This is a genomic window from Hafnia alvei (assembly GCF_034424155.1).
Lineage (GTDB): Bacteria > Pseudomonadota > Gammaproteobacteria > Enterobacterales > Enterobacteriaceae > Hafnia > Hafnia alvei.
On the sequence record NZ_CP139992.1, the window covers coordinates 3,108,498 to 3,223,840 of the forward strand.

Consider the following 115,343-nt stretch of genomic DNA (forward strand, 5'->3'; position numbering starts at 1 on the left):
CCTTTACAAAAAAAGTATTCGTTTCTTCTTTTATCGACAATACATTCCGCAAGAAATGAACGCCCACTCCCTCGACTTTCTGGCTTTACAATAAATATTCTTTCAGGAATACATCGCACTTCACTGACTGTAATCAGCTTCACTGATGACTCCAACAAATCGCGTGATTGTCCTCGTGTATACTCAGGTAGAACATTGACGCTACAAGCATCAAACTTCCCGATATTTACGATAGGTGTATCGAGACTGTAGGTATCATTTTTGTATAAAACGTAGGTAAAAAACACCACAATAAAAATGGCCAGCGCGCTCATTGTCACAGTATAAATATAGCTTTTGTTACTCTGTTTTAGACTCTTATCCTTTTCAGTAAAATTCACGGGTTCTGCGTTACACTCTTTTTCTACACAGATAGATGCATTTAAACTAAACCCTACCTTTGGAATAGTTTTAATCACCTCATCATCAATACCCAACAAGGAAAATGTTCGCCTAAGAATAGAGATATATTGGTTAAGTGTATTATTAGATGAACGTAAGCCTTGCTTGTCCCATATATCTTCTAAAATTTGCTCTCTAGAAAGGATTTCACCTTTCTTATTGAGCAATAGACAAAGAAGATTACAGTTAGTAATCGTTAAGTTAATAACTTGCTCAGGGCTTTCTATACTCCAAATGGCACCGTCTGCAGGCTTAAACCTAACCGTCTCATTAATTTTATAAATCATGAATTTTACATTATATTGATTCAATTTATCACACTCACATCAGAGAAACTGAGCTATAAATACAGATAAGGCCCTCTGTTTTATAGTAAACAAGAACGCTGTTATAAAAAGCGTGTGAAATGAGATTTTTTCATATTTTCCCTCAATATTTTATCGATAAACCTTTTTACTTTTTCAGCACTTATGAAGTAGTAAGAATCATCTCAAATAAAACCGAGCGGGTAAAACAAGTGATGCGTGTGATTTATACAATTTATAAGAATTTTATTAAAACAATAATTAACCCAAGATAGGCAAAAACACCAAATATAAATAAACCAACCTGCACCCTGCGGGTTATTAGTCTGCTTAACATGGTTTTTTTAGAATATTTGCAATAATTTGATTGTGAAGTGTTTTTATAGAAAAGACTGGTTTTTTAGGAAAATTACCGCATTAATCGCCGCCTAAAAATCAATTTCATCATGACTTTTATTTTAGCTTACAGCTCAATTACCGCAATAATTCGAGATATAAATCTACCTTATAATTATAAAGACGACAATTTTCTTCAATCTTAAGCATCTCTATAGTATTTAGTATTATTTTTAATGAACATAAGGTGGTGATTGTTCTATGAAGATGTTTTTAGAGGTTTAAAAATCACAATATTCAGATATTCCTCCTCAATGAGGTGGATAAAAACCCCACCTCATCGCTTACATTAAAATACAAACAACATAATTACAACAAAATAAGATCATAATTAACAATGATTGATATCATAATAGGCCACTCTGGTTATCGACTTCGCTTGCTCAATCATCTCAAGGCTGCGATGAATCAAGCTGCGGCTTCTTTCACTGTCTTCTTGCAAAAAAAAACAATAAATCGGTGATCGTGTTCTGTGCCGTACGCGCAGAAATAGACGAGCTACGCAACCTCAACCAAAGATGGTCATACCGCGAGTACCAAACCATGATTTATTCTCATTTCGCAAACACAGCGCGCTTCACCGTCTGTACTCTAGATAGACCTGTGAGTAAAACATAATTAATTAGCAGTTAATAGATTATTCACTTTTAATTAAATTAATGATTATAGACATGCATATTAAAAAAACATTTGTGTGAGGTATGTTTATAACTAATTAAAAAATAACATTTTAAAAAATATTTTATTTACGCCATCAATATTCTAGATTCCAAATATTCCATAAAATTTAGTAAAAAAAGGCATGGTGCTATTTTTTACAATTACCACTCCGTCTATATCTAGTAATGTGATAATGAGAGATATAGAATCCTTGTTCTAATTTTGGCGTAATTAGTTTTCTTATTCATTTCCTAAGAATATATTTAGCAAAATATAATACGCAAAACAAATGATAGATAGAAGCCTAACAAGGATTGCGAGGCTTGCATGACAGAAAAGAGTTAATTATTTATCAAATAAATTCTTTCCCCTTAATTTATATAATATGGATATCAACAAACGCTTTCACTTAAACAATTTAAATCCACTTATCAATCAATACCCTATCTTCTTATGAATAAATATGAATACGCTACACAACATGGAAGTCGTTATGAAAAATGATAAAAGGCACACTAGCATATCAATGAGAAAAATAATCTCACCCAAGGGGGTAAAAATTACCTCTTGGGGGCTGATCCTTATCCAACTTCTTACACCATTGCTGATTTCTGCCAGCTCTGTTGCCCGCGCGGCTGAATATAGCAATATGAAGGCGCCGACGCTTGGTTCGCAATCCATCGTAGATAACACGGCAAACAACACCATTCCCTCTCTGGGAAGTGATAATACCGCATCGCCGAAGTCCGCCCCTGCCCCCGACTCTACAATGAGCGATAATGCAATGCAGGCCGGGAAAATTCTTTCCAGCGATAACATTGCTAATTCCTCTATCAACTATGCGAAAAGCGTGGGTGAAGATTTAATTAACCAGCAAATTAACGACTGGTTAAACCAAAAAGGCACAGCGCGCGTCAGCGTCGAATCTGATAACAAGATTGCAGGGGATATGTTACTTCCCATCATTGGAAATAACGACAAGCTCTTATTTACGCAACTTGGAATGCACGGTAATGAAGATCGAAATACCGCTAACTTAGGCCTCGGCTATCGCCAATATATTGGGGATTGGATATATGGCATTAATACCTTCTACGATTATGATTACACTGGGAAAAATGCGCGATTAGGCGTGGGCGGTGAAGCGTGGACTGATTACCTGAAACTGGCTGTCAATAGTTATTACGGTCTAACTGACTGGCATCAGTCTCATCTCTCTGATATGGACGATTATGACGAGCGGCCAGCGAATGGCTTTGACCTGCGCGCAGAAGCCTATTTGCCTTCATACCCACAACTGGGCGCCAACATTAAATATGAACAATACTTTGGCACAGGCATTGATTTAGGCACGGGCACCGATCCCGACGATTTAAAAGATAATCCAAAAGCACTGACCCTCGGCCTGAACTATACACCAGTCCCCCTGTTCACCTTGAAAGGTGAGCACTCCGTAGGTGATAAAAATGAAAGCCTCATCGGCCTTGATGTCACCTATCGCTTTGGTGTGCCATGGGAGCAACAAATTAGCACCGACTCGGTGGATACACTCCGTAGCCTGAAGGGCGGCATGTCTGAATTTGTCGACCGCGACTATGACATTGTTATGCAGTATCGCAAGCAGGATTTACTGCAGATTTCATTACCCGATAATGTGAATGCCAACGCTGCCGACACGATCGTCCTTCCTCTTACTGTGACCAAAGATAAATACGGCCTAAAAGATGTCGATTGGACGGCATCGCCTGAATTCATCGCAAACGGTGGGACATTCCGCAAACTATCACTCACCCAGTTGGAAGTGAAGTTGCCCGCATACGTGCATAACCAGCACGCCAATGCTGCGCAAAAATATGTCTTTAAAGCCGTGGGTATAGATAACAATGGCAATAGCTCAAACACAGCAACGACCACCATCAACGTCGCGCCATCTAAAACCGTCATTAGCCAATTAATTATCACCCCGTCAGGCGCAGTGCCCGCCAATAATACGGATTATTTCACCGTAACGGCCGTCGTTGTTGACGATAAGGGCCAACCGATGGCTGCACAAGCGATCACATTCAATGTGGATGATCTCAAAGACAGCAACGGCCAGTCCGCAGCAACGCTATTCAAAGACAATCATTCTGATGGTCAGGAACTCACAGCAAATACGGATAGTCAGGGAAAAGCGACAATATACGTGCGCAGTAAACTGGCTAAAGAAGGCACGATCACCGCGACCATGAGTAACGGTAACAATATCTCTGGCCGGCTAAACTTTGTTGCCGATACCACTTCGGCACAGATCAGCGCGCTGGACGTCATTAATAACAACGCCCCGTCCGATGGACAAAGTACCGATAAACTCAAAGTCACTGTTAAAGATGGTAATAACAACCCGCTTGCCAATGCCACCGTTGAGTTAAGTGCCTCCCATGGTGCAACGCTTGTCGGAGGTTCTACCGTGGTCACTGACACCGAAGGGCAAGCCACCGTCCTCGTGACTAGCCTCAACGGGGGCGACAGCACGATCACAGCACAAATCAACGGCACCACCAAAACCCAAGTCATTACCTTTGTTGCCGGTAAATCAACGCCAACTATTGCGCAAGGCGATCTGACAGCCACTCAAGATGCCGTTGCCAACGGTACCGCAACCAACAAGATCACCGCCAAAATCACCGATGCCAATGCGAAAACGGTTCCCGATGTCACGGTACATTTCACCGTCAGCAACGGAGCTAAAATCACCACGGTCAACGGTGTTACCGGCAGTGATGGCATCGCTACAGCGACGGTCACCAGCCTCAAGGCAGAGACCTATACCGTCACGGCTCAAATTCAAGACTCAGAAAACAGCGCCCAAGTGGATACCCACTTTATCGCTGACAGCGCAACCGCCACCATTACCGATAGTCATCTGACTATTGATCCGAACGGCGCGTTGGACAACGGTGTAGACACCGACAACGTTGAAGCGATTGTCACGGACGCCAACGGAAACCTTGTGCCGAATATCCCAGTGAATTTTGTTGCCGCATCTGGGGCAATCATCACTACGGCGATCGGCACCACGGACACAAATGGTAAGGCGACCACAACGGTCACCAGCAAAATATCCGGGAAATACGCCGTCACGGCGACGGTCAACGGAAATTCAGCTAGCAAAGACGCGGTATTTGTCGCTGACAGCGGAACGGCGAGGATTGCCTCTGGCGATCTGAAAGTCACTGTGGATAACGCGTTGGCCAACGGAACCGCAATGGATGCCGTTCAAGCCAAAGTCACCGATGCATATGGCAACCCCGTTAACAACGTTACAGTAAGCTTTACCGCCGACAACGGTGCTGTAGTCACCACCGCATCAGCGGTAACAGACGCCAGCGGCTTGGCCAGCACAACCCTAAGCAATACAACGTCGGGAACCACAAACATTGTTGCCGCCGTTAACGGCACAAACCAGAATGTAAATATTAACTTCGCACCGGATGATTCAACGGCAACGATTATCAACGGCAACCTCGTCGTTACCCAGAACAATGCCAAAGCCAACGGCACGGACAGCAACAAAGTCCAAGCCACTGTGACAGACGCCAACGGAAACCGCGTTCCCAATACGACGGTGACCTTCGCGGCAGACAACGGAGCCACGGTCATCACGACATCGGTCACCACTGACGCTCAGGGGCTGGCAGAAGCTGCACTGACTAATGTCAAAGCGGGGGACACCAAAGTTACAGCAACGGTTAACGGCAATAGTCAAAACGTGACGACCACCTTTGCGGCCGACGACAGCACGTCAACGATAACCCGTTCTAATTTCACGGTAACCGTGAACAATGCGAAGGCCGACGGCGTCGATACCAATACGGTGCAGGCTAAGGTCACCGATGCGCAGGGGAACGCGGTTCCTAATGCCACCGTCAACTTCACGGCCGACAATGGCGCAGGCGTCGTGACATCATCCACCACCACCGATAATCAAGGCCTTGCCAGTACAAATCTGACTAACGTCAAAGCCGGGACCACCAAAGTGACGGCAGCGGTTAACGGCCATAGCCAAACGGTAGACACCACGTTTATCGCCAACGACAGCACCGCAACCATCGTAAGCGGCGACTTGACCGTAACCGTCAACAACGCCAAAGCCAACGGCACGGACAGCAACAAAGTTCAAGCCAAGGTCACTGACGCCAGTGGAAACCCTGTGCCGAATACCGTGGTCAGCTTCGTGGCGGATAACGGCGCAACAGTCGTCACTGCCTCGGTGACGACCGATGACCAAGGTTCGGCTACCACTACCCTCACCAACGTCAAAGCGGGGAACACTAAAGTTACGGCAACGGTTAACGGCCATAACCAAGCGGTAGACACCACGTTTGTCGCCGATGACAGCACCGCAACCATCGTGAGCGGCGACTTGAATGTAACCATCAACAACGCCAAAGCCAACGGCGCGGACAGCAACAAAGTTCAAGCCACCGTGACAGACGCCAGTGGTAACCCAGTACCGAATACCGTGGTCAGCTTCACGGCGGACAACGACGCAACAATCGTCACGGCCTCGGTAACCACCGACGGACAAGGACAGGCCAGCACCACGCTGACCAACGTTAAAGCCGGGATCACCAAAGTGACGGCAGCGGTTAACGGCAACAGCCAGACGGTAGACACCACGTTTATCGCCGACGACAGCACGGCAACCATCGTGAACGGCGACTTAACGGTAACCGTCAACAATGCCAAAGCCAACGGCACGGACAGCAACAAAGTTCAAGCCACCGTGACGGACGCCAGTGGTAACCCGGTGCCGAATACCGCTGTTAACTTCACTGCGGATAACGGCGCAACAATCGTCACTGCCTCGGTAACCACCGATGACCAAGGTTTGGCTACTACTACCCTCACCAACGTCAAAGCGGGGAGCACTAAGGTTACAGCAACGGTTAACGGCCATAGCCAAACGGTAGATACCACGTTTGTCGCCGACGACAGCACGTCAACGATAACTCGTTCTAACTTCACGGTAACCGCGAACAATGCGAAGGCCGACGGCGTCGATACCAATACGGTGCAGGCTAAGGTCACCGATGCGCAGGGGAACGTGGTTCCTAACGTCACCGTCAACTTCACAGCTGACAATGGCGCAGGCGTCGCAACGTCATCTGCCACCACCGATAATCAAGGACTTGCCAGTACAAATCTGACTAACATCACGACGGGGATCACGAAAGTCACGGCCTCCATCAATGGCACCAGCCAAACGGTGGATACATCCTTTGAGGCTGACAGCGGAACATCTACGATTACCGCAGGTAACCTGACCGTAACGCTTAACAACGCCAAAGCCAATGGCTCGGCCACCAATGCGGTTCAAGCAAAAGTGACCGATGCTCAAGGCAATGCGGTACCGAATGTTGATGTCAGCTTCAGTGCGAACAACGGCGCCACGGTAATCTCGGCAACCGCCAAAACCGATATTCAAGGCCTAGCCAGTACCACACTAACCAACGTGACCGCGGGCACAACGAAAGTCACGGCGGCCATCAACGGCAACCGCCAAACGGTAGACACCACGTTTATCGCCGACGACAGCACCGCAACCATCGTAAGCGGCGACTTGACCGTAACTGTCAACAACGCCAAAGCCAACGGCACGGACAGCAACAAAGTTCAAGCCAAGGTCACTGACGCCAGTGGTAACCCGGTGCCGAATACCGCGGTCAGCTTCACGGCGGATAACGGCGCAACAATCGTCACGGCCTCGGTGACGACCGATGACCAAGGTTCGGCTACCACCACCCTCACCAACGTCAAAGCCGGGATCACTAAGGTTACGGCAACGGTTAACGGTAACAGCCAAACGGTAAACACCACGTTTGTCGCCGATGACAGCACCGCAACCATCGTGAACGGCGACTTGAACGTAACCATCAACAACGCCAAAGCCAACGGCGCGGACAGCAACAAAGTCCAGGCTAAAGTGACAGATGCCACGGGTAACCTGGTGCCGAATACCGCGGTCAGCTTCACGGCAGATAACGGCGCAACAATCGTCACGGCCTCGGTGACCACCGACGGACAAGGGCTGGCCAGCACCACGCTGACCAACGTCAAAGCGGGGATCACCAAAGTCACGGCAGCGGTTAACGGCCATAGCCAAACGGTAAACACCACGTTTGTGGCCGACAGCGGCACGGCGACCATTGTAAACGGCGATTTGACCGTAACCGTCAACAATGCCAAAGCCAACGGCACGGACAGCAACAAAGTTCAAGCCACCGTGACGGATGCCAGTGGTAATCCGGTGCCGAATACCGCGGTTAACTTCACAGCGGATACACCACGTTTATCGCCGACGACAGCACGGCAACCATCGTGAGCGGCGACTTGACCGTAACCGTCAACAACGCCAAAGCCAACGGCGCGGACAGCAACAAAGTTCAAGCCAAGATAACGGACGCCAGTGGTAACCCGGTGCCGAATACCGCGGTCAGCTTCACGGCGGATAACGGCGCTGCAGTCGTCACTGCCTCGGTGACCACCGACGCTCAAGGGCTGGCCAGCACCACGCTGACCAACGTCAAAGCGGGGATCACGAAAGTCACGGCAGCGGTTAACGGCCATAGTCAAACGGTAGACACCACGTTTATTGCCGATGACAGCACCGCAACCATCGTGAACGGCGACTTAACGGTGAGCATCAACAATGCCAAAGCCAACGGCGCGGACAGCAACAAAGTGCAGGCTAAAGTGACGGACGCCACGGGTAACCCGGTACTGAATACCGCGGTCAGCTTCACGGCGGATAACGGCGCAACGGTCATCAAGACATCGGTGACCACCGACGCTCAAGGGCTGGCAAGCACCACGCTGACCAACATCAAAGCCGGGATCACGAAAGTGACAGCAACGGTTAACGGTAATAGCCAAACAGTAGATACCACGTTTGTCGCCGACAACAGCACCGCAACTATTGTGGATGGTGCATTAACGATCTCCGTTGATAATGCCAAAGCTAACGGCACAGACACCAATAAGGTTCTGGCGACTGTCACGGATGCTCAGGGTAACTACGTGCCTAATGCCACCGTCAGCTTCACGGCAAATAACGGCGCAACGGTCGTCACCGCCTCGGTGAACACCGACGCTCAAGGATTGGCAAGCACCACGCTGACCAACGTCAAAGCGGGGATCACTAAAGTCACGGCAGCGGTTAACGGCCATAGCCAAACGGTAGATACCACGTTTGTGGCCGACAGCAGCACCGCAACTATTGTGGATGGTGCATTAACGATCTCCGTTGATAACGCCAAAGCCAACGGCACGGACAGCAACACCGTTCAAGCCACCGTGACGGATGCCAGTGGTAATCCAGTGCCGAATACCGCTGTTAACTTCACAGCGGATAACGGCGCAACAATCGTCACTGCCTCGGTGATGACCGATGACCAAGGTTCGGCTACCACTACCCTCACCAATGTCAAAGCGGGGATCACTAAAGTCACTGCAACGGTTAACGGCAACAGCCAAACGGTAGATACCACGTTTATCGCCGACGGCAGCACCGCAACCATTGTGGATGGTGCATTAACGATCTCCGTTGATAATGCCAAAGCTAACGGCACAGACACCAATAAGGTTCAGGCGACTGTCACGGATGCTACGGGTAACCCAGTGCCGAATACCGCGGTTAACTTCACGGCGGATAACGGCGCCACGGTCATCAAGACATCGGTGACCACCGACGGACAAGGGCTGGCCAGCACCACGCTGACCAACGTCAAAGCCGGGATCACGAAAGTGACAGCAACGGTTAACGGCCATAGCCAAACGGTAGATACCACGTTTATCGCCGACGACAGCACGGCGACCATCGTGGGCGGCGACTTAACGGTAACCGTCAACAATGCCAAAGCCAACGGCGCGGACAGCAACAAAGTTCAAGCCACCGTGACTGACGCCAGTGGTAATCCAGTGCCGAATACCGCGGTTAACTTCACAGCGGATAACGGCGCAACAATTGTCACTGCCTCGGTGACCACCGATGACCAAGGTTTGGCTACCACTACCCTCACCAACGTGAAGGCAGGGATCACCCAAGTCACGGCAACGGTTAACGGTCATAGCCAGACGGTAGACACCACGTTTGTGGCCGACAGCAGCACGGCGACCATCGTGAGCAGCGACTTGACGGTGACCGTCAACAATGTCAAAGCCAACGGCACGGACACCAATGCGGTTCAAGCCAAGGTGACAGACGCCACGGGCAACCCGGTGCCGAATACCGCTGTTAGTTTCACGGCGGATAACGGTGCTACGGTCGTCACTACCTCGGTGACCACCAATGACCAAGGGCTGGCCAGCACCACGCTGACTAACGTTAAAGCGGGGATCACTAAAGTGACTGCAACGGCTAACGGCAACAGCCAAACGGTAGATACCACGTTTGTCGCCGACGGCAGCACCGCAACTATTGTGGATGGTGCATTAACGATCTCCGTTGATAATGCCAAAGCTAACGGCACAGACACCAATAAGGTTCTGGCGACTGTCACGGATGCTCAGGGTAACTACGTGCCTAATGCCACCGTCAGCTTCACGGCTGACAATGGCGGCGCGGTAACGACTGCAACGGTGACCACCGATGACCAAGGCTCGGCTACCACGACCCTCACCAACGTGAAGGCAGGGATCACCAAAGTGACAGCAACGGTTAATGGCAATAGCCAAGCAGTAGATACCACGTTTGTCGCCGACGGCAGCACCGCAACCATTGTGGATGGCGCATTAGCAATCACTGTTGATAATGCGAAAGCTAACGGCACAGACACCAATAAGGTTCTGGCGACTGTCACGGATGCTCAAGGTAACTACGTGCCTAATACCAGCGTCAGCTTTACAGCAGATAATGGCGCAACAGTCGTTACTGCCGCGGTGACCACCGATGACCAAGGGCTAGCAAGCACCACGCTGACCAACGTTAAAGCGGGGATCACCAAAGTGACTGCGACGGTTAACGGCCATAGCCAAACGGTAGACACCACGTTTGTGGCCGACAGCAGCACAGCGACCATCGCGAGCGGCAACTTAACGGTAAGCGTCAACAATGCCAAAGCTAACGGTACGGACAGCAATGCGGTTCAAGCCAAGGTCACTGACGCCACGGGTAACCCAGTGCCAAATACCGCTGTCAGCTTCACGGCAGATAACGGCGCAACAGTCGTCACTGCATCGGTGACTACCGATAACCAAGGTTTGGCTACCACTACCCTCACCAACGTGCAGACAGGGATCACCAAAGTCACGGCAACGGCTAACGGCCATAGCCAGACGGTAGACACCACGTTTGTTGCAGACAGCAGCACGGCGACCATCGTGAGCGGCGACTTGACGGTCACCGTGGATAACGCCACAGCCGACGGTGTTGCTACCGATAAGGTGCAAGCTAAAGTCACGGATGCGAATGGAAACCTAGTGCCGAATGTTAGCGTCAGTTTCACGGCGGATAACGGCGCAACGGTAACCACGGCAACGGCAATGACGGATGCGCAAGGTCTGGCAACCACCACGCTGACCAACATCACGGCGGGGATCACCAAAGTCACGGCAACGGCTAACGGTCAGAGCCAAACGGTGAATGCGACCTTTGTGGCGGATATCACGACCGCGGCGGTGAATACCGTCACGCTCAACGACAGCACGACCAATAAAATAGCCAACGGGACCGATTCCTTTACCTACACCGCCATAGTGAAAGATGCACACGGCAATCTTGTTTCGAACGCCACGGTGAACTGGTCTGAAGACCAAGGTAATGCCGTAACATTGCAGGCTGCCAGCAGTGTTACCGACGCTAACGGCAAAGCCACCATGGTTCTGACCAGTACCACTACGGAAACATTATCAGTGCAAGTATCGGCATCCTTAACCAACGGAACCGCGGTTAACGCAGATAAGCAAGTTAACTTCAACCAGCTGATGGTGACAGTACATGGGTTTACTGACGATGCGACAAACAACAGCAGAATCCCGAATGCCAAAATTGATGTCACTATCGATGGCAATACCACAACCACAACCAGCGATACAGAGGGTAAATACAATTTAGTTCTTCCACTGGGGAGTTATAATGTCAAAGTCAGCGCAACCGGCTTTACCACATTAAATACAACGCTCGATATTCCAGCGGTAACGGACCTACAGCATGATTTTAATCTGTCACCGGATTTAGCGGGTAACGCGGGGCGTATTGTTCTCACATGGAATGCCCAGCCCGCTGACCTAAATGCCATGCTCTGGGTGCCTTCCATCGGCGACCCATCCAATAAAATTCCAGTTAGCTACATGGATCAATCGCCGAGCGGCGCAGATGCAGCGCTGGATGTGGATGCAAGAAATGACTATGGCCCTGAAACCATCACGATAAAGAGTATGCATTCAGGAGTGTATTGTTACCTTGTAAATAAAGCATCTGGGGCTGTCGACAGTGGCGCGAAGGTTAATCTTTACTTATCCGATGGAACATCACAGGAGTTTAAAGTTAATGATGAGCACGGCACCAATAGTTGGAGTACATGGACCGTGTTTAAAATTGACACCACGTCAGGCCAAGTTAAAGTCCAGGATATAAATAAGCTAGGAAACCAATGTGCTTAATTCTGTGTTACTGCCATCGTAGTAATGGTGACCGCTCAGGCGGTCACCGATGTTGATAAATTTAAGACAATAAAATCAATGGCGCTAAAGTAATTAGCGCCATTTTTTTACTGGAAGTGGCACCAATATGCCACGAGCACGGCTCGCGAGTCGTCGCTCTTTAAAGCAGACTCACTATCAAAAATACCTATGACTTACTTAAGCTGCTCAATCATCTCTTGGCTGCGATGAATAAAGCTGCGGCTTCTTTCGCTATCTTCCTGCAACAAGCAAACGAACAACAAATCGGTAATAGTATTTTGTGCCGTGCGCGCAGAAATAGAAGAGCTACGCCAGCGTGCCTCATCAGCAATGGTATCAAGAACAAAATCAGCCAGCTTTCTGAGCGGGCTATCTTGCAGCGACGTTATCGCTATGATTTTTGCCCCCTTTTCCTGCGCCGCTTGAGCCGCAATCACTATCTCTTTCAACGCTCCCGAGTAAGAGATAACAATTTGCACATCCCCTTCCCCTAACGATTGAGCAACCGTCATCTGCACGTGACTGTCCATTTCATTCATCACGGGGTAGCCTATTTTCATCAGCTTATATGCCAAGTCTTTCGCCACCAGCGACGAGCCGCCCATGCCCATGATCTGCACTCGGCGAGCCGCCTTGATTTCAGCAACCGTGCTCTCCAACTGCGCCAAATTTACGCTGTCGGTAGTCATCCTCAGGGCTTGTTGCTTCGCTCGGAATAGTTTTTCTGCAATCACCGACGGCGTGTCATGAACATTAATGTCGTTATGCAAGTGCTGCTCTGATTCAGCGCTCTGCTTACTTTGCTGCCCCCACTCCTCAATCAAGGCCATTTTGAGGTTAGTAAACCCTTTGAACCCCAATCGCTGAGCAAATTTCACAATGCTCGACTGGCTGATATTCAAAATGCTGGCGAGCTCTTGCGAAGAGCACTGCTTCAACTTATCGGGATTAGCCAAAATATAATCGGCAATAATACGTTCACCGGGCGTAAAGGCGTCTTTGTTGAGAGTGATTCGTTGTAGGCAGCGCATTTGGACTCGGTCAGCAGGAGGTAAGTAGCCGCTATCTTACCTTGCATAGCGCAAAAAATGGAGGCTGGATTCTTAGGTAAGCATTCACTTCGTCCATGACGCAGCCCAATTGGCAGGCATTTCTAAGCGGGAGAAAGAGTCGATATCAATCACAAAAAATGCGCATAAAATTATTAATTCTTTAAATTGCATTAATTTTGGAATAATTTATTCCTCAACTTTACGCATCTGAGAATACTGAAATGAACATTGACCTCTCCCGCCTGCAAACTGAAGGCCGTAACATCGCCAGCGAAAACATCGACACCCTGTCTACTTTAGATATGCTGACGATTATTAACCAAGAAGATCAAAAGGTTGCTCTAGCCGTTGAGCGTATTCTGCCGCAAATCGCGCAGGCCGTGGATGCTATCGCTCTGGCCTTTAGCCAAGGTGGGCGTCTTATTTATTGCGGCGCAGGCACCTCGGGGCGACTCGGTATTCTAGACGCAAGTGAATGCCCGCCAACCTACGGCACCCCGCATGAGCAGGTGGTCGGGTTAATCGCCGGAGGCCACACCGCGATCCTACGCGCGGTGGAAAATGCCGAAGATAACGTCGAGTTGGGCGAGCAAGATCTGAAAGACCATCAACTCTCTGAGCGTGACGTGGTTGTGGGTATCGCCGCCAGCGGAAGAACGCCTTATGTTATCGGCGCGATGAAATATGCGCGCTCAGTTGGCGCCACCACCGTTTCATTAACCTGCAACGCCAGCAGCGCCATGAGCCAATTAGCCGATATCGCGCTTGAAGCCGTGGTAGGGCCAGAAGTGGTAACGGGTTCATCAAGAATGAAAGCGGGTACAGCACAAAAAATGGTGCTGAATATGCTCACCACGGGAGCGATGATCCGCAGCGGAAAAGTGTATGGCAACCTCATGGTGGATGTTGAGGCTACCAACGCCAAGCTGGTTCAACGCCAAATTGACATCGTCATGCAGGCCACAGAGTGTAGCCGCGATGAAGCCATTAAAGCGCTCAGCGAATGTAAAAGACACTGTAAAACCGCCATTTTGATGATTCTCGCCCAGCTCTCTGCGGCAGAAGCCGGCACGGTTCTTGCGCAAAATAATGGTTTTATCCGCCAAGCCTTAGCCTCACGTACTCAGGGAGTTTAGCGATGGCTAAAATAACGGATGCCACCATCACGCAAATTTTGGCGAACGTTGGCGGTAATAACAATATCACCCTATGCGGGCATTGCATGACGCGGCTACGCCTTACCTTAGTCGATCGATCTCGCGTTAATCACGCCGAGCTAAAAAAGATCGCTGGGGTCATGGGTGTTATTGAAGGCAACGACCAGCTGCAAATTGTACTGGGACCTGGCAAGGCGCAAACCGCCAGTGAAATGATGAATGTGAGCCTTAGCCAATCTTCGTCACAATCACCAGCCGATGGCAGCACGCCAGAAACTGATTTGAATGCCCTTGCGGCGGAAAATAAAAAGCAGCTCAAGAGTAAGCAAAATAACGCCTTTCACAGCTTTCTGACAAAATTCGCGACGATCTTCACCCCGCTCATTCCCGGCTTTATCGCTGCGGGTCTGCTACTCGGCATCGCGACGCTGCTCCAGCAAACCTTAATACTCGACGGTGAAATCGCGCCGATTTGGCTCACTAGCCTGATTGGCTATATGAAAACCTTCAGCGTGGGCTTATTTACCTTCCTGAGTATCCTCATTGGCTTCAACACCCAAAAAGCCTTTGGCGGAACCGGCGTGAATGGTGCCATTATCGCGTCGTTGTTTATTCTGCGTTACAGCGCAGAAGGAACCGTGGGCTACTACGCAGGGATCGATAACTTCTTCGGTTTAGTGATAGACCCAAGGGGCAATATCATCGGTGTGCTGCTGGCCTGTATGCTCGGCGCGTGGATTGAGCGAAAAGTACGCAAAGTTATCCCTGATAACCTGGACATGATCCTCACCTCCTCCATTACGCTCCTCATCACCGGTGCCATAACCTATGTGGTTATCATGCCAATCGGCGTCGAACTCTTTAAGGGGATGTCTTGGCTGTTTCTGCATTTAAACGGTAACCCATTCGGCACCGCATTATTGGCGGGGCTGTTCCTGATTGCGGTGGTATTTGGTATTCATCAGGGATTTGTACCGGTTTATTTTGCTTTGATGGATGCACAAGGATTTAACTCCTTGTTCCCTATCCTGGCAATGGCCGGCGGCGGGCAGGTTGGTGCTGCGTTAGCGTTATACTTAAGAGCCAAGCCGGGCTCGACCCTACGTATGCAAATTAAGGGTGCCATATTTCCCGGATTACTCGGAATTGGCGAGCCGCTGATTTATGGTGTCACGCTGCCCCGCTTAAAACCGTTTATTACCGCCTGTTTTGGTGGTGCCGTAGGCGGGTTCTTTATCGGACTGGTGGCTTATATGGGACTACCTATTGGTTTGAATACCGTATTTGGTCCGTCTGGTTTGGTTTCCATACCGCTGATCACTTCATCGCAAGGCATCTATGCCGGTATGCTGGTTTATGTTGCAGGCGTTGCCATCTCGTATGCTGCTGGGTTTATTCTGACGCTACTGTTTGGCTGCAAAAACGTTGACCTGACATAATGATATTTAGCGCCATGCGTTCAGTGACACATGGCGCTAACCGTAATTACAGCAGCCACTCAATCGGCAAATAATATGCGATTCTGGCTAAAATACGTTTGTATAGCGGGCTATCAGGCTCTTTATGATGAATTTCTTTTTCATCATTTTCGTACTCTATCCAATTAATTTTTCGCCGCGGGGCAAGCACTAACTGAAATGCTTTATCATGCAGGCTAGCAATAAATCGCTGATGAGTGGACGAAGCCAGCGATTCACTTTCTATCACAAATCCCATCTCGGTATTTAACCGAGCCGAGCGCGGGTCGAAATTAAATGAACCAATAAAGACTAACCGCCCGTCAACCGCAAAAGTTTTGGCATGCAAGCTGGAACCAGAGTGCCCGGTTAAGCCCCGATCACGTAAGCGCTCTTTCCTTGCAGGCCGCTCGGTTTCATTGGCTTTCATTTCAAACAATTCAATACCGCAACGCAGCAGGGTTTTTCGCCATTTGGCGTAACCCGCATGCACAATGGCCACATCGTTTGCCGCAAGAGAATTAGTGAGTACCGTCATTTTCACCCCCTGCCGCGCTAAATAAACCAGCTGTGACACACCGGTACGGGTAGGGACAAAATAGGCTGAGATAATATCCATGCTCACTTTTGGCTCACCAATCATCTTAAATAGGCGTGATGCCATAAGCGCTTTCGTCGCCAGATCTCCGCGGCCTTTAAGCGGATCATCGCTGAACAACTGCACCTTTGCCCACGTCAACGGCAGCTCATTGTTCTCCATTTTACGCGCTAGAAATTTATCACGCAGACGCTTTAAATATTCTTTGGCTCGCGCTCTACCGCCAACCTCTTCAATCGTTAGGCCATGCAGAAAGCGTTTTTCCGACGCTTTACCAAGAACGTCTTCTGCCGGAGATACACACGCTGAAGTCCAATAACGCTCGAAATCCTGACAAACATCCGCAACCACGTTGCCCACGGCCAACACGTCCAAATCAGAAAAAAGCGGCTGCTCACCAATACCGAAATACTCATCCCCAACATTGCGCCCACCGACGATGGTCGCCTGACGATCAAACGTCATGCTTTTATTGTGCATACGCCGATTAAGCCTTTTAAAATCGGTTAAGTAGCACAAACAACGCATGCGCCGTAGTTGGAAGGGGTTAAAAAGTTTTACGCTGATATTGGGATGCGCGTTGAGACGACGCAGTGATTCATCCAAACCGCCGGTGTTGTTGTCATCCAGCAATAAACGAACCTTTACCCCACGCTCGGCGGCGCGAAATAATGCACTGAACAGCAGTCGACCCGAGAGATCGTTGTGCCAGATGTAATACTGCACATCCAGCGTTTTCTCAGCCATGTTGGTGAGTAAATATCTTGCAGCGAAAGCGTCATTGCCCTCTTCTAAGGGATAAACACCGCTCAACTCAGGATGGCGATCGCATAGCGGTTGGATAAGCCGAGCTAAACGAGAATTAACTAATTGTTCACTGCTCATCACAAATATTACTCACTGAATCACCTTGGAAGGATGGTGGCCTGAGAAATCAAATTTGAACACTCGTGCATAGAGCATAGGCTAAAAATATAGCATGCCAGCAAATAGGCTTAGAGAGAGATTGTCTTAAAATCGGCTCCATTAAAAATCTCTTAGTTAAATCGCACTTATCGTTCAAATAGCGCCTGTAACAAAACGCTGCCGCTGCGCATTTTATCTTCCAGTGACTAAATGTTATACAGATCACACTATACTGCCAAAATCCTTTTAAAAGAGTACAATACGCCATCGATTTTTGGGGCGATGAGCCCGGTATTCGCAACTTATTAATAGCGTGAATTAAAGGTGAGGTTGTTGTGTTTGAGAGCTATGGTGTACTCAATATCTGGACGTACGTTCTCGGTGCGATTTTCATCATTATGGTACCGGGGCCAAATACGCTGTTTGTACTCAAAACTGGTATTACGCGCGGCGTTAAAGAAGGTTACAAAGCCGCGCTAGCGGTCTTTATCGGTGATGCGGTTTTGATCTTTTGTGCCTATATCGGCATTGCGTCGCTGATCCGCTCTTCCCCATTTTTGTTTTCGCTGGTGAAAATGCTCGGCGCGCTCTATCTGCTCTATCTTGGGCTGAAAATCCTGTACAGCACGCTGTCTAAAAAAGGTCAAAGCCAGAGCTCAGCGCACGAAGAACCTGAGCATGTTTTTCGTAAAGCGTTAACGCTGAGCTTAACCAACCCTAAGGCGATCCTGTTTTACGTATCGTTCTTCGTGCAGTTCATCGATATGAACTATGCACATAGCGGCATTTCCTTTGCAATTTTAGCGGTCATTTTAGAAATGATTAGCTTCTGCTATATGACGCTGTTGATCTTTTCCGGCGCTGCGCTAGCGCATTTCCTGAGCGAAAAGAAACGCCTCGCCAAACTGGGTAATTCGATGGTGGGTCTTTTATTCCTCGGATTTGCTACCAAACTTGCGACTTCTGCTTAATACAACACGGCTTGAAGCAAAAGGCTCCTTTTCAGGAGCCTTTTTTGCGTGTTAGAGTTTCTCTTGCAGATATTTAATAAAGTCATTGTTTGCTTATTACGCAAAACAGTTAAAGATCAAGAAAATTCATCGCCTCCCTTACAAACTCCATAATTTTTCCTTTCTTGTTTGTTATCCACACAAGTTTTTACCAAGTGTATATTTCATATTTTTTTATTGAGATAACTTTACAAAAAAATATTTATTCTTATATGCGAGCTATTCTCTTTATTTTTAGGTCCAGTAGTATCATTACTCGTGAAATTATCTTTTTTGTTTGTGCCAAGCCACAGACTAAGGTGACCAGATTGAGTACTAAAGGACAACATCAGCAACTGGTAGAAACACTGTCTGAATGGATAGAACAGAATTTAGATAAACGTATCGTGATTGATGATATTGCGAAGCGGGCGGGATATTCGAAATGGTATCTACAGCGATTATTTAAAGAGGTGACAGGCGATAACTTAGCGTCTTATGTTCGCCATCGCCGATTGATGCGCGCCGCAGCAGAATTAAAACGGACGGATAAGAAAATTATGGATATAACACTGCAATATGGTTTTGAAAGCCAGCAGACCTTTACCCGCGCCTTCAAGCGACGCTTTGGGACTTCACCGGGGGTATTCAGACAGGCTCCATCCTCCATGTATGAGAATTAAAATGAGTGATAATTCCTATAGGATCAAAAAATTTATCTTAATCTCACCTCATGTTTATCAGAGCGAGTATTTATTAGAGCGAGGAGAAACACCCTCCTCGCTGCTATTCATGATTCAATAACGTGTTATGCGTCGTTATTTTTTGACAGAATCTTGAATCTTAGTGTCTGCCTGCCATACACGATATTTCACATCAACACCCTGCGGCACATAGACTACGATTGGCAAACGGCTGTTATAACGCTGCATGGCGGAATCACCCAAGTTTGCCGTAACAAACTGGCTGTGCTTGGTGTTATCAGGGCAAGCCATCATGGTTGATGCAGGCTCTGAAATTTTTTCCATCACTAAGTAGTCATAACCCCAACCAGACAGCGTTTTGCTTTCCAGTTTGCCGCCCATCATATGGCGATTGCAGTCTACATCCATTGTTTTGCCAATCAGCAACTCAACTTTGAAGTCATTTTCATTTTCTTGCTTCGGTAAATAAATGACCTGACGGCTCATGCCTTTTTCCGCTTGCGGATAAGGTGCAACTTTTTCCAGTGGCTGTTTGCTGAGATCGTCATTTGCACCCGCGGTAGCCGCGATAGCACCGGCAGAAGAAGCCAATAATAAGCTAGCCAATACGGCTGAAACCTTGTTCATAATATGTCCCTACATACAGATAATGATATTAATGTCACTACGTTAGCATAGCGTGGCAAAAAACATTATAGGTCAATTCTGATTAATTCACGTTGCTGATGTAGTCATATTTTATATTTCAAAAGAAAACTCCGAATAAATGAATATGTGATGTTTAGACATAAAAAAAGGCTATTCCGTAAACGGAACAGCCTGATTAATTCAGCTAGGATAATTTATGAATAATTATTCAGCGCCTTGGCTGCGCAGATAATCTTCATAGTTACCAGAGAAATCAATCGTCTTGGTTGGCGTAATTTCTAAAATACGCGTCGCCAGTGAACTAACAAATTCACGGTCATGGGAGACGAAGACCAATGTGCCTTCGTACATTTCCAGCGCCATGTTGAGCGCTTCGATAGATTCCATATCCATGTGGTTCGTTGGTTCATCCATAACCAAGATATTTGGACGCTGCATCATCAGCTTACCAAACAGCATACGACCCTTTTCACCACCGGACAGCACTTTGACCGACTTTTTAATATCGTCTTGGCTGAACAGCAAACGGCCAAGATAGCCGCGAACAACCTGCTCGTCGTCGCTTGGCTGTTTCCACTGGCTCATCCAATCAAACAGGGTTAAATCTTCCGCAAATTCGCTTTCATGATCCTGTGCGTAGTAACCGATATTGGCGTTTTCAGACCATTTAGCAAAACCGCTATCTGGCTCAAGCTCGCCCACTAAGGTTTTCAGCAGCGTAGTTTTACCCACGCCGTTGGTACCAAGAACGGCTAGCTTGTCGCCCACTTCCAGCAACATACGCAGGTTTTTGAACAGCGGGCCATTATCAAAGCCTTTGCTTAAACCATCAATTTCCAACGCGTTACGGAACAGTTTTTTATCCTGTTCGAAGCGAATGAATGGGTTCTGGCGGCTAGAGGCTTTAACTTCGTCCAGCTTAATTTTATCAATCTGGCGAGCACGCGAAGTTGCCTGCTTAGATTTCGAGGCGTTCGCACTAAAGCGGCTAACAAACGACTGCAGTTCAGAAATCTGTGCTTTCTTTTTCGCGTTATCAGACATCAAACGCTCGCGCGCCTGCGTTGCCGCCGTCATGTATTCGTCGTAGTTGCCCGGATAAACGCGCAGCTCGCCGTAATCCAAGTCAGCCATGTGCGTACACACCATATTCAGGAAGTGACGGTCATGGGAAATGATAATCATGGTGCTGTTGCGTTCGTTCAGCACGGTTTCCAGCCAACGAATGGTGTCGATGTCCAAGTTGTTGGTTGGTTCGTCGAGCAGCAGAATGTCTGGGTTCGAGAACAGCGCCTGTGCCAGTAAAACACGCAGTTTCCAACCTGGTGCAATTTCACTCATCAGGCCATAGTGTTGCTCAACGGGAATACCCACGCCCAGCAATAACTCGCCCGCACGCGACTCGGCGCTGTATCCATCCATCTCGCCATATACGACTTCTAGATCGGCCACTTTATAGCCTTCTTCTTCCGTCATTTCTGGCAGCGCATAGATGCGATCGCGTTCGGCCTTCACGTCCCACAGTTCAGTGTGGCCCATGATAACGGTATCGATAACGGTATAGTTTTCGAATGCGAACTGATCCTGACGCAGTTTACCCAAACGTTCGTTCGGATCGAGGAACACGTTACCGCCGCTTGGCACTAAATCGCCGCCGAGGATTTTCATCAGCGTGGATTTACCGCAGCCGTTTGCCCCGATAAGACCATAGCGATTTCCGCCACCAAATTTGACAGAAATGTTTTCAAACAACGGCTTACTGCCGAACTGCATCGTGATGTTATTGCTGATTAACAAGACTAGTACTCTTAAGAAATGTGATTTTGGGCACATTATGCCATAAGTTGGCGTTTTTATCGCCCCTATGAACAAAGGGAATTCTGTTTTAACAGGCAATAAAAAAGCGCTGGAATCATCCAGCGCCCATAAACAAACATCTCATCGTTTTCAAACGGCCATAGGCCAACTCATTGAAATCAGAATGAGAAACAAGAGCAACCTAAAACGCCCCAAAATGCCTGCTCATCCGACACAGGAATTGCAGATTTACGTGCTTTATCATGAGAATGCCCATGCACACCACAAGAACCGCAGCATTGGTGCATCTGAGCCAAAACACCGGCTTTATTCTCAGCAGGTGGAGCCGAACGATAATGACCCGGAACCTTAACTACCGGAGACCAATCTGGCACCACCGGAATCGATGGCGGAGCTAACGGAGTGAACGCACCCGCGGCATATACCACTTTGCCATCCACGATCGTCATCACTGATTCGATACCTTTAATGGCCTCTTCCGCTACGCTGAAGAAATCTTGCGACAGCACCACCATATCCGCCAACTGTCCGGTCTTGATATGGCCTTTTTTGCCCTGTTCGTTAGAGAACCATGCGCTACCTGCAGTCCATAGATCCAAAGCCACGTCGCGTGGTAGACGATTGTTATCATCGTACATCGCCATACCACCAACCGTTCGGCCCGAAACTAACCAATACAGCGCGGTCCACGGGTTATAGCTGGCAACGCGTGTGGCGTCAGTCCCCATGCCTACCGGCACGCCCATCTCCAACATTTTTTGGATCGGCGGGGTCTGTTTCACGGCGTCTTTGCCATAACGCTCAACGTAGTATTCGCCTTGGAACGCCATACGATGCTGAACCGCAATTCCACCGCCCAACGCTTTGACGCGCTCTATATTCTGCTCGGTAATAGTTTCAGCGTGGTCGAAGATCCAATGCAGGCCATTGAATGGAATTTCACGATTCACTTTCTCGAATACGTTAAGCATGCGAGAAATCGATTCGTTATAAGTGGCGTGTAAACGGAACGGCCAGCGGTTTTCCACCAAATGGCGCACCACACGTTCCAATTCATCTTCCATACCTTCAGGTAAATCAGGACGAGGCTGGAGGAAATCTTCGAAGTCAGCGGCAGAAAACACCAACATTTCACCGGCACCGTTGGCACGATAGAAATCGGTGCCCTGCCCTGGCGTGAGCATATCGGTCCATTTCTGGAAATCTTCCAGCTCTTGCTTAGGACGCTGTGTGAAAAGGTTATAGGCGATACGTACCGTCATCTGCTTTTCATCATGCAGTTGCTGAATAATTTCGTAATCTTCAGGATAGTTTTGGAAACCACCGCCTGCATCAATGGCGCTGGTCACACCCAGACGGTTTAGCTCACGCATAAACTGACGGGTCGAGTTCACCTGCATTTCAAGCGGCAATTTTGGTCCCTTGGCCAGCGTTGCGTACAGGATCATGGCATTTGGTTTGGCGATCAGCATTCCCGTAGGATTGCCTTTAGCATCACGAACGATCTCACCACCGGCCGGATTTGGTGTGTCTTTGGTGTAGCCCACCGCTTTCAATGCGGCACGGTTTAAGAGTGCGCGATCGTAAAGATGTAGCACGAATACTGGAGTATCCGGCGCAGCATCATTCAGTTCTTCAATCGTTGGCATCCGGCGTTCAGCAAACTGAAACTCAGTCCAGCCCCCAACAACGCGAACCCACTGCGGCGATGGCGTTCTATCCGCCTGATCTTTCAGCATACGCAGTGCATCAGCTAAAGATGGCACGCCTTCCCAACGCAGTTCAAGATTGTAATTCAGGCCGCCGCGAATCAGGTGCAGGTGGGAATCATTCAGACCAGGGATCACAGTATGGCCTTTTAAATCAACCAGCTGTGTGCCTTCACCGGCAAAACCCATCACGTAAGCAGTTGTGCCAACAGCCAGAATTTTACCGTCTTTGATCGCCACCGCGTCGGCCAGCGGATTTTCTCGATCGAGCGTATGAAACTGACCATTAGTGAGTATCAGTGAAGCATTTTGAGACATAAGTCGTACTCCTATCACCTAGGTTGACTATTTCTTCAGCCAGCCAGCAAATATGCGTGTAACCAATGGCATCCACATAAACACCACCAGCCCCACCACGCAGGCGTCATTAATAAAATGCAGCAGTAGCGTACCTTTAAGCTCAGGCAACAACATTCCGGTTATCCACGGCACCAGATTAGTACTGGGAAAGATCACCAGCAGCGTAATAAGAAACTGCTTCCATTTTTGCGGGCGTTTAACCGTAGGGGTGCTTGGCGTGAACCAAAATTCTGGTTCGGTACGAACTTCATAGTGTTCTTCTTGCGCGAGGATCGGCTGGATTTCAGACACCAACTTTTTACGCAGATCGGAGTTGGTCCATGCGTAAAGATTATCCAGCGTATCGAAGCGGATCACGATGTTATAAGCTTCGCTTCCAGCCGTTGGCCGAATAACATGGACACCAAGATGCCCCGGAAATTGCTGCGCAGCAGGCATGATGCTGGCGAGCCATGCCTCATAAGCTATTGCCTGATTAGGTTGCAGATTATGCGTAATAATCAAGGTTACGGTATTGGTTGCTGCCATGCTGGGGCATCCTGATTGGAAAAACGGAAGTGATTGAGGCGAGATAATCCCGCCCCATAGCAATCTACAGATTAAGCTTTACGCTGCGGTGCACCGTGCACCAAGGTGTAAGCGTAATCAACGCCCATACCGTAAGCGCCGCTATGTTCGCGCACCAAATCCATGACTGCGTCATAGGTTTCTTTACGCGCCCAGTCACGCTGGTACTCCAACAGAACCTGCTGCCAGGTCACTGGTACCGCACCGGCTTGAACCATACGGTCGATTGAACGCTCATGCGCGTCAACTGAAGTGCCACCAGAAGTATCCGTTACTACGTAAACTTCAAAACCTTCTTCCAATGCCATCAGCGCAGGGAACGTCAGGCAAACTTCGGTCCACAGCGCAGAGATAACCAGTTTTTTACGGCCGGTCGCTTTAACCGCGGCAACAAACGCTTTATCTTCCCATGAATTCATAGAAGTACGTTCAATAGGCGCAATTTCAGGATGAACAGCTAACAACTCTGGCCAGATATAGCCACTGAAACTTTTAGTTTCAACAGAGGTGTAAATAGTCGGCACATTAAAAATCTTACCGGCTTTAGCTAATGCAACGGTGTTATTCTTCAAGGTTTGACGGTCAATATTCGCCACCCCAAAAGACATCTGCGGCTGATGGTCGATAAAAATCAGTGTTGAATTCTTTGGATCGAGCAATTCACGAATTGACATGTAATATCCTTAATTTTCATTTAGTTGAATAATACTTTCGTACCTGTGATGAACGGACTACATGCTAGGTATTCACTGAATTAGTTGATAGCTGGAAATTTTTAACAACTTATTAAGTTATTTTATGTTGCGTAAATTCTTATTTATTATTATCGCGCTAACAGTATTGTAGAGATTATTGCTTCACGCCAAGTTTCGAGATATCTTAATTCAACGAAGAAACAGAATAATCACCTATACCTGCCAGTAATATATTGGTAACGTTCGTAATATTAATTACTTTATATATTCGTGACAGATTAAAGAATATTCCTAACATTATTTTTAAACAAAGATATTCCTAAACAAAGAAAACGACCAACACCGTACACTATGAGTAAATTTTATTTCTTAAAATTAGAAGGTTACGATGCGCGTAAATTTGGATGTTCTACTGATTCTTGATGCACTGGAAAAACATGGTAGTTTTGCTGCAGCAGCCGAGTCGCTTTTTAAAACACCCGCAGCACTAAGTTACATGGTGCAGAAATTTGAAAATGACCTCAGCATCAAACTCTTAGACCGTTCAGGTCATAGAGCAAAATTTACCGATACGGGAAAAATAGTATTAGAAAAAGGCAGGATTTTACTGAGCGCCGCTCGTGAGTTAGAAAAACAGGCTGTCCAGATCGAATCTGGTTGGGAAAAGGAACTGACTATTGCGCTTGACGGCTCATTCCCTTTCCATCTGTTGCTGCCCATGATTGAGGAGTTTTATCAGCTCAATTGTCTGACCCAGCTTAGATTTACCCACCATACTCTTTCCGGCTCATGGGAACAGCTGACTCAAAACGATGCTGATATTATTTTGGGCGCCATCAACGAACCCCCTACCTCAACGGAATTCTCTTACCAGATGTTAGGTATGTTGGAGAATGTGTTTGTTATATCACCCTCTCATCCCTTGGCCACCGCGGATGAGCCACTTGATCCACGCCTAATATGTACTCACCGCGCAATCGTTATCGGTGATACGGCTCGCTTCAGTACTGGGCAAGCCACCAACTATTTGCAGGAGCAGGAACGTATGGTGGTTTATGATTTTCATAATAAATTGCTGGCGCTCGTATCAGGTTTAGGCTGTGGATTTATGCCACGCCATATTGTCGAACCTTATTTAAAAACGGGAACATTAGTTGCAAAAAAAACCACATCAAGCAGACAGAAAGATCTGGCTTATCTGGGGTGGAACAACGCGTCTGAAGGCGTAGCATCTCGTTGGTGGCGTGAAAAAATTCTCGAAAGCGAGTTGATTAAATTTATGTATCAATATGAAAAATCTTAACCTGTAATATTATTCGACATACTGTTTACGGATCACCTCTGTCATCCAATCCATAAAAACCTGTACCCGCATGGCTAGGTTACGGCGATGTGGGTAAAGCAAAGAAACGGGCATAGCAGGGGCAGGTAGGTGTTCTAAAATTGAAACTAATGTCCCCGCTTGCAAAGCCTCTCGCACACCAATAATCGGTACCTGAATAATGCCTAAGCCCACTATGCAGGCCGCAGAATAAGATTCAGTGCTGTTCACCGTCAGCGCCCCTTGCATATCCACTGCCTTAATATCGCCTTGCGGCATAACGTAGGTAAACTTATCTCTTGGGGCACCTTGAGCGCTTTGATAATGGATCAGGTGATGACGCTGCAAATCCGCTGCGGTTTGCGGGCACCCCTGCTTTTCCAAATAGGCTGGGCTGGCACAATTCACCATTTGCAACTGACCTAAAGGGCGAGCAATGAGGCCAGAATCTTGCAAGGTCCCCACTCTCACCACACAGTCGAAACCTTCTTGAATTAAATCAACGCGCCTATCGCTGCTGCTAAGTTCTAATTCAAGCGCGGGATGCGCGGATAAAAAAGCGGCGAGTCCTTGCTGAACCACAATCTTGGCTAACCCGCTAGGCATATCCACGCGCAGACGCCCAGAGAGCGGAGCATTTGACGTGCGAAACATGCCCTCAAGCTCCTCGATATCTGCCAGCACATCTTGGCATCTCGCATAGCACCGCTGCCCATCTTGAGTTAGCGTTACCTTGCGCGTCGTGCGATGCAGAAGCTGGGTACCAAAATGATTTTCAAGCTGTTGAATCGCACCAGAAACCGCCCCCTTAGGTAACCCCATTCGATCCGCGGCACGACTAAAACTAGAAAGTTCGGCTACGCTGATAAACACCTGCATCGCAGTGATTTTATCCATTTTGATTATTCTTATTTTATGAACAGTATTGTCATATTTAGCACGTTTATTTCATTTCAAACAAACAATATGATTCCTGACATGGCCTGCATCGGCAGCGCCCCACACAAGGGTTATGAACATGAGTAATAAGATTGCACTGATTACCGGCGCAAGCCGTGGCTTAGGTAAAAGCATGGCGCTGCATCTTGCCGCGCAGGGAGTCGATGTCGTTGTAACCTACCGCAGCCAACAAGATGAAGCCAACGACGTGGTGAAACAGATTGAACAGACCGGTGCACAGGCCGCTGCCTTACCCTTAGATGTTAGCCAAGCCAGTTCCTTCACCCATTTCCGTACCGCGTTGGAACAAGTGTTAGGGCAAAAATGGGGACGCAAAGATTTCGATTTTTTGGTTAATAATGCCGGTATTGGCATCAATGCTCCCTTCGCCGAAACCAGCGAAGAACAGTTTGATCAACTCATGAACATTCAGCTTAAAGGGCCATTCTTCCTCACTCAGGCTCTGCTGCCCATCATCATAGACGGTGGACGTATTATTAATATTTCCACTGGTTTAAGCCGATTTGTTCTACCAGGCTTTGCAACCTATGCAGCGATGAAAGGCGCAATGGAAGTGCTGACACGCTATCAAGCCAAAGAACTCGGGTCGCGCGGCATTAGCGTGAATATTCTCGCTCCAGGCGCTATTGAGACAGATTTTGGCGGCGGTGTGGTGCGCGATAACAAGCAGGTTAACGACTTTATCGCCTCACAAACCGCCTTGGGACGCGTGGGTTTACCTGAAGATATTGGCAAAGCTGTCACCATGTTGTTGTCAGATGAGGCGGGCTGGATTAATGGTCAACGTATTGAGGCCTCGGGTGGCATGTTCCTCTAAAGCATCGACTGTTTTAGATTACCTTTTGATCTCAAAGCCTACATTTTATGTGGGCTAATTTGATTTTATAAAGTTATTCCTAATTGCAAAATAATTAACAAGCTTATTTATCATTTTCTACTAAATACACACATCAACGATGGAAATATAAAAACAGTATAATGTTATTATTATGTTTTAATTGATTCAATTAAGTTAACGATAGATTTATACCATCGTTTTTAAGCATCAAGATTTATTAAATAGCTAAAGTTTTTAGTTTTTCAGCCGAAAACAGAGAGCACTTCCCACGGCAATGACAACGTTATTTGTCCTATTGCATCTGATTAAATTTAGGTTGTGCTATCTATGTTCGAACGATTAAAAATCTCTCAGGGATTAATGGGTGTATTAGCCCTATTCTGTATTATTCAAATTTTCTCCGGTTCTTGGAGCATTCTTGATGCCTCAGGCACGAATGACCGACTCACGCAAATCTCCTCCGGCTTTAACCAAATCATGGCGATGGATAACGCCTATGCTTCAGTCACCGAGATCCGTGAAGAAGTACTCAAAGACGCGCTGATGCTCGCAACTCAGCCGCAAGATGCCAAAGCGCGTCAGTCACTCGGTGAACTGCGCCAAAATCTGACCGAAGTCGATCAGCAGATGGAGAAGTTTTATCAACTCTCTCAAGCCAATCAAAATGAAATTGAGCGCACTAAAAACGTAAAATCGCTCTATGAAAGAGCTCGCGGTGATCTGCTGCAATTGATTGTCAGCCTAGAAAATAACGATCTGGTTAAATTCCAGTCGATTATGCACAACAGTTCATCCACGCATTTTATGTCTGCACTGGATGACACATCAGCCTACGTAGCCAATTCTATTATTACGCCTGCAGCCAACGCGGCTCAGGCCAGCTATCGTCAAATGTTGCCGCTTTCGCTTTCCTTTATGTTCGTATTTATTGTCCTGACCGGCGCGGTTTTGGTGTGGATAAGAAAATATGTGCTGAATAAAATCAATCAGGTTATCGACTATCAAGCGGCCATTGCGCACGGTGATTTATCGATTGAAATTGATGCCAATGGCAACAACGAAATTGGCAAACTGATGCAAGGATTGAAGCACATGCGTGATGAGCTGGCGAATACCGTCAGCGCAGTGCGCGCAGGCACTCAGAATATCTATACCGGCGTACAGGAAATTGCGGCAGGCAACAGCGACCTTTCCAGCCGTACTGAGGAACAGGCAAGCTCGCTTGAAGAAACCGCAGCCAGCATGGAACAGCTTTCTGCTACGGTAAAAAACAACGCCGATAGTGCAAATGCAGCAACATCATTAGTAAAACGCGCGTCAAGCAGCGCCGTTAACGGCGGTGAAATCACCCGTAAAATGGTGGTCACCATGAGTGATATTGCCGATAGTTCCCGCAAAATTGGCGATATCACCAGCGTCATCGATGGAATCGCTTTCCAAACCAATATTCTGGCGCTGAATGCGGCGGTTGAAGCGGCTCGGGCTGGCGAACAAGGTCGTGGATTTGCCGTTGTGGCCGGTGAAGTGCGCAGTTTAGCGCAGCGCAGCGCTCAGGCTGCCAAAGAGATTAAAACGCTGATTGATGCATCCGTCTTGCGCGTCGATCAAGGCAATGATTTGGTTGAAAACGTCAGTGGTGCAATGACAGAAATTGTGACCGCCATTGGCCAAGTCACCGAAACCATGCAAGAAATCTCCAGCGCTTCAGAAGAGCAAAGTCGCGGGATCACCCAGATCGCGCAGGCCGTTAATGAAATGGATAAGGTCACCCAGCAAAATGCGGCCTTGGTTGAACAATCCGCTTCCGCTGCCAGCGCCCTTGAAGATCAGGCCGATCGTTTAAATCAAACCGTTGCGGTCTTCAAACTCGCCACGTCAGGTTCAGCGCCCGAGAAAATTCGAGTACAGCCACAGGCGGTAGCTGCGCCAAAATTGAAAGCCGTTGCCGATGATAATGGTGAGAATTGGGATAGCTTTTAAGGTGCAGAGTACATCGATTTTAAGTAAATCGATTTTAAATTCGGCCTAACTATCTCGCGATAAAACTCCGCCCAACGATGAATACCGAGTTTCATCTATCTTCCACAGATGTGCGACCAAACTCGATACAAACCGGCGGGCGGAATTTTACCTAGCAACGTATACGCTAAGGAATGCCTTATCCTTTTCTCGGGATCAGCTTCCCAACGCCACTCACCACCAGTAATACAATCGCCCCAGCGATAACCCCAAACACGAGATTAAGCAGCGTAGGGCCAAGGCCAGCAATCACGGTACCAACCGTTGGCAGGTCAGCTCCACTTTCAGCTAAATGTTCGAAGTAGTGATGCACCCACGGTAAACCGTGAACGATAATCCCACCGCCCACCATAAACATCGCCGCCGTACCCACTACGGAGAGGATCTTCATCAAGTACGGTGCAGCATCAACGATCCAACCGCCCAGTTTTTGAACCAATGCCGAGCTTTTTTTGCTCATCCACAGGCCTAAATCATCAAGCTTCACAATGCCTGCCACGATGCCATAAACGCCCAGCGTCATCACAATGGCAATCCCACTGAGGACGATCACCTGCTGGATAAACGGGGCAGCGGCGACCGTGCCGAGCGTAATCGCTACAATTTCGGCGGAGAGAATAAAATCAGTGCGTATGGCTCCTTTGACCTTAGCCTTTTCGTAGGCGCGTAGATCGTCGGGCACTTTCTCTTCGGCTTTTGGCTGATGTTTTTCCTCTTTGCCGTGCAACACTTTATGCGCCAGTTTCTCAAAACCTTCGTAGCACAAAAATGCGCCACCCAGCATCAGCAAAGGCGTAATCGCCCACGGTGCAAAAGCACTGATCAACAAGGCGAGCGGTACTAAAATCACCTTATTGAGCAAGGATCCCTTTGCCACCGCCCATACCACCGGCAGTTCTCGGTCAGCTGAAACGCCAGTGACCTGCTCCGCGTTTAAGGCTAAATCATCCCCTAAAACCCCTGCGGTTTTGCGGGCTGCCATTTTGCTCATCAGCGCTACGTCGTCTAACACTGAGGCAATATCATCTAATAACGTTAGTAAGCTACCACCAGCCACATTGAAATCCTTAAGCTTTAATCACTGAGATAATGATAGGGGTTAGGGGGAAAAATGTCGCGTTAATCTCAAGACCCGCTTTATGCATAAAAAAACGGCAGGGGTTTTAGCCCCTGCCGTTTTTATCGTGCGACGGAAAACCGTAAGCACCAGATAGTGTTTAAAAACTATTTATTATCAGCAACCTGTACACTGCCATGCAGGCCTCTCTGCTTTTTATAGCTCAGCGCCGCCGCAGGAACCGGCGATGCTTTACCGGTTAACATCCAATCTCGCAGGCGATTAGCATCGGCAAAATGAGTATATTTTCCGAAAGCATCCAGTACTACCAGCGCCACCTGACGGCCACCGATAGTGGTACGCATCGCCAAGCAATGACCGGCCTGATTCGTAAAGCCGGTCTTAGTCAGTTGGATTGCCCATTTATCATTACGCACCAAGTGGTTGGTATTGTTAAATGTTTCGGTATAAACCGGGTTTGAGAACGTCACCGACTTGGTTTCTGTGGTGCTCAACTCGCTAATCAACGGGTAGTTTTTGCTCGCCGTCAGCAGCTTGGTTAAATCTCTCGCCGTGGATACGTTGTTCACAGAAAGTCCAGTGGGTTCAACGTAGCGGGTATGCGTCATTCCTAGCGAACGCGCTTTAGCATTCATTGCTTTAATAAAGGCGTTGTAGCCGCCCGGATAATGATGGGCAAGGCTTGCCGCAGCGCGGTTTTCCGAAGACATAAGCGCCATTAACATCATTTGACGACGGCTGACCTCACTTCCCACACGCACCCGAGAAAAAACGCCTTTCAGCTCTTTGGTATTGTGGATATCGACCGAAATCACTTCATCCATCGCAGGTTTGGCATCTAACGCCACCATTGCCGTCATCAGTTTAGTGATTGAAGCAATAGGAACCTGCACGTCTGGGTTACTCGAATAAATGACGCTATGGGTTTTTAAATCCACCACCATTGCACTGCCTGACGCTAATACCAAAGAAGAGGCATTATGCGTTGTTGGCGCGTTCTCACTTGCGAGCACGTTTGGAACGCTGGCCACGCTGCTGCCTAAAAGCAACAGGCTTAATAAAGAATATCGGAGTTTTACAGGCATGATCACGTATCAATCAAATGTTCGATAACACCGAGGGCAGCATAAAATAGTGTGCTTAAATCCCCGGAACGCTGCTTGCCGCGCCACACAAGGGATGTAGGCCGACAAGCTGGCGATAATCATACTCTTAACGTGAATGTTTGAGCTACGAGAAGATGTAATAATTATGTTTCTGGTTGTGAGTTTAATATTCAGATCGTCATTTATTTTTTGATTAAAAATAATGAATAACACCTAAAACAAAACCCGCGTCGCTAAATCGCCCCGTTCTCCACATTGCGCGCCACAATAAACAGGCGAGGGAACGCTAATAACACCTTTCCATCGGCGCGCGGTGTATAGACTTGCTCGAGTTCGCATAAATAGCGGCGAAGAAACTCGGGGCGCTGATCCTCGCTGAGTTTATCGAGGAAGGGACGTAATCCCGTTGAGCTCAGCCAATCAATAATGGCCGAAGCCGATGGCATGACGTGGTAATAAGTCGTGCGCCAAATATCAACTTCACATCCTTGTAATGCCAGAAGATCGTAGTACTCCTCAGTGGTCAGCAACTTTTTGCGCACGGATTCGGCTTCACCATTCAAACTCTCCCATGGCCCCTCCGCCGCAACTTTTCGCATCAATGCATGAGAAGGCTGATTGAGATTATCCGGCATTTGAATCGCCAGAACGCCATTATCCGCCAGCTGAGCTACCAAATGAGGCAACAGGGTTTCATGATCCAACACCCACTGCAAAGCCGCGTTAGCATAAATAACATCCTGCGCTTCATCAGGCTGCCAATGGCTGATGTCTGATTGTACAAAGGTACACTGCGGCAATCTTTCCTGTGCTTTGTTGAGCATATTGAGTGAAGTGTCCACGCCGGTCACCTGCGCCGTTGGCCACGCCTGCGCTAATAGCGCCGTGCTGTTACCAGGCCCACAGCCCAAATCGCTCACCTTCATAGCGTGAGGATGATGAATTCTGGCAAGCAGTTCACGCGCTGGACGGGTTCTTTCCGCCTCAAAGCGCAAATACAGTTCTGGATCCCAATCGCTCATGATGTTTTCCTTTAAGCAGAATCTTCTGTTGGATAGCCAAATTTATGCTTCCCCACGCTTCTAAGCAGGCTAACTATGTCACCTTACTCTTTATTCAGAACATATCCCGTTCGCGGGTATCTCACCTTGATGACTTTAGCTATAGTTTTGCATCCAAGCCAGCGAGAAAAATCAAAAAAGCGCGCCCTTTCAAGGAGTCATAATGTCCATTAGAGATATGTTGTTAGCCCTGTGTGTCGTCGTTATCTGGGGCGTAAACTTTGTGGTCATCAAGGTGGGTTTGCACGGTATGCCGCCTTTGCTCCTCGGCGCACTGCGTTTTATTCTGGTTGTGTTTCCGGCGATATTTTTTGTACCACGTCCAAAAATCCCGCTGAAGGGGATCGTTATTTATGGACTCACCATCAGCTTCGCACAGTTTGCCTTTTTATTTTGTGCTATCAATCTAGGCATGCCGTCAGGCATTGCCTCCGTGGTTCTGCAATCGCAGGTATTCTTTAGCGTTTTGCTTGGCGCATTGATTCTTGGTGAGAAAATCAAACGCAGCCAGATCATCGGAATTCTTATGGCGGCGGTAGGCATGCTGGTACTCGCCAAAGGCGGTATGACGGGAAGCTTAACCGACATCCCTTTAATCGCCCTGCTCTTTACGCTCGCGGCAGGATTCTCATGGGCATGCGGTAACATTACCAATCGTTCCATCATGCAAAATGCAGGCAAGACCAGCATTATGTCGTTGGTGGTGTGGAGCGCATTGGTGCCTATTTTGCCTTTTTTACTCTGTTCGTGGCTGTTCGAAGGACAAGCCGTAATTGAAAGCAGCGTGATGAATATTGGCATCCCAACCGTTCTGGCCCTGTGCTACATCGCGTACCTCTCCACCCATATTGGCTACGGCCTGTGGGGAAGCTTGCTAACCCGTTATGAAACGTGGCGCGTAACGCCGTTCGCTCTGCTGGTGCCGGTCGTTGGATTAACCAGTGGCGCACTCATTTTAGGCGAGCAAATTTCGACTTTGCAGATTTATGGTTTGCTGCTCATCATGCTGGGATTATTGGTGAATGTTTTTGGCGGGAAACTGATGGCTAAGCGAGCGCGGTCGCTTAGCCATTGAGAAAGAGTCGTTAACGCTAGAGTCGTTCAATAGCGCGGGCAATATCGGCCGAAGTTTTCAACGCACGGATTTCACTGAAAACCTCTGAAGCTTCGGCATATTCTTTACGCAAATACCCCAGCCACTGCTTAATGCGCGCGACATGATATAACCCGGTGTCGCCCTGCTTCTCAAGTCGCACATATTTTTTGAGCAGCAACATCACCTCAGGCCACGGCATTTTAGGCGCATTTTGCTTAATGACTCGGCTCAAATTCGGCACATTGAGTGCTCCACGGCCAATCATCACCGAATCGCAGCCGGTAGCCGCCATGCAATCTTGCGCGCTTTGCCAATCCCAAATCTCACCGTTCGCGATCACGGGAATACTCAAACGCTGACGGATTTCGCCAATCGCCGCCCAGTTAATTTTGTCGGCTTTATACCCATCTTCTTTGGTACGTCCGTGCACGGTAATTTCGGTTGCGCCCGCTTGCTGTACCGCATCGGCAATTTCAAACTGGCGCGCACCCGAATCCCAGCCAAGACGCACCTTCACCGTAACCGGTAAATGTGACGGCACGGCTTCACGCATCGCTTTGGCACCCAGATAAATCATCTCAGGATCTTTGAGCAGCGTCGCACCGCCGCCGCTGCCGTTGACCATTTTCGAAGGACAGCCACAGTTCAAATCTACGCCCCACGATCCGAGCTCAACGGCTCGCGCTGCATTTTCGCCCAACCACTGAGGATGTTGCCCCAGTAATTGCACGCGCACGGCGGTTCCTGAAGGCGTTAGGCTTTGATTAGCCAGTTCGGGGCAAAGACGGTAATACACTTTTTCAGGCAGCAGGCTGTCCACCACGCGCACAAATTCGGTGATGCAGAGATCGTAATCATTCACTTCGGTCAGCAGTTCGCGCACCAAAGAGTCGAGAACCCCTTCCATCGGTGCTAAAAGCACCCTTTTTACTGTCTGCATCATTCAGCCTGCATGCTCATCATTATTATTTGCGCCTAAATTTGAGGCGCAAATGGTACTGAGTTCAGCGCTCGCCCGCAACGGGAGAACAACGCGCCAGCACATTCAGCAATAATTCCACCCAGTTCTGGGCCATAGCTTCACTTTCCACGTTGGTAAAACCTAAGATCAACCCGTGTGGCGGATTTTCAGTGCCGTGATACCAAACGCTAAGCGCCTCCAACGCGAGCCCCTGTACCCGCGCCTCTCTTTCAACCAAAGCATCATCGAAGCATTCGGGTAAACGCACCAGCAAATGCATACCGCCCGCCTGAAGCTCGGTGATTAGCCGATAACGCGTCTGTCGCTGTAATGCCTGTGCCAGCCAGAGCCGACGCTGAGCATACAAACTGCGCATTTTCTTTAGATGACGATAAAACTGACCTGAATAAATAAACTGTGCCGTGGTGGCCTGCATCAGCGTGGGGCACACGCAGGGATACGTCCGCATGGTCTGGTGAAACTGAGGAAGTAGAGCCTCCGGCACCACCACGTATGCAATGCGCAATCCGGGAAACAGCACCTTGCTGAAGGTGCCAACGTACAGCACGCGTTCTAGTTGATCTAAGCTTTTCAGCGCCGGTAACGGATGCCCTTGATAATGAAATTCGCCATCATAGTCATCTTCAATAATCCAACTTTGCTGGCGCTGCGCCCACGCTAAAAGCTGCATGCGCCGTGGCAGGCTAAGTCCTAAGCCAAGCGGGCTTTGATGTGCTGGCGTAACCAACGCTGCGCGTGCCTGTGCATGATCGCGCACGCCTTTTTCCACGCACAATCCCTGCTCATCCACGGGGATGGGCACGGGGCTCACGCCAAAATCTTGCAGCACATGCCATGGGAACGGAAAACAGGGTTCTTCTAACCAAACTTCATCGCCACGTTTAAGTAAGGCATTCGCAATCAGTGACAGCACCGAGCGATAACCAGCCGCGATAAATATCTGGTGCGCCGCGCAGCGAATACCGCGTGAGATATGCAGATACCCGGCTAACGCCTCTCGCAGCGCAAGAAAACCTTGAGGTGCCGGATGAGAAAGTTCTTCACGCCGAGTCTGACGCGCACACTGGCTTAATAAGCGATTCCATTGCCCTAAAGGAAATGCATCCAAAGCAGGCGCACCGAGTTGAAACGGCAACCGCTGTGAAGAAGGCAAAGGCATACCGGCATGACGAGGCGCTTCTAATATCGGTTTGGGGATCTCAGCGCTTTTCGCCATATTTAGCCGCCGAGAAACCCACGTTCCGCCCTGCTGGCTATTTTCGATATATCCTTCACCGCTCAGCAATCCATAGGCCGCTTCAACGGTTCCACGGGCAACGCTTAAATCGCTGGCTAAGCCCCGCAGGGAAGGCAACCGCTCGCCGGGAGTGAGCACGCCATCAGTAATCGCCATCTTAATTCGTTGGTAAATTTGGCGATAAATTGGCTCTTTAGCTGAAGGATCAACAACGAGAAAAGCGTGAAGAGTCGCCATAATATGGCCTATAAAAATAGTAAAGATATGGCTCTATATACTAGGCCATATTGAGCGTAAAGTCGCTTTATCAAACCACGAGAGCGACGCGCGTGAACGTGCAGCGCTAGACTGGGCTGAAGCCGTCACGCATATTTCATATTGTGGAACGTCCGATGAATTATTTGCGACGTTGAAAGAACACTTTAACGATACTGAAATTGCTGACTTAACTTTTGCCATTAGCCTTATGAATGCCTTCAATCGTATGGCAATCAGCATGCGTCAGTAAGACCTAGCTACGCAGAGGGAAGTGGGTTAATACAAAGTCGACCCACACTCTGACTCTTGGCGGTATATCCGCCGAGGGATACCAAATATGCATCGAACGCGCTTGCGGCCAAAACGGCTCCAGAATCGGTATTAAACGCCCACTGCGAAAGTGCTCCTCGAGATACCAATCCGCCAAACACACAATGCCCATATGGCTCAGCGCCGCATCAACCAAGCTATCGGGCGATGTGGCAATAAATGACGCCTGCTGCTCATTCACGCTACCTTCATCATCCCACCACGCCATCAGCTTTCCGCTACCGGAATTTCGATGTATTAGGCGGTGATGCGAGAGAAGATCGTCTATCGTTTGTGGCGTACCTAAACGCGCTAAATATTCAGGCGATGCCGCCATTTTGCTGTAGGCCACACACATTTCGCGCCCCACTAATCGACTGTCGGTAGCGGTACGTTGACCAATCGCCACATCAATATTCTCACCGATGAGATTAACTAAACGCGGCTCCATCTCAAGATCGATGGTGACCTTAGGAAAGCGTTGGCTGAATATCGGCAGCAACGGCATTAATCGATGGCGACCAAAACCAGGAATGACGCTCACGCGCACCAATCCTGAAGGCTCTTCACTCAGCTGTCGCTCGTCCAAGGCCTGATTTAATGCCTGCCATAATGGCGTTATCCGACGGCGAAAATCGGCCCCCTCTTCCGTCAGCATGACAAAATGCGTATTGCGCGCAAATAAGCGGATATTTAAACGCATTTCTAATGCCCGCACATTCTTACTCACCGCCGCAGCGCTAATGCCCAACTGACGAGCCGCAGCAGAAAAGCTTTGCGCCTCTGCCGAAGCCAAAAACGCGGGGATAAGTCGATATACGTCTATAGGCAATGCCATGCTTTTAACCTTAGGTTGAAACAGATTTACTGTTTTACAGGCTACACCAGCGCGTGCAGAAATGAAAAAATACCCGCATCGATAACGTTATCACTCTCACTATCATTGAAATCACAAGAGAAAAACTATGAAAAAAGTGCTGGTATTAGCCGCGCATCGCTTTCCCGATCAGTCACGCATCAGCCATGCGGCGATTGATGCCTTGAAAACACAGAAAAACGTCACCGTAAACGAGCTTATGCGCCACTATCCCGATTACAATATCGACGTAGAGCGCGAACAGAAACTGCTCACCGAACACGATATTGTGGTGATGCTCTTCCCCTTCTATTGGTATAGCTCTCCGGCGATTTTAAAAGAGTGGCAAGATGCCGTATTAACCTATGGTTTTGCCTATGGTAGCCAGGGCAAAGCATTACATGGCAAATCGCTGATGATCGCGACCTCAACAGGAGGCAATGCGCAGGCGTATACCGCCGAGGGATACAACCGCTATCCTGTTGAAAGCCTCTTATTACCGTTTAACAATATGAGTCATTTGGTTGGCATGCATTGGTTAGACCCATATTTGATTCAGGGCGCTAACGATATTACGGATCAATTAATTGATACTGGTGTGAATGGATTACTGAGTCGAATCCATGAATTGCAAAACGCTGACTGATTTTTGACGCTGTCATCCTCTCTGCTGGAGGATGACAGACCAAACTCGGCTTATTTAAATAAGCGGTTTTAAGAAGGTTTCTTCTCTTCCCATTTACCCCAAGGATTTGTCTCTGGGGCTTTGGCTTCTTGGGTGACAGCAGGCATGTCTGCCAGTGAATCAATATACAGCTCTTCCACTTTTTGCCGAGCCCACGGGGTTCGGCGCAAAAATTTCAAACTCGACTTAATGCTAGGATCGCTTTTGAAGCAGTTGATGCTGATAATCTTCGCCAACTCAGCCCAGCCATAACGCTCCACCAGCGATGTCAGCAAAGCTTCCAGCGTGATGCCATGCAAAGGGTCTTTAGATGTTTGGGCGTTCATGGAAATTCCTGTCGGCAATGGACTCAATACGAGTTTACAAAATTTTCGCACACCATACTGACTGCGGCCTGAGAGTGCAAGCCGCAGGCGTGCCGGAACCGTCAGCACCTTTTTAGGTATCAAGACATCGCAATGAACTGATCGCGCAACGCTTGAATATCATCCCTGAGGCTGGCGGCCTCTTCAAACTCAAGGTTTTGAGCATGTTTATACATCTGCGCTTCCAGATCGCGAATTTTCTGCTCGATCTGTTTTGGTGACAGCGCTTGATAAGCCGCAGAAGACTCAGCCGCTTTGCTGCTTCGCCCATGCTTACCTTTACCACGTGACGACGCTTCACCCAGTTGGAGAATATCGGAAACTTTCTTATTCAGCGCCTGTGGCGTGATGCCATGCTCAAGGTTATATGCTTCCTGTTTTGCACGACGACGTTCAGTTTCACCAATCGCTTTCTCCATAGAGTTGGTGATGCGATCGCCATAAAGAATCGCTTTACCATTCAGGTTACGTGCCGCACGGCCAATGGTCTGAATCAGCGAACGCTCTGAACGTAGGAAGCCTTCTTTGTCTGCATCTAAAATCGCGACCAAAGAAACCTCTGGCATATCGAGCCCTTCACGAAGAAGGTTGATACCAACCAGAACATCAAATTCACCGAGGCGAAGATCTCGGATGATCTCTACACGTTCGACGGTATCGATATCAGAGTGCAGATAGCGAACCCGCACACCGTGTTCATCGAGATATTCAGTTAAGTCTTCCGCCATTCGCTTGGTCAGCGTAGTGACCAGTACACGCTCATTAATCGCCTCGCGAATACGAATTTCAGAGAGCAAATCGTCAACCTGCGTGGCAACCGGACGCACCTCAATCAATGGATCAAGCAAACCAGTCGGACGCACAACCTGATCGACAATATCACTGCCTGATTTTTCAAGCTCATAATTACCTGGGGTTGCAGACACATAAATAGTTTGCGGTGCCAAAGCCTCAAACTCTTCAAAGCGCATTGGGCGGTTATCAAGCGCAGAAGGCAAGCGGAATCCATACTCCACCAGCGTCTCTTTGCGCGCTCGGTCGCCGCGATACATGCCGCCAATTTGAGGTATGGTGACGTGGGATTCATCGATCACCAGCAGCCCATCGGCAGGAAGATAATCAAACAGCGTTGGCGGCGCTTCACCCGGCTTACGCCCAGAGAGATAGCGCGAGTAGTTTTCAATGCCCGAGCAATAGCCTAGCTCGTTCATCATTTCGAGATCGAACTGTGTACGCTGCGTCAACCGTTGCTCTTCTAGCAGCTTGTTATTGGCCAGCAATACTTTGCGCCGCTCTGCCAAATCAACCTTAATATCTTCCATCGCCTGCAAGATGCGTTCATGCGGCGTAACGTAGTGCGTTTTTGGATACACGGTAAAACGCTGAACTTCTTGGATCAGTTGGCCCGTTAATGGGTCGAACAGCGATAGACGCTCCACTTCTTCATCAAACAGCTCAACGCGTAATGCCTCATCCTCGGATTCGGCGGGGAAAATATCTATCACTTCACCGCGAACGCGGAAGGTACCACGCTGAAACGCCTGATCGTTGCGCGCATATTGCAGTTCGGATAAACGGCGCAAGATAGCTCGCTGATCGATAATCATGCCGCGTGTTAAATGCAGCATCATTTTCAAATAGGCATCAGGATCGCCCAAGCCATAAATGGCTGAAACCGAGGCCACAACAATGACATCTTTGCGCTCAAGCAGCGCTTTCGTCGCTGAAAGCCGCATTTGTTCAATATGTTCGTTTACCGAGGAGTCTTTCTCAATAAAGGTATCTGAACTCGGCACATAGGCTTCGGGCTGGTAATAGTCATAGTAGGAGACAAAATATTCCACAGCATTTTCTGGGAAAAACTGCTTCATCTCGCCATAAAGCTGTGCCGCCAACGTTTTGTTGGGTGCCATGACCATAGTTGGCCGGTTGAGGTCGGCAATCACATTGGCAATCGTAAACGTCTTACCTGACCCCGTTACACCTAACAGCGTTTGATGCGCCAAACCATTTTCTAAACCTGCCTCTAAACGACGAATCGCCTCAGGCTGGTCGCCGTCTGGCTTGAATGCAGAATGCAATTTGAACGTTTTACTCATGAATCAACACCTTGCTTAAATGCATTTGTCTTTTAGAAGGGCCACGGCATTTTCGAATGCTTAATCGTCCGGCATTGATTATGGAAGGCCTACCCAATTTTGCCACTGACTCCCTATATATCCTGCGAGGGATTTCTCCGCACTGCTAGAGAATCACGTTCACGGTAATGCGAGAAGAAGTTTGCTATGATACTGGATATAAAACCAGCTTCAAACCTTATCTGCACCGTTTTGTGTATTTCCCCATGCTCTATCACCGCTTTAGGCAACCCACAAAAAAACCAAATTACATCCGTTTTACAATTTTCACCTACCGGTGACATTTATCCCCAATGCAGCTCGCGAATTAACTTTTTTAGCCTGCGCTTGTCAAGACTGTTTTGTTGCGCAACACGATTCTTTACCTAGTGCTTGATTTTAAATAACTCATTGAATATAAACAACTTTAAAATATAGTTATCATATCAACCAAAGCGTGTGAAAGCCGCGCTGGCTCTGGATTTTGATGAGTTCTCTAAACCTAATGCACAAGGTTATCCACAGGAATAGTGGATAACTTGCACCACTCCGCTTGGCGCTTGAGTTACGGAAAAATGACAATCTGTCAGTAAATCGACTTCGGAGTCCTTTTTTTAGTTAATTTTTTAGCTATTTTTTCTTTTTGATATACTTATTTGCACTAACAAAAGTGCTTGCTAGGGTAACTTATTTCGTCGTGCGAGGATTCAGTGCTTGATCTTTTATTCCCTTGATGAATTACGCCTGCACCACTGTGTTTTTTTTGAGCACCGCCGTGGTGCGGAATTTATCAGCGTTTTTTTACTCTCTTTTTGGGGTTTCATCGGCTCTTATTAATATCGGCCTAAAACGATCCAAGCAATGAATTCACCCACGCTTTGGTTGTTAATGTTTTGTATGGAGAATGGCTTTTTGGGTTGCAGTGTTCTCAATCGCTATTTTCTTAACCAGCCAGAAATCTCTCGCTGAAAACGACTATCAGCTTCGTTGAGGGCACGATGTAAATTACACTGCATATTGACCGCTGCCAGCTCTAACAATCGGGAGTCTATAGTGTAGTTTTTAACATCTCTTAACCATGTCAGAACGCTGGCAAGATGCCAAATAGCCGTTTTCCCCTGATGCAGAGGCGCAGGGAAATTATTCCCTCCTTGCTCCATTAACTTGCGCATATTTTGGCGAGAAAACCCCAAACGCTCAGCAATATCAGTTAGGCCTACAAAATCCGGTGCGGCCTCACACAGCACTGCATGTGGCAGCACGCTCAGCACATCTTGAATGGCCGTGGATATCGCCTCATTGGCGTCCTCGGCGGTGCGACAAAAATTCATGGCAATACGGCCAGCCACCCCCACGCCGATGGTGGCATCGGTGCAGCCTGCAGCACCTAATACCTCAAGATAGTTTGATGGTTCATCATTCTGATCGGGCAAAGAAAAAATGAGTGTAAATTCATAATCCTTCATGTTCTATCCTCTGTCATTACTTGGCATGATGAGCGCAATGCTCAACGATTTTTTTAAGCTGACGCGCATGGTTTTCCGCATTCTTTGGCGTAGACCAAATGCATGTAATGCAAAACTCACCGCAGCGGCACTTCTCTTGGGGATAAGGACAATACATTTTCCCCCACGCATGACTACCGCCTACTTCAATACGCCAGCCGTTCAACTCAACGAAATTAAGCGCCTGTTCAATTTCCTTTTTAGGATGTATCGCTCTGCTCATTTTCTGCTCCCAGCTTAAAAAAACACCATAAAGTTGTCAAATGACAACCTTTTTCTATTTAAGAAAGCGCAAAATACATGGGATAAAAAAAGACATACAGAGGGAATGCAGAAGACTGGAATCCGCTACGCAAAATAGTTTTGCGTAGCGTTGTATTGCATTAATTCAGGGAAGAGAGATCCAAATATGCGGCGAGCGCTTTCGCATCTGCGTGCGGGATATGCGGGATTTCCCCCAAGCATGGGGCAGGTAATAATTGCTTAAGCGTCGCCATATATTCAGCGTGGCGCTTTCCTGGCGCTACCACACAGTTAGCCACCCATCCGCCCAGTTTTAATCCAGATTGCTCAACGGCCTGAGCCGTTAGCAAGGCGTGATTAATACACCCTAGCTTCACCCCCACGACGAGTATCACGGGCAGCTGTTCTCGAATGACCCATTGCGCAAAAGACGTGGTCTCACTAAGCGGCGTGAACCACCCTCCAGCGCCCTCTACCAGCGTCCAACTCGACTTTTTGCGTAACGCCAGCAGCCCCTGTGACATCACGTCAAATTCGATAGGTCGATTTTCATCAGCGCTAATAATGTGTGGTGACGTAGGCTCTTCAAAGGTATAGGGGTTCACTTCTTCGTAACTGACGGATATTGATGAGGCCGCTTGTAAAGCAAGCGCATCGGTGTTTCGCAGTTTTCCCTCACGCCATTCACTGCCAGAAGCTACGGGTTTATACCCAACTGTATCTTTTCCTCGCAGAGTCGCGGCTTCCAATAGCGCACTACTGACGACCGTTTTTCCCACTTCAGTGTCGGTTCCGGTAACAAACCATGCCTCGCTTAAACAAGGCAGCTCATATGTCTTTTCATTCACAATGCAAAACTCCGATGACCAACTGATAGCTCAAAGGCAAACCTTCGGCCTGTTGAGGATAAACGCGGGCTAGTTGCGCAAAACGTCCACGGCTAGTTAGCCCTGAGTTTCGGCCTTGGTGTATGTGCGTAGCACCAATGCCTTTGAGTGACTTCATTAAGGTGATGACATCGGGATAAAATTCAGTCTCATGAGTTAACTGTAAATCATGTGAAAACGGCTCACAGGCCAGTTTGATTGCGTCAAATGCTAAGAACTGGTTTACATGCGTTTGGCCATCCACTTGCTGCCAAGCCTGAGCTAACTCCGTCAGCGAGCCTTGTGCCAACGTTGAGAACGCAACCTTTCCCCCCGGCTTCACGACACGGCTCATCTCAGCCAATGCAGAACCTAAAGAGCCACACCACTGAATAGCCAGATTGCTAAAACAGAGATCGACGCTGTGATCAGGTAACGGGATATGTTCGATATCAGCGAGGAGATATTGCTCCGCGCTATCTAAGATACGCGATTTCTCAAGCATACCTTCAGCCAAATCGAGAGAGATGACGTGTGCCCCTGCGCGGCGGAATTCACGGCTAAAAACCCCTGTACCGCAGCCCGCATCTAACACTTTCAAGCCCGATAAATTATTGAGCTGAGATAAAATCTTTTCCCCGCAGCGCCGCTGAAAACCTGCAACGGCGTCGTAACTGTCCGCGGCGCGGCTAAACGCCGCCGCCACCGCAGACTTATCAACGCAAAATGTATGCGGTAGCATGCAGCGCCTCCAATAAACGGTTTATATCCTGCGCGCCATGCGCCGCGCTGAGAGTAATGCGCAGACGTGCGGTTCCGGGGGGAACCGTTGGCGGACGAATAGCGCTGATCCAAATCCCCTGCTCCCGCAGTTGCTGAGCCAAATCTAGCGCAGCCTGATTCTCGCCAATAATCACGGGCTGAATCGCTGAACTTGATTCCATCAACGTTAAACCTAAATCGTTTAATCCCTGACGAAGCTGCAATACGTTATGGTTCAGTTGGCTACGTAGCTCATCACCTTCACGTACTCGGCGCAGCGCAGCTGTAAGCGCACAGGCCTGGGCAGGAGGCATGCTGGTGCTATATATCAAGTGGCGCGCAAACTGAATGAAGTATTCAGCCACGGATTCAGAACACAAAACGGCGGCACCGCTGAGCCCAAAGGCTTTGCCAAATGTCACCACCAGCAATTCCGGTTTCACTTTTTGTGCGTCGCAGGTGCCACGCCCTTGCTCGCCATACACGCCAATGCCGTGCGCATCATCCACCATCAGCCATGCTCCGGCTCGTTGACTTTGTTGATAGAGATCCGCCAGCGGCGCACTATCACCGTCCATGCTGAACACGCCTTCAGTCACCACCAGCGCTCGCCCTTCTCCACCGCTGTTCAGCAGTTTTTCGAGGGAGTCTGGCTGGTTATGTTGAAAACGTCGCAGCGTTGCTGGTGATTGAATGGAAGCTTCCATCAGCGACGCATGGCTGAGCTTATCAGCAAAGATGCTGTCACCTTTTTGCATTAGCGCGGCGATAACGGCCTGATTGGCCGCATAACCCGAGATAAACAGCAAAGCACGCGGATAGCCTAACCACGCCGCTAACTGTTGTTCTAATTCCGCATGCGCAGTGGTGAAACCCGTAACATGCCCAGAACCAGCACTGCCTACACCATAGCGTTCAGCGCCTTGTTGCCACGCGTCAATGACCGATTTATCGCGGCTTAGGCCAAGATAGTCGTTAGACGAGAAATTGAGATATGACCGCCCATTCACGAGGATCTCACGCCCGCTGCCCGTTTCACTCACGATCCGCGAACGATAGGCTCCGGCTGAGCGACGCTCGGCCAGCGCATTCTCGATATGCTGTTGAAAATTCATCATGATTACACGGCGGCGTTATAAAACTGCTCAGTATCGGCATGCAGCAGTTGTTCAGTGAGGTGCTGCTGTTGCTGATTGTCGCCGTGTTCAGTTTCGGTCAACTGAGGGTTTAGACCCAGTTTGCGGAACAGCTGAACGTCTTTATCTTCACCCGGATTCGGCGTGGTAAGCAGCTTGCAACCGTAGAAAATGGAGTTGGCTCCCGCCATAAAACACATGGCCTGAGTTTGCTCATTCATCTGCTCACGACCAGCAGAAAGACGCACATAAGACGTTGGCATCATGATGCGCGCCACAGCAATGGTACGAATGAAATCAAAGGCATCCACATCGTCGTTATCCGCTAACGGCGTTCCTTTGACCTTAACCAACATATTGATCGGCACGCTTTCCGGCGCTTTAGGTAAATTCGCTAGCTGCGTGAGCAAGCCGGCTCTGTCACGTACGGTTTCACCGAGCCCAACAATCCCCCCCGAACAGACTTTAATACCGGCATCACGCACTTTTTCCAGCGTATCCAAACGCTCCTGATAGCTACGGGTCGTGATGATACTGCCGTAAAACTCTGGCGAGGTATCGAGGTTATGGTTGTAATAATCCAGCCCCGCATTGGCTAAACGGTTGGCTTGTTGGTCGGATAGCGTTCCGAGCGTCATACAGGTTTCCATCCCCATGTCTTTGACGCCCTGCACCATTTGCTCAAGGTACGGCATATCGCGATCGTGCGGGTTTTTCCATGCAGCGCCCATACAGAATCGTGTAGAACCGGCGGCTTTGGCCTGTCGCGCAGAGTCCAGAACCTGCTGCACTTCCATCAGTTTTTCGGTCTCTAAACCCGTTTTATAGCGTGAGCTTTGCGGACAGTATTTGCAGTCTTCGGGGCAAGCACCGGTTTTAATCGAAAGCAGCGTACTTACCTGCACCTGACGCGGGTCAAAATGCTGGCGATGAACCTGCTGAGCCTCAAACATTAACTCGAGGAACGGCTTTGCAAACAGAGCTTGGGCTTGCTCTAATGTCCAGTGATGACGATCTGCCATGATGGCAACTCCCTATTCAATTTGAGGGGAAAAAGTGTCGTCAGTTTAGAAAAAAGCGGTACACTGTCAACCAAATGATCACAATTTTAGTTTACCAATACCTATTATGACCCCATCTGATATCGAGTTCGACCGCCGCCACATCTGGCATCCGTACACGTCAATGACCCAGCCATTGCCCTGTTATCCCGTGACTTCGGCGCACGGGTGTGAACTGCATTTGGAGGATGGACGTCAGTTGGTCGACGGCATGTCTTCTTGGTGGGCCGCGATTCACGGATACAACCATCCCGCGCTGAACCAGGCCGTGACTCAGCAACTTTCAGCCATGTCACACGTGATGTTTGGCGGGATCACTCATCCTTCCGCCGTTGTGCTATGTCAGCGTTTGGTGGACATTACGCCTGAAGCACTTGAGTGCGTTTTCCTCGCAGATTCCGGTTCCGTCGCCGTGGAAGTGGCGATGAAAATGGCATTGCAGTACTGGCATGCTCGCGGGGAGAAACGTCAGCGTTTTCTAACCCTAAGCAACGGCTATCACGGTGATACCTTTGGCGCCATGTCGGTATGCGATCCAAAGAACTCCATGCACAGTTTGTATCAGGGCTACCTTCCTGAGCATCTGTTTGCACCCGCACCACAGTGTGCTTTTGGCGATGAGTGGAATGAAATGGACTTTGTGCCTTTCGCCCGCTTGCTATCGGCGCATCATCAGGATATCGCGGCGGTTATTCTGGAACCTATCGTTCAAGGCGCGGGAGGCATGCGTTTCTATCATCCACGCTATCTTAAACTGGTTCGAGCCGCCTGCGAGCGTCATGGGATCTTGCTCATCGCCGATGAAATTGCGACGGGATTTGGCCGCACGGGCAAACTTTTTGCCTGCGAGCACGCGGGGATCACGCCAGATATTTTATGTTTAGGTAAAGCGATTACCGGTGGCTACATGACCCTATCTGCCACAATCACCACGCGAAATGTGGCAGAAACAATCAGCAACGGCGAAGCGGGATGCTTCATGCATGGCCCAACGTTTATGGGTAATCCACTCGCCTGTGCCACGGCGGTGGCCAGTTTAGATATTCTTGCCAGCGGAGAGTGGAAAACGCAGGTTGCGGCGATAGAGCGCCAGCTACAGCAAGAGCTCTTGCCGCTTAACGATCACCCTCAGGTGAAACAGGCTCGCGTCCTAGGGGCTATCGGCGTTCTTGAAACGCATAAAGCGGTGAATATGGCTAACTTACAGCGCTATTTCGTCGAACAAGGGGTTTGGGTGCGTCCTTTCGGTAAGTTAATTTATCTGATGCCACCTTATATTATTTCTGCCGAACAGCTCACCAAGCTCACTCGAGCCGTATCCATGGCCTTAGATCAAGCCGAACATTTTCTGGACTAGCGTAATTAAAAAAACCTAGCAGTAACCCTGAAAGTTCAGAGTCTCTCATTCCTGTCTACGCTTATTAGCGAGATCACCTTTTGGTGGTCTCGTTTTTGCTTAAATAATAAGCGTCATAACGATAACTCACACCTATGAGTGTGAATACGCACTAATAATCGAATTAGACAGGAGTTTTAGATGAAGAAATGGCCACTTGCGCTGATGGCTTCAGCGCTTTCTCTCGCACTATTACAGGGCGCTAACGCCGCCTCAATGCCCGCCGTTGAGGCAAAAAACGGCATGGTTGTTAGCTCTCAACATCTGGCCTCTCAGGTTGGGGTTGATATCCTCAAAATGGGAGGCAACGCCATTGATGCCGCTGTCGCCGTTGGTTACGCTCAGGCGGTGGTTAACCCTTGCTGCGGTAATATCGGCGGCGGCGGTTTTATGACCATACATTTAGCCAACGGTGAAGATACTTTCATTAACTTCCGTGAAACGGCACCGGCCGCCGCTAGCGCCAATATGTATCTCGATGAGAACGGAAACGTGAAGAAAGGCGCTAGCCTCTATGGTTATCTTGCCGCCGGTGTTCCGGGAACGGTTTTAGGGCTCGATACCGCGCAGCGTAAATATGGCAAACTGACACGTCAGCAGGTGATGGAACCGGCTATCAAACTGGCTCGCGATGGCTTTATTCTCAATCGCGGTGATACCGATATTTTAGATACCACCATTGCTAAGTTTCGTGACGATCCCGAAGCCGCGCGCATCTTTTTACGTCCAAATGGCGATCCCCTTCAGCCCGGCGATCGGCTGATTCAAGCCGATCTGGCTAACACACTTGAATCTATCGCACAAAACGGCCCCGATGCTTTTTATCAGGGGAAAATCCCTCAGGCCGTTGAAGCCGCGGCGAAAAAAGGGGGTGGGATCCTGACGGCTAAAGACTTCGCCGATTTTCGCATCGCAGAAACTGCGCCGATTACCTGCTCTTATCGCGGCTATGAATTTGTATCTGCGCCACCGCCAAGCTCTGGTGGCGTCACGCTTTGCGAAATTCTCAACGTTTTGGAAGGGTACGACCTCAAGGCATCGGGCTTTAATTCTGCCCAAACCATTCATACCATGACGGAAGCAATGCGCCATGCCTATATGGATCGCAATACGTTTTTGGGCGATCCGGCATTTGTGAAGAACCCTACGGAAAAACTGCTCAGCAAAGAGTACGCCGCCGAAATTCGTAAGCAGATCCAGCCTGAGATCGCTACGCCTTCGAGCCGCGTTCAACCGGGTATGGAACCTCATGAAAAACCAGAAACTACGCACTACTCTATCGTTGACCACAACGGTAATGCGGTTTCCACCACCTATACCATCAACGGACGTTTTGGCTCCGTCGTGATTGCGCCCGGCACCGGATTTTTCCTCAACGACGAGATGGATGATTTCACCGTTAAAGTGGGCGAGCAAAATATGTATGGCTTAGTACAGGGCGCAACCAACGCCATCGCACCGGGTAAACGCCCTCTGTCATCCATGACGCCAACGCTGGTGACTAAAGATGGCAAAGTCTTTATGGTTGTTGGCTCTCCGGGTGGCTCGCGAATCATCACCATCACATTGCAAACGGTATTGAACGTTATCGATCACGGCATGGCACCGCAAGAAGCCGTCGATGCCCCGCGAATTCATCACCAGTGGCTGCCGGATGAAGTTTACTTCGAACAGCGCGGCCTCTCGGCAGACACCCAAAAACTGTTGCAGGAACGCGGCTATAAACTGGTTGAGCAAACCCCTTGGGGAGCCGCTGAACTCATTATGGTCGGTCTGCCGGGCGCCGCCGGTGTTAGCTCAGAGAGCTCGGGTAATGACTCGGCGGTATCCGGGAAAGTGCGCGAAGGCTTTATCTATGGCGCTAATGACGTTCGGCGTCCTTCGGGTTCTGCCGTTGGCTACTGATTAGCAAATCGAGCCTACTTCCGCCCCTAGAGACTAGGGGCATCCCCCTTTGTGGCCGTTTATCTGTTAGAATACCCTTTCTTTTTTTCACGCAGGTGCGCGCAGCTGCATCATTGGGTGAAAACTTCTCAACGTCTATGTGCTGTCATTTTCCTTTCAAACGATGAAGAAGAGATCAAGATAATGCCGTCAGTTTCCTATGACCGAACTCAGGTTGCTCATTGGTTAGGTCATGCGACCTTGGCCAAGGCGCGAGATTACTCGCGAGCCGTTTCGCAACTCCACTGGCAGGGCAATATGCTCACGGCCAAGGTACAAGGAACCGAAAGACGCCCCTACGCGGTGGTTATCTACTTCCACGATAAACAAAACCAGTTACGCATTGAGGGCGAGTGCTCGTGCCCCGTGGGTTTTAACTGTAAACACGTTGCCGCCGTTCTTTTGGCGGGCCTCGAAGAGCAAGAACCCACCGCCACCGGTGCGCGGCCTGAGCTGTTACGTTGGCTAGAGGCCTTTCGCGCGCAACAGACATCTTCTATTGCGGCTAAAAAACCCACTCAGACCTTAGCCTATGTCTTGGCATGGTCAGAACACCGACAGCATCATGAAATTCGGCTCTACAAAGCAAAGTTAGATAAAGACGGCTCCGTACGCAGCATCGATCAGCAGTGGCACAATATTGAGCCCGCGCTGGCTAAGCCGCCTAAATTTGTTACGCCTGAAGATTTTCAAATCCTGCGCGAGCTGTGGATCGAACGACCGCGTAACGGCATAGCAGCGTTTGAACTACAGGGAACCAGCGGCGCTGAGCTGATTCGCAAAATGATGGCAACGGGCCGTTTCTTTGTGATTGATTCTAATGAGCCTTTGTATCTGGGCGAGCAACGCCCGGGTGAAGTTCAGTGGCAGCGCTTGCCCGATCATCGTCTGCGCCCCATATTGCAGGTTCAGCCTCAGGCATCATGGGTGTTGCCCACCACGCCGCCGTGGTATATCGATACGCAAAGCGGCGAAGCGGGCACCGTTGAACTCAATCAGCCCTTCGCTCAGTTAGATGAATTCTTGTCCATGCCTCCGATTTCACTGAGTGAAGCACCATTAGTAGCTGCGGTTCTGGGCGAAATCGCGCCTGAATTCCCTCTACCACCGAGTATGAGCTCTTCAGAGCTTCGCGTTATTGACGTCGAACCCGTTCCCGTTTTGCAGCTTGATACCCAAAATGTCTATATGGGCGGTTTTGGCAACTATGGCTATCGTAATTGGCCTCTCGACTTTGCGACTTTTTCCTTCGATTACGATGGAATTAGCGTTGATCCTAAACAGGACACCACGCTATTCCCCGCAGACAACGGCAATGTGATTCAAATTCAGCGACGTAGCGATATTGAAAAACAACGCGCCAAAGAGCTTAAAAATTGCGGCCTAGAACTCATTACGTTAAGCGATAAAACTCGGCCGCCGACATTACCCGATACCATTTACGGCCTGCCAAACCCTGAGAGTTGGCCTTCGTTTGTCAGCCATACGCTGCCGACTTTGGAAAACAAAGGCTGGCGTATTGTGATGACCCACGATTCCAACTTTAATATCATTGAAATCAACGATATTAGCGGCAGCATCCAGTCAAGCGACGAAGGCTGGTTTGACGTTGAAATGGGTATTCTAGTCGGCGACCGTACCGTTCGTCTCGAGCCATTGTTGGCTGACCTGTTTCGTCGCGATCGCCGCTGGTTAGACGGCGAACTCGAAACCATCGACGATGATGAAGGCATTATTCTTAGCACCGAGCAAGGCGAGCGTTTGCGTATCGCTGCCAACCGCCTCAAGCCGGTCGTTCGCGTACTTGTCGATCTGTTCGCTCAATTAGGCCATGGCAAGGAAACGCTGAAGGTTTCCGCGCTTGATGCGGGCCGACTGGCCGCCTTAAGCGATACAGGACGCTGGCAGTTCCACGGAGAAACCTCCATTCAGGCTTTAGCCCAGCGTTTACAGGATGGGCCGGGAGTACAGCTGGTGGCGGTTCCGACAGGCCTTCAGGCAACGTTGCGTGGCTATCAGCATCAAGGCCTGAGCTGGATGCAATTTCTGCGCGAACAAAACATCTCGGGCGTGCTGGCCGACGATATGGGGCTGGGCAAAACGGTGCAAACGCTGGCGCATATCCTGCTGGAAAAAGAATCAGGCCGGCTCGACCGTCCTGCGCTTATCGTGGTACCCACTACCTTAGTACACAACTGGCGCGAAGAAGCGGCACGTTTTACTCCCGATCTTAATGTTCTGGTTCTCAGCGGGCCGCAGCGAAAAGATCTCTTTGATCGCATCGAACAGTGCGACCTGATTTTGACCACCTATTCTCTGCTGTGGCGAGATCAGAAAGTCCTCACTCAACATGATTACCATCTGTTGATCCTTGATGAAGCACAGTACGTTAAAAATGCGACAACGCGTGCAGCCACCGCATTACGTGACCTCAATGCACGCCATCGTTTATGTTTAACCGGCACGCCGCTGGAAAATCATCTGGGTGAAATTTGGTCGTTATTCGACTTTTTGCTGCCTGGTTTCCTCGGCAGCCAAAAAGAGTTTAACCAGCGCTGGCGTGTGCCTATCGAAAGAGACGGGGATACCGTGCGTCGTGACTTATTGGTTCGACGCATTCGCCCATTCATGCTGCGCCGCCGCAAAGATGACGTCGCTACTGAGCTACCACCAAAAACCACGCTGTTACGCACCGTTGAGCTGAAGGGCTCACAGCGCGATCTGTATGAAACAGTACGTACCGCGATGCAGGAAAAAGTTCGTACCGCCATTGACTCTCAAGGCATGGCGCGCAGCCATATTATCGTTTTGGACGCATTGCTTAAACTGCGCCAAGTTTGTTGCGATCCTCGCTTGGTCAATTTGGAAAAAGCGGCGTTGGTGAAAGAATCAGCCAAGCTCGAGCTGCTGCTCGAACTCCTGCCTGAGATGATCGATGAAGGTCGCCGTATCCTGTTGTTCTCGCAGTTCACCGGCATGCTGGATCTAATCTCACAGGCATTGGATAAAGCCGGCATTGCCTACGTCACGTTGACCGGCTCAACGGCGGATCGTCATGCGCCAGTACAGCGTTTCCAACGGGGCGAAGTCCCCCTGTTTTTAATCAGCTTAAAAGCTGGCGGCGTTGGGCTAAATCTAACGGCGGCTGACACGGTGATCCATTACGATCCGTGGTGGAATCCCGCGGCTGAAAATCAGGCTACCGACCGTGCACACCGAATGGGGCAAGACAAACCGGTGTTTGTTTACAAACTGATTGCCGCTGGCAGCATTGAAGAAAAAATCGTGGCGCTGCAGGATAAAAAAGCCGCGCTGGCTGACAGCATTTTATCTGAAGATACCAGTGGGTCTGCGAAGTTCTCGGCTGACGATCTTAGCGCGCTGTTTGAGCCGATAGATTGACCCCGTGAGCTAAGCCGCACCGACAGTTTTCCGTTTTTCAAATCAGCGTTGAGGTGTAACATTTGTCCTTAATGAGAACTCGCTGATTATAAACAGACTTATTATTAACCATTAAAGGAATGCGTATGAGCTACCGCATGATTGCGCTTGATCTGGACGGCACCCTGCTAACCAGTCGTAAACAGATACTGCCTGAATCGCTGGCTGCGCTGGATTTGGCACGCAAAGCAGGTTTAGAAGTGATGATCGTTACCGGTCGCCATCATATTGCCATTCATCCCTTCTATCAGGCGCTTAACCTCAACACCCCAGCTATTTGCTGCAATGGCACCTATCTGTATGACTATCAGGCGCGCAGCGTGCTGGCGTCAAACCCGTTGACCGCTGCGCAAGCTCATCAGGTGTTAAAACGCCTAAACGATGCTGATATCCACGGCCTGATGTACGTCGATGACGCTATGCTGTATCAGCAAACTAGCGGCCATGTCATTCGCTCTCATGCTTGGGCGGAATCTCTACCAGAGAATCAACGTCCAACTCTGCTTCAGGTTGAAAGCCTCCAGCAAGCCGCAAACGATGTTAAAGCTATCTGGAAGTTCGCTACCTCCGATACCGATATTGCCAAACTGCGCGCTTTCGCTAACGGCATCGAATCGGATCTGGGACTCGCCTGTGAATGGTCTTGGCACGATCAGGTCGACGTTGCGCAAGCGGGCAACAGCAAAGGTAACCGGTTAGCTGAGTACGTCGCCTCACGCGGTATTGATATGTCTGAAGTCATCGCCTTTGGCGATAATTTTAACGACATCAGCATGCTAGAAAGCGTCGGACTAGGAGTTGCTATGGGCAATAGCGCCGACGAAGTCAAAGCGCGCGCCAAAGCCGTTATCGGTGGGAATGAAGAAACTTCTATTGCCGATTTCCTAAAGCAAAAAGTTCTATAGTTTCATTCAACCGACGCCGCAAGGTATCTATTCGAGCCAACCGTATTCGAGTCAACCGATCTTAAAGGGTGAGGGAGGTGTATTCCCTCACACCTTAGCTACGTTTTAGCTTACTGTTCTTGATATCATTTCTCAGATATGATTGAACAGTAATCTAATCAGCCGCATCACTGCGACGATGAACTCTAAAACAACAATTATTGCTGATAATAGACTCATCCGTTTGCTCCCTGCATAAGGAGCATGACGCCTGCATGACTTACCTTTACATTGCCTATCGCCACACTGGGATCACATGTTAGGGCGATCGTGCCATACTCCAAGCCAAGGCACCGGTCAGCACCACCTGTTCCAGCTAGGACTTAAGAAATCTTCTTTCATCCACGTTGGCATGCCTCCCTAACGACACTGATTATATATACAGCTTCTCACGTCTATATATTTCGCCAAATTTACAATTATCTTAAGTTATTTGTGTATTGATACGGGTATGAACCTATCGCTATACTCTTCCCGTTAGGGTGATCGTGCCGTGCATTTTTCGCCTTCGGCAACCAACCGTTAGGCGCACAAACAAAAAACTCCGCACAAGGCGGAGTTTTTTGTTTTATTCATCTGTGAATATTAGCGGCTGATCGACACACTTTTAATTTGCGCATACAGCTTTTGCCCCACGTGAATATTGAGTTCATCACGCGCCCACGGAGTGATGCGCGCCCATAAGATCGCCTCTCCCACCGTTAGCTTTACTTCCACTTGTTGGTCAACATCCAAGCACTCTACTACCGTGGCTGCCAAAATATTACGAATGCTCGTCGCTGCGGGAGGTTCTAAAACTAACGACACATCCGCAGCATTAATGCGTATGCGCAGCTGGCTCTGTGGCGCAGCATCGAGTTTACCCACCCAAATATGCTGCTCACCGAGCGATAGTGCCGTCATGGCATAGTGCTCATGGTGCTTTAATACGCTGACATTGAGCACGCTGCTCTGCTCTTCTTTTTGCAGCCAAGGACGTAAAGCACTGCTCGCCCAAACCTCTTCAAGCTCGCCAAACGCACGGACTTGGCCTTGGTCAAGCAACAACACATATTCAGCCAAACGTAAAATTTCATCCATGCTGTGGCTGACATAGAGGATGGGGATATTCACGTCTTGCGCCAAGCGCTCTAGATACGGCAGAAGCTCACGTTTACGGGGAACATCTAACGAAGCCAAAGGCTCGTCCATCAGCAAAACTTCTGGAGCCGTTAACAACGCGCGCCCAATTGCAACGCGTTGCTTTTCACCACCCGACAAGCTAAATGGAAAACGGTCCAGCAGTGCCTCAATACCTAGCAATTTAACGATGCTGTCAAATTGCGGACGCATCGACGCAGCCATGCCGTATTCCAGATTTCCACGCACACGGTAATGAGGAAACAAACGCGCATCTTGAAAAACGTAGCCAATGCGGCGCTTTTCCGGCGGTAAACAAATACGGCGCGCAGTGTCGACTAACGCCCTACCATTGAGAACGACAGACCCTTTTTGCGGACGAGTCAGCCCCCCGATCACATTAATAAGCGATGTTTTTCCCGCGCCGGATAATCCAAAAATAGCCGTAATGCCCTTTGAGGGAAGCGTTGCTTTAACGTCGAGATTCAAATCGCCAAGGCGCTGATGGATATCGAGTTCTAACATGCGTCTTAGCCCCCCAGCCGCTTCTGGCTCCATCGCGCCAGCCATTCAGACAGCAGCAATGAAACCAAAGATAAAACAATCGCAATGGCACACAGACGAGCGGCATCCGCTTCTGCACCCGGTGTTTCAATCAGGGTATACATCGCGAGAGGAATCGTTCGGGTTTCGCCAGGGATGTTGGACACAAAGGTGATAGTTGCGCCAAATTCACCGAGCGAGCGAGCAAACGCCAGCACGGTTCCAGCCAGAATGCCGGGGAACGAGAGCGGCAGCGTAATGGTGAAAAATACCCGCCAGGGATTTGCTCCCAGAGTGCGCGCAGCCAGCTCCAGCTTGGAATCAACCGCTGCCAATGCGAGGCGAATGGCACGAACCATCAGAGGAAAGGCCACCACCGCAGAAGCTAACGCCGCACCATGCCAGCTAAAACTGAAACTAAAACCAAACCAGTCATAAAGCCACGCACCAATCACGCCCTTACGGCCCATGCCGATTAATAGCAAATAACCAATCACAACCGGAGGTAAAACCAGCGGCAGATGGATAATGCTATCAAGCAGAGACTTGCCGGGGAAATTGCAGCGCACCAACACCCACGCAGTAAAAATACCGACGGGTAGACTAAAGATAACGGCCGTTCCTGCCACCTGTAGGCTCAGGACGACCGCTTCCCACTCATATGCACTCAGAAACATTAGCGCGGGGTAAATCCATAACGGGTGAAGATAGCCGCGGCTTCCGGCGTGCGCAGATAGTCATAAAATGCTTTTACCGCTGGCGTTTGTTTATCTTTCACAATGGCCATTGGATATTCAACAGGCTTATGTGAATCCGCTGGGAAGATACCAACAACTTTCACTTTTTTGCTCGCGACAGCATCAGAGCCGTAAACAATACCTAAAGGTGCTTCATCGCGTTCCACCAAGGCCAGCGCTGCGCGTACATCGTTAGCACGCGCCATGAGTGGAGACAGCTCATCCCACGCACCCAATTTCTGTAATGCTTCTTTCGCATAAATGCCAGCAGGGACGTGATCAGGATCGCCCACCGCCAAACGGCCACCGTTCAACAATGCTTTCCAATCGGTTTTTTTATCGATATTCACTTTATCGATTTTGCTGTCTTTCGCCGCCACCAACACCAAATCGTTGCCCAACAACGTGATACGGGTATCAGCAACCATCGCTTTTTTATCAATCGCAAAATCCATCCACTGCTGATCTGCGGAGATGAAGAGATCTGCTGGAGCGCCTTGATCAATTTGGCGCGCAAGTGTGGAAGAGGAGGCAAAGGAAGAAACAACTTTTACGTCTTTTCCTTTTTCATACTGTGCAGCAATATCTTGCAGTGCGTTAGTTAAGGAAGCCGCCGCAAATACGGTAACTTTTTCTTGTGCGATAGCAACCTGACTTACGCCAACGGCTAAAACCGTACCTACAACCAACTTATTCCATGCTTTCATCAGTGACCCCATTAAAATGATGTGATGCCCATACGTTATGTATTTGATTATATGACGTGAGCGACATCAGTGTCACTGACAATATCGGTGCGATATCAGTAAACATGAAGTGAGTTTGATTTATCGAAAAAGTTTGCAGCATCTCAAACAAAAACGCCCAGCTATCATCGCTGGGCGTTTCGTAAAAAATATCACGTTTTAGTGATTAGAACGTTTTTCATCAGAATGACCAACGCCGGAGAAAATGTTAAACACCTCTCCCAAGCCATAAATCAAGCCAAGAATGGCAGCCATAACCACGGGAACCATGATTGCAGCAAATACCAAACTCTTTAATAATTCCAACATAACAGCCTCACTCAGTGTTGGTTGCAGCAATTCAGCCACACTATCTCATACTGACTCATAATACAGAATCTCGCTGCATATATTAAACAGCTTAGCGTAAATTGTACGCCCTAAACGTGCGGTCTGAAGTTATTCGCATATGCGGTTTGCGTCTTAGGGGCGTTATCAGCGAAAATGAAAGCATAACCTGTGAAGGATGAACCCTATGCAAGCCGAAATTTTACTGACGCTAAAACTCCAGCAACGCCTGTTTGCCGATCCGCGTCGGATTGAATTACTCAAACAGGTACGCCACACCGGTTCTATCAGCCAAGGCGCTAAGCTAGCAGGAATTAGCTATAAAAGCGCTTGGGATGCCGTGAATGAGATGAACCAGCTTTCCGAGGAGTCGTTGGTCGATCGCGCTACCGGCGGTAAAGGCGGCGGCGGCGCCAAAATCACCCGCTACGGTGAGCGCCTGATTGCCCTTTACGATCTTCTTGGGCAGATCCAGCAAAAAGCGTTCGACGTGCTAAACCAAGACGATCTTCCTTTAGATAGCCTGCTGGCGGCGATCGCGCGTTTCTCCTTACAAACCAGCGCCCGTAATCAGTTTTTTGGCACCGTTACCGAACGCGACCACCAGCAGGTACAGCAGCACATCAGCGTACTGCTCGCCGATGGGAAAACCTTATTGCGTGCCGCCATCACGGAACAAAGCGCCGAACGTTTAGCGCTGGCTCCTGGTAAAGAAGTGCTGGTATTAATCAAAGCCCCGTGGGTGAAATTAACCACCGACACCGCACTCGCTCATGCCGCAGATAACAACTTAACCGGCACCGTGAGTCACATTCAGTCGGGTGCTGAAAACAGCGAAGTTCTGGTAGAGCTAAACGGCGGTGTAACTCTCTGTTCTACCGTTGATAATCAAACCATGGCCCATCTAAAACTGAGCTTGGGTGAAACGGTAACGGCTCAGTTCAATGCCGATCAGGTGATTTTAGCCACCTTGGCCTAAGCACCGATGCCGATAAAATAGCGCTCCCTCCTTAATCGGAGGGATATCGCACCGTTATCATTCTTTCGTGTAAAATCTCCCGCTGCTCGCCTTGACACCCCATGGCGTACTGATTATCCCTAATAGCTGAAAACTTTTTAGGGAGCCGTATGCCGTATGACCTCATTAAGCTTTAGCCAAGCACGCTTTCGCCTTGGCGATACTCGGACGCTTTTTTTACCGGAACTCACCCTTCATTCTGGCGAAAGCTGGGCGTTTGTGGGTGCAAATGGCAGTGGAAAATCAGCGCTGGCGCGGGCGCTCACGCAGGACTTACCACAGCTTAACGGCGAAACAACATCGGCATTCGCTCACCCTATCCGCCTTTCTTTTGAGCAATTGCAAAAACTGCTCAGCGACGAATGGCAGCGCAATAACACCGACATGCTTAGCGAAGGCGAAGATGATACCGGCCGTACTACCGCCGAAATTATTCAGTCTGAAGTGAAAGATTCAAAACGCTGCCAACAATTAGCCGCTCAGTTTGGTATCGAACCGTTGCTCGAACGCCGTTTTAAATATCTTTCGACCGGTGAAACGCGTAAAGCTTTACTGTGCCAAACGCTGATGAGCCAGCCTGATTTGCTGGTGTTGGACGAACCCTTTGATGGATTAGACGTTAACTCACGTGCGCAACTCGCACAGATGCTGCAAACGCTAAACGCTCAGGGCGTGACAACGGTGTTAGTGCTCAACCGGTTTGATGATATCCCTGATTTTATTGAGCATGTTGGCGTGTTGGCAGAATGCGAACTCACCCACGTAGGGAATCGCTTAGATGTCTTATCACAGGCGTTAGTCGCGCAGTTAGCTCACAGTGAAAGCCTTGCGGATATGCGATTGCCTGAAACTGAAGATCCTCGCCAACAGGATCGGTTACCCCACGATCAGCCACGTATCATCCTGAAAAATGGCTGTGTTCACTATAACGATCGCCCCATCCTCAACCATCTTGATTGGCAGGTCGATCCACAACAGCATTGGCAGATCGTCGGTCCCAACGGGGCAGGTAAATCTACGCTGCTCAGCTTAATCACCGGCGATCACCCGCAGGGATATAGCAACGATCTCACATTGTTTGGCCGTCGTCGCGGCAGCGGTGAAACCATTTGGGATATCAAAAAACACATCGGCTATGTAAGCAGCAACCTGCATCTGGAATATCGCGTTAGCATCAGCCTGCGTAACGTCATTTTGTCCGGTTTTTTAGATTCAATTGGCATTTATCAGGCGACGTCCGACAGGCAGGAAAAACTGACCGACCAATGGCTGGAAATGCTGGGCATGCAGGCACTGAGTCATCACCCTTTCCACGATCTTTCATGGGGGCAACAGCGTTTGGCGCTGATCGCTCGTGCGTTAGTAAAACATCCCGCATTGTTAATTTTAGATGAACCATTACAAGGGCTTGACCCTATTAACCGCCAACTGGTTAAGCGCTGGATTGACATTCTGATGACCGATGGCAATAGCCAGTTGCTGTTTGTTTCTCATCACGCAGAAGATGCCCCCGATTGCATCACTCATCGCCTGGCGTTTATCGCCGAGGGCGATTCCTATCGCTACCAAATCGATCGGTTATAACACCCAGCTCATCCGCTTTGCCTCTTTTTACAGGGCTTTACTTGTCTTAAAGCCCGCTTCTCAGAGCAGTTAACTAATTTCTCTGTGTTATCATTCAAGCTTAAATATAAAACACAAAGGAATATCTATGTGGGGTGCTCTAGCCGCTTCCTTAGCCGTGCTTTCGTTTCAACGACAGCTATCCGCTTTTTTACTTCTCTCTGCTACCGCGCTGGCGTTCAGCCAAGGCATTCTTAATTTTAATGCTTTAGCCTTTATGGCCGTTGTCGTGCTTGCTGGGCTAGCCCGCTATCGCTGGGAACATCAGCAAAAAGGCGGATTCAACAGCGAAATCTTACTCGTGTTAGCCGCCATCGTGCTGTTTCTGCACATGGTACCCGGCTTCAATAACCCTAAAATCCTCGACAAAGTGATTGCCGGTCCACACAGCGCACCGTTCTCGATGTACTACAACTTCGACAAAGCGCTGGTTCCTTTCATTCTCTTACTGGCCCTGCCCACCTTATTCCGTGCACCTCTTGCAGCGCCACGGCCGGCGTGGAATTGGGTTGTGCTTGGCATTAGCGTGCCCGTTTTATTACTTATCGCCGTGGCTCTAGGCGGCTTGCGCATCGAACTTCATCAGCCCGCGTGGCTATGGCAATTTGCACTGGCTAATCTGTTCTTTGTTTCTTTGGCAGAAGAAGCGCTCTTTCGTGGCTATCTGCAGCAACGCCTCAGCGGCTGGTTAGGCCACCTTCCCGCGCTGATGATTACCGCGGTTATTTTCGGTCTAGCGCATTTCGCAGGCGGTTGGCTGATGGTAATTTTTGCCGGATTAGCTGGCGTGATTTATGGTCTGGCGTGGATGTGGAGCGGTCGGCTATGGGTGGCAACGCTGTTCCACTTTGCGCTGAACATCATCCACCTCTTGTTCTTTACCTATCCGATGTATCACGCGTAACCCTTAAATTTATCTGCCTCACGGGTCTTCGCCTGAAGACCCTATTTTATCGCTCAAGTTTTATATTCTTCGCCGTGTAACCGTTACCACTCATTCTCGATTTATATGAACTTGCAGACAGCCTTATCACGCCGCACAATAGACCTTTATCGGAATCTGAGCCGTTTGCATTGTTGTGTAAACGATTCCATTTATTTAGCATAGATCACCTTTTTCACGGTTTTCTCATGCTACCTTTACTGCATTGAATGTTCCAAAGGAGCGAATCATGATTGTTTTAGTTACTGGTGGTAGCGGTTACATTGGCAGCCATACCTGCGTACAGTTAATCGCCGCTGGGCATACGCCGATCATCTTAGACAATCTTTGCAATAGCAAAGCCAGCGTTTTGGAACGCATCAACACTCTGACCGGCACCACGCCAACCCTTTATCAAGGTGACATTCGCGACCGCTTGTTACTTGACCGTATTTTCGCTGAAAACCAGATTGACTCGGTGATCCACTTTGCGGGGCTAAAAGCCGTGGGTGAGTCAGTGCAAAAACCGCTGGAATATTACGATAACAACGTGAGCGGTACGTTAACGCTGCTAGAAGCAATGCGCGAAGCAAATGTCAAAAATATGATTTTCAGCTCTTCCGCAACCGTGTATGGCGATCAGCCAAAAATCCCTTACGTTGAAGATTTCCCTACCGGAAACCCATCAAGCCCTTACGGCCGCAGCAAATTGATGGTTGAGCAAATCCTCGAAGATCTCCACCGTGCCGATCCGGAATGGAGCGTTAGCCTGCTGCGCTATTTCAATCCGGTTGGCGCTCATCCATCTGGATTAATGGGTGAAGACCCGCAGGGCATTCCTAATAACCTGATGCCTTATATCGCTCAGGTTGCCGTAGGCCGCCGTGACTCTTTGGCGATTTTCGGCAATGACTATCCAACCGAAGATGGCACCGGCGTACGTGATTATATCCACGTGGTCGATTTAGCCGACGGTCATTTGGCCGCGCTCAACGTCATGACAAACAAGCCTGGCGTACACATTTACAACCTCGGCGCAGGCGTTGGTTATAGCGTGCTGCAAGTGGTGAACGCCTTCAGCAAAGCCTGCGGCAAACCGGTGAATTACCACTTTGCCCCCCGCCGTGCAGGCGATCTTGCCGCGTACTGGGCGGACTCCACCCGGGCAGACAAAGACCTCAACTGGCGCGTCACCCGCACGCTGGACGATATGGCGCAGGACACCTGGCGCTGGCAGTCACAGAATCCGCAGGGCTATCCCGAATAAGTCCCTGAATAATATTTTAAGGAGCACCGATAATGACCACATTTAATCCGGTCGATCACCCTCATCGCCGTTATAACCCATTGACAGATCAGTGGGTGTTGGTCTCTCCGCACCGTGCCAAACGCCCGTGGCAGGGTGCACAGGAAACACCGTCGAATCAAACGCTGCCACAGCATGATCCAGACTGTTTTCTGTGTGCGGGCAATACGCGTGTTACCGGCGATAAAAATCCCGATTACACCGGCACCTATGTTTTTACTAACGACTTTGCGGCGCTGATGCCGGATACCCCTGATGCACCGCAAAATGACGATCCTTTGATGCGCTGTGAGAGCGCACGTGGCACCAGCCGCGTTATCTGTTTCTCACCCGATCACAGCAAAACGTTGCCTGAACTTTCCCTGCCCGCTCTTGAAGAGATCGTTAAGACCTGGCAAACCCAGAGCGCCGATCTTGGGAAAACCTATCCGTGGGTGCAGGTATTTGAAAATAAAGGCGCCGCGATGGGATGCTCTAACCCGCATCCGCACGGACAAATTTGGGCTAATAGCTTCCTCCCTAATGAAGCTGCGCGCGAAGATCGCCTACAGCAAACCTATTTCGAACAGCATAAAACGCCAATGCTGCTGGACTATGCCAAGCGCGAAATGGCCGACGGCAGCCGTACCGTGGTGGAAACCGAACATTGGATTGCCGTGGTTCCGTACTGGGCCGCGTGGCCTTTTGAAACGCTGTTGCTGCCGAAAACACACACCTTGCGCATTACCGATCTCAATGCCGAGCAGCGTGCGGATTTAGCCCTTGCACTGAAAAAACTCACCAGCCGCTACGATAACCTGTTCCAGTGCTCTTTCCCGTACTCCATGGGCTGGCACGGTGCGCCGTTCCATGAGGTTGACTGTGTACACTGGCAGTTGCACGCACATTTCTATCCCCCACTGTTGCGCTCTGCAACCGTGCGTAAATTTATGGTCGGCTACGAAATGCTGGCCGAAACTCAGCGCGATTTAACGCCTGAGCAAGCCGCTGAACGTCTACGCGCAGTAAGTGACGTCCATTACCGTGAAGCCAACGCCAAATAAGGAAACGAAAATGAGTCTGCAACAACTTACTACCGTGACACAGGATATTTTTAATCGTTATTTTGGCTATGCTCCGGCAATGACGGTACAAGCACCCGGCCGTGTAAACCTGATTGGCGAACATACGGATTACAACGATGGCTTTGTATTGCCCTGCGCTATTGATTATCAAACCGTGATTAGCTGCGCTAAGCGCGACGATCGCAAGGTGCGCGTGATTGCCGCCGACTACGATAATCAACAAGATGAATTCTCTCTTGATGCTCCATTTGAATCCCATCCCACCATGATGTGGAGCAACTACGTGCGCGGCGTACTGAAATATCTGCAAATCCGTAATCCTAACTTCGGCGGCGCAGACTTAGTGATCAGCGGCAACGTCCCGCAAGGTGCAGGGCTGAGCTCATCGGCCTCGCTTGAGGTTGCCGTGGGTCAGGCATTCCAAGCACAGTACAACCTGCCTTTAGACGGCGTTCAGTTGGCGTTAAACGGTCAAGAAGCAGAAAACAAATTTGTCGGCTGCAACTGCGGCATCATGGATCAGCTAATCTCTGCACTGGGCGAAGAAAAACACGCGCTGCTGATTGACTGCCGCTCGCTGGCGACGCGTTCGGTTCCTATGCCTAAGGACGTTGCGATCGTGATTATCAATTCCAACGTTAAGCGTGGACTGGTCGATAGCGAATACAACACCCGCCGTCAGCAGTGCGAAGCCGCAGCGCAGTATTTCAACGTAAAAGCCCTGCGTGATGTCACGCTGGCCGAATTCGAAGCTAAACAGGCTGGATTGGAAGCACTGACCGCGCGCCGCGCCCGTCATGTGATCACTGAAAATGACCGCACTGAAGCGGCCGCCAAAGCGCTTGCCTCAGGCGATCTTAAACTGATGGGCACACTGATGGCGGAGTCCCACGCCTCAATGCGTGATGATTTTGAAATTACCGTCAAACCTATCGATATGCTAGTTGAAATCGTGAAGGACGTTATCGGAGAGCGCGGCGGAGTTCGTATGACGGGCGGCGGCTTTGGCGGCTGTATCGTCGCCCTGATGCCGTTGGACCTGGTTGAGGAAGTTCGCACCACGGTTGAACGTGAATATCCGGCACAAACCGGCCTGAAAGAAACCTTCTATGTCTGCTATCCATCACAAGGAGCCAGCGTATGCTAAATTTTGCTGATACCTCCCGTGCACCGGACGGCGAGCCGTTTCAATTCACCACGCTAACCAACAGCGCTGGCAGCATTGCCACATTCATGGACTGGGGCGCAACCTGGCTTTCATGCCAGATCGCGCTGAACGACGGCAGTTTGCGTGAGGTTTTGCTCGGCTGCCAAACGCCCGAGCAGTTTACCGAACAGGGTGCCTTTTTAGGTGCTACGGTAGGTCGTTATGCCAACCGTATCGCTAAAGCACAGTATGTGTATCAAGGTGAAACCGTCGTTTTACATCCGAGCCAAGGTGAAAATCAGCTTCACGGCGGGCCTGAAGGATTCGACAAACGCCGTTGGAAACGCATTTCACATGATACTCATCATGTGACCTATCAATTAGACTCTGCCGATGGCGATCAGGGTTTCCCCGGAAATCTCGTTGCCCAAGCAACCTATCGCCTCACGGAAGATAACCGCGTTGAGATTAGCTGGCAGGCAAAAGTGGATAAAACCTGTCCGGTGAATTTAACCAACCATGCCTACTTCAATTTAGACGGTGATGGCAGCACGACCGATGCCTTAGCACAAAAGCTTCAGCTTTTTGCCGATCACTATCTTCCGGTGGAAAGTGACGGGATCCCCTGCGGAGATCTTACCGACGTCAGCGGCTCTGGCATGGATTTTCGTAAGGCCAAGACCTTGCAACAGGATCTGCTGAAAGATCGCTGCCAGCAGCGCGTGAAAGGTTACGATCACGCCTATCTGCTGCACAGCACCTGTCATCATGCACAACACCCTGCGGCGATCCTCACCTCAGCCGATGCTAAACTAGAGATGCAGGTTTTTACCGATGCCCCAGCCCTTCAGCTCTACAGCGGTAACTTTTTGGCCGGAACGCCCGATCGTCGCGGAGCACAATATGCCGCTTATGCCGGTGTGGCGTTAGAAAGTGAGTTTTTACCTGATACCCCGAATCATCCTGAATGGCCACAGCCGGATTGCTTTATTAAACCGGGTGATGTTTATCAAGCCGCAACGACGTATTGGTTTGTGGTGAAGGGATAGCAGCCAAAATACAGGTATGGCGTAAATTACGTCCGCCCAAAATATTGAGTCTTGCATCTACACCGTGCAGGCGTCCGTGTTAGGGGGCCAATCGCCGCCCCCTAACAACCCGGCTTGGCACCGTTCTTCAGCCTGCTTCGCAGGTTCCCTCATCTCGTCATTCCGGCTTTAACGGAACGAACGGCAATCGCCATCCTGGCTCCTCCGTTCTTTCGCCGACATCCCTGTCGGCGAATCCTAGCCTGCATTCCTCTATTCGGCTGAAGAACAATGTGCCAGATAAGGTCAAACCCAAAAGACAAAAACTTTATCTGTTTTTTAGTTTAAGTATTGGGAGAAAGAGCAACGCTAACAGGATGTTAGCGTTAGGGGAGGAGGCGCCAAGGATGGCGCATGCCGACCCGGCGCGGAGATGGCGTCTCGGATAAAAGCGCGAGAGTGCAGAGACCACGCGCTGGTGGTCTCTGCCCGTATGCCTTCACCAATGCGGCAATGAAGCTCGGTATGAACTGGCAGACGGAATATTACGCGAATACACCATAAGCCATCGGCATACCGAATCTCATGCCTGCACCACAGAATCCTTAAAACCCATTCTTAATCCCTTTCATATCAGGCAGCTTATGCGCTATCCCTTTATGGCAGTCGATACAGGTTTTTCCGTCCTGAATGGCTTGGTCGTGCATTTTTCCTGCTACGGTTTTCTGTGCCGTGAAATCCATGTATTCAAAGTTGTGGCAGTTACGACACTCCTGAGAATCATTGGCTTTCATACGTGCCCATTCATTTTCAGCCATCACTAACCGGTGTGCTTCAAACTTTTGCGGCGTATCAATCAAGCCAAAAGCTTTAGCGTACAGCTCTTTACTGGCTTTGATTTTACGTACAATTTTAGGCACCCACTCATGTGGAACATGACAATCTGGGCAGGTTGCACGCACACCGCTGCGATTGGTGTAGTGAACGGTATCCATATATTCCTGATACACGTTGTCGCGCATTTCATGGCAGCTGATACAGAACTTTTCCGTATTCGCCATTTCCATACCGGTATTGAAACCGCCCCAGAAAATAATCCCGGCGACAAAACCCAGCAGCAACAGTGTGCCTAAAGCCAAACGGCTTGGACGGCGCCACCATTGCCACACGCGGCGAATCATGCCCGGTTTTTTCTGCTCGGTTGGCTTGTTGTCTACTTCTTTATTATCCAGCATAGCGGCTCCTGTTACTGCCCAAAGCCCGGTGCGGCCTGGAAGCTATTACCTACAATCGGTGGTGCATCACTTTGCGGTACGTGGCATTGCAGGCAGAAGTAACGGCGTGGCGCAACTTCTCCCAACACTTTGCCGTTAGCATCCATAAAGTGAGTTGGGCTAATGCGCGGCGCACCGGTGGTACGGTAATGTTCAACGCCGTGGCATTGCAGGCAGCGGTTGGTATTTTTGCTAATCTGATAGCCATCTACGCTATGCGGGATCATCGGCGGCTGATTGACATAGTTCAGCGCCATACGCTCTTGCTGCTTAGGCATTTTAATCTGCCCTTCTGCCGTTCCCGAAACTTCCGGTGATTGGCTCAAATCGACGTCGCTGGCCGCATATACAGCGCCAGCCACAGACAATGACAGCACGACGGCCTGTAACATTGCCCAAAGCGAAGCGTGCTTTTTCAGGACATTGCTCTTCATTCTTTAGCTCCCGAACGATGAAATCGGTTCTTAAATTCGAATACGTGCTCGGCACACACATCCATGCAACGCCCGCAGCTGATGCAATCTTTGCTCAGTACCAGCGGGCTATGATCGTTATTTAATACAGGCTCACGTAACACCTGAGACTCTGGACAAACGTGAAAACAGTCCATACAGCGCGTGCATTTCTCTCGATGTTCAGCGCTAACACGGATAACCGCTTTAGTGCCAATCACGCCATACAGCGCGCCCATCGGGCAAATATGACCACACCAACCATGCTCCGTCACCAGCAGGTCAAACAGGAACACCGCAAGAATCAGCCAAAGGCCACCAAAAGCGCCGAAAATCAGGCTACGTCCAAGCAGCGCCACCGGATTCAACCATTCCCACAGCAAGGTGCCACTGATGGCACTTCCTGCCAGCACCGCCAGCAAAATGCCATAGCGTAGGCTTCGTGGCAGTGAGGCTGATTGGCGGATATTCAGCTTACGCCGCATCCACGCCGCGAGATCAGTGACCGGATTTAACGGACAAACCCATGCACAGAACGCGCGGCTGGCTATCAGGGAATAAGCCACCACAATGACCAATGTTCCAGCCAAGGCCGTGAGCGCAGGCCAATGCCCCGCAAACACGCTTTCCAACATCATTAATGGATCGGTCAAAGGAACGGTTTCAAGCAGTAAACTGCCGCTGTAGTTTCCTTTTAAAATCCAAATTCCCCACCACGGCCCTGATAAAAACATCATCAAAACCGCCAGTTGGCTTAAACGGCGTAACAGCAGCCAGCGATGGCTGCGGATAATACCGTGACGTTGGCGTGCTTCAAGACCGGCCTGATTTGCACTGTTCGCCATCATTCACCTCCCTGCGGCATACGTGAAGGTAGCTGGGTGCCAGACGGAACTAATGAGTGTCCAGCCTTCGCTTTCTCTTCCCATCCCAAACGGTAATGCTGCCCAAGCTCTCCGCGTGCAATCGAGAGAGGCAACACTTTGATCGCCGCCTCATCCAGTACGCAGGCTTGTTCGCATTTTCCGCAGCCGGTGCAAGCATCACTGTGAACCGTCGGCAAGAACTTCGCATGCACGCCGGTTCGCTCGTTGCGATGTAGCTCCAGCGTGATAGCTTTATCAATCGATGGGCAAACGCGATAACACACATCACAGCGTAAGCCTTGCCAATTCAGGCAATTCTCATGATCGAGCAGCACCGCCAATCCCATCCGCGCATCATCGATGTCGGTCAATTTGGGATCGAGCGCCGCGCTCGGACAAGCCACCACGCAAGGAATGTCTTCACACATTTCACAAGGCGTTTGTCTCGCAACAAAATAAGGGGTGCCTGCCGAAGAAGGCGACAAAAGCGTCGCTAACTTCAGCGTGTCGTAAGGACAAGCCTGAACACACTGCCCGCAGCGAATGCAGGCGCGCTCAAACTCACCGTCCGGCAAGGCTCCCGGTGGACGTAACGCTAGGCCATCACGCGCCTGTGATTGCTTTTGCTGCAATCCCAGAACCAACGCCAGCCCGGCTAACCCACCCGCACTGCGCACCGCATCGCGTAAAAAGCGACGGCGCGCAGGCCCTTTATCTCGTTGTTTCGTCATCAGGTAACGCTCCTTGCCTGATTAGGCAGTCACCTTTTCAACTTTTACCGCACATTTTTTGAAGTCAGTTTCTTTAGACAGCGGATCGGTTGCATCCAGCGTCAGGTTATTCACCAACTGAGCGGCATCGAAGAACGGCATATAAACCAGTCCTTGCGGCACACGGTTACGACCACGGGTTTCAACAATAGAAACCAGTTCGCCACGGCGAGAAATCACCTTCACTTTATCGCCACGACGCAGGCCGCGTTGTTTCGCATCCAAAGGATGAATAAACAGCACCGCTTCAGGGAACGCACGGTGCAGTTCAGGCACACGGCGCGTCATCGAACCGGTATGCCAATGCTCCAGCACGCGACCGGTAGAGAGCCACAGGTCGAATTCTTTATCTGGCACTTCAGCCGCTGGCTCAAATGGCAGTGCGAAAATTACCGCTTTGCCGTCTGGTTTGCCGTAGAAACGCACGCTTTCGCCTGCTTTAACAAACGGGTCAAACCCTTCGCGATAGCGCCACAGGGTTTCTTTGCCGTTCACCACTGGCCAGCGGATACCGCGCGCTTTGTGATATTCATCGAACGGAGCCAAATCGTGACCATGACCACGGCCAAATGAGGCGTACTCTTCAAACAACCCTTTCTGCACGTAGAACCCAAAATCACGCGATTCATCGTTCAATTGATCGGCAGGGATCTCTTCTAGCTTGAATTTGTTCACGTTGCCGTTGGCATAAAGCACATCAAACAACGTTTTACCCTTCAGCTCTGGCTTACTGTTGATCAGTTCCGCAGGCCAAACCTCTTCTACTTTGAAGCGTTTGGAGAACTCCATCATCTGCCACAGGTCAGATTTCGCCTCACCTGGTGCTTTTACCTGCTGATGCCAGAACTGAGTGCGGCGCTCGGCGTTACCATAAGCCCCCTCTTTTTCCACCCACATGGCAGTTGGCAGAATCAGGTCGGCGGCCAAAGCGCTGACGGTTGGGTACGGATCGGAGACCACGATGAAGTTACGTGGATCACGCCAGCCCGGCATGCGGTCTGCGTTGATGTTTGGCCCAGCCTGCATGTTGTTGTTACACATCACCCAGTAAGCGTTGAGCGTGCCGTCTTTCAGCGCACGGTCTTGCGCCACGGCGTGCAGACCCACTTTTTCTGGAATGGTGCCCGCAGGCAGTTTCCAGGTATTTTCAGCGATCTGGCGATGCTTCTCGTTGGTCACTACCATGTCTGCCGGCAAGCGGTGGGAGAACGTCCCCACTTCACGCGCAGTACCACAGGCTGACGGCTGACCGGTCAGAGAGAATGGACCACAGCCCGGTTTGGAGATTTTGCCGGTCAACAGATGGATGTTGTAGCAGAGGTTATTCGCCCAAACACCGCGCGTGTGTTGGTTGAAGCCCATCGTCCAGTAGGAAACCACTTTGACTTTAGGATCGGCATACAGCTTAGCCAACGATTCCAGAGAATCCTTTGGCACACCGGTCATTTCAGCCGTTTTCTCCAGCGTGTACTCCGCCACGAATGCTTTGTAGTCTTCAAAGCTCATTGGCTCGGAGGCATCGCTGCCCGGATTTTTCGCGGCTTTTTCCAGCGGATCGGTTGGGCGTAAGCCGTAACCGATGTCTGTTGCGCCCTTACGAATATTCACGTGCTGCTTCATGAATTCCTGATCGACCGCATTATTCTGAATAATGTAGTTTGCGATGTAGTTCAGGATCACCAAGTCAGACTGCGGGGTGAAGATAATCGGGTTATCGGCCAGCTCAAAGCTGCGGTGTTCAAAGGTAGAAAGAACCGCCACTTTGACATTTTGGTCGGTCAAACGACGGTTGGTAATGCGCGACCAGAGGATCGGGTGCATTTCCGCCATGTTTGAGCCCCACAGGACGAAAGCATCCGCCTGTTCGATGTCATCGTAGCAGCCCATCGGCTCATCCATACCAAAGGTACGCATAAAGCCAACCACCGCAGACGCCATACAGTGACGCGCATTCGGGTCGATGTTGTTAGAGCGGAAACCTGCCTTGAACAGTTTGGAAGCAGCATAGCCTTCCCAAACGGTCCACTGGCCCGATCCAAACATGCCCACCGACGTTGGGCCTTTTTCTTTCAGAGAAGTTTTAAACTTCTCTTCCATCACGTCGAAGGCCTGATCCCAGGTCACCGGCGTGAATTCGCCCTCTTTGTTGTACTGACCATTCTTCATGCGCAATAAAGGCTGCGTTAGACGGTCTTTTCCGTACATGATTTTTGGCAGGAAATAACCTTTAATGCAGTTTAGGCCACGGTTAACCGGCGCATCTGGATCCCCTTGAGAAGCCACGATGCGACCATTTTGTGTTCCAACCAGCACACCACAACCAGTACCGCAAAAACGGCACGGCGCTTTATCCCACTTAATTTCATCAGCCCCACCGACAACCGCTTGCGCGACGGTCGGAATGGTCAGCCCCGCAGCTGCTGCTGCAGCGGCGACGGCGTTGGCTTTCATGAAGTCTCGACGACTGAGTTTCATGGCGTATCCTCACCTTGCTCATCCTGCTGGTGATAAACCAGCGACACCGCCAGCACACCTGCCACATTGCGCGCTGACTCAATTCTGTCTAGCAATGCGTTTGAATCTTCGCTTTGCATGACAACCACTAACTTGCCTTTTTCTTGTTCTGTCGCTGCCACTTCAGTTTCTGGCATGGCGGCCAGAGCTTCTGCGACGGCGGGTACGGCTTCCGGTTTGGCTTGAACAACCAATCCACATACGTGCCACATCTCATTGCTCATACTTCATTCCTTGCTACCGCGTCGCGCATTTCAGGCCGCGCCGCTGGCGTTATTCGAATAGCATCAACCGGGCAGCCACGAACGCATTCGCCGCAGCCGGTGCATTTATCTAAATCAACCGTGGGTTTTGCAATTCCGCTTAGATGAGGCGCAAAGCGAATAGCATAAGGCTCGCAGGCATCCTGACAGCTGCGGCACTCAATGCCTTTTTGCGTTAGGCAGTTCGTCTGAATTTCTGCCTGAATCGTCCATGGCTGTGTGCGTTCAAGTTCAAAAAGCGGTAACTCGCAGGCATCAGCGCAACGATGGCAGAATGTGCATTCAGCGCGGTGGAAATCGATAGCAGGGAACCCACCATCGCCTGCGATTAATACGCCGGTTTCACACTGTTCAATACAGGAATGGCAACGCGTGCAGCCTGCAATGAAAGCAGGCTCTGGGATTGTCCAAGGTGGACGCTGTGCGCTAGCGGGCTTTCGCCAACGAGCACTAAGTAGATTGCGCCGAGAAAGCGTAGTCATGGATACTCCGGTGACATTGCTCATCCATCCAGATGAAAAACACGTACCAATAAAAATGAAAGATATTGCTGGTCAGCGATATTGTTTTAACTTGTTGTTAGTAATAATTCTTATTTAACTTATGACCAGAAATAGAGGTTTTTTCTAAGCATAAAGTATGCGGATTAAAGGATGAGTTATAATCCCCCTAAATAGGTAATTGTGGGTATCGATTGCGCGAGATCAAACCTTTTGCTGAGTTTTCACGCACTGTATAGACCCTGCGACCACATTTCGTTATTTACTGATTTATATAACGATTATTTGGGCCCTCTGTTATCAATAAAGAGAACGGTACTAATAACCCATTTATTAAGCACCTGCGCAAAAATGATGATGTTCTACCGCCCTTTTTATCGCTGTCATACGAAATAGGTATATTAGATTGCTCGTAAAACGTTCGGTTACCAGCACCTTGGCTAAAACACTGGCCGCGATTGTGATCCTCTCGGTTCTCTCAACCGGCATCGCACTTGTTACCGTAGCAAGCAGTTTAAACGATGCTGAGGCGGTGAATATCGCAGGCTCGCTGCGCATGCAAAGCTATCGTCTGGCCTATGATTTAACCAATCATCCTGATGATGTTGCTCTGCATCTCGCAGAGTACGAGCAATCGATGCAGGCTCCAGCGTTGAAAAAGCTCGACCGATTTTATGTTCCATCCTCTGTTCGTGAAGAGTATAGACACCTACTGGAAACTTGGCTTTTATTAGACCAGCAGCTTAAAGCGGGTAACAGTGACCAATATCTTGCTCATGTCGCTAGCCATGTCAGCCAAATCGATCATTTCGTCTTGGTACTTCAGCATTATTCTGAGCAAAAAATGCAGCAAGTGGCGGCGATCAGCTTGCTAGGCGTTTTGATGATCATCGGGCTGGTTTGGTTTGCGATCCGCACCACGCGCCGTGAGGTTGTGTCTCCGCTGAATAAGCTGCTGAATGCCAGTCAACGTATGCAAAGCGGCTATTTCTCTCCGATGCAGTTGGACGTTAACCTTCCCAACGAAATTGGTGTGTTATCAAAAACTTTCATCAGAATGTCGAGCGAACTTGAAAAGCTTTATCGCTCTCTTGAGGACAAAGTTCAGGAGAAGACAGAGAGTCTGACACAGGCGAATAAATCATTGGGCGTGCTTTTTGATTGCTCTCAGGCACTGACCGTCAGCGAAATCACCCAGCCCAGCTTCGAAAAAGTGCTTAACATCGTGCGTACCAGTGAAGCTTTGGATTTTCTAGAATTAGAAGTTCATGACAGCGGTAATGGTCGTTGGCTATTACACAGTGGGCAACTGGATGACTCAGTTTCCACTTCAGCCATACCGCTGACGCTGGATGGGCATCGGTTAGGGGAATTACGCTGGCCTCAGCATCAGCATCCCCAGCAGCAGCTAATGCAAAACGTCGCTAACATGCTTAGCCGAGGGGTCTATTTCAACCGCGCGCAAAAGCAGCAAGTTCAGCTATTGTTAATGGAAGAACGGGCGACAATTGCGCGCGAGCTGCATGACTCATTGGCCCAAGCGCTCTCGTTCCTGCGTATCCAGATAACGCTACTCAAACGTTCTATTCCCACCGAGAATACCCAAGCGCAGGCAATCATTCGTGATTTTGATCAAGCGTTGTCTGACGCCTATCGCCAACTGCGTGAATTATTGGCCACTTTTCGCTTAACTATTCAGGAAGCTGATTTGCGTGAGGCCTTACATCAGTTATTAGCGCCATTAAAATTGCAAACTGACGCCATTATTACGCTAAACTGTGCCCTTTCTTCGCAGTCACTCAACGCTCAGCAGCAAGTTCACGTCTTGCAAATTGTGCGCGAAGCCGTACTCAACGCCATCAAACATGCTCAGGCAAAACACATCGAAATACGCTGTCACTACGGGCCAGAAGGCGAAAGCGTGATCAGTATTCAAGATGACGGCATTGGGATAGCCAGCCTTGAAGAGCCCGATGGACACTACGGCCTGACGATTATGGCCGAACGGGCGACACGACTGGGTGGTGAACTTACCATCCGTACGGTGCCCCCAGCAGGTACAAAAGTTTCGTTGATTTTTCAGCACTGATGGTCAGCGACAACGGGTATTTAATTAAAATTTAACGGTAATAGGTAACGCTTAACCACCCTATTATTTATTTCGGAGCATTTTATGGAAAATGAAAGCTACGCAGTTATGATCGTGGACGATCATCCGCTTATGCGCCGCGGAATTAGTCAGTTACTTGAACTCGATCCAGCCTTTAATGTGGTTGCAGAAGCCAGCAGCGGCAGCGAAGCGATAGCATTAGCCAGTCGCGCACAACCCGACGTGATCTTATTAGATCTCAATATGAAAGGGCTATCAGGCTTAGATACGCTGAAAGCACTGCGTAACGAAGGCGTTGATGCACGCATCATTATTCTCACCGTTTCAGATTCACGCAGCGATGTCTATGCGTTGGTTGATGCCGGCGCTGATGGTTATTTACTGAAGGATAGCGAGCCAGAAACGCTGTTATCACAGATCCATCAGGCAGCAAGTGGTAAAAACGTCTTTAGTGACATCATCAGCGAATACTTAGCATCACGCACTGAGTTAACCGACCCATTTGCCGATCTGACTGAGCGCGAACTCGATGTACTGCAGGAAGTGGCGCGTGGTCTGTCTAATAAGCAAATCGCTTCACAGCTGCATATTTCCGAAGAGACGGTAAAAGTGCATATCCGTAACCTACTGCGCAAGCTCAACGTACGCTCGCGCGTGGCTGCAACCGTTTTGTACTTAGAGCACAAAAACCAATAATACCGACAATGAGCGATGACCAAAAGGTTGTCGCTCACCCTTCTCAACGAATCCATGAATTAAATCGCTGCCAGCAGTTGTTCAGCATGCTTTTTAACCCACATTTCGTTTAGCGGCCCCCAACTTTTTAACTGATAGTAACCGTCGTTGTTACGTACACCTTCTTGAACAAAATCCAGTTCAACGCCCATTCCCGGCAACGCTTTGATCACATCCTGTAAGGTTCTACGCGGCCAGCCTGTCACCTGTATAAGGTGAGGAACATTCGGCTTCTCCAGATGGCTAATCAGCCAACAGAGATATAAACGTCGCGCAAACACGGGGTTAAAGTCCATTTGTTCTCCTAATTTACCCACCAGTGGCAGAAGTTTGAGCCCTAGGTGATTAATGACACAGATATTGTAGGTAATTTCGCAAGAAAGAAAAGGAAGCAAGACAGAAATCAACGGTCTTGCGATGTAACGCTCCCGAAGAAATAGTGAAATACTAGGCTATTATTAATTACTCTGTAATATTGTTTATTATTTAAATCACATTTAATAGAAATTTATTTCCACGCAAATTAGCCAACCAAAAGATCAGTTCATTAAATATATTAATATCATTTCATTATAAAATATGATCGTTAATGATAAAAATCGCACGCTCGGTGCAAAAATAGACAATTATTCAATTGATATGAATATTTTTGCCTAAAAAATATTCACAAGCCATTGTTGCTATATTGTCCAAAATGAATTACAAAGAGCATCCAACAGCATTGCTTATATATTTAATAATTTCAGTTCCAAGTAAGCATTCATCATTAACTACATTGTACTAAAAACAGCTCTATTTTAATGAGAAAGGCGCACGCATACACGATAATAAAATTGATATATTTCACGATTTGATTGCATTATTTTTATTGATTTTAAATATGTCATTCAACTAACTTATTACGGAGAATAATATAGTGAAACGGAATCTAATTGTCGCCATTATGGCCCTCTCATCTACAACTGCATTTTCCGCAGAGATGAATGCGGGGAAAATACATTTTACCGGCGAAATCATTGAACCAAGCTGCACTATCGTAGGCGATAACGGGACAGACGCTACGGTTCCACTAGGAACCTACCCAACTTCGCTTTTCACTGACCCAGGGATAGAGACCGATCTCGTGCCTCTGACTATCACTCTCAAGAATTGTCCTTTAAAAAGTGATGGACTTCCCGACATTCAACTGACCTTTACGGGCACCACCTCATTAACAGGTTCTAATACCTTATTAGACGTCAGCAAAATAACCACCAACGGCACAACCGCTGCAACAGGTGTTGGGATTGCCCTGAGCCCCGATGGAGCGCCCACAACACATCTTAAATTTGATGGTTCTGAAGGACAGGTTTACATACCATTAGCGTCGAATACATCAGACACTATCAGTGCATCATTTAACGCTCGCTATATATCCTTCACTAAACCTGTCACCGCAGGCCCTGCGGATGCCGATTTAACGGTGAATATTCTTTATCGTTAATTTTTATTATTTAATCCGGCGTGTTACTAGCAGTTTCACTATTACACGCCGATAGATCAAATATAAGTAAATCAGATTCAGTGTGGGTTTTTACACGATGATTTTCACTTATTAAAGGGCTTTTATATGAGAATTATCGTGCTGAAGGTTTGCTCTGTCATTTTTGCTTTTAACACTTTCAGCCATGCAGCAGGAATTCAAATAGGGCGAACACGCGTTATTTATGACGCTAATAAGAAAGAGGTTGCTCTCTCTCTGACAAATACAGAAAAAGAGCTACCATGGCTCATTCAGTCATGGATTGATACCGGTGATGGAAAAACGCGCGGCCCCTTCATTGTGACCCCACCGCTTTTCAGGCTCGAGCCGCAAAAAGAGCAAAACCTACGTATCACGTGGTCCGGCCAAGCATTACCTACCGACCGAGAATCTTTGTTTTATATGAATGTGCGCACTATTCCCGCGATGAAAAAAAGTGACGATAAGAAGAATGTTCTTCGGTTGATATATAAAACACACTTGAAATTATTTTGGCGCCCATCAGGGCTAAATGGCACGCCTATTGACGCCTGTAAGAATCTAAAATTTAGCCGACAGGCAAACCAGTTGCATATTACCAACAATGGCAGCTACTACAGCGTTTTCGATATATTAAAATTGAATACAACATCAATAAAAAATGCCGAAATGGTGGCACCAAAATCAACTGCGCAATTTCTGCTTCCCGATACGGTTAATGGTTCGAACGTGACATGGCGCTGTATTACCGACTACGGCAATGCGTCAGATGAATTTACATCCAGTTTAACTCAGGACTAATGGTGCTTAATGGCTGCTAACGGATTGCGCCTGAACTTCCCCCGCTCTATTCGGCGATCCCATCCAATGTTAAGAACCTTAAGCGGTCTGCTTATGGTTGCCATGGGTAACGTCAACGCACAAGAATTTTACTTTGCGCCCTCCTCACTTGAGGGGGATGAATTATCACAGCAGGATATCGATTTATCGCTATTTTCAAAAGAAAATGGCCAGTTACCCGGCACCTATCAGACGAAAATAAATATTAATAAACAGAATGTCGATGAGGAATCAATCATCTACATTAGCAGCAAAAGTGGTGCACTACTGCCACAGTTGACCCCCCTACAGCTACGAAAATGGGGCGTGCGCGTAGATGCCTACCCAGAACTGACTAAACTCACCGAAAACGAACCACTGCACAAACCTATTGGCGACTACATTCCTTTTGCCTCGGCTGCGTTCGATTTTAATGCCATGACATTGCGCATCAGTATGCCGCAGGCGGCCATTGATGAGCATCATAATGAAAATATCGACCCTTCACGCTGGAATGACGGCGTGCCCGTAATGTTTGCCGACTATTCATTCTCTGGCTCACGGCGTGAAAATGCAGGAAGCGACAACAACGGCAGCAATAATAGCCAATACCTTAATCTACGCAGCGGAGCGAACCTCGGCGGATGGCGTCTACGTAACTATTCAACCTGGCGACAATCCGGCAATTCACAGTCTTGGCAGACGATTAATACTTGGCTCCAGCACGACATTCATCAACTAGAAGCGCAGTTTATTGCGGGTGAAAACAGTACGCGAGGTGATGTTTTTGATAGCTTACAGTTTCGTGGAATCAACGTTGCTTCTGACGATCAAATGCTGCCCTATAACCAGCGCGGCTTTGCGCCAATCATTCGTGGCATAGCCAGCTCTAACGCTGAAGTTTCAATACGGCAAAACGGCTACGTTATTTATCAAGCCAACGTGGCTCCGGGTGCTTTTGAAATTAGGGATTTGTACTCGACCACCAACAGCGCCGACCTTGAGATCACCGTCAAAGAAGCCGATGGCACCGAGCATCGTTTCACTCAGCCCTACTCCAGCGTGGCTGTTATGCAACGTCCGGGCAATATTCGCTACGAAATGACGCTCGCCCGCTACCGTGCGGATGATAATCAGGCATCTAATGAACCGTTATTTGCTCAAGGCAGCGCGATTTATGGCCTTAATAATTATTTCACTCTTTTCGGTGGCTCTACCCTCTCGTCAGACTATCAGGCTTTTGACGGCGGTATTGGCGTAGTTCTGGGCGACTTAGGTTCAGTGTCAACCGATGTAACGTGGGCGCGTGCACGCTTGGATAATGGCGAGCAGCACGATGGGCAGTCTTGGCGCTTGATGTATACCAAGAAGATAGAGACCACCGACACTAACTTTTCGCTGGCGAGCTATCGCTATTCCACAAGTGGTTACTATAACTTTGCCGATGCTAATGAAAAATATGATGACAGCGATGACAACATCGACTGGTCGCACCGTTACAATAAACGCAGTCGAGTTCAGTTAAATATTAATCAGACCGTACTAGATAGCAGTATATACATTTCTGCTTATCAACAAGATTATTGGCAGACCAGCCATAAGGAACGCAGCATTTCGTCAGGCATCAACCGGACAATAGGCGACATCAGCGTTAACCTTGCGTACACCTATAGCAAAACTAGCGATGACTCGACCGATCAGATGCTGTCGCTCAGCTTTAGCGTCCCGTTATCACGCTGGCTGCCCAAAAGCTGGGCCAGCTATAATCTCAGCAGCAGCAAACAAGGCGACACCAGCCATAGCGTTGGGCTAAATGGCACCTTGCTGGATGATGACCGACTGAGCTACTCATTACAACAAAGTCATACCAATCATGGTGGTACTGACAATAGTAGTATCTATGGCAGCTATCGATCGCAATACGCTAATTTGAATGCGGGTTATTACTATGCCTCCGACAGCTCTCGACAGCTAACCTACGGCGTGAGCGGAGCCGTTGTCGCTCATCCTGCGGGTGTCACGCTCTCTCAACCGCTAGGCGATCAATTTGCAATTGTTAGCGCGAAAGGCGCATCCGGCGTACGTTTCACCAACCAGCGTGGCGTCCAAACCGACTACTTTGGCAATGCCATCATCCCTTCTCTAACGCCTTACCAAGAAAACACTATTTATATCGACACCACCAGCCTGCCAGACGATGTCGATACAGATGAAACGACGATGACGGTTATTCCCAGCCGTAGTGCTGCGGTCAGCACGCAATTTACAGCGCATGTGGGTTATCGCGCGCTGATCTCATTAACTCGACCTGATGGCCGCATTATTCCCTTTGGCGCAGTGGCCAGCGTCGACGGGTTAACGCTGGGTGGCATCGTGGATGACCGCGGCGTGTTATATCTCTCTGGCGTGAGTGAAAACGTGCCGTTAACGGTGACATGGGGCAGCTCAGCAGAACAGCGCTGCCACGCCAGTGCCACGCTATCCCCCTCTTCTGACTCGGCCCCTAACGGTATCCGCCAGACCAGCGCACTCTGCAAGCCGGAGGCAAATCATGCAGAATAAAACCCCAACTAGCCGCATGTACCTTGTGCGAATGAAGAACGTACTTGTGCTATTTGCACTTTTCCCTCTGTTTGCTCAGGCAGCAACCACCGTATTGCAAGGATGCTTCTCCACGCTTGCCGATTACGCCATTAACATCAACACCGAAATGCCGGCTGCGCAAAACCGGAATGGAAACACGATTAATATTAATGATCACCTCATTGGCGATGGGCCATCGGTAACCGCCAATTGTGCTTGTCCAAAGAACCTTTACTCTAACACTGTCATTTATGAAACTACGGCGGCTGGTAGCCCGCTCCCCCCAGGACGAAATGGCTATGGCTATTTAACCGATCATCTCGATGTCGACATTACAGGCTATACGAATTCAATAAATTCCCCCGACGGTAGCGGCCTGCAGCCCATTAGTATCAGTACTTACCCAACGCCATTCTCGAGTATGAGTAAAGTTAATGACCCATTTCTAAAACCGACAGAAGGTACTGACGACGTTTGCAGTGACTCAACCCGACCTACCAGTGGAAGTACAACGAAAAGAGGTTTCAAATGGAATATCATCGCCCTTAGCATTTACGTTAAAACGGCGATTTTAGGCGAAGAGATTATTCCATCCACTATTGTTGCCCAAAACTACTCGTGTCTCGCCATGGGAAACTATTGCTCTCTCAGTGATACCAAACAGGTCTCCAATATTAGAATCGCAGGCAAAATCACTGCACCACTCACCTGTACGATTAATGCAGGCAGCACGATTGAGGTTGAATTAGGCAATATTGTGACTTCCCAATTTGTTTCCCAAGGACAGCCACCGGCGAGCTACACGCTAAAAAACGTTGATATTTCTTACCACTGCGACGATCCTGCAGCCGCTAACTCAGGGAAAATCAAATTTAGCCTCAGCGCCGATCAAGGTGTTTTACCAGACAGCAATAACCTTATTGCCCGCATGCTTAATCGCAACGACGTTGGCGTGCGTATGTATGATAAAAGTGGTAATGATATTGTATTAGATGGTTCGCTTGATTTACCCGTTACACTAGACACACAGGGAAATGGCAAGATCAGCATGGACGCAGCACCGGTTAGTACCACCTCAAATCGCCCACAGCCTGGAAAATTTGAAGGCAACATGACGGTCAAAATGGAACTACGCTAAACGTCACCGTCCTGCTTCGGTAGGACGGCACTATATTTTTGTATGAATTTTACGCAAACATACAGTCAAAAAGGTCAACTGTACTAAATTCATACGGCGTGAAAAAATATTTACCATTTCTCCTTTTTTTCTCCACGTTTTGAACTCGCCAACAGGATAAAGTGCGTTAGCATGGATCGGTTTACGTCTAGACTTCCACTTTCAAGCATAAGAGTAAGCGTTATGAGGGTATTCACCCGTGGCTAATTTCTTTATCGATCGCCCAATTTTTGCCTGGGTTATCGCCATTATTATCAGCCTGACCGGGTTGTTAGCAATTAACTCACTGCCCGTTGAGCAGTACCCTAATCTTGCGCCACCGACGGTGCGTATCAGCGCATCGTATCCTGGTGCGTCAGCCCAAACGCTTGAAAATACCGTTACCCAGATCATTGAACAGAATATGACGGGATTGGACGGCTTGCTCTACATGTCCTCCCAAAGCAGTAGCACCGGCAGTGCCACAATCACGCTGACATTTCAGGCGGGCATAAACCCTAATGAAGCCATGCAGCAGGTTCAAAATCAGCTACAGGGCGCCACGCGTAAACTGCCGCAAGACGTACAGCAACAAGGGATCACGGTTTCAAAATCAGGTGATAACAGCCTGATGACCGTTGCGTTTGTATCAACCGACCACAGCATGACGCGACAGGATATCGCCGATTACGTTGCCAGCAACCTGCAGGATCCTATCAGCCGTATCGACGGCGTTGGCAGCGTTGATGCCTTCGGCTCTCAGTACGCAATGCGCATCTGGCTCGATCCGAACAAACTTAATAGCTATAACCTCACCAGCCAAAATGTGGTGAATGCGATTGAAACCCAGAACAACCAAATCGCCGTTGGGCAGGTTGGTGGCACACCGTCGGTGAATGGTCAGGCGCTGAACGCCACCATGAATGCTCAAGCCCAGCTGCAAACGCCGGAACAGTTCCGCGATATCACACTTAGAGTCAACGCAGATGGTTCTTACGTTACCTTAGGTGACGTTGCTACCGTAGAACTCGGGGCTGAAAACTATGACTATTTGAGCCGTTACAACGGAATGCCCGCCTCAGGGATGAGCATCAAACTCGCTTCTGGCGCTAATGAATTAGCCACCGACAAGCTGGTTAAAGCTAAGCTCGGCGAGCTAGAACAGTATTTCCCTCATGGGTTAAAAGTCGAATACGCTTACGAAACCACACCGTTTGTACAAGCATCGATCAAAGACGTCGTGAAAACGCTGTTTGAAGCGATTTTCCTCGTCTTCTTGGTTATGTATCTGTTCCTGCAAAATTTCCGCGCTACCTTGATCCCAACCATCGCCGTCCCCGTCGTTTTACTGGGTACGTATGCGGTGCTTTATGCCTTTGGTTACAGTATCAATACGCTCACGATGTTTGCCATGGTGCTCGCCATCGGATTACTGGTTGATGATGCGATAGTCGTTGTCGAAAACGTCGAACGCGTCATGGCCGAAGAAAGCCTATCCCCTAGGGAAGCAACGCGAAAATCCATGGCACAGATCCAGAGTGCGCTGGTTGGTATTGCACTGGTGCTGTCTGCGGTATTTGTACCCATGGCCTTTTTTGGTGGCACCACTGGCGCTATTTACCGCCAGTTTTCCATCACCATCGTTTCCGCGATGGTTTTCTCTGTTTTAGTTGCGCTTATTCTTACTCCTGCACTGTGTTCGACGCTGCTTAAACCGATTAAACAAGGTCAAATTCATACCAAACGAGGCTTCTTTGGCTGGTTTAACCGCGTATTCGATCGCAGCACTCGTCAATATGAAAATGGTGTTGCTCGCGTCGTTCGCAACAGCGGTAAAACCATGCTGCTATATCTACTGATTATTGTTGGTCTAGCGCTCGCCTTCACTCGCTTGCCAACGTCATTCTTACCGCTCGAGGACCGTGGGGTCTTCATGACCCAGATCCAGTTACCCGTGGGTTCAACCCAGCAGCAGACGCTCAAAGTGGTCGAAAAAGTTGAGAACTATCTGTTGCAGGATGAAAAGAAAAACGTTGTTTCCGTCTTCTCAATTATTGGCTCTGGGCCTGGGGGTAATGGTCAGAACGTGGCGCGTATGTTTGTGCGATTAAAGCATTGGGACGAGCGTACTGGGCCTGATGATACGTCGTTTGCCATTATTGATCGCGCAACAACGGCATTTGGTAAAATTAAAGAAGCAAGAGTGTTTGCCAGCAGCCCGCCAGCGATCTCCGGTTTAGGAAACTCTGCCGGTTTTGATATGGAACTGGAAGACCATGCGGGCCTCGGCCATGCAGAACTGATGAAGGCACGTGATACGCTGTTAGCTGCTGCTGCGAAAGAGCCCCTCTTGACGCGTGTTCGTCACAACGGTTTGGATGACAGTCCGCAACTGCAGGTAAACATTGATCAACGTAAAGCACAGGCGCTTGGCGTCGATATTGACGATATCAATAGCACCTTAAAAACGGCGTGGGGTTCGACCTACGTCAACGATTTCATCGACCGAGGCCGCGTTAAAAAAGTGTATGTTCAGGGGGCGGCACCTTATCGTATGCTGCCAGATGATATTTACCGTTGGTACGTGAATAACAGCAGTGGTGCAATGGTGCCATTCTCCGCTTTTGCCGACAGTAAATGGACATACGGTTCACCACGACTCGAACGCTATAACGGTAACGCAGCGCTGGAAATCGTTGGGGAAGCGGCTACAGGTGTGAGTACCGGTACGGCGATGGATATTATGGAGCGCCTTGTCAGCCAGTTGCCGAATGGTATCGGTTTGGAATGGACGGGAATGTCTTACCAGGAACGCCTCTCCGGCGCGCAAGCACCGGCGCTTTACGCCATTTCATTGCTGGTGGTATTCCTGTGTCTGGCTGCATTATACGAAAGTTGGTCGATTCCCTTCTCCGTTATGCTGGTGGTACCTTTGGGCGTATTGGGCGCGGTATGCGCGACGTGGATACGTGGTCTGGAGAACGATGTTTACTTCCAAGTCGGTTTACTTACCATCATTGGACTTTCAGCGAAAAACGCGATCTTAATTGTTGAATTCGCCAACGAGCTACATCGTTCCGGCAAAGATTTATTGGAAGCTACACTGGAAGCTTGTCGGCTGCGACTACGCCCAATTCTGATGACCTCATTAGCATTTATCTTTGGCGTATTGCCAATGGCAATCAGTCACGGCGCCGGTTCGGGGAGCCAGCATGCTGTCGGTACGGGCGTATTAGGAGGGATGTTCACCGCCACCTTCCTAGCCATTTTCTTCGTACCGGTATTCTTCATTTTGGTTCGTCGCCGTTTTCCAGGAAAAACCGCGTCAGCAATTGAACCCGAAGAAATCATCCCGCCGAATGGATAGCCACAAATGAGAAAAAGGCAGCCGCTTGGCTGCCTTTTTTATGGGTGATGACCCTTGGTGTTTGGCTTATCACAAAGTTATTAATGATATGGCTTAAAACGATCTCTTCATTGCCGACTGCTTCAAACTCACTACCGATAACTAGCTACTGCCCGACCAGTTTCAGAATTACTGGTGCTTGTTTTGCAACATGGCGTCAATAAACGCTTTCCAGTTGCTCAGTTCTGTATCAATCATATTTACGTCTTTTGTGGCCTACATAATTTAGTACCCGCCCATGATAACCTTTTAGAGACCAGCGGTGAATAATTGACCTATTCGATATTTCTATCAATTTGACGCCTAGCAGCCGCAATTAAGGTAAGCACACCGTTCAAATTGACATAGTCGGAGCACTCTTAGGGCTAACACTCTGGATCGAGAGCTCTTTTTCACGCATTATGTGTTAAATAATTTAACAACATCAGCGCATCCCGATCGGCATAGTCATAAAATAATTTGCCAGATCGTGAGCTAAAACACAGGGACTCTGCCGTATGACAGCACTCTCAGAAAATACGTCTCTTTACCTTTACGGTATTAAAAACTGCGATACGATCAAAAAAGCTAAAAAGTGGCTGGAAGAACAGCAGATTGCCTATCAATTCCACGATTACCGTGCCGACGGCCTAGATGCGGAACTGTTACGCACCTTTATTGAGCAGTTAGGTTGGGAGTCACTGCTTAATACCCGTGGCACAACATGGCGTAAACTCAATGAGTCTGTACGCCAAAGTATCAATAATGCTGATTCAGCTGCTGAATTAATGCTGGCGCAGCCCGCAATCATCAAGCGCCCACTGCTCGCCCATAATCACCGCATGCTGCTGGGATTCAATCCTGATCAATACACACAATTTTTAGCTGAGGAGAAAATACGATGACCTGCCCTGTTCTTGAGCTCACTCAGCAACTCATAAAATGCCGTTCCGTTAGCCCTGAAGATGCGGGCTGCCAAGATTTGTTAATTGACCGCCTCAAAGCGGTCGGTTTTACCATTGAAGACATGACCTTTGGCGACACCCGGAACTTCTGGGCCTACCGCGGCGGTAACGGCCCCACGCTGGCCTTCGCCGGTCATACCGACGTGGTTCCAAGCGGCGATGAATCTAAATGGACGAACCCGCCCTATGAACCTACCTTACGCGACGGCATGATCTATGGTCGAGGCGCTGCTGACATGAAAGGTTCATTGGCAGCGATGGTGGTTGCAGCTGAGCGTTTTGTCGAAGCCAATCCAGATCATCAAGGTCGACTCGCCTTTTTGATCACTTCAGATGAAGAAGCCAGTGCGGTAAACGGCACGGTAAAAGTGGTTGAGCAACTGACAGCAAGAAAGGAAAAAGTCGAATATTGCTTGGTCGGCGAGCCATCCAGCACCGAAAGAGTGGGTGACGTCGTCAAAAATGGCCGTCGTGGCTCAATGACTGCGAACCTCTATATTCACGGCATTCAAGGTCATGTCGCCTACCCACACCTAGCTGATAACCCGATTCATAAAGCCGCACCTATGCTTCACGAACTCGTGAATGAAATCTGGGATGAGGGCAACGAATTTTTCCCACCGACCAGCATGCAAATTGCCAATATGGCGGCAGGAACGGGAAGTAACAACGTGATCCCCGGTGAACTTTATGTACAGTTTAATTTCCGTTTCAGCACCGAATCGACGGTAGAATCAATTAAGGCTCGTGTAAAAGACCTGCTAGATCGCCATCAGTTAAATTATAAATTAGAATGGAATGTATCAGGGTTACCTTTCTTGACCCCACGTGGTCATCTGGTCGATGCCGTCATTAATGCCATTGAGCACTATGGGGAAATAACGCCTCAGTTGCTGACTACCGGCGGCACTTCTGATGGGCGCTTTATCGCGCAGATGGGCACTCAAGTGGTTGAACTGGGGCCAGTCAATGCCACTATTCATAAAATTGATGAATGTGTTCATGCCGCTGACCTACAATTACTCAGCCGTATGTACCAAAGAATCATGGAGCAACTCATCGTATGATGACGATGGCAATGCTGACCGGACAAAGCACAGAGCATCTTGCGGTGCTCTGTGGTCATCATCGTTTACAACCTGAGGCCATTGAGGCTTTTCAGGCATTACAACGTGCGGCAAAAAATGCGGGATTTAATTTACAGCCCGCAAGCACGTTTAGAGATTTCGCTCGCCAGCAGACTATTTGGAATGCCAAGTTTGAAGGTGAGCGTGCCGTTCTAGATGAAAATAGCCAGCCGATAGACATCAGTACGCTAACCAAAGGAGAGCTGTGCTGCGCCATTTTACGCTGGTCTGCGCTGCCCGGAGCTAGCCGGCACCATTGGGGAACCGATCTTGATATCTACGATCCCGATCTTCTACCTGAGGGTAAAAAACTTCAGCTAGAGCCATGGGAATATCTTGAGGGTGGATATTTCTCTGCCTTGAGCCACTGGCTAACAGATAATATGGAACAGTTTGGTTTCTATCGCCCATTTAGTGATGAAGAACAAGGCGTTGCAGTAGAGCCGTGGCATCTCAGTTATCGGCCACTATCAAGGTTAGCAGAACATCAACTTACTGAAGATGTACTTAAAAATGCCTGGCAAGGGCAGCATATTGCCGGTTCAGATTGGCTAATCCCTCATCTGTCCGACGTTTTTTCTCGTTTTATTACCGTAAAAGACAGGGGGCAACCATGCAATGGTTAGCCGCCAAAAAACAAAGAATTATTTAATTTATCAATGACATAAAAACAAGTTAGTTCAATAAATACACTACAATTCACCACAAAACACTACATTTCAGGTCAATATACATCAATAACTTAGATGCTCATTTTGACCTGAAATTCTCCCCTCATCACATACACGGGTTGTCATCAAACTCGCTCATAGTCATATCGTTGACCACATGTGTCACTACTCCGAATATTTCAAATCCTGTTTCTTCATCAGCGAACGTCACATCATCATAGTTTTCCAGTTTCGCCAAACAAGGCACTGGCATCGTCAACAACCGGCGCAAGACGAACTCGCCGCAGAGTGCCGCAACAACGACGCTTCCATGAACCGGTCGTTTCGAGCTATCGATCACAAGTAGCGCATCTTTGAGCACACCGGCGCTCGGACAATAGTCTGGGCACTTCATGAAGTATGTTGCGTGTGGTGTCTTGATAAATAGCTCATCAAGACTAATTGGCTTATCTGTGTAGTCCGCTGCTGGGGATGGGAAGCCCATATATCACCTCAATAAATACTGTTTATACGTACAGTATATTTATGGTATTGGCGGTTGTGAAGAGAGTAGGCGAAGGAATGTTAGAAAGTTCTGATTAGGAAGGAAATAAAAACCCGCGGCTAAGCGGGTTGGTTGCATAAAGTCAGTTGCAGTTAATAGGTCTTCCTACAAAGATTATATTACCAAATGGTTCACTTGTATTTTTGATGCGCAATACCTGATTGTTTTTCAAGAACGCCCAGTACAATTGCTTCCCTGCGTATCCGCCATACGAGTTTTTAGCGTTAACATATACGCATGTTGAATACCCATAAACAAAATTCCTATTTTCAACCATCACCTCTTTGCGTGGATTGGTCATATCGTAGAATTTAGCCGATTCAGGATCCTTTAGTTGAGCTTTAATAGCTGATTCAACAAGACCTTTGTAATTACTAGGTATAGATCCAACATCAGCAGACTCTAGGTTTATGTTTTTCACCGCATTGGCAAATTCTGCATCTTTTCTCTTCGCATCAGCCATTTGCTGCGACTCACAGCCAGATAGAATCAATGTGGCAATAGCAATGCCAATAACTGCAATCTTATTCATTTATCCCTTTCCATAGACAAGCAACAAGTTCCAACATGGTAGCAGAGGTTGTAGGCAAGGTAATGCAAAAGCCAATGAACATCCACACCTGAACTTTTTGTGTAGGTGCCCCAACATTTGACGCGGTATTCGCTGTGGGCTATATTCTCGATGCACCTGCAAAATCAGGTGTCGGGATTTGCACCCCGCCTAGAATTCTACCGCGACCAAATGACACGCCGCGAGCGTGTTTTTTTATGTCGTAGTGCCCCCGCATATCTGAACAATGGTGGGGCGTACGGGGGAGCCGAAAGGCTCGCCGGTCGGTAGATTCCGGTAGTGCAAACCCTGTACGTCTCACCACCATATGATTTGCACCTTACGGTGGTGATAAAAATAAAATCTACCACCGGAGGTCGTCATGACCACTCACATTTCTGCTGAAACCCTATCACAAGTAACATACAAAAATACTCCTGTTATAACTACTGAGTTATTAGCAAAACTGTATGGCACCGACACTAATAACATCAAAGTAAATTACACTCGGAACGCCGATAGATTCATTTGTGGTAAACACTACTTCAAGTTGGAGGGTGCTGCTCTAAGGGAGTTTAAGGACAAGGTTACTCAAAGTAACTTAGTCGCATCGAGAGCTAAACACCTCATCTTATGGACAGAACGCGGCGCGGCCAGACACGCGAAGATGCTGGAAACAGATCAGGCATGGGAAGTATTCGAGAAGCTGGAAGATTTCTACTTCAGCCAGAAAGATAAATCGCCTTCAACTGATGTCACGCCGATCTCCACGCCAGCAGATGCTCGCTACAACGTTAAAGTGATCATCCATGACAACTGGATGGGGGGCGGGATTGAGCTACTTGGTAAAGGCGATACGTTTAGAGCTATAGCGAATGGCATAGCTACTGACTTAGGCTACAAACCTCACGCCTTTACTCACATACCGGCTAGCAAAGAGAAGTTTAAGCGGATTCATTAATTACCCGATGTCACCCTCATAAGTGAGGGTGACATGCGATCAATAGCTGATCAGAAGCTTCTCAAATGCTAAACTCTTCCATCACTTAAAATTACTCTTATTGACAAATGCTTAAGCTTTTTTCCAGATACATATCTGTGGGTGTTGTGAACACAGCCATTCATTGGATGGTTTTTGCCATAATTTTCTATTGTGTTAAGGATGATCAGGCCCTCAGCAACTTTGCTGCGTTCTGTGTTGCTGTCACCTTCTCTTTCTTTGCAAACGCCAGATTCACATTCAAGGCTCAAACTACGACCATGCGATATATGCTTTATATCGGGTTCATGGGGGCGCTAAGCGTCGCTACAGGATGGGCATCTGAAGCATGTGGCTTGCCACCAATATTTACTCTAGTTGCCTTCTCTGCGATTAGCCTTGTTTGCGGATTCTTCTATTCTAAACTCATCGTTTTCCGGAGTGATAAACAGTGAAAATTTCGTTGATTGTTCCTGTCTTCAACGAAGAAGACACGATACCTATTTTCTATAAAGCTGTTCGCGGATATGAGCCACTGAAAGAGTACGACGTTGAGATTGTATTCATCAATGACGGTAGCAAAGACTCGACTGAAAATATTATTAATGTGCTAGCTATTTCAGATGGATTAGTCAAGCCATTAAACTTCACTAGAAACTTCGGGAAAGAACCTGCATTATTTGCTGGGCTAGACCATGCAACTGGTGATGCAGTCATTCCTATCGATGTTGATTTACAAGACCCTATTGAAGTGATACCTCAATTAATTGAGAAATGGAAATCTGGGGCAGATGTTGTTTTAGCTAAACGAACTGACAGATCTACTGATAGTGGACTAAAGCGCAAGTCAGCTGAAATGTTTTATAAATTGCACAACAAGATAAGCACACCGAAGATTGAAGAAAACGTTGGTGATTTTAGACTAATGTCCCGTGGTACGGTTGAGAACATCAAGAAGCTTCCAGAGCGCAACCTCTTTATGAAAGGCATTCTTTCTTGGGTTGGCGGAAAAACTGCGGTTGTGGAGTATTCTCGCGCTGAACGTTGTGCCGGAGAATCAAAATTTAATGGATGGAAGTTATGGAACCTTGCTCTAGAAGGGATCACTAGTTTTTCTACATTCCCACTGCGAATATGGACTTACATAGGTCTTGGTGTATCAGCGTTTGCCTTTCTATATGCAGCGTGGATGATTATAGATAAACTAATCTGGGGAAACCCAGTTCCGGGCTATCCATCTCTTATGACAGCAATATTATTCCTAGGTGGGGTGCAACTCATTGGGATAGGTGTCCTTGGGGAGTATATAGGGCGCATCTATATTGAAACAAAGAAACGGCCAAAGTATATAATCAAAGACTGAGAATAAAATGCTAAAAAAATACCAATACCATATTGTTTTTTTTCTTCTAATAATATCCCCTTACATATTATCGGATATGTACTATGGAGATGATTTATTTCGCTCACAAAAGGGATATTTTGGTTGGTCAGATGATGGCAGGTACTTTGCAGAACAATTCTATAGGGTATTGTCTCTAGGATCTTCAACACTTCCAGACTCTTACCCAATACCTCTCCTTATCTCGGGAGCTTTTTTTATATTTGTTTTTGATAAAACCTTAAAAAATCTGAATATTGATAATTCATTTATTTCAGCTTTATTAATGGCTGTAATGTTATCATGCCCATTACTTGTAGCTAATTTTTCATTCCGCTACGATAGTGCATTCATGCTTCTATCAATAGCATTCGCCATATTACCATTTGCTCTTTGTTTTAAACAAAAATATTTAAATTTCATTTCATCAGTTATAGCACTATCTATTTCAATTTCTTTTTACCAAGCATCACTAAACGTATTTATTGGTTTTTCTGCTGCAACATTTTTCTTTTTATCAATAAAAAAAGAAGAAGCAATAAAACTATTTTTATTTGCGATAAAACAAATCTCAGCGCTAGGCCTATCTTACTTAGTATATAAATATTTTTTACTAAAGCTATCATCTCAGAGCGAATATGCTAACAACTTTAATAAAATAATTGAATTAAATACAATTGGTTTTAATAAACTATTACAAAATATATCACAAACAAAAAATCTTGTAACAATACTCTTAGATAGTGGAATGTTACTCCCATTTATTATTTGCTCGGTGTTTTTGTTTTCTTATTCTCTATTTCAAAGTGTAATTAAACGCAATTTATTTATAATTCCATCATTATTTATCACGGTAATATTTTTATTATTATCTATATCTGGTGTAGCCCTACTAGGAGAGAATGCAAAATTCTATCCAAGAATTTTTATCGGCATGTCTGTTTTGCTTCTGTTTTTTCCAATGTCTATATACTTACTCAGTAAAAATGTAAGATTAACATCTGTATGCGCAGCAATTTTTATCATTCCATCATTGATAATAAACCAAACATCTGTAAACTCTATAAAAAACGAGTTGAGGATGTACGATAGAATTTCTATTTCTATTATACAGAACCTAGACTCTCTTGGTTTAAAAAATATAGATAAGTTATTAATTATTGGCTCTCCTGATATCACAAGGGAAACAATGGTCAATATTTCAGCATTTCCAGTAATAGCAGAATTTTTACCATACCATATCAATGAAGGTTATGATGGTGGAAGATTTTCACTTATGAAAAATGGCATGCAAAATATTACATATCCCAATAAAAAAACCAGAGAGATTATCCAAGCTAAAATAAAAGGTTTTTCTCCGGTCTTTGAAAATAAAGCATATAAAATATACATTATCAGTAATATAGTTGTCGTGTGCTTCTCTAAAAATAATTAGATTTTTTATTTCAGTAATCTACAGAAATCGCTGGCGCATAATGCCGTAGGAATTTACATGAATAAACTGAAGTCAGTTGAAGGGATCAGGGGATTGGCTTGCCTCATGGTATTGTTATCACACTTGATGCTAATGACTTTCCCATACCTTCAATCAGGTATTGATAAAGACGCATCTTTTCACGTTGAGAAATTATTATATAATTTACCTATTGGATTTATTTATTCTGGTTCTGCGGCAGTTTATATATTCTTTACTCTTAGTGGTTTTATACTTACATACGCCATAACAAAAAATGATAACATTCAAGAATCCGCACTTAAAATGTTATCGTCGCGTTACTTTAGGCTAATGATTCCTTCTGGGATATCTATATTAATATGCTACTTGATGGCAAATTATTACGATCATTCATCATTTTACTTACCTTGGATTGAGGGGACGTTTTGGAATAAGGGAAAGTCTTTCATTGATGCCATTTTCAATGCTGTTTTCGGCACAATGCTGTTTGGAGATAAGTCCTACAATGTTGTTACGTGGACAATGCAAGTTGAATTTTATGGTTCATTGTTGATTTTTACGACAATACCATTGATAAATACCCTTAAGCGAAAATCATTAATTCTAGCAATTACATCATTGATTTTTGTTATTTACTCACCCGCATCCATAGGAACAAGCTACGCATGCTTCTTTGTCGGTTCAATAATTTTTTATGCTCAAAAAATACAATCAAAAATAATACCATTTGTTCTTATTATTTCAGGCTTGTATTTAGCTGGGTTTAGATTTGGAAGTGAATCTTATGTATTCATCGAGAGACTAAAACTATTAGAAATACCTTACTTGAAAATTTACCCATATTTCATGTCTAACATGCTTGCTGGAGCTTTAATCGTATATTCATTAACTAAATCAGACGTATTTAAAATTATCACAGATAATAAATTTTCAGTATGGCTTGGTAAGGTATCGTTTTCTGCATATCTTATTCAAATCCCAATATTTTATTCAATATCTCAGTCTATCTACTATATATTACTGGAAAATGACGTTAACCTGTTGGCAGTTAAATTTATAACAATAATAACTTCTCTATTCGTTGTTTATTCAGTTTCAGAAATATTTTATCGCCTGATCGATATGAGTTCAGTAAAAGCATCAAGGCGTATAGGTAATATTCTATTGAACTATATAAGATAAAATAATGCCATGGCTTCAGATAGAAGACATGGCTTCAAAATTAACACTCAAAGTGTATATTTAATTTATTGTAGCCCAATTTGTCGCTGCTGATGACTTCATTAGAATCTTGCTATCAGAACCAGTTCCATACACTTTATAGAACTTTGATGTTGCCGATTTGACTATCTCTATAAAACCGCCTCCGTTATATGGTATTTCGCTTATTGCCGTCATTGCCGATGAGTCTAAATAATACACTCCGTCATAGTTAAAATTTGACAATGCCGTTACTCCATACTCAGCACCAACCCTTATTGACCCTTGTACGGCTTCGCATCCTCCCCACCCAGTATCATTACTTCCAGTGCTGTAGATATATCTATGCATATTAAATAGCTCGCTCATCATTATAAATTTTGTTCTATTTGATTGGTTTTTGTATGCATACAAAATCGCTGGAGAAATTGATACTGCCGATGTATTGAAAAGCTTTACACCAATTCCTGTATTTGATGCGGAAATAGGTATATAAGCCATTGAGTTAACTGGCATTGCATTTGATATATCCAGTGCACTAGCTATATCGGGGACGCCAAGATGAACTAGGGACGTATATAATTTAATGTTCGTATTTTTTGACAAGTGAACAATTTCACTATTAAGCCTGATGATCTCTAATCCAACTGGCTCATTATTATAATCGAGAACATCTAAGTCAATTAAGTTCATAATGCAACCTCCAGATCAACATAATACATATCATGATCTGACAAATGACTCATTTTTCCAAGTATCTGTACTTTACCATATCCTGATATACTCATCCCTTTAACTAAAATTCTATCAATTGATGTATCCCACTCTGATTTATTTACAATGACAAAACCAGCAGATTCAAATCCTGATAATTTACTTGAATCACTAGTATTAAAATCACCCATAATCACCACTTTATCCTTCCCAGCACCGGTAACTTCTATAAGAAGTTCAGATAGCATATTTGTAGCTCTTGCTGGGTCAGTGCTTAAGTGAGTGTTGTATATGAAAATATCACCATCTATTATTGTCTTAGAGTAAACCCTCGTTTCTGAGTCTAATGATGTAGGTGTTTTATCGTCGTATATCTTACTTGTGTGAGATTTTATATTTAGTTTTGTTAGGTCAATTAATCCATAAAGATTGCCACCACCTGCATTCATTGCCATGCTGAATACTGATTTTGATAAAGGATTAACTTGAAGATATGTACTATCAATTACAGGGCTTGTGAAGCATTCTTGGAAGCAAAAATAATCACCTCTTGAATCTAAAAATTGCTTTTGCTGTTGCAAAGCTTTAGTTGGAGAAAATCTATCTCCGTTGTAATATGCATCAGTAGATGGTCCTGTCCACAAATTCCAAGTTACAAATCTTAAAATTCCGTTTTGTTTATGCTCAATATTCCTACTATTCTCTTTTGGCGTTATATTTTTATTTACTATAGTATTTTCATAATAAACATTTTCATTAAATGGGTTTACATATAAATCATTAAATGTTTGCAAACTAGGGATGAGTGTATACCCATCATCATCCGCAAGTTCTCCTCTCAGTGTGGCATCACCCACACTTAACCATTTTCCAGCACCGATGCCCCCTGTTGATTCTGGAGTGGATGCTGCGGGAACAACTTTGGGAAAAACCCCATCCCAGCGATAATATTCACCATCACCATCAGGCAGTTTCCAGCGCAAGATCTGATTAGGGAGTGTTAGTGTTGCTCCGTCCTGAAACGAGTCCATCGTGATATAGCCGAAAGCTGAAATTGCCTGCTGGGCAATCCAGCGCAGGCCTTCAATTGTGTAATGACTTTCACCAAATCGATCGATGTATTCTTGCTGCTTTGAAGTCACGAACTCGTCAATTTTCCCCGCGTTAAACTTAAGGTCGCGTGGTGACTCACTTGGCACGGGCAGATTGGTAGGAGTAGTAGCCATAATTTTTCCATAAAAAAACCCAGCGTTATGGCTGGGCTATTAGCGTTGGGATTAGTTAGACGTTGTAGTCTAGTTTCGCGTCGAAATACTCGTCACACGTTAATGAGAACGTGCCGTCTGAGTTAGGTTTCTTATCAGATACTCGCCAGCGCATCGCCTCCATTTCAGCAGTTGTCGCGATGACATAGCGAGATGGTGATTGAACGTTGTAGCCGTCAAAAATATTGAGTGTGATATTCGGTACCGCTGCGGTGAATCCAAACTTGGTATCGGTACGTGGGTAAGCTCTGATTTTGTCCGTAGAGTTGCCTATCGAGTCAGTTACCCTGACATACATGTCACCAGCGAAATTAATCTGCTCGCTCGTATCAAAGTTATTCCCGTTACGCGCGACGATATAGCCAGCTTGCTGGTTGGTATCGTAAGTATCCGCAACAACAATCATCTCACCCGGTGAGACATATTCACCGTCTGCCAGCGTCTTCATGTTCATTTTCATGCGTGAGCTGATCAGCCGGTTAACCTCAAGGAGCGCCCTATCCCTTGCTTGATACTCGTTGCGGCAACCGCTTAGCGATATCTTCAAAGGCGATAAGGCTGATTGCTCAACAATACCGGTGTCGGTAATGCGGTACCGAATGTAGGTCTTCTTGTTTGTCCTTGGACTTACATACTCAATTTCTACACCGTCGTACCCTCCGGGCATCGTCATGTCGTAGCTGATTTTGTACTCATCAGCGACGATATTTGCACGGTTGAATACAGCAGATGGGTACTCTTTGCGCTCATCTCTGGCGAACGTCAGAACGCCATCGTCCCAGTACGCGATTACTCGCGCCGCATTGCAGATAGTCTCTATGCGGTTACCAAGGGAAACGTCCTCGTCGTCAAACGTGTAGTCGAAATAACCAAGCCGCGGATCCGGTAATGACTGATAGATACTGTAAAGCTCATACAGGTCTATCGTGTCTGCTGGCTGCTTCCCTATGACCAGCCACTCATGCGCGACTGCATCAGCAAAGCTGCGTGAAGGTCTAAGCGTGTAATCAAATGTGCGAGTGTTGATGTCATAGCTGATTGTGTGACGTGTAACGAGTGCGTTGTATTTGCGATCACGTGAGCCGGTGGCCTGTTCAGTTGCGCGCACCGTGACTTTTACTAGGGTGTCATTTGGATATGTCACATTCTGGCGGCGCGTGACTGAGTGCGCTTCGGCGATCTGCAGAAGGTTACTATCAGAACTGTTGTTGGTCTTCCGCAACTGGAACGCATACCGCGCTTTACCATACTGCGGCGTAAACTTGAATGTGCCATAAATATAATCAGCGCGACTGTCACTAGCGTTGAAAACATAGCTTGAGTAGCTATATGTCGGAGATATTCTGTCGTTATTGTCATTCACAGCCCAATATTCAAGCAGGAAGTCAGCACCCTCTCGCTTTCCAAGTTGCGCCTGCAGATGTACCCACAGTTCATCTCCCTCAATCGCCGCGAAGTATGGCCCCGAGATATTCCCTTTGTTTTCAGTCAGCGTGAATATCGTGTTATTGATTGTCGAACCCGCTGGTATCTCGACAGGACTGTTGATTGATGAAAGTTGGAAGGTGAAGTAGTTAACGGGGTCGATAACTGCGCCATCATCAGATTCAGTAGCGGAATCTAGAGACGCTGAAAACGTTACATCTTCAGTCACATCGCCGGACGCCAGATGGCGCGTAACATTAACGGTAACCTGCACTGGCAGCGGCTTGGGGATGTCAAAGAAGTAGTCGAAATCAGGTGACTGAACGATTTTAACAGCCGCTGACGTGCCAGTTATCGTACCTGATACCACATCATTAGTCGTTGCAGTTGCTACTTGCTCGCTGTTGTCTTCGTTCGGCCCCAATACCTCTTGCCCATCGACATCATCAAATTCGAATCCCTGAATGATTTCTGGGATGACGGTGCCGGGCGGATAGAACTGGTAGCTAGCGCCGGCAATCGAACCCAGACTTGACTCTGAGTAGCGCACACTCTCAACCGTGTATTGCCCGATCCCAAAATTCATCCACTCGGTGACGTACTTGATGTTGTCAGTAAACTCGAACATAGATTGCTGAATCAAGTCTGGGAATGAACGAACCTGCCCGTAAATATCTGGCCGAGCTTGATACGTGCGAGCGATATTTGTTTGACCGGTCAGCTTATTATTTGGGCTTTCTTTTGCGTTATTATCCGCAGACGTCGAGAATGAAGGTTTAGGCGCTAAGAAAGAAAATACTTTGGTGACGAGTTTGAAGACCGGGCTCAGGATATCGCTGACTATGCTGCGCGGCTGATTGAATATCTGGATGCGATGCAACTCTGTGAGTTTAAACGAAAGCTCGGTCTCTTCGTCTGCCAACACGCCATTGATGACGATTGCAATATCTCTATCAAACGCTTGCTGCACCAACCAATTATAAAAGTTAGAGCCGTTGGCCAGCTCAATTCTCTCCTTCGGCACTCCGGGCAAGTGCTGTATTTCTAGAAGTGCCATAAGAATAAAACTCCACTTTAGTGAAAACTTTTTCCATTACACGCAGTTTGTCGAGCCTCACAGAGCCATTGAGGCCGCAGCTATGCAACGCCATACCGTTGAGCACTAAACCCACATGCTCAGCTCTACGCCCCATGTAGCCAACAAAAATGCCATCCTCGACGGGTACTTTCTCCCGTTGCCAAAACACCACCTCTTCTCTGTAGCAGGTCAGGAAATCACGGTTACTTTCATACCCAGCCTTGTGATGCACTTCTTTGCCGAGAACATGCCTGTAATACAGCGCGACTAGACCCCAGCAGTCACAAGATTCCATGGAACAGGCGCGGTTAGCCCACGGAACGCCGATCATCCGTTTGATAAAGTCAGATTTATTCATGGTTTATCCGATTTCGAGACCGGGCCAATCTGCTGGGTCATACAGCAAGGCCACGTTTGTATTGAGCGGGTTAGTCATTGATAGAGAGACGTTGACGTTATCAGCATCGAGAGAGCAGTCTTTAACGTATAACTGCCAATCCTTGATCGCTATTGTCATGTCTTTAGAGTCAAACAGCCGATAGGTAACTGTGATCGGTTCAATGCGACTATACGAACGCCAGACCTTCAACTGTTGCTTAAAGTCCTGCGCCAAACGACTGAACTTAATCGTTGAATCGATGATTGGTGTGCTGCTTTGCTGACTTTCCGAAAGCTCAAATCGGCATGGCTTATACTCCACGCCGCCGAGCGTCTTCGGGAAGACTTGATTGTTGACCAGATAGAAACTGCCAAACGAAACATGATGAAACTCAATAGTCTCGTAGATTATCCGGTTCGGGCGCTGGGCCCGATACTCTCTTAGCGTTGGCATTGTTATGGCACCCTCGGCAATGATTCCGGATCACGGTCATCAGGATAGCCAGTGACAATGATATCCAGCCAGCTCGCCCAAGGCGGTGGCAGCTCCACAATGATGTCGTCGAACTCATCATCAGCGTTATTCAGCTTCCTGCAGATGACATCTCCAGACCAAGTAAAAATATTTCCCGTCTGATTCCACGTGGGCAATGCGGTGAAGTGCAACTCCTGCACCTCTAATCCTGTGTCTCCAGTGCCGTTATTCAGGCGCATGGAAAACCACTGGTTACAGTTATCAAGATAGTTTGGACTGCGCAGCCACTGCATGAATGCACGGTGCTGTGTGAACGTGAATATCCACTTGAGAGAGAACGACGTTTTTAAATCGTCGGTTAATTTCTGGAAGATTGGCGCACCGACCAAAGGCTGATCTGTTCTAAATCCGGTATCCGTCGCCGGACTCTTGTCAGACTTCTGCGCAAGTGGCAGCCAATCAGGATATGGAATAGCCATCTTAGCCCCCTGATGCGCGTGGAGTTGCTGTAGTGTTACGTGCTATTGCGGAAAGCATTGGCCCTTTGTTATCCATGTCCATTATAAATGCCTGAATGGTTAGATTGTTGCCATCTTGCGATGCTTGTGCGTCGTAGGCATGACTTCCAGATGTGTTGTCGTTGAATACGACAGTCACCTGAATGTTGCCGCCGCCACCGCTGGAAATGTCCTTATTGCTTATAACCGAGCCATTATCTCCGGGTATCATGTACTGACTGCCATTGCTGGCTCGGAAGATTTCAGGCATTCCGCCTTCACCGACCTGATACATAGAGCCTGCTGATACTGGGCCACCATTTTTACGGGCGCCGGCGACTCCCATAGCGAGTGCGCCAAGTACGGCACCAATTCCGATCGCTGCAGCCCCACCGAATGAACCAATGGATGCAACAATCGCCGCTGGAGTCCATGCGGCTGTTGTTGTCGCTGCCGCAGCGGTACTAACTGCTGTAGTAGATGCAATGCCAGCGGTCTGCGCTGCAGTAGAAGCCGCCACCGCGCCTACGGTTGCAGTTTGCCCCATGATTGCAGACTTAACCCAGTCGACTCCCATTTGAACAAATGAGTTTATTAGCTGGTTCACAACAGAGTTAGCTAAACCACGCATTGCATCGCTTACGCTTTCTGTTCCAGTTAGCATCCCAGCAAATGCGCTTGATGCGTTATTACCCAGTGCATCAAGAGAAGACGCGAGCATCTGATTAGCCGTACTTTGTTGAGAGAATAGCTCCCACTGCGCAGCCGTTCTCTGTGCTTCATACTCAGTGTTAGCAGCATTCATTAATGCCAGTCCATTGGCTGTGATAACTCCCTTCTTAGTTTCGAACTGCTGTATGAGAGCTAATTTTTTAGCATGTTCATTAGCTAACTGTTGGACAGGGTCTATCTGCCCTAATGCTTCCTGCTGTGGAGAAACTGCCTGCTGTGCGCGAATTTTCGCAATATTAGCTTGATGCGATTCTTCTAGTCGCTCCATTGTTTGGCTGTATTGCTCTTGGCTAATTTTTTTAGCTGAAAGAGCTGTATTTAAATCTTGTACATCCTGCTTATAGCTTGCGTTTTCTCTATTCTCAGGAAGAAGCTTCTCCGCTGCCGCCTGCGCTTTTATGGCGTTGGCCGTGTCCCATTTTGCAGCTGCATATTGACGGGCCTCCGCAATCTGCGACTCAGTAGCACCTTTTCCAAGTGACTGCTCCGCATTGAGCATCGCCTGCTCACGACTTAGCTTATTTGTTGAGTCGGCAGCGAGTTCTGACTGTTGTTTCAAGTTCGCCAGTTTTTGGGCAATAGAATCAGCCTGAGAAGCGCCTTTTTTATGCTCTGACTGAAGTGTCTTCTGCGCCTGTGTATTTTTGTACGTAGCGGCAGCGTCATCTTCCATCTGCTTAGCGTGAGGATCATCCTTCGCAAAGCCAGCATCTTCAGCAGCGTATTGAGCCTGCAAACGAGCCCTAGCCTCTCCCTGCAACTTTGATAGCGCAAGATTACGCTCGGACTGCTTGATTAGGTTTTTCTGCCCTGAGGTTAGGTTGTCAGTTTCCTGCTTAAGCGCCGCCACGTTGCCTTTCGCAGTAACAGCCTCGCGCGACAGGTTAACCAACGTGCCAATGAATGCCGTTAACGCCGTCTGACCTTTCTCAGTTGTTACCAACGGTGCAAAAGTGATCCACCCCAACGGTTGAAATCTGATCCAGGGGTTAATCTGCTCTCCTGAACAAGGGAGAGCTTATGGTCACTTTTGAGACAGTTATGGAAATTAAAATCCTGCATAAGCAGGGAATGAGCAGTCGCGCTATCGCAAAAAAACTGGGCATCTCCCGCAACACCGTCAAACGGTATCTGAAGGCGAAGTCTGAGCTACCAGAATATTCCCCAAGGCCCCGTGCTACCTCAGTTCTGGATGAGCACCGTAATTATATTCGGATGCGTATTCAGGATGCCCACCCTTATAAAATTCCCGCTACGGTGATCGAAAGAGAGATCCGCGAGCAGGGTTACGGCGGCGGGATGACCGTTTTAAGGGAATATATCCGTTCTCTGGCTGTTACCGCTCCGCCTGAGCCTGTTGTTCGCTTCGAAACCTCACCAGGGCAGCAAATGCAGGTTGACTGGGGCACGATGCGCCACGGTAAAACCCCACTGCATGCCTTCGTCGCTGTTCTGGGTTATAGCCGGATGCTGTATATCGAATTTACCGACAATATGCGCTACGAAACACTGGAAAGCTGCCACCGTAATGCATTTACCTTCTTTGGCGGCGTCCCGCGAGAAGTGCTGTTCGACAATATGAAAACGGTTGTACTGGAACGCGATGCTTATCAACCTGGCCGCCACCGCTTCCATCCTTCTCTCTGGCAGTTCGGTAAAGAAATGGGCTTCACGCCTCGTCTGTGTCGTCCCTTCCGTCCACAAACCAAAGGGAAAGTGGAACGAATGGTGCAATACGCCCGGAATAGCTTCTACATCCCACTGATGACTCGCCTGCGGCCAATGGACATCGTTGTCGACATGGAAACAGCAAACCGGCATGTGCTCCGCTGGTTGCATGAGGTGGCCAATCAAAGAAAACATGAAACTACCCGAACCCGCCCATGTGACCGGTGGCTGGAAGAACAACAGGCTATGCTGGCATTGCCGCCGGAGAAGAAAATGCACGACGTGCAAATCACCGACACCCTGACGACCTTCGATAACCATCCGTTGCATCACCCTTTATCGGTCTATGACAGCTTCTGTAGGGGAGTGGCATGATGGTTGAACTTCAACACCAGCGGCTAATGGCCCTGGCAGAACGGCTTCAGTTGGACAGCCTCATCGGCGCAGCTCCGGCATTATCCCAGCAGGCAGCGGAGCAGGAATGGAGTTACATGGACTTCCTGGAGCACTTGCTGCATGAAGAAAAACTGGCACGGCATCAGCGTAAACAGGCGATGTACACGCGCATGGCAGCGTTCCCGGCAGTTAAAACGTTCGAAGAATACGACTTCACCTTCGCCACAGGAGCCCCTCAGAAGCAGCTACAGTCGCTGCGTTCACTGAGCTTTATCGAACGAAACGAAAATATCGTACTGCTGGGACCGTCAGGCGTTGGCAAAACGCACCTGGCCATCGCGATGGGCTATGAAGCAGTACGAATGGGGATCAAAGTTCGCTTCACGACTGCCGCGGATCTGTTGCTTCAGCTCTCAACAGCGCAGAAACAGGGCCGATATAAGAACACGTTGCATCGGGGAGTAATGGCTCCGAAGCTGCTGATCATTGATGAAATCGGCTATCTGCCGTTCAGCCAAGAGGAAGCTAAGTTGTTCTTCCAGGTCATCGCCAAACGGTATGAAAAAAGCGCGATGATCCTGACGTCAAACTTGCCGTTCGGGCAATGGGATCAGACGTTCGCCGGAGATGCAGCGCTGACATCTGCGATGTTAGACAGAATTTTACATCACTCACATGTTGTTCAGATAAAAGGAGAGAGCTATCGGTTAAAGCAAAAAAGAAAGGCAGGGGTTATCGCAGAAGCTAATCCTGAGTAAAACGGTGGATCAATATTGAACCGTTGGTGATGATGAAAAGTGGATCACTTTTAACCCGTTGTTGACACTCAGTAGAGCTCTGTGTGTTCTGCAACTCCGCCGCAAGACGTTGCAAAGCCTCTGGAGTAGGGTTTTTAGCAATATCAGAAAGCTGCTTGCTGAACTCGAATGCTTTCTGCTCTGAGATGCCGAACTTATCTGCCACTGCCCCAACAGTATTGCCAATGCTCATCGTCGTAGCATTGAAAGCCTGTCCTGCTCCAAAAGCCTGCTTCATTGCCTGAGAGTAATCATCGGTCGTGATATTCAGGGCAGAAAGGCGATCGTTAAATCCATCAACCGAAGCGTAGCCTCCGGAAAATGCAGAGAGCGCCTTGTCACCAAAGGAGAGAAGTGAGCTGGAAGCATCGCTAATCGCTTTCGGGATTTTGTTGATCGCCTCGTTGTATTCAAGAAGTGCTTGGTTGCGCATCAGCGTAGCAACCTCAGCATTCGTCTTGGCCAGCAGAGCATATTTATCTGACAGCGCGGCTACCCCGTTCTGGGAAACGGTAATAACCTTATCCATTGCCTCTGCTGCATCTTTAAGTGCATCCATGGCGTTTTTGCCGCCATTTAAAGATGTAATCAGCGTACCAGCGATGACTGTACCCAATGCAATGACGGCACCAATAACCGCGCCGCCGGGTCCGAACGCCCCCGCCAGCTGCGACCCCTGCTGTGAGAATGCCACAAGCGCAGATTGCCCACCTTGAACCTGTACAATAAAGTCCTGAACCTGATAACCAGCTTGTTGCATACTGGTTTTCCATTTTCCATGGCTTTTTGATCCAGTCTCTACCCCAGTCTTCATATCGAAAAGGCGACCAGTTAACTCGCCTATTTTTTGCTTCTCTTCATCAGAAGCTTTTGAGCCAGCTCTCAACTGAGCAGCAAGTACGGCAGCACTACGAGCGCCATTCTCCTGAGCTTCATCCAGTACCGCTAACTGATTACCTAGCGCTTCAATGATAGATTCGGCACGGCTAAATTCACTGCTGGCTCCCCCTGTACCGCTGCTGGCCTCTTCCATCGCTCTTGCAATACCGCTGACATTGGTGTTCAGCTTGCGCAATTGGTTGTCCATGGAGTTGGCGTAACCGGCCAGTTCTGTAAACGCAGATCCGGTTTGCGATGCACTCTGGTCTAGGTTATCCATCCCCTTTCCTGACTGCTGGGCGGCAGCATCTAATTTATCCAGAGCATCAATGGCCTGCTTCCCACCTTGCAGCAGAGGCTCAACGTCGGCGCTGATTTCATAAACGATGCTACCGGCACTTTTTTCACCTGCCATATTTTTCTCCAGGCAATAAAAAACCCCGCCGAAGCGAGGTTTATTTAATTAAGAGCTGTCATTTGCAATATAAGTTGTAATTTAATTCGTATTGCTTGTTTTCTATCTTGATTTGGTTCTTGCCTAACTCTCCAGATGAGCGAAGTGATGCCATGGGGAATTTTGAAGGCTTGATCGTCACATGGCCTGTTTTAACCTCATAAACGAAGCGAGCACCTATTCTGCTGAGGTCCGTTCTTCCACTAACGACACCACATACCGACTCTTTTCCCGCATAACCTTTTACATCTAACGAGCTGAAATCCAGTCCATACTCAGGGTTGAAGTCATTATCACATTTTGCGATAGCACTCTCTTTTGCAATAGAGCCGCCTGACGCCATCAACTTCCATTTGTCACATTCACCAGACTTATAGCGAGATTCTAAGTTCTTTGTTACCGCATCTCTTGCTGCAGAAACAGCATCAGCATTGTTCGCAAAACACGGTGCAGCAATTAAAAGAATCGCAGCCACTAAAAGTTTCTTCATATCCCTATCCCCTTCGATAAATGTGCCAAAAGAGTAGCAGGGATCTGGCAATGAACAAACTGCATTATATCTTCTCCTTCGCCCGACGCGCGGCCTGTTTCTTCAGATATTCATCAGCTACAGACTCGTACTCTTCTCGAGTGAATCCCTTCTGATCGGGGTACTTAGCTGCCAGCAGAAATTGGAACTCTGTCATCGTTAATTTGGATGCTTCATCACGACTCATTCCGAAGTGACTCCGTGCAGCGCTGATATAATCGAATGCACTGAACGAATTGGTTGTTTCTCCGGTCTCATGGCGCTGCAATCTTCTTACCTTCGCTTTTCCAACAACGCCGTGCTGTAGTAAGTGCTGCGCCATAACAATGATGTCATTGCGCGGCATTTGACCTGGTCGATACACCACACAAGATCTCCACCCCTTCCATTCTCCGATAATTGGCGCTAAATCATCCTGACAACAGGCCTGAATAACCCTCATTGATGTAGAAAGCATTTTCTCTGCCACGCGGTATAGCGAAGATGAAAGCCAATCAGGAAGTCTCCCAAAAGCACTCGCATATCCGGTAAGAAACCCGCTCAGTTCACTTCCATGGACAATGGCGTATGCCTCAACAATTTCATTAGGATTTCCAATGCGCGTCATGGCTTCAAATGATGGGCTTAATAAATAATCCTTTCCCCCGTCTCGACTATCACTAATCGAAACTTCTCCTATATCAATTAATGCTGTCATGACTCATTCCAGTGAACGGTTATTATCAAGGGCAGCACAGCCACCCTTTGTAATAGCTGCTAGCTGACGGTTACGGTGCATGCCGCAGAGGTGATTTTCTGCGCCGGCAGTGATGCATCAGTTACCTCGCAGGTATAAACACCTGCATCTCCAGATGCCGCACTGGCTTTGTTAAAAGTAGCCGTAGTCTGCCCGCTGACAGCTGATCCATCCTTTTTCCAGACGTAGGTGTATGGAGTGACACCACCTGAGGCAACAACAGACATATTCAGCGCAGAACCAGTTGTAACTGACTTTGTGGGCGTCAAATCTGTGGTGAAGGCCAAAGCATCAGCGGCATTCACTTCGATTGTGCTTGCATCGCCAACCTTGAACTCAGTAGAGAAAGTAACGATATCGTTAGTCCCACCATCTGAGCTAAGCGCTGTGATGTTCATATACCCAACAAACTCAACAGGGCCGTAATCCATGCGCACCCAAATACCGGGCTGACGCTTAGCTTTAAGCTCACCGGCAAAATATTCGATGAACTTGCCGACACCGTACTGATCCAGTTTGTCTTTCTTGCGAACCTCACCTTCAAATGAGATGGTGAAATCACTGTTGGTGATGATGGTTTCAACGTAACCACCACCATCATCTGCATCGGATGTGACAGTGTTTGGGTTGAAGTCGAAGCCCTTGGATGTACCAGCGGCCAACGCTTTCCATTCGGATTCTGACGGAACTGTATCTGCGCAGCCATCAGCAACCTCAAGAACGACTGCACCGCCAAATAGGCGTTCATTCGAATTTTGGCAATTAGCCATTTGTGATTCCTCTTTCGTATAAAAAAGAAAACCCGCCGGAGCGGGTGATTTAATATGTTTCTGGCTATTCGCCGTAAGTGCATGAGAACTGCAAACGGAAGACAATCCGACCTTCGTCAGTTAGCACTGGTGCAGGGATGGCTCCCATATTTTGAATATATCCGACGCATTCATCAGCCATTGGATGCTGTTGGATGTAGTCAATAATGCGCTGTACTGCAAGAGCAGCCTCGTTTCGTTTCGTCCTAGCACCCACGACATCGACCAAAACGTAATGCTCTGCGCCTAGGTCGTTACGAATCGCTGATCCACCGTTCGACCTGAAAACCATTACAGCCTTTGATGGGTCTTTTGGATCGTCGAACATTAGCAACTGGTCAGTAAACCCATCCGTTAGTCCCGCATTGACAAACATATTCCTGACACGTTCATACATCATTGGGATCATAACGAGAGCTCCTTTAACATCACCTTATCGATGGCCTCTCTCTCCTCATCAAACCCTTTGCTCAGGAAATGCGGTTCGGCGTGAGGGTCCCAGTAATTTCCTTTTTCCGTTCCGCCGCCAAATGATTTGCCTTCTCGTGTTTTACCAAAGTGCGCACGAGGTTGACCCTTTAACTTCCCTGACATCTCGTGAACATAAGCAGCATAGTTTGCTGAGTACCCAACCCGACCAGTAATCAGCACACCACTAAAGTCCATTTCTCTAAACTGAGAGTTGATAAGAGTAGATGTATCGATTGGCGTGTAATATGCCGCTCGAGCAGAACCAAGAATAAGCGCTGATTGAATCGCTCTAACGGCTTTGCGCCCCTTAACGTCATTAATCAAATCGTTGAGGTTCTTTTTGGCGTTAGATATTCCCTTCACCTTAAGTCCCATGGCTATACACCTGTGATCAATGCGTAATCATCAGCAAGGCGCTCAAAGGTGTCTGCGTACCTGATCACTTGTCTGATTTCGTCGGCTCCAGCTGCTACAGGGTCTAATTCTGCTGATTCACCAAATAACAAGTAATCTCCAGCAGTGGCTGATGAATACTCAGTCCATATCGTATTTTTGACGACGATCTCAGAGCCTAGGCTGCCAATGCGCTTACTCAGCCCCCCCTCGTAATCACACATGATGACTTCTGGAGCAGACCAGCCAAGCGGATCGCCATAATCATCATTACCAAGGCTGCGCCAGATTGTGGCTTGTGCCGTATAGCTCCAGTTGGCAACGCTGCTCATTCTCGCCACCTCTCGACCTTTGCACCGCTATCACGGATGCGCTTACAGTTAATCACCCATTCACCTGAGCTGTTCACATAGCCGGTGGTTTCACGTCCGCTATCGGTGCGAACCCATACACGAGCGAATGGTTTCGGACTGCGTTCTGTTACGTCAATCCACGCCATCATCAACCCCCGACAACCATGAATAGGCCAACGCTGTTACCTGCACTAATCGGTAGCTCACTGGTGCATCCGCTGGTATCGAGTTTCGCCAGAGAGTCTCGCAGCCAGGTGATACTGTCATCACCATACTCAAAGGAGCGGGACGCACCAGACGGAGCACCCTGCGATTTAATACGGCGTGCACCAGACGATGTAGCCATTAATGCAGCTGCATACATCAGGATGAGTTTTGCGGAGCAATCGTCATATCCAGCACCATTGAGGCACGGAATAATCTTGTTCACGACGCATAGAATCGGCTCCAGTAGAGCTGCTGGTATGGAATAACCCAACTCACCGAGAAACTGTTGCACGTCTGCCGCTGTGATTGGGTCAGCCATGGTTACTTATCCTTTTTAATCGCTGCCGCCAGTGCCGCTTCCGCTTCTTCTGTGAGAGCTTTCACCTGACCAATAGCTTCGTCGAGCTGCTTTTGAATACCGGTTAAATCGGCTTTCACTGGCACTGAAGGTGTTGCGACCTCAAATACCAACTTCTCACCTTTCTTCTCAGTTGACTTCTCAGCCTTGCTCTGTGCGATCCACTTCTCAGCGACCGCATCGTCAACATCATAAACCTGACCAACCTCCAGTTTCTGGAAGTTGGCACCGGCAAAAAGGTTTGCTACCAAAACTTTTACGAGTGCCATTTTATTTCCTTAGCTAGATGCGTGGACAACAGAGAAGTGACCATTGATGTCCTGCTTAACCATAAGGCCAGCAGCACCCCAAGTGCGCCACACATAATCTGAGTTATAGAACTGACGCGGATCAGCCACGGTTCCAAACGCTTGACCAACGATAGGTGCGATTACTCCAGCCTGTAGCGGGACAATCACAATCTCGTTGCCAGTCAGTTCAGCATCTTCTTTGATGGCTGAAATGCCAGAGAGCTTAGAGATTTCCTCCAATACGGTACGTAGTGAATTCACATCGAAATATTGTTCCCAGTTGGACATGATTTCGCTGGAGACATACCACGTCTGTTGACCATATTGCAGGTTTTGCAGTTTCAGAACATCACGCAGAGCAATAGCTGCCGCTCGCATAGCTTTCGGATCAGTACTGGTTGAAAAATCAACAGTTAGAGTAACCTGCGCTACACGCTCGTCATGGCGTAGCCCTTTCCAAGTCTTATCATCAAACTTGATGTAGTTACCTGCCGCATCACGGAAGCCTTCCCAGATGTAATCCACGTACTGGCGACGAACGTCATCGACGGAACCTGATTGAGCATCAGCCAGAGAAGAAAGTGCAGAGCCTTTGTTAAATACGGGGTCACGCCAGTTGAACTTGAAGCCTGAGTCATGGATAGGGACCATGGTGCCGTCGAATGTGTAGCTCTTAGCATCCAGTGCTGCACCAATCTGCCCAGACATAGAAGTATGAGCCCAGCCACGGCCACCGGTTCGAGCGTATTCATACACAGACTCTTCCAAGCGAACCGAGCGCGACAGAGGCATCAGATCGTTCAGTAGGGTGAACTCAGTGTTAGGCTCGAACTCTTTCAGCACGGTCTGGTCATACGCTTTGTAAAGGCGACGAATATCATCGACAGCATTCACTGCATCAAGAACAGGAGCATTGGCGGCTTCACCACGTACGCGAGTACGTGCAATGAAATCAGCCACTGCCTGAGCACTGGAATTACGAGCAAACTTCAACTCGTTGAACTGAGCCATATTGGCCTCAAGATTCCCTGTTTCAGTCGCCTGTTTAGTGGAAAATACAAACATTAGGTTCTCCTTACTTAATAACTACGCGCAGGAGATCACCTGCCGTCGCAATGGTGTATGAGCGATCTTCTTCAACGAAGCAGCGGACAGATTCATCAGCACCTACAGCTTTTACACGGCCATTGGCAATGGAAAGAGGCTGCCCTTTGGTGTACGTACCCGCTGCCGCTGGCACATTGAAGAAAACTCCGGGGGTTGGATGCATCGCGACAACCCAATCACCAGCCTTGATGACATCATCCACAGTTTTGCAGCGGAGATAGTCATAGTTGGCTACGTAGAGGATCGCCGCTTCGTTACCATCTACAGATGCCGTGAATTTCTTCGAAGTGTTGTCGAAGAAGCCAATCGTCCCCGGTGGTGTATCGGCAGCCGCTGCGCCTTCGCGGTGAAGTTGAGGATTCGCAAAGATACCGCCTGCGTGAATTACGTGCTTTCCGTCTTTGGCCATTTTTTACTCCGGCATTTCGCTGAATGATTGATTGCTGTTCACTTGGCGGAATGCACCGCTAAGCCCCGTTGAAGTCTGGCATTGAGCGTAAAGCTCCTTCAATGGCTCACCATCAAGCGCATTGACCGCCAAATCTGTCATGTTGAACTTGGCTTTAACTGCGGAACGCATTGAGCTGCGCTCCTGATCGGCGTTAGCAGTAAGCCCCGACTTAACAGCGGCCAGATCGTCAGCAAATGGCTTGAACCATGCTGGCGCTTGTTCGCTGTTGGTTGCGGTGTCTTTGTTCTTCTTATCAGCCTCTTCTTTCTCTTTTTTGGCCTTTTCTTCAGCGTCAGTCTTCGCTTTAGCATCTTCTGCGACCATTTGGTTATACGCATCCATCAGCTCAGCTTCGGTCTTGCCTTCGACCTCTTTGCCTTTCGCTTTCAGCGCGTTAGTGATGAGTTCTTTCATCGGGTTCGTTTCCTCTTTTACGTGCTTATTGTTGGCGCTGAAAAACGCCATGAATTGGTTAAAGAACTGCTTAAGTGCGGGGTCTTGGTGGTCTGGAGTGTCGGAATCAGCGAGGTTTACGGTTTCAATCTCCTGCTCGTCGCCTTCCGCATTAACGAAGATGCCAACTCCTTCTGCTGGAGTTCCAGCGCCGGGTTGGTCGAGCAGCACAGCAACGTGGTCGAAGTCCATATTTGTGACGATTTTCTCGTACCTTTTACCTTTCGATTCGCCGTTAGCTGTAATTTCTTTGTGAAGTAGGCCCGTTGAGATATGCACTGGCTCGACGTTCTGACCTGCCGCCATAGCATCGAGTCGCTCAATCAGTCGCTTGCCGTTATCGCTATTGGCAGCGTAGTTTCGGTCAACGTACATATCGCCAGTGACCTTACCTCCCTGCCGGTTTACGTTCTGCAACCAAGCACCTACGTGGTAACTATTAACTGCCTGAACATCACGCGCCGAGATATGCTTACCATCAATCTTCGGGTGACCAAACGGCATTGGGTTGCGCTCAAGCGACTTGTAGCTCTTTTCGATTTCTGCTGCCGGGTACAACTTCCGGTTCATCACGATGTCGTCAACGATGGGCGTGACTCCACGAACCACAATGTGTGGTTTGCCGTTGATTGTCTCGGTGGTGATGTTTGAAGCGGAGTTGATGACCGAAAGCACGTTTACGCAGTTGCGTGACATGCTGAGTCCTCACTAGTAAATTTCAGGCAATAAAAAAGGCCGCCTGAGCGACCCTATTGGTTAATATTCTTAAACGCGATTAAAGGCGGTAATTATCACATCATCTGGCTGACAATTTCTTTTGACAGCAATAGCTGATGGAAGCTTTAAAAATACCGCCTCAGCCTCACCGTCGCCAGTATCTTTAATCACTGTAGACCCCTCACCACCGGTGACGCCTTCTCTTTCAATAATCTTATAAGCAACAAAGTATTTCATGAAATCCCTCTATTAATTTCAGGTGAATCACCATCTTAGCCGCTTATTAGCTGTTTTTCACCCAGTCATGCCGCTCTTTCTTTAGCTTATCCGCCAGCCCTTCATTGAAGATGCCGCCTCCGTCTTTGAGTAGCACCGGGATCTGGCTGCAGTAGCAGTTATACCGGTTGCCGTTCTCGGCGTAGAAGTCTCGCACCTCTTCAGTGGTGTAGACTTTTCCATGACGGCTGGCGTGCCAGGAGCGCGTGGTTGGTTTAAGCGCTGACAGCCACAGCAGCCCAGTATTAAGACCTAGCCGTTCAGTGGCCCAGTCCGTTTCGTTCCATTGTGCCTGCCGAAGCGCGCCGACCTGCTCAGTCTGAGCGATGGTCTTGGCCTTCGACATCGACACATCGAGGCGTTTGCTGATGACGCTGGCCGTCTCACGCGGATTAACGCCTCTGACCACTGCATCGGTGATGATGTTGGTCAGATCGCCGCGAGCTGTATCGCTGATGACCTTCCAGTCACTGAACGTTGTCAGCCTTGCCGCTGCAATCTGGTTTAGATAACCAGGGCCGTTTAAAAGTTGCTGTAAAGTCGTCTGGCTGGCGTACACCTGCGACTGCTGCGAGAGATTGTTGAACGCCTCCAGCGTGCCGCGCTGTGCTTCTACGGCGACGAAATCCATCGCCCACAGGTTTTGTTCTCCGCCACCCAGCAGGTAATCGTCGAGAATGCCCTGCACAGCCTCTAGCAGGTCTGCCAGCTCTTGCGCCGACATGTCGTAGATGAACTTGCCAGCGTTGACTTGGTAGAGCCGCATATCCTCGCCGTTATCGTGGCAAAGGAAGTGCCAGTTATGGCTATTTACCTCTCGCTCTCGCCCGGTCAGGCGCTGGTCGAACAGAGCTTTCAGCGAGCGCTTGATGCCGAGATACCGATCCTCGACATTCAGGAACATCGCGGTTACCTGCTTTGCCGATTTTGTCGGGTCAACCTTGCTGCGCGGTACTACCGGTGTCCCGACTTTCGTCTTTTGCTCCGGCGTCATCGGAAAGAGGATCATCGGTCGTTACCTTTTTATTTGGGTCTGGCGGCTTAACATCATCGCGTGGCTCAAGTTCTCCAGCTTCCCTGACCTCATTCTCATCAACAGCAGGTGTGCCGTAGGCTTGCTGAGTATCCTTAGCGACCGCTGCCATTTCCTTCATGTTGGCAATCTTCTCTTTCTCGCTTGGAGCGAGTAAATCAGACCAAGTTAACGTTATTTCTCCGGACTTCGGCGGTTCGATAACCTCTACTGTCCACAGGCGTTCTATAACTGCGCTTGCCCTGTCAGTCTGGAACCCATTGCGGCGACCATTACAGCGCTTGGCAAAGTCGTTTTTATCCTGATCTGACGCAAGCCTTCCAGTCTGCTGGCCAAACAGGATGGTGAATGGCATCTGAACCGAAGATGAGAACTGGTTAGCTGACACTGTCCACGTAGGGCCAGGATCGGCAGCAGCGACAGAGAGCACTTTCGCCTCGCCATCCTGTGTTACCAATGCTGAATCTGTACCTGAGTTCAGTTTTTGAATGGCAGCATTAAGCGCCTCAGCCAGACCTGAATACCCAGCCTTCTTGGCGTCATCAGCAATTGTTTTTAGATTCGTATCCTTTGACATATTGATTCCGAGTTGCCTGCTGGCATTCTTCAGGAACCCTTCAGCGCTACCTCCTGACGTTTTCCCCATATCAAGCAAATCGTTATAACCTGCTCGCAGGAAAGGGATGCCAGCCAAAGACGACTCATCTTCGGAACCTTCGCAGAACATGATGATGCGTTCTGGATGAATATTTATAGAACGCATTGGCCCGGAGATATTTCCGTTATCGCCGATCTGCTGCTCCTGGAAATAGTAAAATTTCGGCATGCCATAGTTTAGCAACTTTTGGTCTTGCTCAAGCTCACCGGGTTTAACCTGCGCTTCCCATGCGGGGATCATCTTAACCAGACCACGCTCGCGTGAGTTGCGCATAACCTCGCGGTTAACTGGTTCATCCCATTTTCGGCTATCCGCAAACTGAAGGATAAGTGCTGAATAATGCCCAACCAGATTTCGCCTATCGGCGTCTTTAACTTTTGCCCAGTACTTCTTCATGAGTTTTGTGACTTTCTTTTCCCATGGAGTGGACTTTTTAGACTTTTTCGTCTCATCACCATCCACGATTACTGGTGTGTCAGTCCAGCATGCATCGAGCAGTTTATGAACCGCGCCGAACGCAGCTCCATTGCGCTCATACATGTTGTAGAAGTGGTCAAAATCGAGACGCTCCGGGTAACCAAATTCACACCACAGGTGATGCCGTTTGGTGTTACCCGACTTATTGAATCCGCTGGCATACAGTTGACGTGATCGAGATACCTCGGCAAGGCTATTCACAATGAGCCCAGCGAGGACTTGCATTTCTGTGTCGTTACTCACTGAGTTGTCCTTATGTGAAGAAGATTGCGCCTGTTCGTTTAGGCGAATGCAGTACGCGGTAGCGCGTAGCGTCGAAGTCATGATCTTCCTGAGTGGTGTCTACATCATCAGGCTTCTTATCATCTCTAACGAGCACAGGTATGCGGCTTATCCAGCCCCGACAATGCTCCATGACGTAGAATGCAGGCTTTTCCGGCATCCCTGACTCGGTTTTCTTGCCTTCAATAACAGCCTCTAGCATGTCAGCGAAAAGTGATGCGCCATTGATGCGTGAACCGGGCTTTTTATCTGCTGCCAGCCACTTAACGCCTTGTGCTTCCATCTTTTGTGCGATGGATAGCTCATTGTCGCCAGTGTTGAATATCGCGCCATCAGCCGGACCGGGAATGACGCTGCTACATATGCCTGGCACGATGTACATCTGCCCTTTCCCTTGTGTTTCCTCTGGCTCGTCTACCTCTTCACCCATAAGCCGCTTATCAACCCACGCCACGCCTTTAGCAACGTTTGTCGACGACATATTCAACCCTTTATTGAGCTCATCAGGTGGGCAGCCATACCACTCGCCTATCAGAATCAATGAACCGGTTGGAGGGCAGAACTTACGGCCATCAGGAAGCGTTGCTTCGGTGCCATCAGACTGAGCCCACCACAGGTTGGAAAATGGTTTGGATTCGCCCCAGTCATGCGACCGGTCAACAGTCCAACTATCCGGTATCTTGAATGGTTTGATGACATGCAGTGATTCATTCCACAAGTGGTCAAATCGCCCACCGCTCGTCACATCCCATGAGCCTTCAACCCACGCTTTGCGCTTATTAGGGTCTTTGATGTTCATCAGTGTGGCGATGTATACAGGATCGAGATATGGGTTCTCTTTGAATGAGCCATGAATTGCTACGCGAGTAAGCGTAATCTCTTCATCCTGCT

General features: G+C 48.4%; 99 protein-coding genes and 4 pseudogenes (2 of these 103 cut by a window edge). 41 read left to right on the forward strand and 62 right to left on the reverse strand.

From position 1 onward, the window contains the following. Positions 1–728, reverse strand: partial view of a winged helix-turn-helix domain-containing protein gene (locus U0008_RS14560; RefSeq protein ID WP_043494415.1) — the 5' portion only. It extends 16 nt beyond the left edge of the window; 728 of the gene's 744 nt are visible here — the first part of the coding sequence; the start codon lies at positions 726–728; its stop codon lies off the left edge, out of view. Positions 729–2,328: 1,600 nt separating this feature from the next. Between U0008_RS14560 and U0008_RS14565 the strand changes: the two genes are divergently transcribed. Further along, on the forward strand, positions 2,329–8,169 hold the full coding sequence (locus U0008_RS14565; RefSeq protein ID WP_170159084.1) for an Ig-like domain-containing protein: 5,841 nt from the start codon (positions 2,329–2,331) through the stop codon (positions 8,167–8,169). Then, positions 8,166–12,446 carry an Ig-like domain-containing protein gene (locus U0008_RS14570; RefSeq protein WP_121626074.1) on the forward strand — a complete coding sequence of 1,427 codons (4,281 nt, stop codon included), beginning with the start codon at positions 8,166–8,168 and terminating at the stop codon, positions 12,444–12,446. Before U0008_RS14565 ends, U0008_RS14570 begins: the two co-directional genes overlap by 4 nt. 194 nt (positions 12,447–12,640) lie before the next feature. On the opposite strand, the gene U0008_RS14575 is transcribed toward U0008_RS14570, so the two are convergent. Then, on the reverse strand, positions 12,641–13,498 hold the full coding sequence (locus U0008_RS14575; protein ID WP_043494441.1) for an SIS domain-containing protein: 858 nt from the start codon (positions 13,496–13,498) through the stop codon (positions 12,641–12,643). Positions 13,499–13,740: 242 nt separating this feature from the next. Between U0008_RS14575 and murQ the strand changes: the two genes are divergently transcribed. Further along, positions 13,741–14,655 (forward strand): N-acetylmuramic acid 6-phosphate etherase, encoded by a 915-nt coding sequence (gene murQ / locus U0008_RS14580; protein WP_043494443.1) that lies wholly within the window; start codon positions 13,741–13,743, stop codon positions 14,653–14,655. Positions 14,656–14,657: 2 nt separating this feature from the next. Next, a complete protein-coding gene (gene murP, locus U0008_RS14585) occupies positions 14,658–16,115 on the forward strand; it encodes a PTS N-acetylmuramic acid transporter subunit IIBC (RefSeq protein ID WP_043494446.1) in 1,458 nt (485 codons plus the stop codon). Positions 16,116–16,161: 46 nt separating this feature from the next. Here murP and U0008_RS14590 read toward each other — a convergent pair whose 3' ends face one another. Continuing rightward, the gene (locus U0008_RS14590) at positions 16,162–17,616 is read right to left on the reverse strand and encodes a phospholipase D family protein (protein ID WP_043494449.1); all 1,455 of its coding nucleotides are present in this window, start codon (positions 17,614–17,616) and stop codon (positions 16,162–16,164) included. Between the two features lie 356 nt (positions 17,617–17,972). On the opposite strand from U0008_RS14590, the gene leuE reads away from it, so the two are divergent. Continuing rightward, the gene (leuE, locus tag U0008_RS14595) at positions 17,973–18,608 is read left to right on the forward strand and encodes a leucine efflux protein LeuE (protein ID WP_025797575.1); all 636 of its coding nucleotides are present in this window, start codon (positions 17,973–17,975) and stop codon (positions 18,606–18,608) included. Positions 18,609–18,955: 347 nt separating this feature from the next. Next, complete coding sequence (locus U0008_RS14600) at positions 18,956–19,309, forward strand: helix-turn-helix domain-containing protein (protein WP_025797573.1); 354 nt, start codon at positions 18,956–18,958, stop codon at positions 19,307–19,309. A gap of 135 nt (positions 19,310–19,444) precedes the next feature. Here U0008_RS14600 and eco read toward each other — a convergent pair whose 3' ends face one another. The 5 genes from eco to U0008_RS14625 form a co-directional block, all read right to left on the reverse strand. Then, positions 19,445–19,957 (reverse strand): serine protease inhibitor ecotin, encoded by a 513-nt coding sequence (eco, locus tag U0008_RS14605; RefSeq protein ID WP_025797571.1) that lies wholly within the window; start codon positions 19,955–19,957, stop codon positions 19,445–19,447. Positions 19,958–20,182: 225 nt separating this feature from the next. After that, positions 20,183–21,775 (reverse strand): ABC-F family ATPase, encoded by a 1,593-nt coding sequence (locus U0008_RS14610; RefSeq protein WP_025797570.1) that lies wholly within the window; start codon positions 21,773–21,775, stop codon positions 20,183–20,185. A 179-nt stretch (positions 21,776–21,954) separates the two neighbouring features. Continuing rightward, entirely contained in the window at positions 21,955–23,823 is a 1,869-nt protein-coding gene (locus U0008_RS14615) for an amidohydrolase (protein ID WP_043494451.1), read from the reverse strand. A 27-nt stretch (positions 23,824–23,850) separates the two neighbouring features. After that, positions 23,851–24,393 carry an antibiotic biosynthesis monooxygenase gene (locus U0008_RS14620; protein ID WP_043494454.1) on the reverse strand — a complete coding sequence of 181 codons (543 nt, stop codon included), beginning with the start codon at positions 24,391–24,393 and terminating at the stop codon, positions 23,851–23,853. Between the two features lie 71 nt (positions 24,394–24,464). Then, positions 24,465–25,106 (reverse strand): hydrolase, encoded by a 642-nt coding sequence (locus tag U0008_RS14625; RefSeq protein ID WP_025797567.1) that lies wholly within the window; start codon positions 25,104–25,106, stop codon positions 24,465–24,467. Positions 25,107–25,515: 409 nt separating this feature from the next. Here U0008_RS14625 and U0008_RS14630 point away from each other — a divergent pair, with 409 nt between their 5' ends. Next, positions 25,516–26,430: a LysR family transcriptional regulator gene (locus tag U0008_RS14630; protein ID WP_025797566.1), complete on the forward strand. Its 915-nt coding sequence runs from the start codon at positions 25,516–25,518 to the stop codon at positions 26,428–26,430. Positions 26,431–26,439: 9 nt separating this feature from the next. Here U0008_RS14630 and U0008_RS14635 read toward each other — a convergent pair whose 3' ends face one another. After that, the gene (locus U0008_RS14635) at positions 26,440–27,345 is read right to left on the reverse strand and encodes a LysR family transcriptional regulator (RefSeq protein ID WP_043494456.1); all 906 of its coding nucleotides are present in this window, start codon (positions 27,343–27,345) and stop codon (positions 26,440–26,442) included. A 121-nt stretch (positions 27,346–27,466) separates the two neighbouring features. On the opposite strand from U0008_RS14635, the gene U0008_RS14640 reads away from it, so the two are divergent. Both U0008_RS14640 and U0008_RS14645 read left to right on the forward strand, forming a co-directional pair. Then, positions 27,467–28,225, forward strand: a complete 759-nt coding sequence (locus U0008_RS14640) for an SDR family NAD(P)-dependent oxidoreductase (protein ID WP_043494458.1) — start codon at positions 27,467–27,469, stop codon at positions 28,223–28,225. Between the two features lie 348 nt (positions 28,226–28,573). Beyond that, positions 28,574–30,226, forward strand: a complete 1,653-nt coding sequence (locus U0008_RS14645) for a methyl-accepting chemotaxis protein (RefSeq protein ID WP_043494461.1) — start codon at positions 28,574–28,576, stop codon at positions 30,224–30,226. A gap of 178 nt (positions 30,227–30,404) precedes the next feature. Here the strand turns inward: U0008_RS14645 and U0008_RS14650 are convergent, their stop codons facing one another. From U0008_RS14650 to tam, 3 genes are all read right to left on the reverse strand, one after another. Continuing rightward, positions 30,405–31,322, reverse strand: coding sequence for a DUF808 domain-containing protein (locus U0008_RS14650; protein ID WP_025797559.1), 918 nt, complete (start codon positions 31,320–31,322; stop codon positions 30,405–30,407). Positions 31,323–31,489: 167 nt separating this feature from the next. Beyond that, positions 31,490–32,428 (reverse strand): D-alanyl-D-alanine endopeptidase, encoded by a 939-nt coding sequence (gene pbpG / locus U0008_RS14655; protein WP_043494464.1) that lies wholly within the window; start codon positions 32,426–32,428, stop codon positions 31,490–31,492. Positions 32,429–32,682: 254 nt separating this feature from the next. After that, a complete protein-coding gene (gene tam, locus U0008_RS14660; RefSeq protein ID WP_025797555.1) occupies positions 32,683–33,471 on the reverse strand; it encodes a trans-aconitate 2-methyltransferase in 789 nt (262 codons plus the stop codon). Positions 33,472–33,673: 202 nt separating this feature from the next. Between tam and U0008_RS14665 the strand changes: the two genes are divergently transcribed. Further along, positions 33,674–34,585, forward strand: coding sequence for an EamA family transporter (locus U0008_RS14665; protein ID WP_025797552.1), 912 nt, complete (start codon positions 33,674–33,676; stop codon positions 34,583–34,585). A gap of 16 nt (positions 34,586–34,601) precedes the next feature. Here U0008_RS14665 and dusC read toward each other — a convergent pair whose 3' ends face one another. Together dusC and pdxR are read right to left on the reverse strand one after the other, a co-directional pair. Then, a complete protein-coding gene (dusC, locus tag U0008_RS14670) occupies positions 34,602–35,546 on the reverse strand; it encodes a tRNA dihydrouridine(16) synthase DusC (protein WP_038502962.1) in 945 nt (314 codons plus the stop codon). Positions 35,547–35,610: 64 nt separating this feature from the next. Then, the gene (pdxR, locus tag U0008_RS14675; RefSeq protein ID WP_043494466.1) at positions 35,611–37,062 is read right to left on the reverse strand and encodes a MocR-like pyridoxine biosynthesis transcription factor PdxR; all 1,452 of its coding nucleotides are present in this window, start codon (positions 37,060–37,062) and stop codon (positions 35,611–35,613) included. Between the two features lie 85 nt (positions 37,063–37,147). On the opposite strand from pdxR, the pseudogene U0008_RS14680 reads away from it, so the two are divergent. Further along, positions 37,148–37,333 (forward strand): annotated as a pseudogene (locus tag U0008_RS14680) (carboxymuconolactone decarboxylase family protein); the annotation flags it as partial. A 3-nt stretch (positions 37,334–37,336) separates the two neighbouring features. Here U0008_RS14680 and U0008_RS14685 read toward each other — a convergent pair. Continuing rightward, entirely contained in the window at positions 37,337–38,230 is an 894-nt protein-coding gene (locus tag U0008_RS14685) for a LysR family transcriptional regulator (protein ID WP_043494470.1), read from the reverse strand. A gap of 127 nt (positions 38,231–38,357) precedes the next feature. Between U0008_RS14685 and U0008_RS14690 the strand changes: the two genes are divergently transcribed. Continuing rightward, positions 38,358–38,894 (forward strand): NAD(P)H-dependent oxidoreductase, encoded by a 537-nt coding sequence (locus U0008_RS14690; RefSeq protein ID WP_043494472.1) that lies wholly within the window; start codon positions 38,358–38,360, stop codon positions 38,892–38,894. Positions 38,895–38,962: 68 nt separating this feature from the next. On the opposite strand, the gene U0008_RS14695 is transcribed toward U0008_RS14690, so the two are convergent. The 8 genes from U0008_RS14695 to bioB form a co-directional block, all read right to left on the reverse strand. Continuing rightward, positions 38,963–39,259: a VF530 family protein gene (locus U0008_RS14695; RefSeq protein WP_025797540.1), complete on the reverse strand. Its 297-nt coding sequence runs from the start codon at positions 39,257–39,259 to the stop codon at positions 38,963–38,965. Between the two features lie 119 nt (positions 39,260–39,378). Next, positions 39,379–41,397, reverse strand: a complete 2,019-nt coding sequence (gene uvrB, locus U0008_RS14700; protein ID WP_043494474.1) for an excinuclease ABC subunit UvrB — start codon at positions 41,395–41,397, stop codon at positions 39,379–39,381. Positions 41,398–42,350: 953 nt separating this feature from the next. Continuing rightward, entirely contained in the window at positions 42,351–42,881 is a 531-nt protein-coding gene (locus tag U0008_RS14705; RefSeq protein ID WP_043494477.1) for a helix-turn-helix transcriptional regulator, read from the reverse strand. Positions 42,882–42,897: 16 nt separating this feature from the next. Beyond that, complete coding sequence (locus U0008_RS14710; RefSeq protein ID WP_072008178.1) at positions 42,898–43,143, reverse strand: hypothetical protein; 246 nt, start codon at positions 43,141–43,143, stop codon at positions 42,898–42,900. Positions 43,144–43,303: 160 nt separating this feature from the next. Further along, positions 43,304–44,011 carry a dethiobiotin synthase gene (gene bioD, locus U0008_RS14715; RefSeq protein ID WP_043494484.1) on the reverse strand — a complete coding sequence of 236 codons (708 nt, stop codon included), beginning with the start codon at positions 44,009–44,011 and terminating at the stop codon, positions 43,304–43,306. Continuing rightward, the gene (gene bioC, locus U0008_RS14720; protein WP_043494487.1) at positions 44,004–44,771 is read right to left on the reverse strand and encodes a malonyl-ACP O-methyltransferase BioC; all 768 of its coding nucleotides are present in this window, start codon (positions 44,769–44,771) and stop codon (positions 44,004–44,006) included. The genes bioD and bioC overlap by 8 nt, the downstream gene beginning before the upstream one ends. Next, on the reverse strand, positions 44,746–45,906 hold the full coding sequence (bioF, locus tag U0008_RS14725) for an 8-amino-7-oxononanoate synthase (RefSeq protein ID WP_043494498.1): 1,161 nt from the start codon (positions 45,904–45,906) through the stop codon (positions 44,746–44,748). Before bioF ends, bioC begins: the two co-directional genes overlap by 26 nt. Positions 45,907–45,911: 5 nt before the next feature. Beyond that, a complete protein-coding gene (gene bioB, locus U0008_RS14730; RefSeq protein WP_025797528.1) occupies positions 45,912–46,949 on the reverse strand; it encodes a biotin synthase BioB in 1,038 nt (345 codons plus the stop codon). 106 nt (positions 46,950–47,055) lie between these two features. On the opposite strand from bioB, the gene bioA reads away from it, so the two are divergent. From bioA to U0008_RS14750, 4 genes are all read left to right on the forward strand, one after another. Beyond that, entirely contained in the window at positions 47,056–48,345 is a 1,290-nt protein-coding gene (gene bioA, locus U0008_RS14735) for an adenosylmethionine--8-amino-7-oxononanoate transaminase (protein ID WP_080723960.1), read from the forward strand. A gap of 180 nt (positions 48,346–48,525) precedes the next feature. After that, on the forward strand, positions 48,526–50,289 hold the full coding sequence (gene ggt / locus U0008_RS14740) for a gamma-glutamyltransferase (RefSeq protein WP_043494492.1): 1,764 nt from the start codon (positions 48,526–48,528) through the stop codon (positions 50,287–50,289). 183 nt (positions 50,290–50,472) lie between these two features. After that, the gene (locus U0008_RS14745) at positions 50,473–53,730 is read left to right on the forward strand and encodes a DEAD/DEAH box helicase (RefSeq protein WP_043494501.1); all 3,258 of its coding nucleotides are present in this window, start codon (positions 50,473–50,475) and stop codon (positions 53,728–53,730) included. 125 nt (positions 53,731–53,855) lie between these two features. Beyond that, positions 53,856–54,674 carry a pyridoxal phosphatase gene (locus tag U0008_RS14750; RefSeq protein ID WP_025797520.1) on the forward strand — a complete coding sequence of 273 codons (819 nt, stop codon included), beginning with the start codon at positions 53,856–53,858 and terminating at the stop codon, positions 54,672–54,674. Positions 54,675–55,298: 624 nt separating this feature from the next. Here the strand turns inward: U0008_RS14750 and modC are convergent. From modC to U0008_RS14770, 4 genes are all read right to left on the reverse strand, one after another. Further along, entirely contained in the window at positions 55,299–56,357 is a 1,059-nt protein-coding gene (modC, locus tag U0008_RS14755; protein WP_043494508.1) for a molybdenum ABC transporter ATP-binding protein ModC, read from the reverse strand. A gap of 5 nt (positions 56,358–56,362) precedes the next feature. After that, a complete protein-coding gene (gene modB, locus U0008_RS14760; RefSeq protein ID WP_025797515.1) occupies positions 56,363–57,052 on the reverse strand; it encodes a molybdate ABC transporter permease subunit in 690 nt (229 codons plus the stop codon). Beyond that, positions 57,052–57,819 (reverse strand): molybdate ABC transporter substrate-binding protein, encoded by a 768-nt coding sequence (gene modA, locus U0008_RS14765; protein ID WP_193065831.1) that lies wholly within the window; start codon positions 57,817–57,819, stop codon positions 57,052–57,054. Before modA ends, modB begins: the two co-directional genes overlap by 1 nt. A gap of 198 nt (positions 57,820–58,017) precedes the next feature. Continuing rightward, positions 58,018–58,167: an AcrZ family multidrug efflux pump-associated protein gene (locus U0008_RS14770; RefSeq protein ID WP_025797511.1), complete on the reverse strand. Its 150-nt coding sequence runs from the start codon at positions 58,165–58,167 to the stop codon at positions 58,018–58,020. A 205-nt stretch (positions 58,168–58,372) separates the two neighbouring features. Here U0008_RS14770 and modE point away from each other — a divergent pair, with 205 nt between their 5' ends. From modE to U0008_RS14810, 8 genes are all read left to right on the forward strand, one after another. Then, entirely contained in the window at positions 58,373–59,164 is a 792-nt protein-coding gene (modE, locus tag U0008_RS14775; protein WP_043494511.1) for a molybdenum-dependent transcriptional regulator, read from the forward strand. Positions 59,165–59,320: 156 nt separating this feature from the next. Continuing rightward, complete coding sequence (gene modF / locus U0008_RS14780; protein ID WP_043494514.1) at positions 59,321–60,787, forward strand: molybdate ABC transporter ATP-binding protein ModF; 1,467 nt, start codon at positions 59,321–59,323, stop codon at positions 60,785–60,787. A 127-nt stretch (positions 60,788–60,914) separates the two neighbouring features. Then, the gene (locus U0008_RS14785) at positions 60,915–61,730 is read left to right on the forward strand and encodes a CPBP family intramembrane glutamic endopeptidase (RefSeq protein ID WP_043494518.1); all 816 of its coding nucleotides are present in this window, start codon (positions 60,915–60,917) and stop codon (positions 61,728–61,730) included. A gap of 268 nt (positions 61,731–61,998) precedes the next feature. Further along, positions 61,999–63,015, forward strand: a complete 1,017-nt coding sequence (gene galE / locus U0008_RS14790) for a UDP-glucose 4-epimerase GalE (protein WP_025797504.1) — start codon at positions 61,999–62,001, stop codon at positions 63,013–63,015. Between the two features lie 32 nt (positions 63,016–63,047). Continuing rightward, positions 63,048–64,097 (forward strand): galactose-1-phosphate uridylyltransferase, encoded by a 1,050-nt coding sequence (gene galT / locus U0008_RS14795; RefSeq protein WP_043494520.1) that lies wholly within the window; start codon positions 63,048–63,050, stop codon positions 64,095–64,097. A gap of 10 nt (positions 64,098–64,107) precedes the next feature. Beyond that, positions 64,108–65,265 carry a galactokinase gene (galK, locus tag U0008_RS14800; RefSeq protein ID WP_043494523.1) on the forward strand — a complete coding sequence of 386 codons (1,158 nt, stop codon included), beginning with the start codon at positions 64,108–64,110 and terminating at the stop codon, positions 65,263–65,265. Continuing rightward, positions 65,259–66,314: a galactose-1-epimerase gene (gene galM, locus U0008_RS14805; protein WP_043494526.1), complete on the forward strand. Its 1,056-nt coding sequence runs from the start codon at positions 65,259–65,261 to the stop codon at positions 66,312–66,314. Before galK ends, galM begins: the two co-directional genes overlap by 7 nt. Positions 66,315–66,707: 393 nt before the next feature. After that, positions 66,708–66,857, forward strand: coding sequence for a hypothetical protein (locus tag U0008_RS14810; protein WP_155273780.1), 150 nt, complete (start codon positions 66,708–66,710; stop codon positions 66,855–66,857). Between the two features lie 41 nt (positions 66,858–66,898). Here the strand turns inward: U0008_RS14810 and napC are convergent, their stop codons facing one another. Genes napC through napF form a run of 7 tightly spaced genes read right to left on the reverse strand, consistent with a single transcriptional unit; the run spans position 66,899 to position 72,914 of the window. Beyond that, a complete protein-coding gene (gene napC / locus U0008_RS14815; RefSeq protein WP_025797496.1) occupies positions 66,899–67,528 on the reverse strand; it encodes a cytochrome c-type protein NapC in 630 nt (209 codons plus the stop codon). A gap of 11 nt (positions 67,529–67,539) precedes the next feature. Then, positions 67,540–67,959, reverse strand: a complete 420-nt coding sequence (napB, locus tag U0008_RS14820) for a nitrate reductase cytochrome c-type subunit (protein ID WP_230599750.1) — start codon at positions 67,957–67,959, stop codon at positions 67,540–67,542. A gap of 38 nt (positions 67,960–67,997) precedes the next feature. Next, positions 67,998–68,864 (reverse strand): quinol dehydrogenase ferredoxin subunit NapH, encoded by an 867-nt coding sequence (gene napH / locus U0008_RS14825; protein ID WP_043494529.1) that lies wholly within the window; start codon positions 68,862–68,864, stop codon positions 67,998–68,000. Then, positions 68,864–69,616: a ferredoxin-type protein NapG gene (gene napG / locus U0008_RS14830; protein ID WP_025797491.1), complete on the reverse strand. Its 753-nt coding sequence runs from the start codon at positions 69,614–69,616 to the stop codon at positions 68,864–68,866. The genes napH and napG overlap by 1 nt, the downstream gene beginning before the upstream one ends. A gap of 21 nt (positions 69,617–69,637) precedes the next feature. Beyond that, the gene (gene napA, locus U0008_RS14835) at positions 69,638–72,130 is read right to left on the reverse strand and encodes a nitrate reductase catalytic subunit NapA (RefSeq protein WP_043494532.1); all 2,493 of its coding nucleotides are present in this window, start codon (positions 72,128–72,130) and stop codon (positions 69,638–69,640) included. Continuing rightward, entirely contained in the window at positions 72,127–72,393 is a 267-nt protein-coding gene (gene napD / locus U0008_RS14840; protein ID WP_025797488.1) for a chaperone NapD, read from the reverse strand. The genes napA and napD overlap by 4 nt, the downstream gene beginning before the upstream one ends. After that, positions 72,390–72,914, reverse strand: a complete 525-nt coding sequence (napF, locus tag U0008_RS14845) for a ferredoxin-type protein NapF (protein WP_043494534.1) — start codon at positions 72,912–72,914, stop codon at positions 72,390–72,392. The genes napD and napF overlap by 4 nt, the downstream gene beginning before the upstream one ends. Before the next feature lie 424 nt (positions 72,915–73,338). Between napF and narQ the strand changes: the two genes are divergently transcribed. Next, positions 73,339–75,021 carry a nitrate/nitrite two-component system sensor histidine kinase NarQ gene (gene narQ, locus U0008_RS14850; protein ID WP_043494537.1) on the forward strand — a complete coding sequence of 561 codons (1,683 nt, stop codon included), beginning with the start codon at positions 73,339–73,341 and terminating at the stop codon, positions 75,019–75,021. 84 nt (positions 75,022–75,105) lie between these two features. Then, positions 75,106–75,738: a nitrate/nitrite response regulator protein NarP gene (narP, locus tag U0008_RS14855; protein WP_043494539.1), complete on the forward strand. Its 633-nt coding sequence runs from the start codon at positions 75,106–75,108 to the stop codon at positions 75,736–75,738. A gap of 59 nt (positions 75,739–75,797) precedes the next feature. On the opposite strand, the gene U0008_RS14860 is transcribed toward narP, so the two are convergent. Further along, a complete protein-coding gene (locus U0008_RS14860) occupies positions 75,798–76,073 on the reverse strand; it encodes a winged helix-turn-helix domain-containing protein (RefSeq protein WP_025797480.1) in 276 nt (91 codons plus the stop codon). Positions 76,074–76,693: 620 nt separating this feature from the next. Between U0008_RS14860 and U0008_RS14865 the strand changes: the two genes are divergently transcribed. The 8 genes from U0008_RS14865 (at position 76,694) to U0008_RS14900 (ending at position 87,939) form a co-directional block, all read left to right on the forward strand. Beyond that, positions 76,694–77,260 (forward strand): fimbrial protein, encoded by a 567-nt coding sequence (locus U0008_RS14865; RefSeq protein WP_043494541.1) that lies wholly within the window; start codon positions 76,694–76,696, stop codon positions 77,258–77,260. Between the two features lie 126 nt (positions 77,261–77,386). After that, positions 77,387–78,079 (forward strand): fimbrial biogenesis chaperone, encoded by a 693-nt coding sequence (locus U0008_RS14870; RefSeq protein ID WP_043494543.1) that lies wholly within the window; start codon positions 77,387–77,389, stop codon positions 78,077–78,079. 66 nt (positions 78,080–78,145) lie between these two features. Beyond that, positions 78,146–80,659, forward strand: coding sequence for a fimbria/pilus outer membrane usher protein (locus tag U0008_RS14875; protein ID WP_226930195.1), 2,514 nt, complete (start codon positions 78,146–78,148; stop codon positions 80,657–80,659). Continuing rightward, entirely contained in the window at positions 80,649–81,818 is a 1,170-nt protein-coding gene (locus tag U0008_RS14880; RefSeq protein ID WP_043494548.1) for a fimbrial protein, read from the forward strand. The genes U0008_RS14875 and U0008_RS14880 overlap by 11 nt, the downstream gene beginning before the upstream one ends. A 238-nt stretch (positions 81,819–82,056) precedes the next feature. Next, complete coding sequence (gene acrD / locus U0008_RS14885) at positions 82,057–85,203, forward strand: multidrug efflux RND transporter permease AcrD (protein WP_043494551.1); 3,147 nt, start codon at positions 82,057–82,059, stop codon at positions 85,201–85,203. A 536-nt stretch (positions 85,204–85,739) separates the two neighbouring features. After that, positions 85,740–86,126, forward strand: a complete 387-nt coding sequence (locus U0008_RS14890; protein WP_043494554.1) for an ArsC family reductase — start codon at positions 85,740–85,742, stop codon at positions 86,124–86,126. Beyond that, positions 86,123–87,253 (forward strand): succinyl-diaminopimelate desuccinylase, encoded by a 1,131-nt coding sequence (gene dapE / locus U0008_RS14895; protein WP_043494557.1) that lies wholly within the window; start codon positions 86,123–86,125, stop codon positions 87,251–87,253. Before U0008_RS14890 ends, dapE begins: the two co-directional genes overlap by 4 nt. Beyond that, positions 87,250–87,939 carry a M15 family metallopeptidase gene (locus U0008_RS14900; RefSeq protein WP_043494559.1) on the forward strand — a complete coding sequence of 230 codons (690 nt, stop codon included), beginning with the start codon at positions 87,250–87,252 and terminating at the stop codon, positions 87,937–87,939. Before dapE ends, U0008_RS14900 begins: the two co-directional genes overlap by 4 nt. Before the next feature lie 151 nt (positions 87,940–88,090). On the opposite strand, the gene U0008_RS14905 is transcribed toward U0008_RS14900, so the two are convergent. Continuing rightward, on the reverse strand, positions 88,091–88,468 hold the full coding sequence (locus tag U0008_RS14905; protein WP_043494563.1) for a HumD family translesion DNA polymerase: 378 nt from the start codon (positions 88,466–88,468) through the stop codon (positions 88,091–88,093). A 142-nt stretch (positions 88,469–88,610) separates the two neighbouring features. Then, positions 88,611–89,060: a hypothetical protein gene (locus tag U0008_RS14910; protein ID WP_043494566.1), complete on the reverse strand. Its 450-nt coding sequence runs from the start codon at positions 89,058–89,060 to the stop codon at positions 88,611–88,613. Between the two features lie 400 nt (positions 89,061–89,460). Here U0008_RS14910 and U0008_RS14915 point away from each other — a divergent pair, with 400 nt between their 5' ends. The 5 genes from U0008_RS14915 (at position 89,461) to U0008_RS14935 (ending at position 94,076) form a co-directional block, all read left to right on the forward strand. Further along, positions 89,461–90,039: an ORF6N domain-containing protein gene (locus U0008_RS14915; RefSeq protein ID WP_080723961.1), complete on the forward strand. Its 579-nt coding sequence runs from the start codon at positions 89,461–89,463 to the stop codon at positions 90,037–90,039. A gap of 107 nt (positions 90,040–90,146) precedes the next feature. Further along, entirely contained in the window at positions 90,147–90,512 is a 366-nt protein-coding gene (locus U0008_RS14920) for a GtrA family protein (protein ID WP_043494569.1), read from the forward strand. Further along, positions 90,509–91,420, forward strand: a complete 912-nt coding sequence (locus U0008_RS14925) for a glycosyltransferase family 2 protein (protein ID WP_043494572.1) — start codon at positions 90,509–90,511, stop codon at positions 91,418–91,420. The genes U0008_RS14920 and U0008_RS14925 overlap by 4 nt, the downstream gene beginning before the upstream one ends. A gap of 7 nt (positions 91,421–91,427) precedes the next feature. Continuing rightward, entirely contained in the window at positions 91,428–92,873 is a 1,446-nt protein-coding gene (locus U0008_RS14930) for a glucosyltransferase domain-containing protein (RefSeq protein ID WP_043494576.1), read from the forward strand. Between the two features lie 57 nt (positions 92,874–92,930). Beyond that, positions 92,931–94,076 carry an acyltransferase family protein gene (locus U0008_RS14935; protein ID WP_043494578.1) on the forward strand — a complete coding sequence of 382 codons (1,146 nt, stop codon included), beginning with the start codon at positions 92,931–92,933 and terminating at the stop codon, positions 94,074–94,076. 60 nt (positions 94,077–94,136) lie between these two features. On the opposite strand, the gene U0008_RS14940 is transcribed toward U0008_RS14935, so the two are convergent. The 8 genes and pseudogenes from U0008_RS14940 to U0008_RS14975 form a co-directional block, all read right to left on the reverse strand. Further along, on the reverse strand, positions 94,137–94,787 hold the full coding sequence (locus tag U0008_RS14940; RefSeq protein WP_043494581.1) for a hypothetical protein: 651 nt from the start codon (positions 94,785–94,787) through the stop codon (positions 94,137–94,139). Further along, positions 94,784–95,602, reverse strand: a complete 819-nt coding sequence (locus U0008_RS14945) for an endonuclease/exonuclease/phosphatase family protein (protein WP_404813187.1) — start codon at positions 95,600–95,602, stop codon at positions 94,784–94,786. Before U0008_RS14945 ends, U0008_RS14940 begins: the two co-directional genes overlap by 4 nt. A gap of 6 nt (positions 95,603–95,608) precedes the next feature. After that, positions 95,609–96,034, reverse strand: a pseudogene (locus U0008_RS14950) (tail fiber/spike domain-containing protein); the annotation flags it as partial. A gap of 55 nt (positions 96,035–96,089) precedes the next feature. Further along, the gene (locus U0008_RS14955; protein WP_043494584.1) at positions 96,090–98,555 is read right to left on the reverse strand and encodes a host specificity factor TipJ family phage tail protein; all 2,466 of its coding nucleotides are present in this window, start codon (positions 98,553–98,555) and stop codon (positions 96,090–96,092) included. Continuing rightward, positions 98,503–98,934 carry an NlpC/P60 family protein gene (locus tag U0008_RS14960; RefSeq protein ID WP_043494587.1) on the reverse strand — a complete coding sequence of 144 codons (432 nt, stop codon included), beginning with the start codon at positions 98,932–98,934 and terminating at the stop codon, positions 98,503–98,505. The genes U0008_RS14955 and U0008_RS14960 overlap by 53 nt, the downstream gene beginning before the upstream one ends. Positions 98,935–98,937: 3 nt before the next feature. Next, positions 98,938–99,408, reverse strand: a complete 471-nt coding sequence (locus U0008_RS14965; RefSeq protein ID WP_043494589.1) for a DUF1833 family protein — start codon at positions 99,406–99,408, stop codon at positions 98,938–98,940. 2 nt (positions 99,409–99,410) lie between these two features. After that, entirely contained in the window at positions 99,411–99,908 is a 498-nt protein-coding gene (locus U0008_RS14970; protein WP_043494591.1) for a hypothetical protein, read from the reverse strand. A 1-nt stretch (position 99,909) separates the two neighbouring features. Continuing rightward, positions 99,910–101,595, reverse strand: a pseudogene (locus tag U0008_RS14975) (phage tail tape measure family protein); the annotation flags it as partial. A gap of 83 nt (positions 101,596–101,678) precedes the next feature. Here U0008_RS14975 and istA point away from each other — a divergent pair. Together istA and istB are read left to right on the forward strand one after the other, a co-directional pair. Further along, a complete protein-coding gene (gene istA, locus U0008_RS14980; protein ID WP_001572428.1) occupies positions 101,679–102,701 on the forward strand; it encodes an IS21 family transposase in 1,023 nt (340 codons plus the stop codon). Further along, a complete protein-coding gene (gene istB / locus U0008_RS14985) occupies positions 102,698–103,480 on the forward strand; it encodes an IS21-like element helper ATPase IstB (protein WP_032237976.1) in 783 nt (260 codons plus the stop codon). Before istA ends, istB begins: the two co-directional genes overlap by 4 nt. A 67-nt stretch (positions 103,481–103,547) precedes the next feature. On the opposite strand, the pseudogene U0008_RS14990 reads toward istB, so the two are convergent. From U0008_RS14990 to U0008_RS15070, 17 genes and pseudogenes are all read right to left on the reverse strand, one after another. Next, positions 103,548–104,813 (reverse strand): annotated as a pseudogene (locus U0008_RS14990) (phage tail length tape measure family protein); the annotation flags it as partial. Positions 104,814–104,871: 58 nt separating this feature from the next. Further along, positions 104,872–105,342, reverse strand: coding sequence for a hypothetical protein (locus U0008_RS14995; protein ID WP_043494594.1), 471 nt, complete (start codon positions 105,340–105,342; stop codon positions 104,872–104,874). 64 nt (positions 105,343–105,406) lie between these two features. Beyond that, on the reverse strand, positions 105,407–106,078 hold the full coding sequence (locus U0008_RS15000) for a DUF6246 family protein (protein ID WP_043494597.1): 672 nt from the start codon (positions 106,076–106,078) through the stop codon (positions 105,407–105,409). Between the two features lie 59 nt (positions 106,079–106,137). Next, positions 106,138–106,887, reverse strand: a complete 750-nt coding sequence (locus tag U0008_RS15005; protein ID WP_043494599.1) for a phage tail tube protein — start codon at positions 106,885–106,887, stop codon at positions 106,138–106,140. Positions 106,888–106,951: 64 nt separating this feature from the next. Beyond that, the gene (locus U0008_RS15010) at positions 106,952–107,335 is read right to left on the reverse strand and encodes a phage tail termination protein (RefSeq protein ID WP_043494603.1); all 384 of its coding nucleotides are present in this window, start codon (positions 107,333–107,335) and stop codon (positions 106,952–106,954) included. Next, a complete protein-coding gene (locus tag U0008_RS15015; protein WP_043494605.1) occupies positions 107,332–107,772 on the reverse strand; it encodes a hypothetical protein in 441 nt (146 codons plus the stop codon). Before U0008_RS15015 ends, U0008_RS15010 begins: the two co-directional genes overlap by 4 nt. Positions 107,773–107,774: 2 nt before the next feature. Beyond that, positions 107,775–108,122: a hypothetical protein gene (locus tag U0008_RS15020; protein ID WP_043494608.1), complete on the reverse strand. Its 348-nt coding sequence runs from the start codon at positions 108,120–108,122 to the stop codon at positions 107,775–107,777. Continuing rightward, entirely contained in the window at positions 108,119–108,292 is a 174-nt protein-coding gene (locus U0008_RS15025) for a hypothetical protein (RefSeq protein WP_327058448.1), read from the reverse strand. Before U0008_RS15025 ends, U0008_RS15020 begins: the two co-directional genes overlap by 4 nt. Then, positions 108,292–108,669: a DUF7370 family protein gene (locus tag U0008_RS15030; protein WP_043494613.1), complete on the reverse strand. Its 378-nt coding sequence runs from the start codon at positions 108,667–108,669 to the stop codon at positions 108,292–108,294. The genes U0008_RS15025 and U0008_RS15030 overlap by 1 nt, the downstream gene beginning before the upstream one ends. A 2-nt stretch (positions 108,670–108,671) precedes the next feature. Next, on the reverse strand, positions 108,672–108,977 hold the full coding sequence (locus U0008_RS15035) for a hypothetical protein (protein WP_072008179.1): 306 nt from the start codon (positions 108,975–108,977) through the stop codon (positions 108,672–108,674). 9 nt (positions 108,978–108,986) lie between these two features. After that, positions 108,987–110,063, reverse strand: a complete 1,077-nt coding sequence (locus U0008_RS15040) for a major capsid protein (protein ID WP_043494616.1) — start codon at positions 110,061–110,063, stop codon at positions 108,987–108,989. Between the two features lie 10 nt (positions 110,064–110,073). Continuing rightward, a complete protein-coding gene (locus U0008_RS15045) occupies positions 110,074–110,514 on the reverse strand; it encodes a hypothetical protein (protein WP_043494619.1) in 441 nt (146 codons plus the stop codon). 3 nt (positions 110,515–110,517) lie between these two features. Beyond that, positions 110,518–111,705, reverse strand: coding sequence for a DUF2213 domain-containing protein (locus U0008_RS15050; RefSeq protein ID WP_043494622.1), 1,188 nt, complete (start codon positions 111,703–111,705; stop codon positions 110,518–110,520). Positions 111,706–111,774: 69 nt separating this feature from the next. Next, complete coding sequence (locus tag U0008_RS15055) at positions 111,775–111,963, reverse strand: hypothetical protein (protein ID WP_043494624.1); 189 nt, start codon at positions 111,961–111,963, stop codon at positions 111,775–111,777. Positions 111,964–112,009: 46 nt separating this feature from the next. Continuing rightward, positions 112,010–113,011, reverse strand: coding sequence for a phage minor head protein (locus U0008_RS15060; RefSeq protein ID WP_072008180.1), 1,002 nt, complete (start codon positions 113,009–113,011; stop codon positions 112,010–112,012). Continuing rightward, positions 112,938–114,395, reverse strand: a complete 1,458-nt coding sequence (locus U0008_RS15065; protein ID WP_043494888.1) for a DUF1073 domain-containing protein — start codon at positions 114,393–114,395, stop codon at positions 112,938–112,940. Before U0008_RS15065 ends, U0008_RS15060 begins: the two co-directional genes overlap by 74 nt. A 28-nt stretch (positions 114,396–114,423) precedes the next feature. After that, positions 114,424–115,343, reverse strand: partial view of a terminase large subunit domain-containing protein gene (locus tag U0008_RS15070; protein ID WP_043494628.1) — the 3' portion only. The gene runs 631 nt beyond the window's last position; the window shows 920 of its 1,551 coding nt (coding positions 632–1,551); its start codon lies beyond the right edge, outside the window; it ends in the stop codon at positions 114,424–114,426.

What these genes read in the sequence shown, in the direction of transcription:
- istA (WP_001572428.1), top strand. Translation starts at nt 101,679, where the DNA reads ATGGTCACTTTTGAGACAGTTATGGAAATTAAAATCCTGCATAAGCAG.
- U0008_RS15015 (WP_043494605.1), bottom strand. Translation starts at nt 107,772, where the DNA reads ATGGGACTTAAGGTGAAGGGAATATCTAACGCCAAAAAGAACCTCAAC.
- U0008_RS15030 (WP_043494613.1), bottom strand. Translation starts at nt 108,669, where the DNA reads ATGGCTGACCCAATCACAGCGGCAGACGTGCAACAGTTTCTCGGTGAG.
- galK (WP_043494523.1), top strand. Translation starts at nt 64,108, where the DNA reads ATGAGTCTGCAACAACTTACTACCGTGACACAGGATATTTTTAATCGT.
- U0008_RS14890 (WP_043494554.1), top strand. Translation starts at nt 85,740, where the DNA reads ATGACAGCACTCTCAGAAAATACGTCTCTTTACCTTTACGGTATTAAA.
- U0008_RS14870 (WP_043494543.1), top strand. Translation starts at nt 77,387, where the DNA reads ATGAGAATTATCGTGCTGAAGGTTTGCTCTGTCATTTTTGCTTTTAAC.
- galM (WP_043494526.1), top strand. Translation starts at nt 65,259, where the DNA reads ATGCTAAATTTTGCTGATACCTCCCGTGCACCGGACGGCGAGCCGTTT.
- galE (WP_025797504.1), top strand. Translation starts at nt 61,999, where the DNA reads ATGATTGTTTTAGTTACTGGTGGTAGCGGTTACATTGGCAGCCATACC.
- napB (WP_230599750.1), bottom strand. Translation starts at nt 67,959, where the DNA reads ATGTTACAGGCCGTCGTGCTGTCATTGTCTGTGGCTGGCGCTGTATAT.
- U0008_RS14905 (WP_043494563.1), bottom strand. Translation starts at nt 88,468, where the DNA reads ATGGGCTTCCCATCCCCAGCAGCGGACTACACAGATAAGCCAATTAGT.
- U0008_RS14810 (WP_155273780.1), top strand. Translation starts at nt 66,708, where the DNA reads ATGCCGACCCGGCGCGGAGATGGCGTCTCGGATAAAAGCGCGAGAGTG.
- U0008_RS14690 (WP_043494472.1), top strand. Translation starts at nt 38,358, where the DNA reads ATGAAAAAAGTGCTGGTATTAGCCGCGCATCGCTTTCCCGATCAGTCA.
- U0008_RS15035 (WP_072008179.1), bottom strand. Translation starts at nt 108,977, where the DNA reads ATGGCACTCGTAAAAGTTTTGGTAGCAAACCTTTTTGCCGGTGCCAAC.
- bioB (WP_025797528.1), bottom strand. Translation starts at nt 46,949, where the DNA reads ATGGCAGATCGTCATCACTGGACATTAGAGCAAGCCCAAGCTCTGTTT.
- U0008_RS14565 (WP_170159084.1), top strand. Translation starts at nt 2,329, where the DNA reads ATGAGAAAAATAATCTCACCCAAGGGGGTAAAAATTACCTCTTGGGGG.
- U0008_RS14705 (WP_043494477.1), bottom strand. Translation starts at nt 42,881, where the DNA reads ATGAAGGATTATGAATTTACACTCATTTTTTCTTTGCCCGATCAGAAT.
- U0008_RS14640 (WP_043494458.1), top strand. Translation starts at nt 27,467, where the DNA reads ATGAGTAATAAGATTGCACTGATTACCGGCGCAAGCCGTGGCTTAGGT.
- U0008_RS15025 (WP_327058448.1), bottom strand. Translation starts at nt 108,292, where the DNA reads ATGATGGCGTGGATTGACGTAACAGAACGCAGTCCGAAACCATTCGCT.
- modA (WP_193065831.1), bottom strand. Translation starts at nt 57,819, where the DNA reads ATGAAAGCATGGAATAAGTTGGTTGTAGGTACGGTTTTAGCCGTTGGC.
- U0008_RS14785 (WP_043494518.1), top strand. Translation starts at nt 60,915, where the DNA reads ATGTGGGGTGCTCTAGCCGCTTCCTTAGCCGTGCTTTCGTTTCAACGA.
- U0008_RS14685 (WP_043494470.1), bottom strand. Translation starts at nt 38,230, where the DNA reads ATGGCATTGCCTATAGACGTATATCGACTTATCCCCGCGTTTTTGGCT.
- napD (WP_025797488.1), bottom strand. Translation starts at nt 72,393, where the DNA reads ATGAGCAATGAGATGTGGCACGTATGTGGATTGGTTGTTCAAGCCAAA.
- U0008_RS14750 (WP_025797520.1), top strand. Translation starts at nt 53,856, where the DNA reads ATGAGCTACCGCATGATTGCGCTTGATCTGGACGGCACCCTGCTAACC.
- U0008_RS14910 (WP_043494566.1), bottom strand. Translation starts at nt 89,060, where the DNA reads ATGAATAAGATTGCAGTTATTGGCATTGCTATTGCCACATTGATTCTA.
- U0008_RS14875 (WP_226930195.1), top strand. Translation starts at nt 78,146, where the DNA reads ATGTTAAGAACCTTAAGCGGTCTGCTTATGGTTGCCATGGGTAACGTC.
- U0008_RS15045 (WP_043494619.1), bottom strand. Translation starts at nt 110,514, where the DNA reads ATGGCCAAAGACGGAAAGCACGTAATTCACGCAGGCGGTATCTTTGCG.
- U0008_RS14940 (WP_043494581.1), bottom strand. Translation starts at nt 94,787, where the DNA reads ATGAACTTAATTGACTTAGATGTTCTCGATTATAATAATGAGCCAGTT.
- dusC (WP_038502962.1), bottom strand. Translation starts at nt 35,546, where the DNA reads ATGCAGACAGTAAAAAGGGTGCTTTTAGCACCGATGGAAGGGGTTCTC.
- U0008_RS14900 (WP_043494559.1), top strand. Translation starts at nt 87,250, where the DNA reads ATGATGACGATGGCAATGCTGACCGGACAAAGCACAGAGCATCTTGCG.
- U0008_RS15060 (WP_072008180.1), bottom strand. Translation starts at nt 113,011, where the DNA reads ATGATCCTCTTTCCGATGACGCCGGAGCAAAAGACGAAAGTCGGGACA.
- U0008_RS15000 (WP_043494597.1), bottom strand. Translation starts at nt 106,078, where the DNA reads ATGACAGCATTAATTGATATAGGAGAAGTTTCGATTAGTGATAGTCGA.
- bioF (WP_043494498.1), bottom strand. Translation starts at nt 45,906, where the DNA reads ATGAATTTTCAACAGCATATCGAGAATGCGCTGGCCGAGCGTCGCTCA.
- U0008_RS14915 (WP_080723961.1), top strand. Translation starts at nt 89,461, where the DNA reads ATGACCACTCACATTTCTGCTGAAACCCTATCACAAGTAACATACAAA.
- U0008_RS14965 (WP_043494589.1), bottom strand. Translation starts at nt 99,408, where the DNA reads ATGCCAACGCTAAGAGAGTATCGGGCCCAGCGCCCGAACCGGATAATC.
- U0008_RS14635 (WP_043494456.1), bottom strand. Translation starts at nt 27,345, where the DNA reads ATGGATAAAATCACTGCGATGCAGGTGTTTATCAGCGTAGCCGAACTT.
- U0008_RS14695 (WP_025797540.1), bottom strand. Translation starts at nt 39,259, where the DNA reads ATGAACGCCCAAACATCTAAAGACCCTTTGCATGGCATCACGCTGGAA.
- U0008_RS14935 (WP_043494578.1), top strand. Translation starts at nt 92,931, where the DNA reads ATGAATAAACTGAAGTCAGTTGAAGGGATCAGGGGATTGGCTTGCCTC.
- U0008_RS15040 (WP_043494616.1), bottom strand. Translation starts at nt 110,063, where the DNA reads ATGTTTGTATTTTCCACTAAACAGGCGACTGAAACAGGGAATCTTGAG.
- narP (WP_043494539.1), top strand. Translation starts at nt 75,106, where the DNA reads ATGGAAAATGAAAGCTACGCAGTTATGATCGTGGACGATCATCCGCTT.
- pdxR (WP_043494466.1), bottom strand. Translation starts at nt 37,062, where the DNA reads ATGGCGACTCTTCACGCTTTTCTCGTTGTTGATCCTTCAGCTAAAGAG.
- U0008_RS14630 (WP_025797566.1), top strand. Translation starts at nt 25,516, where the DNA reads ATGCGCGTAAATTTGGATGTTCTACTGATTCTTGATGCACTGGAAAAA.
- murP (WP_043494446.1), top strand. Translation starts at nt 14,658, where the DNA reads ATGGCTAAAATAACGGATGCCACCATCACGCAAATTTTGGCGAACGTT.
- napF (WP_043494534.1), bottom strand. Translation starts at nt 72,914, where the DNA reads ATGACTACGCTTTCTCGGCGCAATCTACTTAGTGCTCGTTGGCGAAAG.
- U0008_RS14960 (WP_043494587.1), bottom strand. Translation starts at nt 98,934, where the DNA reads ATGAATAAATCTGACTTTATCAAACGGATGATCGGCGTTCCGTGGGCT.
- eco (WP_025797571.1), bottom strand. Translation starts at nt 19,957, where the DNA reads ATGAACAAGGTTTCAGCCGTATTGGCTAGCTTATTATTGGCTTCTTCT.
- istB (WP_032237976.1), top strand. Translation starts at nt 102,698, where the DNA reads ATGATGGTTGAACTTCAACACCAGCGGCTAATGGCCCTGGCAGAACGG.
- U0008_RS14575 (WP_043494441.1), bottom strand. Translation starts at nt 13,498, where the DNA reads ATGCGCTGCCTACAACGAATCACTCTCAACAAAGACGCCTTTACGCCC.
- modB (WP_025797515.1), bottom strand. Translation starts at nt 57,052, where the DNA reads ATGTTTCTGAGTGCATATGAGTGGGAAGCGGTCGTCCTGAGCCTACAG.
- U0008_RS14745 (WP_043494501.1), top strand. Translation starts at nt 50,473, where the DNA reads ATGCCGTCAGTTTCCTATGACCGAACTCAGGTTGCTCATTGGTTAGGT.
- U0008_RS14620 (WP_043494454.1), bottom strand. Translation starts at nt 24,393, where the DNA reads ATGGCAGCAACCAATACCGTAACCTTGATTATTACGCATAATCTGCAA.
- U0008_RS15005 (WP_043494599.1), bottom strand. Translation starts at nt 106,887, where the DNA reads ATGGCTAATTGCCAAAATTCGAATGAACGCCTATTTGGCGGTGCAGTC.
- U0008_RS14930 (WP_043494576.1), top strand. Translation starts at nt 91,428, where the DNA reads ATGCTAAAAAAATACCAATACCATATTGTTTTTTTTCTTCTAATAATA.
- modC (WP_043494508.1), bottom strand. Translation starts at nt 56,357, where the DNA reads ATGTTAGAACTCGATATCCATCAGCGCCTTGGCGATTTGAATCTCGAC.
- U0008_RS14665 (WP_025797552.1), top strand. Translation starts at nt 33,674, where the DNA reads ATGTCCATTAGAGATATGTTGTTAGCCCTGTGTGTCGTCGTTATCTGG.
- U0008_RS14970 (WP_043494591.1), bottom strand. Translation starts at nt 99,908, where the DNA reads ATGGCTATTCCATATCCTGATTGGCTGCCACTTGCGCAGAAGTCTGAC.
- murQ (WP_043494443.1), top strand. Translation starts at nt 13,741, where the DNA reads ATGAACATTGACCTCTCCCGCCTGCAAACTGAAGGCCGTAACATCGCC.
- U0008_RS14710 (WP_072008178.1), bottom strand. Translation starts at nt 43,143, where the DNA reads ATGAGCAGAGCGATACATCCTAAAAAGGAAATTGAACAGGCGCTTAAT.
- dapE (WP_043494557.1), top strand. Translation starts at nt 86,123, where the DNA reads ATGACCTGCCCTGTTCTTGAGCTCACTCAGCAACTCATAAAATGCCGT.
- ggt (WP_043494492.1), top strand. Translation starts at nt 48,526, where the DNA reads ATGAAGAAATGGCCACTTGCGCTGATGGCTTCAGCGCTTTCTCTCGCA.
- U0008_RS14645 (WP_043494461.1), top strand. Translation starts at nt 28,574, where the DNA reads ATGTTCGAACGATTAAAAATCTCTCAGGGATTAATGGGTGTATTAGCC.
- tam (WP_025797555.1), bottom strand. Translation starts at nt 33,471, where the DNA reads ATGAGCGATTGGGATCCAGAACTGTATTTGCGCTTTGAGGCGGAAAGA.
- U0008_RS15020 (WP_043494608.1), bottom strand. Translation starts at nt 108,122, where the DNA reads ATGAGCAGCGTTGCCAACTGGAGCTATACGGCACAAGCCACAATCTGG.
- U0008_RS14880 (WP_043494548.1), top strand. Translation starts at nt 80,649, where the DNA reads ATGCAGAATAAAACCCCAACTAGCCGCATGTACCTTGTGCGAATGAAG.
- bioC (WP_043494487.1), bottom strand. Translation starts at nt 44,771, where the DNA reads ATGCTACCGCATACATTTTGCGTTGATAAGTCTGCGGTGGCGGCGGCG.
- napG (WP_025797491.1), bottom strand. Translation starts at nt 69,616, where the DNA reads ATGACGAAACAACGAGATAAAGGGCCTGCGCGCCGTCGCTTTTTACGC.
- U0008_RS14955 (WP_043494584.1), bottom strand. Translation starts at nt 98,555, where the DNA reads ATGGCACTTCTAGAAATACAGCACTTGCCCGGAGTGCCGAAGGAGAGA.
- U0008_RS14625 (WP_025797567.1), bottom strand. Translation starts at nt 25,106, where the DNA reads ATGTCAATTCGTGAATTGCTCGATCCAAAGAATTCAACACTGATTTTT.
- uvrB (WP_043494474.1), bottom strand. Translation starts at nt 41,397, where the DNA reads ATGAGTAAAACGTTCAAATTGCATTCTGCATTCAAGCCAGACGGCGAC.
- U0008_RS15010 (WP_043494603.1), bottom strand. Translation starts at nt 107,335, where the DNA reads ATGATCCCAATGATGTATGAACGTGTCAGGAATATGTTTGTCAATGCG.
- galT (WP_043494520.1), top strand. Translation starts at nt 63,048, where the DNA reads ATGACCACATTTAATCCGGTCGATCACCCTCATCGCCGTTATAACCCA.
- U0008_RS14920 (WP_043494569.1), top strand. Translation starts at nt 90,147, where the DNA reads ATGCTTAAGCTTTTTTCCAGATACATATCTGTGGGTGTTGTGAACACA.
- napC (WP_025797496.1), bottom strand. Translation starts at nt 67,528, where the DNA reads ATGCTGGATAATAAAGAAGTAGACAACAAGCCAACCGAGCAGAAAAAA.
- modF (WP_043494514.1), top strand. Translation starts at nt 59,321, where the DNA reads ATGACCTCATTAAGCTTTAGCCAAGCACGCTTTCGCCTTGGCGATACT.
- U0008_RS15065 (WP_043494888.1), bottom strand. Translation starts at nt 114,395, where the DNA reads ATGCAAGTCCTCGCTGGGCTCATTGTGAATAGCCTTGCCGAGGTATCT.
- U0008_RS14995 (WP_043494594.1), bottom strand. Translation starts at nt 105,342, where the DNA reads ATGAAGAAACTTTTAGTGGCTGCGATTCTTTTAATTGCTGCACCGTGT.
- U0008_RS15050 (WP_043494622.1), bottom strand. Translation starts at nt 111,705, where the DNA reads ATGTCACGCAACTGCGTAAACGTGCTTTCGGTCATCAACTCCGCTTCA.
- napA (WP_043494532.1), bottom strand. Translation starts at nt 72,130, where the DNA reads ATGAAACTCAGTCGTCGAGACTTCATGAAAGCCAACGCCGTCGCCGCT.
- U0008_RS14615 (WP_043494451.1), bottom strand. Translation starts at nt 23,823, where the DNA reads ATGTCTCAAAATGCTTCACTGATACTCACTAATGGTCAGTTTCATACG.
- modE (WP_043494511.1), top strand. Translation starts at nt 58,373, where the DNA reads ATGCAAGCCGAAATTTTACTGACGCTAAAACTCCAGCAACGCCTGTTT.
- bioA (WP_080723960.1), top strand. Translation starts at nt 47,056, where the DNA reads ATGACCCCATCTGATATCGAGTTCGACCGCCGCCACATCTGGCATCCG.
- U0008_RS15055 (WP_043494624.1), bottom strand. Translation starts at nt 111,963, where the DNA reads ATGAAATACTTTGTTGCTTATAAGATTATTGAAAGAGAAGGCGTCACC.
- napH (WP_043494529.1), bottom strand. Translation starts at nt 68,864, where the DNA reads ATGGCGAACAGTGCAAATCAGGCCGGTCTTGAAGCACGCCAACGTCAC.
- pbpG (WP_043494464.1), bottom strand. Translation starts at nt 32,428, where the DNA reads ATGCCTGTAAAACTCCGATATTCTTTATTAAGCCTGTTGCTTTTAGGC.
- U0008_RS14590 (WP_043494449.1), bottom strand. Translation starts at nt 17,616, where the DNA reads ATGAGCAGTGAACAATTAGTTAATTCTCGTTTAGCTCGGCTTATCCAA.
- U0008_RS14770 (WP_025797511.1), bottom strand. Translation starts at nt 58,167, where the DNA reads ATGTTGGAATTATTAAAGAGTTTGGTATTTGCTGCAATCATGGTTCCC.
- U0008_RS14860 (WP_025797480.1), bottom strand. Translation starts at nt 76,073, where the DNA reads ATGGACTTTAACCCCGTGTTTGCGCGACGTTTATATCTCTGTTGGCTG.